A 115343-nucleotide genomic window follows, 5' to 3' on the forward strand; every position below is an offset into this window, starting at 1 on the left:
TTTATAGGTAACAAACCATTATTTTGCTCTTTATATGTATGAACTGCCTTTTGAACAGCTTGTAACTGATCTTCATAGGGGACAGCATTTTGTTTCATATTTTCTCTTGGATACATACACCCTGCTAAAATGCTTGTACAACAAAATATTAAAATAATATAGACTTTTTTCAACGACAATCCCCCTTTATCATCTTGCTAGTGTATACCTCGTTACCGCTATGAAAGCAATTAGACCACTATGTTTAGTGGAATTTTATAATTTTTTAGCTGTCACGATTCATCGCAAAATAAAAAAACACCTTTCCTTTATTGCTCCACTGGTCCACTAAACACAACGAGGAAAATAACAATCCCAGATACGATCACAAGTGTATACGCAACAGCCGCTGTAATCCCTTTCAAAAATTTATTCTTCATCCTATGTCTACTTATCAAAATAAAGATTACCGCCATGAACATAAATCCCATTGCCCCTAAAGAAAACCACATTTTTATAAGCCCCTCCGACATATGCACACCCCTTTATTCTCACTCTGTTTTTATACTATTTTAACAAATTAAAAAATTTAAACAAATACAATTCATGATTTTATTATGAATTCTTTTCTCACCCAAACTTTTACTACAAATATTTTTCAAATCCATTAACCCCTGATGCCATCAAATGTAAAAACAAAAATAAAACCGAAGCGAATGCTTCGGTTGACCAAATATGCCCAAAAACAGCTCTATTTCCATTTTTTCATAGCTATCATATGCAATCTATAAACGCTGTGTTTCTCATACTTTATTTTTTAAACATTTTCCCCAACGAGCTAAAGTCTGTCGGCATATTATTATTAATAATTGCTTTTACAATTTGATCTTCTTGCTCTTTTGGCACCTCTCGCCCTGCCATTATAGCAACTTGATGAATCAATTGACGGAGCACTTTCTCATCACGTAAATTCGCATGTTGTACAGATGATGCTAATTTAAAAATATCATCTTTATTCACTTTCGCTTCTTTCTCAATATTATTGAAAATGTTCTGATCCATTTCCTTCACCCTCTCTTCAAGTTACTTTTTATCGTATGCAAAAAGAAATAAAATGGTGAAAAGACCCAGAAAAACAAAAAAGCCATATAAGTGCGAAAGGCACCTATATAGCTTTTATTTACAATAAATCAGGGATAGCCTCAACTTCATGCTTTCGAACACGTCCCATCAATGAACCTACTGCATCCTTTACATTATTTCCATTGAACAGCACATCGTATAAGACTGATGTAATTGGCATTTCAACTTCCATTTTCTCTGCCAATTCATAAGCTGCCTTCGTTGTTCTTACGCCTTCAACGACCATTCCCATACTGTCTAGTACTTCTTCTAAAGAATGTCCTTTTCCAAGCATATTTCCAGCACGCCAATTTCGACTATGAACGCTTGTACAAGTTACAATCAAGTCACCCATTCCTGTTAAACCAGCAAATGTTAGTGGATTCCCGCCCATCTTTCTTCCTAAACGAGCAATTTCTGTTAAACCACGCGTCATTAGTGCTGCCTTCGCGTTATCTCCTAATCCAAGTCCATCTGTGATTCCAGCGGCTAATGCAATAATATTTTTTAATGCCCCACCAAGCTCTACCCCAATGATATCTGGATTCGTATATACTCGGAAATAACTGTTCATGAACAAATCTTGCACTTCTTCAGCTGCTTCCATACGTTTAGCAGCGGCAGTAACAGTTGTAGCTTGACGAAGCCCTACCTCTTCCGCATGGCTTGGTCCTGATAGGACAACAACATCTCGAATAAGATGCGCTGGAATTTCTTCTTCAATCACTTCCGAAATACGTTTTGAAGTTCCTGGTTCAATTCCTTTACTCGCATGAATCCAAGTCATTGGTCCTGAAACAATTTCTTTCATATTTTGCAATACTTCCCGGTACGCTTTCGTCGGTACAACTAAAAGTACTGTATCTACATCTACTAATGCTTCTTCTAAAGAAGAGTAGGCTACGATTGTGCTTGGCAATGTAATCCCTGGAAGGTACCGACTGTTCTCATGTTTCATATTCATTTCATCCATGAGCTCAGAACGATTTCCCCAAATACGTACATCATGACCATTGTCAGCTAATACCATCGCCAACGCTGTTCCCCAGCTACCTGCTCCTACTACTGTGATTTTTTTCATAAAATCACATCCTCTCCATTAGTCTCTTGCTCTAGAAATAATTCGAATTGGCGTTCCTACGAAGCCAAACGACTCACGCAAACGATTCTTTAAGAAGCGTTCATATGAAAAGTGCATTAATTCTGGATCATTTACAAATATAACAAATGTCGGTGGTTTCACCGCGACTTGCGTTGCGTAGAAGATTTTCAAACGTTGTCCATTATGTGTTGGTGTTGGATTCATCGCAACAGCATCCATAATTACGTCATTTAATACATTCGTTTGTATGCGAATGCTATGGCTTTCATTCACTTCATTAATAACCGGTAATAATGTCTGTGTACGTTTTTTCGTTTTCGCAGATAAGAATACAATCGGTGCATAATCTAAAAATTGGAAGTGCGCACGAATATTTTCTTCAAATGCCTTCATTGTCTTTTCATCTTTTTTTACTGCATCCCACTTATTCACAACGATAATAACAGCTCGTCCTGAGTCATGTGCATAGCCAGCGATTTTTTTATCTTGCTCAATAATTCCTTCTTCACCATCTAAAACAACTAAGACAACGTCAGAGCGTTCAATCGCTCTTAGCGCACGAAGTACACTATACTTTTCGGTACTCTCGTATACTTTCCCTTTTTTACGCATCCCAGCTGTATCAATAATAACGTAATCTTGGCCATCTTTCATGTATGGTGTATCGACGGCATCACGTGTCGTTCCTGCTACATTACTTACGATTACACGTTCTTGACCAAGCAAAGCATTTACAAGTGATGATTTACCTACGTTCGGACGTCCAATTAATGAAAAGCGGATCGTTTCGTCATCGTATGCCTCTTCTTCAACCTTTGGAAAATGCTGCGCAGCTTCATCTAATAAATCCCCTAATCCCAAGCCATGTGTACCTGAGATTGGAAATGGCTCACCAAATCCTAATGCATAGAAGTCATAAATTTCATTACGCATCTCTGGATTATCTACTTTATTCACTGCAAGTACAACCGGTTTTTTAGAACGGTATAAAATTTTTGCAACTTCTTCGTCTGCTGCAGTTACACCGTCACGGCCGTTTGTCATAAAAATGATAACATCCGCTTCATCAATCGCCACTTCTGCTTGTTGACGAATTTGTGTCAAAAACGGCTCGTCTCCAATATCAATTCCACCTGTATCAATAATGTTAAATTCATGATTTAACCATTCTCCTGCACTATAAATGCGATCTCGCGTTACACCTGGGATATCTTCTACAATGGAAACTCTCTCTCCAACAATTCTATTGAAAATAGTAGATTTCCCTACGTTCGGGCGGCCTACTATTGCCACTACTGGTTTCGGCATATACTTTCATCCTTTCAATTTGCTTCTGTTTATTATGTAAAAAACCCTTCTTTGTGCAAGAAGGGATTTGCATTCCAGAATATTTCTTATCATATCAAAACATCTCATATTATATCACACGTTACTAATGTTTCACAATAATATATACATTCTCTTGCAAACGATGGGCAATGCCATCTAAAATTGCTTCTAAATTATTTGCGACAAACTCCATCTCTTCTTTTGACTCACAAACAAATAGCGGTGCCCCACCAGCAAACTTTTCTGGCATGGTTGTAATAACAGCAAGAATATAACTCTCTAATATCATCTTGTATCGCCCCTTCCTTTCGGAGCTTCTGATGACATGTGAACCGCACTTTCTAATGTTGGTACATTCCCTATTACAGCAATTGCTTTTTTTACATCTCGATCTTGCGGAAGTACAAATACACCTACTCTTCCATCCTCTAAATCACGCTTAGCTAGTGGCGCTAACGCGGGTGTTCCAGAATCTCTAAATATCCCTAATGCGACTGAAACATCATGTAAAATCGCTTGTCGTTGCCCAAGGTTGGCAATCGTTACCATTGCATCTATAGACTTAGGCTTTAAAATAAAGCCCATTCCATACTTCATAATTTCTTCTTGCCGTGCTGGCAATCCAATATTCATAATATAAATGTTATCAATGTAGAGTCCAGCCCCTTCAAAGTGAAGAGGACTATACTCAATATCTACAAGATCACTCAACCTTTTACCAGACATCAATATTTTGGCAATAAAGAGCCCTACTATACCAGCAACTACGCCAGCAATCCATGAATGAAAGCCTATATATGTAAATGTTGTCGCAAATGATGTTAACATCGCTAAATAGTTGCGACTTTCAAACACTATGGCTATTCCCTCAATATATGTGTTTCCGCGCGGTACAAGTTCATACCCATCTAATTGTTGCAATGTATTCCTTTCCATATTTCGCACATCACGAAATTGAGTTGCTGCTAATGTCAAGAAAGTAATTGCTGAAAAATCTTTCTTCAAAATAGATGGAATTGCAATCGCCCCTAAAGCTGCTGCGATTAATCCCATAGCAATATGAATAATTTTCCCATGTAAACGTGTAGGATATTGTCTTGTATCTGTACGCAGCATAAAAATTCTTGTTACTGTTCCTGCAATCACGCCACACAAAATGGCTGGTGTATATTCAGTCATGTATTACCCTTGCCTTTCTTTTACATGTTTTTTCCTAAGCTGTCCTGTATAAGCTGATACTTTTGCGATCCAAATCAAAATTGCAACAATCAGCGTAGAAACAGCAACGATATCAAAAAATGCCAAACTACCAAATTCATACGGAAAATGTAGCTTACGGAAAATAAACGTTACTAATATTTCCCCTTGTAACGCTCCCGCATATAAAGAGCATAGACGCAACAAACGGTCCTCGTGTAACAATATTGATGCATATACAAGAGCGCCACTTAACATAAAGGTTCGATTCATAACAATCCAGATTGGATCATACACTTCTAATAAACGAAAACTTGTATATAACATAGCGATGATAAGCGCTGAAAGTAAGACGTATAATTTTTTCCAAATAGAATATAGCGTAATCCCTAAAAAAGAAATGATGCCAAGTAAAAGAGCATTTACTGATATCGTGAAAGAAGCAATAGATACTGTTATTTGCGAGCAAATAATAAATATTAATATAACGGCACTTACCTTCCAACGAACAGATTCTTTTTTCATAAAAAATGTTGCAACAATCCAGCCCACCCATGCTAAAAAATAAAAATAATTTCCCTCCATATTTTTCCCTCCTATCATTTCCATTATGGGAACTTTTTATAAAAACTAATCCTTTTCTTCTTTCTGTATAGTTTTTCTTATAACAGCAACACTTTGTAATAAGGAGGTGTATACAAAAATGGGAAAAGATCGTCAAGAAAAGAAACTAAAACAATCGCGCCGCGTTGAATCTGATCGTAATCAATCACTGCAATACCCTGGTGCAACGGGGCTTGATACACCAGAGCAAGCAAGAAAACAAAATCAACATTAAAAAAGAACTGAAAAAGCAGCTCATATCAGCTGTTTTTTCAGTTCTTCTCCTGCGTTATTAATCCAATCTCTAACGCTTTGTTAACTGCTTCTACACGATTAGAAACTTGAAGTTTAGCATATATATTAATAATATGCGTTTTAACTGTTGAAATTGAAATACAGAGTTTTTCACCAATCTCTTTATTCGTTGCTCCAGTAGCTAGGACAATTAGCACCTCTAATTCTCGCTGACTTAACATTGGGTCTATTTCTTCTTTTTGCTTTTCTCCTAATAATTGAAATAAAAAATCTTGTTCTGCCTTATTTAAATCTTGTAACCTTTCTTTTTTCAAGCATACGAATAATGGTTTCAATTGTTTCTCCATTAATTTATATGGTGACAGGATACTATTTTCATAACTATAATAGATAGCTTCTCTCAATAAATTTAGCTGTTCTCGTTTCCCTTTTTTATTTTTTTCTAATATACAGACCTTCAATAACAGTGATTCAATGAGTACAATCCGCATTTTGTTTTTTCTTGTAAATTCTGCAACCTCATCAATTACATGTAGTGACTCCTGTATATTCCCTTTCCATGATAAAATTTTTGCATATAATAGCTTATCTTCCATTCTCAAACGTTTTTTTATCTTCTTTTGATGGTACATGGAAACAAACAGATTGATTTGCTCTCTATATTCTCCCTCAAGCTCTATTGCATATTTTAATAAAGATGCTAAATGCTGTTGATATACAGGAAATGCTTGTAACTGACGAATTATCTCTACTGCACTCGGATAATTCCCTTTCAAAATTTGAAGTTCCATAACATTATATAAATATCCTTTTTCTAAAGCGGACTCTCCTTGCGAAACCTTTTCTAAAGACTGCTCCGCCAAATCTAATTGCAATCGTTTTAAATAAATACCTGTTACTCCAATATAACAGCTTTCTAACATTGTCCTCAAAATTGGATGTTTCTCAATGAACGAAAATATTTCACCATATAACTTTTCGCATTCATTTAATTCTCCTAAATCTTCTTTTATTTGACTTAATGAACTTAAAATAACAATCTTTACATATGGATTTTTAATTTTCTGTTCAAGCATTTGAGCCTTGTGGAGCATATATAGAGCTTCTTTAACTCGTTCCTGAAACCTTAGAAGAAACGATAATTCCGCATAAATAATCGCTTTCGTCACATCACTCATATTCATCTCATCCATTTCAGTGATAAACGCTACATCTACATATAAATTTTCTTCCACAATTAAGGCTTTACAAAAGTCAAATACCCTCCAATATTCTGACTCACTTTTTTGTTCATAAATGACTGTTAATATGTCTACGCAGCGTTCTAATTCCAAATTGCAGTAATAATAAAATATAAGCTGAAAAGCCAATTCCTTACGTCTCACAACAAAGGATAGTGGAATATGGTGTAGATATCCCCAGCCATTTCGATTCTGTCCATATCTTTCAATTTTATCTAAAGCCGCTTCATAATCTTTCGCTTCTAACAATACCTTTACACACTCATCAAAATCTCCTAGCTGTTCATATATATAAGCTGCGCGTAAATACAGTTCCTCCTTCTCTTCTTTTTCTAACTTCTCAAAACAATGTTGTAAAAATTGTTGAAAAATGGCGTGGTAACGGTATATTCCTCTCTCTTCATCAATCACTGTCATAAATAAATTCTTTTGAAATAATCGTTTTAATATTTCCTTTGCATTTGGTTTTCCTAAAAATTGATTACAGATTCCTTCCGTAAAATAGCTTAAAATCGAAGTTTTGATTAGAAAATCTTTTTCCTCCTCTTTTAAATCATTTAATATCTCATTTGATAAATATGTGATTACATATTTATTAAGAGCCTTTATATTTTCTATCTCATTACGCCGATCTAATTTCGCAAGCGCGAGAAGCTGAAGCCCACCAATCCACCCTTCAGCTAATCCGTTCATTTTTTGAACAAGTTCTTGTTTGATATTTAATCCCAATGTTTCTTGAATAAATTGAACCCCTTCATGAAAGGATAATTTTAAATCTTTGTCACCAATTTCCAAAATCGTTCCTGCCATCAATAATTCTCCGGTATATATATTCGGTTCATCCCTCGTTAATATAATCATTCGAATATTAGGAGAAGAATGTTTTAAAAAATATCTTATAGACTCATTTACCTCATGATCCACAATATAGTGAAAATCATCAAAAACAATTGTAATATTTTCTTCTTTACTTAGTAGATTAATAAGCTCTATGACAATATACTTCATGTCTTCCTTGTGCATAATTGTTTGAAATAAAGTAAAAATCTCCTCTTCCTCTTTCAAAAAAACGCGTAAACTCTCCAACACATAATACCAAAAAGAAAACAATGTATTATTTTCTTCATCTAATGAAATCCAAGCTACTGGTAACCCTGGATATTCTTTAAAAAACGATGCCAAGACAGTGGTTTTCCCACTGCCAGCTGCACCTTTTATTGCAATTAACTTATAATTATCTAAATCTTGTAGCTTCCGAAATATGCTCTCCCTTTTTACGTAATTCTGTCGCGGAACTGGAGGCATAAGTTTAGTCGAAAGAATTTGAAACTCTATATTCATCCTATCACCTTGTCATTCATTCTCAATTCCCAGTTTATCCTAAATTTTACCCGTTTTCACCATTTTATTATGCATCCATACACTCATTACGAAAAATAACATCATAATTATTACAACATATATAAAATGACCTATATTATCAATTATACGATGACCATTTTCAATTGATTCAATAAATAGAAGATACTGTTTTTGAGGAAGAATTTTTACAAACCAATCAATTATTGTCCCATTGTCTTTTACAGAAAAAAACAACCCCGACAAAATAGATGTAAGAACAATTATTGAAGAAGATAACATAACGACGTTATCTTCTTTCTTTATTATCGTACTCATAAATAAAGAAAAAGAAATTCCCAGTAAAACAAGAATTGCTAACATATAACTATATTCCAAATAACTAAATCCTATTTTCACATTAAAAATACTCTTTTCAATCATCGAAATGAGGAATATCGGGATATATAGCATACAGAATACGAACAAAATATGCCCCAATAGATAATTATTTATCCGTATTTTTGAAGATACAATTCGAGTCAATATTTTCTTTTCTCGATCCTCTTTATAAAAGTGCATAAACATAACACTACCTAATAAAACAAACATACAAACATACCCTAATATATTTGTACCAATTTTGCGTGTTTCTTGCGTATGAACAGATTGATCTCTCTTTTTCCCAATAGCATTTTCTATTTCTTCCTTAAAGGCTTTCCCTTTTATTGTTTTTATATCCAGCTGACCATTTTCCTTCATAGTAATGGCTGCATCGTATTTTTTCATCACAAATTCTGACATACTAGGTACTTCCTTCACCTTAGTAACCTGAAATCCTTCTGCTTGAATTTCAACGTGCTTCCCATTCGTTACATAGGCAATATTGCCTTTCATCTCAAATTTTGATGTAAAAAAAATTGCAAGAGCGATTGAAACACTCGTCAAGATAATCGTTAAAAATACATAGCCCTTTTTACTTAAAACTCGATTTAAATTATGCTTAAAAACAATCCCAATTTCATTCATACATAATCCTCCTCTTTAAAAAAGACGGAACAGAAAAACAGCCCTAAACTAGACAACACAATGAATATACTCCCTGTTACACCAAATAAACTCAAATCATGATCATACACAATTTTCATCATACATTCTACAACCCACTTCACAGGAGAAATATACGATACAACACGGATCATGTCTCCGTATCCATCAAGCGAAAAGAAAATACCGCCCAAAATTGCAAAAATATTATTTATAATTGTTAATATCGCATTTGTCACTTCTTCGCTTTTTAAAATGCAACAACATAGTATTCCTACAACAGAAGAAAACATATTAAACAATAGCGCTATTATAACTACATAAATAGCATAACGGCCTCCAAACGATACTTTTAGCCAGATATGTGTCACCAGCATTACAAATAGTAAGCAAATAGAAGTAAATGTAAATGTCGCTAATACCTTCGTTATATATACATAAGAAGTACGAATCGGACTATACATGACTCTTAAATTACTGCTCTTTAAACTTGATTCCATGAAACTATTTGACGCTGTCATAGAAACATTTAATACACTATAAATTAATATCGTAATCCCATAATAATCATAAGAGGTAATCGTTGCCTCTCCATAGATATCACTACTTAAATAACCAAGAATCACGATAAACAATAAAGGAAAAATTGTATTCGTTAATACGAGAGGGGGATTTGTTATAATGTTCATCATATCTCTTTTATAAAGGGTTAAAAATCCCATATGAACCACCTTCAATCTCTTAATTTTCTCCCCGTAAGTTGTAAAAATACAGTTTCCAAACTAGCTACTTCACTTGTCATATTTTTTATTTTTACACCCTTATTCATAAGAAGAGCTATCACCTTATCTAAATTTTCTACACCCTTTATCACAGTAATTTGCAATAACTCTCCTGTTACTTTTACATCTCTTACTCCTTCTACTATAAATAACTCTTCTCCGATTCCTTTTGTAATCCCATCACATTCAATGGAATAACATATATCATTCATAATATGTTCTTTCAATTCTTCTTTTGACCCTTCCGCAATGACTTCCCCACGATCAATCACGATAATTCTAGTTGAAATTTCCTCTACTTCCTCCATGTAATGTGTCGTATATAAAATCGTAGCTCCCTTCTCTCTTAAATGCCGGATAGATTGCAAAATATGATTGCGGGACTGCGGGTCAATCCCTACAGTTGGCTCATCCATAATAATGACTCTTGGCTTATGGGCAATTGCACACGCTATATTCAATCTCCTTTTCATGCCACCAGAAAAAGTTTTTGGTTTTTCCTTTCTCTTATCTAAAAGAGAAACAAATTGTAAAGCTTCTGTTACAGCTTCTTGTAGTTCATTTCCCTTTAAGCCATAAAGAGAAGCAAAAAATGCAACATTCTTTTCAGCTGATACCTCTTCATATATAGCTAAATCTTGCGGAACAATCCCTAAAGAACTTTTTATATATCGTTCATTTCCTTTATAATTCTTCCCATCAAATAAAATCTCTCCCTTATCTTGTTTCAATATTGTTGATAATAAGTGAATAAGCGTACTTTTCCCGGCCCCATTCGGCCCAAGAAAGCATAAAATTTCACCTTCCCATACAGAAAACGAAATATTAGATAGCGCTGCAAAATCCCCATAGCGCTTCGTTACTTTATCCACTTCAATAATTTTGTTCATACCATCTTCTCCTTTCCTCTTCATTGTACGAAACAGATACATAAAAAAAATCAACCGAACGGTTGATTCTTTCGGTTGATTTTTTATTCTTATCTTATTTTGATTTATGAATAACCTACAAAAAACTTAAAAAGCATTACCTCTTACTATAGTGTGTAGTATCAATCCCACGTTGCGATAACCAATGATACGTATCGCCTTTCACAATGAGTGGCACTTTCTGAAGTTCAGATATTGTGCTAGCTCCAAGAGCCGTCATAATAAACTGTAAATCCATATGTAAAAGTTCTATTTCATCCATTAATTTCTGGGTACCTTCATTCATCAATATACGTAAAAAACATCCGGCAAAAGCAGTTGCCTGTGCCCCTAGCGCAATTGCTTTTGCTACATCAAGCGCAGTTTGTATACCGCCAGATGCAATGAGAGAGAGGTTATTATTTGTAGAGGATGCTTCTATTATTGAGGGAGCCGTCTGAATACCCCAATCATTAAAATAAGAAAGCATTCGCTTCCTTCTTTCATTTTCCACAGCAGCAAAATTTGTCCCTCCCTGACCACCAATATCTACAGCTGTCACGCCTACATCGGCTAACTGCCGCACTGTTTCTTTGCTCATTCCAAAACCTACTTCTTTCACTATAACAGGTACTGTAGAACTGAGAACAATTTTTTCAATCCGTTCTAATACTCCTGTAAAATCTCGGTCACCTTCTGGCATCGTTAATTCTTGAATAACATTCAAATGGATTTGCAAAGCATTGGCTTCAATCATGTCAACCGCACGATTTGCTTGTTCAACTGTCGCTTCACTACCTAAGTTTGCAAAAACAAGTCCGTTTGGATTTACTTTTCTAACAATTCGATAAGAGGATGCTTCTCTTTCATCTTTTAACGCTGCCATTTGAGAACCGACAGCCATCGCAAGGTTATGATGTTTCGCTACATATGCTAACTGTTCATTAATATGTAATGTTTGATCTCCACCACCGCCAGTCATCGCATTGATAAAAATCGGCGAACTTAGTGAAAGTTCGCCGATTTTTGTTTCACATGTAATACTTTCATAACTTGAATTTGGCAAGCTTTGATGGACAAATTCAATATCATGAAATCCATGTGCACGAGACTGCCCGGTGGAAAGAGCGTATTCAATATGTTCTAATTTACGTTTTGCCCTTACCACTTGTACCCCTCTTTATTTCTTTAATTTTTTCAATTGTTCACCGATAATATCACTAAATTGGAAAGTTGCAGACTCAGAAGCTGGCTCATATTGGCTATAATCTTCTGTTACATTATTTTCTTCAAGAGCTTCTTTTATGCTTAAAGAAATACGTTTTTCTGCTGCATGTACTTCAAGTACTTTCACTTTCACTTCTTGTCCCATTTCTAATACTTCATTTGGATTTTTCACGTGACGATTTGCGATTTGTGACACATGCACAAGTCCTTCTACACCTGGTAAAATTTCAACGAAAGCACCGAACGTAACAATACGTCTTACTGTTCCCTCTCGAATATCTCCCACTTTTATTTCATCAGCAACATTTTCCCAAGGCCCTGGCTGAGCTGCTTTAATTGATAAAGAAATGCGATGTGTATCTGCATCAACGGATAATACTTTTACTTTTACCTTTTGTCCTTGTTCTAATAAGTCAGAAGGCTGTTCAACACGATCATGGGAAATTTGTGAAATATGAACTAAACCATCTACACCGCCAACGTTAACAAAAGCACCAAAGTCCGTTAATCTTTGCACGGTTCCTTCCACAATATCTCCTTCTTTTAAAGAAGAGATAGCCTCTTTTTTCTTAGAATCTAATTCCTGTTCTACTACCGCTTTATGTGAAAGAATAACACGGTTCTTTTCGCGATCTAGTTCAACAATCTTCACCGCTAATGTTTTTCCTTTGTATTCAGTAAAATCTTCTACATAATGTACTTCTACAAGTGAAGCTGGAATAAATCCGCGGACACCAAGATCCACAACTAAACCACCATTCACGATATCTTTTACAGTAACATCAAATACATCACCAGAATTGAATTTCTCTTGTAATTCTGTCCACGCTTTCTCTGCATCAACAGCTCGCTTAGATAAAACAAGATCATCATCTTCTAATTTAATAACTTTCAACTCAAGAGTTTGGTCTAATTCTACAACATCGCTCGCTTTTTCAATATGAACGTTAGCTAATTCACTAATAGGAATAACGCCATCTGTTTTGTATCCAACATTTACAAGAACTTGTTTTTCTTCAACCTTTGTTACAGAACCCGTAACAACGTCACCCACTTGTAATGCTTTTGAATCCATCACTTCTTCATTCATTTTCTCTACCATTGAAATACCTCCCTACAGAATTGACAAAGCCTTTTTTATGTATATACGAAATGAAAACAAATGCTTTCATTTGCATGTTATAAGAAATGTTCCACACATACCCAATTCCAATACACTTTATAGGAAAATACATAAAACCTATATAATTAGTATACAGCAAATTTGCCTTGAATAAAGTATGTTTTGAAATATAATAGCGAATATATTCTGACAGTTCTATCCCTCTTTAACTAACTTCTTACAAATTGGCTTATTTGTCAAGGAAAGCGTCTTATGATTCACTACTATCTTGATATTTTTAGAAGAAATAAACAAAAAAATAAAGAAAGAGGAATATTCCCCTTTCTTTATTTCACAAACGCTTCAGAAACAATGTTCATAATTTTTTGGACAACCTCTTCAATTGATAAGGAGGTTGTATCTAATTCTAATGCATCATCTGCTTTTTTAAGTGGAGAAACTTCGCGCTCTGAATCCAATTTATCACGCTGGGCAATTTCTTTTTTTAATTGCTCTAAACTGGAGGCGAACCCCTTCTTCATATTTTCTAGATGTCTTCTTCCCGCTCTTTCTTCAACAGAAGCAAGCATAAAAATCTTCACTTCAGCATTAGGTAATACATGTGTACCAATATCACGACCGTCCATTACGACGCCACCCTTTGCAGCTAATCCTTGTTGACGGCGTACCATTTCTTCACGAACAAGACGATGCTTTGCAACAATAGATACACGATTTGTTACGTCTGGTGTACGAATCACTTCAGATACATCTTGTCCATTTAAAAAGACAAGTTGTGTATTTTCTCCTTGTTGAAATTCGATATGTACATTTTTTAAAACATCCATTAATTTTTCTTCATTTTCAATATCCACATTTTGTTCAAGCGCAGCGTATGTAAGAGTACGATACATTGCACCTGTATCAATATAGACATATGAAAGTTCTTTTGCAACAACCTTCGCAACCGTACTTTTCCCAGCAGCCGCTGGACCATCTATCGCAATTGAAATTCGTTTATCCATTGTAACACCTCATTTTTTCACTTATAAAACAAAATGAAAAGCAGGTATATCCCCCTGCTTCTCCCCGTTTGTTTCACGCCATTAAATCCTCAATTATTGTAGCATAATCCTTCCTAGAAGAAAATGAAAACTACTTATTCACCTGTAAAATATCCGTTGTATCTTTCGTCATAACCCCTTCGTAATAAACAATTTTTGACAAATACTTAATCGAAGATTCCTGCATGAAGAGCAATTGGACAACGCAAAGGCAAATAAACTGAATCACTAATATACGAATTAAAACTCTCTCCATCTTTTTCAAAAAAGACGCCCCTTTTCATTCTCATCTTCTTATAGTAACTACCCATAAAAAAAATGTAAGATCTAACTTTATTGTCATTTTCCATGCAAACTTTTATACATTTTCATTGTCCAATTTGCTAAAAGCATGGTATGTTCTAAATGTATTTTTCAACTGAAAGGGGTACAAACATTGAAAAAAATCCTAGTTTTACACACAGGTGGAACAATTGCAATGGAGGAAGATAAAGAAACTGGGGTTGTACAACCAGGAAAACAAAATCCTCTTTTAAAATTTATTCCTAATTTAGAAGATGATATTGATTTAATTGTTGAGGATGTCTTTCATCTTCCATCTCCTCATATGACTCCGAGTGAGATGTTACAATTACAAGTCATCATTGATGAAAGAGTGAAACATGAAGGCATTCATGGTGTAGTCATTACACATGGTACGGATACATTAGAAGAAACGGCCTATTTTCTTGATTTAACAGTGCAAGCGAATATTCCAATCGTTGTAACAGGTGCAATGCGTTCTAGCAACGAATTAGGTGCTGATGGTCTATATAACTTTTTATCTGCTGTAAAAGTTGCAAGCAGTAATGAAGCGGCTGGAAAAGGTGTTCTAGTCGTATTAAACGATGAAATCCACTGCGCTACAAATGTAACCAAAACACATACAAGTAATGTCGCGACATTCCAAAGTCCTCAGTACGGACCAATCGGTATGGTAACAAAACGCGGCGTAGTCTTCCATCACGCTTTAGTTCATCACGAAACATATGCAATCCGACAAATTTCCAAAAACGTTGTTGTATTAAAAGCATACGCTGGTATGGACGATACATTGTTAGCTGCAATTGAAAGCTTGCCAGTGGACGGAATCGTAATTGAAGCCCTTGGACAAGGTAACTTACCTCCAAGAACGCTTCCGAGCTTACAACGATTAATAAATAAAGGCATTCCAATTATTCTCGTTTCCCGCTGCTTTAACGGAATTGTCCAAGATGTATATTCCTACGAGGGCGGAGGAAAACAATTAAAAGATATGGGCGTCGTTTTCACATACGGATTAAATGCACAAAAAGCTCGTATTAAATTACTAGTCGCTCTAGAAAATGCTCATTCTCAAGAAAAATTCCAAAAAATGTTTATGCACAATTAAGAAATAAGCTGTCGAAATTCGACAGCTTATTCTTGTTCCCTTGATACAATTGTTTGTGTAATTGCTTCACCATGAAATCGTCCATTCTCAATGAATATTTCATTTGCATTATTTCCAGCGGCAATAACACCAGCAATAAAGATGTTCTTAACATTCGTTTCCATCGTTTCTTCTACATAAAGAGGACGTCCTGTTTCTTCGTCAATCTTCACGCCCATTTTCGTTAAGAAACTATGATCCGGATGATATCCTGTCATTGCAAACACAAAATCATTTTGAATTGTAAATGATTTCCCATCAACCGTATACGTAAGTGCGTGCTCCGTAAATTCTTTTACATGAGCGTGAAAATGCATTTGAATTGTACCATTACGTACTAGCGCCTCAAATTCAGGTAAAATCCACGGTTTAATGCTCGGTGAGTATTCTCCTCCACGGTACAACACTGTTACACGTGCTCCAGCTTTTACAAGTTCTAATGCAGCGTCCACACTAGAATTTTTTCCACCTATTACAGCTACATCTCGGTCAAAGTAAGGATGTGCCTCTTTAAAATAATGAGACACCTTCTCTAAATCCTCCCCTGGAATATTCATATAATTTGGATTATCATAATATCCCGTTGCCACTACAATATATTTCGCTACATATGTTTCTTTATTTCCATCACGTTTTACAGTATTTACCCTAAAACAATCCTCATCTTTTTGAACTTGTTCTACACGTTCAAATGCATGTACACGCACACCTTTACGCTTCACCACTTCACGATAATACGCAAGCGCTTGATTACGGACTGGCTTACGATTTTCTGTAATAAAAGCAACATCGCCAATCTCTAATTTTTCACTAGAGGAAAAAAATGTTTGATGAGTTGGATAATGATAAATCGCGTTTACAATATTCCCTTTTTCAATTACTAGCGGATTGATTCCTGCTTTTTGCAAAGAAATTGCTGCCGCTAATCCGCATGGGCCTCCCCCGATTATAATAGCTGTTTCTTTTTGCATACTCGGTTCACTCCTAGTCTTCTGCCTCAAACTCTATTTATTATAAAACAAGAAAAAACCTACTTTCAGCAGTAGGCACCTATCCTTATTGTATTCATTTTTCATATATTTGTCATCTAAACGAGACGTACATTCGATAGACATCTGCTAAAAATTGCCTAAATTTAATTCCCTGCTTGCTCAATACATTTTCAGGGTCAATTTTCCGAACAGGATCCAGCTTTTTGTGTGACACAATATCTGTTTTAGGATTCAAACCAAAATTTTGACATAAATAAGCATGGTACCATGTAAACCGTGTATACGCATCCCAAAAATTAACATCTCCACCGTAGCAAAGTTCAACACCAATAGCTGCTCGGTTTGCATCGTAACCATATAAAGCGTTATCTGTCGTTACATTATACCTTACATGGTAGGCTACTTCATTTATTGGAATAATTTCTAATATTGTTTTATCATCTACAAATGTATGCGCTGAAGCTTTTGGCTGTATTTCATCAAAATAATCCCGATTTCCTATCGCATTGCTACCAGGATTCCCTGTGTCATGACTGACAATAAATCTTACCTTTGAAAGGGCGATTCCTGGTCGTGAGTTTCCGTGTCTGATATAATTGCGTTCTATAGGGAACATAGCCATCGCAATCAACTCCGCTCTAGAAAATTACCTATCTTCCTTATATATGTATTCAGCCTCTATGTCCATATGGCACATTTCTTACGCGAAGAGAAAATCGAAAATACTAGAAGTAAACACCATAAACAACAGAATACCTACAGCCATCCCATAAAAACCGTAAAACCAAACACGATCTTCTTTCGTATCCAAACCAAAAAATTGATTTACTGATTGTAATAATGATGCACGCTTACTATGTTTATTTCGTAAAACTTCCACTCGTTTCATAACATCCGTTGGCATCATAAATCTTTGGTCCGCTGTCATTTTCATCATAAATCTCCCCTTATTTCGTTTCCGTTTTATTTGTCTAAAGAGATTATAGCACGGATGTTCGCATAGAACAAGTGTTCTTTTTGTTTTTCTATCCTTACATATTTGTTACTTCTATTTCTATTATGTGCTTCAACAAAAAACGTGGTTTCCTCGGAAGGAAACCACGTTCTCTCTAATCTTTTTACTCTATTTTATACCCAACCTCTGAAGCGACTAGCTTCTGCCATTTTACGTACACCAATCATATAAGCTGCTAAACGCATATTCACTTTACGAACTTGTGATGTTTCATAAATAGAATCAAATGATTTTACCATTACTTTTTCTAAACGTTGTTCTACCTCTTCTTCTGTCCAGTAATATCCTTGGTTATTTTGTACCCACTCGAAGTAAGATACTGTAACACCACCAGCACTTGCTAATACATCTGGAACAAGTAGAATACCACGATCTGTTAAAATTTTTGTTGCTTCTAATGTAGTTGGACCGTTTGCTGCTTCTACTACGATTTTCGCTTTAATATTTGCAGCATTGTCTTCTGTGATTTGATTCTCAATTGCAGCTGGTACTAAAATATCACAATCAAGTTCTAACAATTCTTTGTTTGAAATTGTATTGTTGAATAATTTTGTTACTGTACCAAAGCTATCGCGACGATCAAGTAAGTAGTCAATATCCAATCCATTTGGATCATGTAGTGCACCATAAGCATCTGAAATCGCAATTACTTTTGCACCAGCATCATGCATAAATTTAGCTAAGAAGCTACCAGCATTACCAAATCCTTGGACAACAACACGTGCACCTTTAATATCAATACCGCGTTTTTTCGCAGCTTCGCGAATACAAATTGTTACACCTTTTGCAGTCGCTGTTTCACGTCCATGGGATCCACCTAATACAAGTGGTTTACCTGTAATAAATCCTGGTGAATTGAACTCATCGATACGGCTATATTCATCCATCATCCATGCCATAATTTGTGAGTTTGTAAATACGTCTGGAGCAGGAATATCTTTTGTTGGACCAACAATTTGGCTAATTGCTCGTACATATCCACGGCTTAATCTTTCTAATTCACGGAAAGACATTTCACGTGGATCACAAATGATTCCACCTTTACCTCCACCGTACGGTAAATCAACAATACCACATTTTAAACTCATCCAAATAGAAAGTGCTTTCACTTCATTTTCTGTTACGTTTGGATGGAAGCGAATTCCACCTTTCGTTGGACCAACAGCATCATTGTGCTGTGCACGATATCCTGTAAATATTTTAACAGTCCCGTCATCCATACGAACTGGAATTTTCACTGTCATCATACGAATTGGTTCTTTAAGTAATTCATATACTTCGTTTGGATAACCCAATTTTTCTAATGCTTCATTGATAACAATTTGTGTTGAATTCAACAATTCAAAGTGTTGCTCCCTTTGTTGTGTTTGTGTTTGAGTTCCCTTTTCGGCTACCATAGTAAGTAAACCCCCTGTAATTTCACTTGTTTAGTAAACCTTCATTGCCTAGTATACACCGTTAAATTTGGAATGCAATAGAAAACGCTAACAAATGTATACAAACTTTTTTATTTTGCAAGCGTTTTCACTGTTATTATAGTCTTTTTATTACTTTTAGAAAAGTAAAATACTTAAATATTTAAATGTTTTTTAGTTTCCTCTTTATTTTTTTAAATAAAATGTAATATTAAAAACCTCAAGCTATTTTGTATTAGCTGAGGTTTTGTTTTAAAATAAAATAATGATGTATTTGCTGAATCGCTTGAGAATCCATTAACTCTTTTCCATACTCCATAATACGATAAATCGTCACCGTGGAAGGATTGCCATATTCTGCTAAAATAGCAATAAAATCAGCTTTTAAGAGCTGTGTTTCTTCCTCCATCCAAAGATAAAAACGCCCATCCCATGTGTAGAGCTTTCCGCCAGTTACACCAAGGTTATATAAACGATTCGACAAATTAATTACATCTTCCAATGTAGCAAATTCATATAATATATGTTCACTCTCATCTAGAGTTACTTGCATTTCAATAAACTCATCACGAAACTCATCTTCTGTATCCGCCTCGTGATTTTCTTTTGTTACAATGACAACCATTCCTTGTGCCTGTAAAGAAAATACTTCAACTGCAATTGGGCCATCCGCTTCAAATCCAAGTTCTTTATTCGCTTCTTGCATCATATCACGGAATAACTGCTGTACTTTTGGAGCATTCTTCCATAAATCTTCTTTCGTCAATCCTCGCTCAGATAAATCATCAAACGTTAAGAAAATTTTTATTTTATTATAATTTAAACGTTCCAGCCTCATCTTATAACCCCCCTACGTAACCATTGAATATAATTTTTATTATATGAAATAGAAAATAGATGGTTCTTTTCGAACAACTATTCCGACATTTTTAACCATTCATCCCATTCTTCTTTCGTATTACCCATGAGCACATTCTGAAGTTCAGACCGGTCTCCCTCTGAAACAAATTGACTTGCGAACCCTAAAAGACCAACACGAAGCCCTTGGTGCTTACTTTGCAACTTACGAATCCACCTCATTGTACTTTTCAGATTTCGCTCTTGTAAACAAGATATAACTACATATTTAGGTGTCAATTGTGCGATCGTTACATCAATTTCCTCTTCACTTAAGCCTGTCCCAAGATACATAGCTTGATAACCTTTTAGGCGTAAATATGTCGTTAAAACAAAGAGGTGCAATGTACTAGCTTCACCTAGTCCACATAGAGCTAACACTGTTGGCAATGAGGAATGAGTATGTGTATTATGATAAATCATTCCCATGCGTGAGCATAAGAACGAGTCTATATATCGCACTTGTACCATTGTAATCTCATTATTTCTCCTCAAAATCTCTAACTGATTCATAATTTGAAGAAATATATGTGTGATTACTTTTTCTGTTGAATAAATACTAAAAGCCTCGTTTAATAACGCATAGGCTTGCGCTTCATCAAATTTTAACAAAGAGTGCAGGATATCGTCTACTAAAAGGACTTCTTTATTATATGCTGTTTCTATTACATTGTGATTTCGCAACCGATTCCCCTCTAATATTTGCACTGCTTGACCTATCGTAATTCCTTCATTCACTTTGTCCATTAACCATTTTAAGACTCGAATATGCTCTTCTGTATATAAACGGTGTCCCGCATCATTTCGTCTTGGAGCAATAATATGATATCGTCTCTCCCATGCTCGAAGTGTACTAGGCTGAATTCCAAGCATATTTGAAACTGCTTTTATATTATATTCCCCTTTTAAAGTTGGCATCATTTCCCCACCTTTAAATTAAAAATCTTTTATTCCTTCCCCTGCAAAGTAATTAAGTGCGTTTGAGCAGGCGCTCGAAAACGCAGTGGTATAAATGTCGTGCCATATCCATTACTCACAAATAAAACCATATTCGAATGCTTATATACGCCACCCTTTAAATACCGTTTAAAAGGAAAGAACCGAATTTGTCCTCCATGTGTATGACCGCTTAATACGAGTGAGATTTGTTCCTGTCCAGACATTTTATTTACAATTTCCGGATTGTGACTAATCAAAATCCGAAATCCTTGTTCTTGACAATCCGCCAACGCCAGATCTAAACGATCTCGCCCTAATCCAACATCATCCACCCCAAGTAAACATATCTTCTCTCCATATTCTGATTCAAATAATACTCTTGTATTATCTAAAACTTTCACACCATGTTCTAGTAATAATGCATCTAATTCGTGATATTCAATTTCGTAATCATTATTTCCCCACACAAAATAAACGGGGCCCAATTCATTCAAAATTTGAATATTATTAGCAATTTGTGATAATGGTACACCTTTTTCAGCTAAGTCACCACCAATAATAACAAGATCAGCTTTCCCTTTTACCCTTTCAATTAGTGAACGGGAAACAATTCTCTTATGAATATCGGAAATAAAAAAGATCCTGACCCTTTGAAAACCCGTTGGAAAATTTACAAATGACAAAGTATGTTCCAATAATGTATCACGCATTGCTTCTCTATACATTATAAAAAGACAAATAAAGACGATACATATGAACGTACTCCCTAACCCAATCCATAGCATATATTCTTCTCAACTTCTCTCCTAATAAAATATAGTCCTGGCAAATCATACCTGTCAAAAAACATGTGATACAGACAGACTATCTCATTTTGCGTTATACTAATCATCTTACTCCTTTTATTCCGTCTTCTCTTTAATAGGGATTTTTAATTCCTGTCCTTCTTCTAACTGATCGTCTTGTAAATTGTTATATTTTTTAATAATCATAGCCCCATCTTCACCTGGAAAATATTGATTCCCAATACTTTCCAATGTCTCGCCTTCTTTGACAATGTGAGTTTCAGTTTTCTCTGGTTTCTCTGGTTTCTCTGGTTTCTCTGGTTTCTTCTGTTCCCCCGATTTATTTGAGTCAAAAAAGATGACTTCAAATGCACTCTTTCCAGATTCACTGCTTCCTTTTGAACTTTGCACTTCAATATATTTATCCGTATACCATAGAATACAAATTGGTAACAAAATAAATAGAAAGGTTAAAACTCGAACAAAAAAATGATTAATCTTAAATTTACTTTTCTTCTCTTTATTTCTATGAACCTCGCTACGCGGCGGTAAACCTTCTTCTACTTGTTCTTCTTCCAACTCTTCTTCAAAATCAGGAATTTGTTTTCTCATGCTGTTCACCACCACCTTCCATTTATTTCCTTAATTGAAGTCCCATTATAAAATCAACAAGAAAATGTGCAAAGATTGTTATAAACAAATTTCCTGTCCATTGAAACACATATCCAAATACAAAACTTATCATACAAACAAAGCAAAACAAAAAGGGTTTCATTATATATCGGATATGTAAAATAGCAAAGATAAGACTCGCAATTACAAGTCCAAAATATGTTTGTAATACCCCGCGAAATAAAAATTCTTCAGCGAAACCAATAACAAAGGTAACGACCAGTAATTGCACGACTGACATTCCTCGAAACATTCGGTCGTTAATACCTCCATCATCAAACCATGATTCCGGTAACACTTTCATTGCGATATAATCTAATAACACAACACCACAAGCTATCCCACTGCCTATTACAAGAATAGAGATTGGCTCCCACTTCCACAGACTATAAAATTCATTCTGATTTGGAAATAATATATAGGCTAGTAAACAGCCAATACTTATAATTATTAATTGTGTTATATAGAGATTAAGCCGTATCTCTTTCGGACTCATGTCTTCAACGCTACGCCTTTGAATGCTCATCATTCCTCCGTTCTCCCATACCAAAGAGCAATTGTAACTCTGTTTCCCAATTATAGTCGAAAACCGATTGTCTTGCTCGTCTTTTTTTATACGCTTCTTTTGTAATGCCGCAGTAATCACAACAGTTTTTCAGCTCGCCTTCCTTTCTATAGCCAAATTGATGTAATAACTGTTCTCGCTTACAACCTTGACACTGCAGCCACGATTTCATATTTTCTAATTGCCTGTATTTATTGTGAAGACGTCTATCCGCTTCTAATATTAATTTTTGTATACTTTCATTTGACAAGCACTCTAGCATGAAATTTCTCTGTTGTATGATTTTCATCTTTTCTAAATGATAACGTACGAAACGCCAGTGTTGCTCATTAAATCTTGCTGCATTATAACAAATTTCTTCTACATCTTCTATTGGTAATACTTTCGTTTGAAACATTCTTTCTTGTAATAGAGAAAATAAAAATTGAATTTGTTGTTTATTTGGCAATTCATCTTCAATAATAGAGATTGGCAAATCATGATCCAGTGGACTACATAGTAAAATGGCAATACTTGCTTCTCCATCTCTCCCTGCCCTACCGATTTCTTGTAAATAGGAGGCTATATTGGTGGGATAATGAAAATGGATAATATACCTCGTATTTGGCTTATTTACCCCCATTCCAAAAGCACTTGTACATATAACAAGTTGCAACTGATCATTCATAAATTGTTGCTGGATTAACATTCGCTCTTCATGCTCCATTCCACCATGATAAAAAGCGACATCTGTTATACCTTTACTCCGTAGATATTCTGTTAAACGCTCCGTCCAAGCTCTACTAGAGCAATAAATAATTCCTGGCCCTTGTAAGTACGTAACGTGTGAGAGAAGCATTTCTTTTTTTTCTTCTATTGTTTGTACAAATTGTACTTCCATTGCAATATTTGGACGATCAATTGAATATACATGTTCAGCTGCATTGGTAAGCTTTAAACTCTCTACAATATCTTTCAATACTTCCTTTGTTGCTGTTGCTGTTAGTGCCAATACAGGTGGATGACCAATACTTACAATAACTTGATCTAACTTTTTATAGTCCGTCCGAAAATCATATCCCCATTGTGAAATACAATGTGCTTCATCTACAACAAACAAGGAAATATGAATCTTTTTTAATTCCTTTACTAACAATTCAGATTGCAACATTTCAGGTGAAACAAAGACAAATTTATACGATGCTAAATTTTTAATCGCTTTCCTTTTCTCACTTATTGTCCGAAAACTATTAAACGCAATTACACGATTTTTCGCGACATATTTAAGCTGTGTAACCTGATCTTCCATTAAAGATAATAAAGGGGATACAACCAGCACTGTCCCCTCTTGCATGAGACCTGGAAGTTGATAACACATAGATTTCCCTCTCCCAGTCGGAAGCATTGCTACAACATCTTTCCCCTGTAGCAAATCTGTAATAACACCTTTCTGTCCTTGACGAAATTCAGTATATCCAAACCACTTATTCAAATGCTCTTCAAGTCTCATTTGTACCCTCCATCTGCGCTAACACAAGACGGACCTCAAAATAAGAAATTTCTTCTCCTACCGCTTGCTTTAACACACGTAACTTGCGTGTTTGTAATGTTTCAATAACTTTTTTCACTTGCTCTATCTTATTCTTTTCTACAAACATCTCAATAGAAAAATCTCGTTCTCTTAACGCTATTTCAACAAAATGATCTTCTATCGTTGCGGGCTTTAAATTTCTAATTGTTGCAATTTCTTCTAAAGAACGGCCTTGTTTCCAAAGTTGATACGTCTTCCTCGTTGACAAACTGAATAAATCTGCTCTTTCATTCGGATAGGAAATAATTTTTGTCAATAAAGGAAACTCTTTTTCCTTTTTACGAACGGCTTGAATAAAGAAATGAATCGTGCCCCAAAATAATAGATGTACGCGGAACACATCTTGTTTTGTAATTGCTGCAAGTTGTTGCAATGTATATCCAATTCGTTCATACCCAGTTAAGCGATAGGTCAGGACTGTTGCTTCTACTGGATCAACATCTTTTAATAGTCGATGCATTTCTTCCCACAGTCCTGTTGCAAGTTCACTCCTTACGTATGGTAACCCAATGAGAAATTCCTTAACCCACATCGTTACTTCTGTATCTTGTTGAATCGGAATGAACCTTGTATTTTGCTGTTGTAAGTTCGACACTGTTTGAATGATTAATGAGAGCCTCTTCCAAAAAGCTTCACCAAGAGCACCATAATGTAAACCGTGTAAATGCTGTGGAAAGGGCAATGCTTTTTCCCAATCATTTAATTGCTTCTCTCCAGCACTTGTTAATACATATGTATTTTCATGCACGATTTTAATCCATTCTGCATTTAAAATACACGCAATTTCCTGATTATAATCGTACCTTGTTAATGCTTTATATATTCCAAAAAGAAAAGAAATCTGAAACATATTCCCATCTTGTAATGTTTGTGAAGAACGTTTCCCTTTCAATAGATAGTAAATGGAAGAAACGGTTCTTTCACCATTCAATTGTTTTAAACAATATAACAAAGTATATTGTAACTGCATTACCGCTTCCGCCTTTCAATAAGATTTGTCCCATTCCTTAACTGCAAACACCGAATTGTTGACAGCTAACCATTACTTAAGATGCTTCACTGATAAAAGCTCCTCTTTCTATTTACTATTGTATCAAACTGCTTGGCATTTAGGCATTTCGAAAATCTTGTGAAATAAATTAAAAATAAGTTGACACTCTAATTGATAAGGATTATCATTATAATTTTATGTTGAAAAGTTTAAAAAACCGTTTTACAATAAGGTTATCATTTGTATAGCGAATATTTTCACATACATATTATCAGGAGGGAAAAAAGATGGCAAAATATACAATCGTTGATAAAGATACTTGTATCGCATGCGGAGCTTGCGGAGCTGCTGCACCAGACATTTATGACTATGATGATGAAGGTATTGCATTTGTAACATTAGATGATAACCAAGGTATCGTTGAAATTCCAGACGTATTAATTGATGACATGATGGATGCATTTGAAGGTTGTCCAACTGACTCAATTAAAGTTGCTGACGAAGCATTTGACGGTGACGCTTTAAAATTCGAATAGTCTTTTTATTAACTTCAAAAAATCCCCCTCACCTTTATGAGGGGGATTTTTTGTTATTTATCTAGCTTACCATTTAAAAAGCCATCAGCAGTATCTTTACCTCTGATGGCCAAAATTTCTATGCGTTTTTCATTTTTGCAAATACCCATACTTTTAAGCGTGAAAACAGTGCTACAAATACAACCGTTACAACAATTCCTTTAATTAGATTAAATGGCAATATCGCTGTTACAATTGTTTGTCGCATAGCACCGCTAGACATAGCTGGTGAATTTAAAAACCAAGTGTAAGCCGGTAAAATGATGAAATAATTTAACACACTCATAATTACCGCCGTAATAACCGTCCCTAGCATTAAACCTGTTGTTAAACCTTTGACTGTGCGATACTTCTGAAATAGGAAAACTGCTGGACCAATAAATAGACACCCTGCAATAAAATTTGCTATTTCTCCGACAGGAACTCCCGTTAAGCTACCTTGAATCCCATAGTGAAGAATATTTTTTATCGCTTCTACAACCACCCCTGCAACCGGGCTAAAAATAACCCCTGCGATTAAAGCTGGTACATCACTAAAGTCAATTTTTAAAAACGGTGGAAGTCCTGGAAACGGAAATTCCAACATCATTAGTAAATACGCAATACTACTTAGCATCGCTACACTCACCATTTGTACTACACTGTTTTTTTGTTTCATCCTTCTCTCTCCTTTTCCATCGATCATCTCATGGAAAGTGGAAAGGTTCTGCTATGCCTATTTTTTCATATCATGAAAAAACCCTTTGTGTTTTACACAAAGGGAGAATTTTCAGGCACATCAAATAGACGTTCAAACACTTATCTTTTTTGAACGCTTGAACCTCCATCTTCTCCCATCCAGACTATACTGTCGGCTTTGGAATCACACCAAATCCTGCCTTAACGGCTCGCGGGCTTAGAACGAAAAATAATTATTCATCACCGCCGGTCGGGATTTTCACCCTGCCCCGAAGATAGACCGATATTCTATTTTCTATCCTATTATACACCAATATAATACAGTTGTGAACAAAAAAGATTGTAACTTATTAAAAATAAGTTATTTACTTCTCTTATTCTCAACAAAAAATTCCGTCCAACTATTTTACAATACAACCCATATTTTTTATCATTCGGCTTTTTCCTACTCAATTCCCTAGTCATTCATACAGAAAAGTGATAAGATGTTGAATTGTTAAGATAAGAGCATTTTCTTAATATGGAGGAAATGTCATGAAGAAAGAGAAAAGACACTCTATTCGAGAAACGATGAAAAAAAACTTACGAAAAGAATACTTTTATTTAAAAAAAGAATTACTTTTCTACTGTCCAATTGATTTAGGCACATTTTCAAGCGAAACATACTATGCTACTTTTGATAAAGAAGGCATAAGCATTTATCAGTATGATAAGCAAACAGAAAGTAAACTGAAGCTATGTGAGCGTCACACATGGAAAAATTGGGGAAAAGTGAAGGTCGATCACTATTTAACAACTTCACAATTCGTTTTCCAAGGGAAACGCAACTGGATTCTATCTCTTTTTCATAAAGGAAAAGAAGCTCAAAAGATAATAGAGGAACACACATCTCTACAAACTGAGGTTGTTTCCCGGTCCTTTTTTAAAAAGCTTCCAGGTTTTCGTTCTAATACAACATTAAACAAATACATTGGCAGCATTTGTTATACCGCACTTATCGCATTTTTATTAAAATGGTTCCTTCCATTTCAAGTACAAGTTGCCTTGTATTCTTTTTCTATCGGTTGTATGCTCCTTGGCCTATTATGTTTCACGATCGGCTTAATCGAACCAACCATTGTATTATTTCGAACGAAAGAAAAAACGAGAGCAAAAGTCTTTTACTATTATAGCTATTTAGCTATTTCTGGATTTATATGTGTCTTTATTTTTTGGTAAAACAAGAGCTAGTTCGACTAGCTCTTGTTTTAATTAATATACAATTTTTGATTTGGATAAATTTGGTCTTCCCTCAACTCATTTTTTACTTTTATCGCATCAACTGTCGTTCCAAACTTACGTGCAATCTGAGCCAACGTATCTCCCTTTTGCACGACATATAGTGATGATGAAACTACTTGGTGTTTTTCCTCATTCAAGACAAGCAAAGGATTCATTGCATTTCTTTTCTCCATTGTCCAACGTCCATGATGGACTTCCAAGTGTAGATGCGCCCCTCGTGATTCACCTGTATTTCCTACTTCACCAATCAATTCTCCTCTTGCAATACGAGTCCCTTGCGTTACATATCTCTTATTTAGGTGAGCATAAACAGCTTCATATTCTCCATGCTTAATAAAAACAACATGTCCATAACTATTTGAAAAATAAGATTTTGTTACCACACCACCTTGAATAGCCACAACTGGCGCTCCAATTGGGGCTGCTATATCAATTCCATAGTGTTTTCCATGCCTTGTTCCAAAATAATCACTAATTCTTCCATCAACAGGCCATGTCCACTGTTTGTCCTCAGCGTAAACATGTAATTGAGATATAAATAACAATCCCAGCATCATTACGCTAACTTTTAAGGCTTTCATATACATCCTCCGTTTTCTAATAACCGTCATACTTTCTCTATTGTGGTATAATACGAAAAAAAGTATACAAAAAAAGAAAGTGGCTCATTCCACTTTCTTCTCTTCTTTATCACGAAACACGATTGCACTTCGATTATATTCAACATCTTTTATTTGTAGGCGGGCATTAATCACCCTAGCAATTGCAAATAAATAATCAGATAATCGATTCATATATCGCAAGACCATTTCATTCATCTCTTCTTGTTTCCCTAATGATACAATGTTCCGCTCAGCTCTTCTTGTTACTGTACGAGCAATATGAATCACTGCAGACGCCCCGCTCCCTCCAGGTAAAATAAAACGTTCTAACAGAGGAGCTTCCTCTATGTAATGATCAATTCGTTCTTCTAAATATATAACCATCTCTTCTGTTACTTTATAAGGTATCTTTTTCTCTACAATCGCTAAATCTCCGCCGCAATCAAACAATTCATGCTGAATATTTTCAAGTTCACTATAAATGTCTTTGAATGGCCCGTTCTGCAGCATCGTCATCGCATATCCAATATGAGAATTCACCTCATCAATCGTACCGTATGCTTCAACACGAATATGATCCTTATCAACCCGCCTTCCAATTACACTCGTTTGTCCTTTGTCTCCTGTTTTTGTATATAATTTCAACTCATTCTCACACCTCTCTTTTTCGTTTCTATCGATTCACTCATTATTACATCTAAGTCGCCTAAATTTCACTTGATTCAATCAAAAACAACTCTCCTCAGAACCGGGAGAAAAAACAAAAAGTCCTACTACTCTTTATTCAATTGAGAAACTATTATAACTCAACAAGAATAAAAAACAGTAGAACTTTTGTATCTGTTAATCATATACAACGATCTATAATTGACATGAAGGTTTAAAGCACTTGATCTGGTAAATATACAGAGAATGTCGTTCCTTCGCCAACAACACTTGATACAGAAATTTTCCCATCATGACCTTGCACAATATTTTTAGCAATTGCAAGGCCTAGACCAGTACCGCCTGTTTTCCCGCGTGTTCTTGCTTTATCAGCTTTATAGAAGCGATCAAACAGAAATGGAATATCTTCCTCAGGAATACCGGCCCCTGAATCTTGCACTTCAAATACAAGTCCATTATTTTTCGTATCAATTGCGAGCGTAACATGCCCACCTGCACTTGTATGGCGGATTGCATTATCAATTAAATTTGTCAGTACTTGTTCCATACGATCCGGGTCAAACGGATGCTGTTCGATTGGATGGCGAAAATCCACTGTCAACTGCACTTCTTTATCCTTTGCAATCCCTTGGAATTTACGACCAATTTTCTCGACAAATGGATGAATATCCACTTCTGATATATGCAATTCCACATGACCACTTTCCATGCGAGCTAAATCTAACAGTTCATTCACAAGACGTCCTAAACGAACAGACTCGTCATAAATGATTTGTACAAATTCATTTATTTCTTCTTTTGTTTGAACAATATCATCTAAAATTGCTTCACTATACCCTTGAAGCATAACCATTGGTGTTCGCAGTTCATGTGATACATTGGCAATGAAGTCTTTACGCATTTTCTCAAGACGGCGTTCTTCTGTCATATCTCGAAGAACTGCCACAGCACCACGAATTTTTGTTTGATTATAAAGAGGTGTCATAAGCACAACATAGTTACCCTTTTGAAGATTAATCTCAATAACTTGCTGTTGTTCGCTTTCTACTACAAGATGGAACAATTCAACAAGCTCAGGTGGTAAATTCCTACTTAACTCTAATTCCTTTTCCTCTTGCCAAACTTGTAAAAAATGTTCTGCTGGTGGATTAATAACAACAACTTCACACTCTTGATTTAAAGTAACAACACCGTCTGCCATACTACTTAAAATACTAGACAACTGTTCTTTTTCTTGCTGCAGTGCGTTCATGTTAAACTTCAATTGTTTTCCCATCTGATTTAACGCCGTTGCTAGCTCCCCAATCTCATCCTGCGAAACCATAGGTGCTTTCGTATCAAATTTTCCGCGGGCCACTTCAAAAGCAACCTCACGCATTTTACGAAGCGGCGCTGTAATGCGCGTCGATAAGAAGAATGCAAAGAACGTTGTTAAAATAATCGCAATTCCTGCTGATAGAAAAATAAAATCTGTTGCCTTTTCCATACCTTGTATCGGAACTTGTAACGATTCATATACAAACACTGCACTATTATTTGTTGAATGGAGTGGTTTACCAACAATCATAATATCATTTTCCGAATTTTGTTTCATTTTTCCATCAGAAAATTTTCTAATCTTATTTTTATTTTCTTTTTTATCTGTAAAAACAGCTGCTAATTCTTTATCTTTTTTTAAATCATCTATTGTAAGAGTTACCAATCCTTCTTGTTTCGGAGAAGAAGAAAATTCCTTACCATCTTTCACAATAATAATGCGTGAGAGTGGATCAGTGAACTTATATGCAATATTCTCAATTGTTTCTACATTCGCTCCCTCTTCAATAAGTTGTGTAACACTTGTTGCCACTTTCGTGAGCCTTGCTTCACTCATATCTACATAGTACGTTCTAAAAAACTGGGAAAGTAAAATAGCAACAAAGCCAAGAACAAATGAAACAAGAAGTAATATGGTCATCCATAACTTCCCTACTACACTTCTCCAAAGCATCAGTCGTTCACAACCTCAAACTTGTAACCTACCCCCCATACAGTAACAATCATCTTCGCTGCATTAGGCGATTTTTTACTTAATTTTTCACGTAAACGCTTTACATGTGTATCTACTGTACGCAAATCTCCAAAGAACTCATATTGCCATACTTCTTTTAATAATTGCTCACGATCAAATACTTTATCTGGAGCCTTCGCTAAAAAGAGTAGCAATTCATATTCTTTCGGTGTTAGGTTCACTTCATTTCCATCCGCTGTAACACGATGCGCATCGTTATCAATTGTTAAATGCGGGAATACAGTTACATCTTTTGTTGTTGTATCTTGTGTAAAGAATGTTGTTGGTACAGAGCGACGTAATACCGCTTTCACACGAAGAACGACTTCACGCGGGCTAAACGGCTTCACAATGTAGTCATCCGAACCAACTTCAAATCCTTGTACTCTGTTTACTTCTTCACCTTTTGCTGTCAGCATGATAATTGGTGTTGCTTTTTTTTCACGAATTCCCTTACAAACTTCAATCCCGTCTTTTCCAGGCATCATGATATCTAATAAAATTAAATCATAGTCATTTTGCAACGCCTTTTCTAAAGCCATGTCACCATTGTCAGCTTCATCAATGGTGTATTGCTCTCTTTCTAAATACATTTTTAATAAGCGACGAATACGATCCTCATCATCTACGATTAAAATTCTTGGTTCATTCTCCATTGCTACCCGCTGCGTATCAAATTACCACAACGGTTCACACCTACCTTTCTACAATATAATACTGTATTTATCCTTATTTCATAATAGACCGTTCCAAAGTGATAGACCCTTCACCTTAGATATTATGCTTCACAAGAATAATAAAGTCTGTTCATTTTTTTTCCAAAACTATGTATTTTTTTTGAACAGGTCATTTAGGCCTCGACATCATTTTACAAAATCAGCATATACTTTGCCATGTTTTTCTCAAAAAAGAAGAAAAGTTAACAAAAATAAAATAGGAAAGTGACATTCACTTCCCTATTTAAAGGCACTCTCTCCTACCTAACTCCTTTTCTTTTACCGAGCTTTGAAGCGTGATAACCATCTTACGCATATGAATGTAAACCGGCAATAACTAAATTTATCGCAATAAAGTTAAACATAATTATCGCAAACCCAATTACTGCAAGCCATGCAGACTTTTCTCCATGCCACCCTTTAGATAAACGTAAATGTAAAAATGCCGCATAAAAGAGCCATGTAATAAGTGCCCAAACTTCTTTTGGATCCCAACCCCAAAATCGTGTCCATGCAATTTGCGCCCAAATCATCGCAAAGATTAATGCACCTAACGTAAAGATGGGGAATCCTATCGCAATCGAACGGTAGCCAATTTCATCAAGCAAATCACTGCTAACGTTTTTGACTATTGGTTGAAGGGCCGCTGATACTCTTTTTCGTAAAATTAACCTTAATACAATATAAAGCCCCGTTCCAATAAGCAGTGACCAAATCACTGTGTTTAATTTCTTTGCATTTATTATAGCAGGCATTTCTGCAATAGGTTCAAACTTACCAGTTGTCATTAACTTCCCTTCATGAGGTCCAACTAGCGCAGGGAGGTTATATTTCATCTCGACTTTTTGTTCATTTTTATCCACCCATTGAAATTTCGCTTCATATTTCGTTGCCGAATAAACTGTTGTTACCGCTATAAATCCGATAGCACAAACGAGTGTAAACACGACTGTCTCTAGCCAAAATGTCCGTTTCGTCCTTTTTGACTGATCTACATTTTTAAGCAAGTACATGACACCTGTAATAAAACTAATTGCTAAAATAGCTTGTCCAGCTGCTGCCGTTGTTACATGAATTTGTAGCCAATTACTTTTCAACGATGGAATAAGCGGTGAAATTTCTCTTGGGAACATACTTGCATATGCAATTAATAAAAGAGCTACTGGTAAAGCAAATAATCCCACTATGCTTACACGATACATAAAGTACATAACAATAAAAGCACCAACAAGCATCATGCCAAAGAATGTACCAAACTCAAAGAAATTACTTACTGGTGCATGCCCTGAAGCAATCCACCTTGTTACAAAGTATACAGTTTGAGCGGCAAATCCTAAAATTGTTATGGTTATACCTATACTCGCCCACTTCCGACCCTTTTCTTTAATTGCTCCCCCGAAGAACAGTGTTGCAATTAAATATAAAATGAAAGCGGCAAACAGGAAATTACTGCTTATCTGCACCATATATTCTCCCCACCTTAGCTAATTTTTTTATCATTTACTTTATCGTACGGTTGTGGAATTGATGTTCCTTCTAATACTCTTTCAACATCTTTTCTTAAACCAAACCAGTTTTTATTTGTATGGCCAGCAATCCACCATTCATCTTTAACCTTTTGTATCCAAATACGGCGATGATTCCAATACATCCCTTGAATTACGCCAACCATGAAGATCAATCCTCCGATTCCAAGAATCCATAGCGTCAGATCTTTTCGTACAATGAGCGCCGTTGCATTTTGCATTTCTACTCCTGCAAATGCCATTTTATATTTATTGTTCCCTTCCGGTTCTATATTTTGTCGAATACCAACAAAACTCACTTCTCCTTCCGGTGTTGCGGGTGTAAACATTTTAAAAACAAAGGCTGGATTATTCGGAAGTTTTGTCTTTGTATTTGGCTTACCACTTTCATCAAAATAAAAATCTGGAAAATAGCTTAATAGTGTAAGAGAATATCCGTCTCCTAAATCATATGTTTCCTTTGGATTTGTTAAATCCACCTTAATTGGTCCCCATTTTTGACTACTTTCTTTATTCTGTAAATAAAAGGACATACTCCGAAATTCACTCTCTTTAAACGAATATTGATATAAAGCAAAATCATCAAACTTGAGTGGTTCATTTACACGAATCTTAGCCTCTTTTACCTTCTCTAGTTTCGGTTTTTGCCCTGCTATATTTTCTCCTACCGCTTTATACAAAACGGCATTCGTTTGATAGTTTTTCGCAATCATTTTATCGCCTATACGATTAATGGCAGTATCAAATACTTTGTCTTCTTTATTTTCTTTATCATAAACTTCTTTTATGAATTTCTCATTTTTTAAATAATATTCCCCGTTCGTTCCTGGAATTTCCTTTGTTTCACCATCTCGTAGCCAAAGTGATTCGTCCACATACATACTTGGAAGAAAACGCATCATTGCTCCGAATAGAAAAATAATAAGACCAATATGGTTTACATATGGCCCCCAACGAGAGAAGCGGCCTTTTTCCGCTAAAATATTTTCACCTTCGACCCTTACATTATAATTTCTCTTCTTTAAATTAGCTTGAATTCGCTCTAGTTCTCCCTCTTTCGGAGAACCTGTTCCATACAATCGTTGTCTCTTTAAAAAACTCGGGTGTCTTTTCACTCCCTGTTTCTTTAAAGCCTTATAAAGCGGAATTACTCGGTCCAAACTGCATATCACAAGTGAAATACCGATCGACGCAATCAAAATCATATACCACCATGAACTATACAAGTTATTAAAACCTAATTGATAATATAGTTGCCCCAAAAAGCCATATTCCTTTTCATAATACTCACCTGGGGTAACACCTGGAGGTATGTACATTTCTTGCGGAAAAATTGTGCCCACCGCCGATGCCACCAAAGTAATGACAATGAGCCATACACCTACTTTGACAGAAGAGAAAAAACTCCAAATTTTATCGACTATCGTTTTTGTATGAGTGAGAGAACGCCGTGCGCTTCCCTCATAGCGCATATCCAATAATTGTGCATCTTCATTGTTTTCAAACGGTTTTCCACAAGCTTCGCAAAAAATTGTGCCTATTGGATTTACATGGCCACATTCACACTTTATCTGTTCCAACATTCTCACCGCCTCTTTTTTCTATTTATTATTGTATCTCCTCAACCTAAGTTAACGCAATACTCAGAATTTTTAAACAGAAGTGCTATGACAACGCAAAGCACCTTCTTCTATCTAAGTATTTTCCTTCATTATGTAAATGCTTTCTTTATTATGGAGTAATTTTCTTTAAGTACTCTTCCATTTGTTCTTTCGTTTGTGTACCAGTAATCATTTCAATTACCTTGCCTTCTTTATCAATCAAAAACGTTGTTGGTAGTGGTCCAACACCATATGTACTTATTATTTCTGAACCTTTATCAATCGCAACTGGAAATTTTAATCCATATTGATTCACAAAATTTTTCACCGCAATATTCGTTTCATCTGCATCTAATGCAATGATTTCAACGCCTTTATCTTTATATTTCGGATATAACTCATTCATATACGGCATCTCTTGTTCACACGGCTTGCACCATGTTCCCCAAAAATTTAAAAATACTCCTTTTCCTTTCAAATCTTTGAGCTCAATTTTTTTTCCTTCTAAATCTGTAACAACAAAGTTAGGTGCTGTTTTCCCAATTTGCACCTTTTCTTTATCAGCAAAAAATCCTTGATACAGTGTAAATCCTACGGCGACACTTAAAGTAAGCAAGATGAGAACGCGAAATAATAAACGATTCTTCTTCATATTTCCTCTCCTCTCTTTGATGAATATTTATAAACATTTTTGCTGCAATCACTGTTTTATCTGTCGCTGTATAACCGCTTACAAAAGCGTTTTATTTACCTTTCACCAGCGGAACATCCCACTGGTGAAAGGTTCATTTTATCCCGCATAAAAGCCCCATTGGTGAAGAATAACCATTCATAGGCATAAAAGCACGGATAACAGTTTCACTTGACCGCTTATCTCGGTTTTGTAGAGGCAAGTGCACGCAATTGCTTCACTTCATGAGGTGACAACTCTCTCGCATCACCAGGACGTAAGCTACCCGCTTCTAAGAAGGCATAACGTTCACGTTTTAACTTCATTACTTTACAGCCAAGTGCTTCAAACATACGACGAACTTGACGATTGCGTCCTTCATGAATTGTTAATTGTACAATTGCCATCTCTTTACGTTTATCCCAAGAAAGAATTTTCACATGTGCTGGTGCTGTTTTTCCATCTTCTAATACAACACCCTTTTCCAGCATGCGAATCTTCTCACCTGTTAATGGCCCTTTTACTTTCGCAACATATGTTTTCTCAACCTTATACTTCGGATGCATCAATATGTTTGCAAAGTCACCATCGTTTGTCATAAGTAATACACCAGACGTATCATAGTCTAGCCGCCCAATTGGGAATAGACGCTGCTGGATATCAGGGAAAAAGTCTGTAACAACCTTTCTTCCTTTATCATCTGATACACTTGAAATTACGCCTGTTGGTTTATATAGTAAGAAATAAACAGGTTCTTCTTTTTCAAGAGGGATATTATTTACTTCTACTTTATCTTGAGGAGTTACTTTCGTTCCTAACTCAGTCACTATTTGACCGTTAACTTTCACTTTCCCTTGCTGAATTAGTTCCTCAGCCTTCCTTCTTGATGCAATACCTGCTTGTGCAATCACTTTTTGTAGTCGTTCCATTTCCTTTTTTCACCTCAAATTTATCTTACCTTCATTAGAAAGACTTGGCAACCGCCTAAGGTATGCGACGATTTTCCTCGTCCATCATAAACAACATAGCTATAGTTACAAACTTATAAAGGACAAACACTACTTTATCCTTTATTATTGTGTACCTTCCTGCCTGCTGTTCACAACAAAAGTTCATCATTTTGTCAAAAATACTCCATAAAAAAACCACTATTAAGTTACACCTTAATAGTGGTCGTATACGTATTATAAGCGAATTTACACAAAAAATGAATAGGTTTAATGAAACAATAACGAAACAAACACGATAGAACAAATGATACCGATTAGATCAGCAAACAATCCAACCTTTAATGCATCACCCATTTTACGAATTCCAACAGCTCCAAAATACACTGTTAAAATATAAAATGTTGTATCTGTACTCCCTTGCATCGTAGACGCTAACCTTCCAATAAATGAATCTGGTCCATATGTAGCAATTAGATCTGTTGTAATACTTAAACCAGCTGATCCTGAAATTGGACGTATAAGTGCGAGCGGGACAATTTCTGCCGGTACATGGATCATATCTAACATCGGTTTCATTACCGATATCATCGCATCTAGCGCTCCAGATGCTCTAAAAATAGAAATGGATACAAGCATCCCTACCATGAATGGTAAAATAGAGACGGCGATTTGAATCCCTTCTTTTCCACCTTCTACAAATGATTCATATGTCGGAACTTTTTTTATCGTTCCGTACAATAATATAAATCCAATGACACATGGAATTACCCATAATGAAATCGTATTAATAATACTCACTTTTTCCGCCCCTTTCTACTCCTTCTTCGGTAAAAATAGCGGTCAATCCAAATCGCTCCGATCATCGATAGTACTTGTGCAATAAACGTAACGCCAACAATCTCAGTAGGATTCGCTGATTCATATGTCATCCGAATTGAAATTACAGTGGTCGGAATCAATGTAATTGCAGAAGTATTTAAAGCTAAAAATGTCACCATAGAACGGCTTGCAGAATCCTTTCCTCCGTTTAACTCTTTAAGCTGCTCCATAGCCTTAATCCCCAGTGGTGTCGCCGCATTTCCTAGTCCAAAAAAATTTGCCATCATATTAGATAAAATAAATCCCATTGAAGGATGATCCTTTGGTATCTCTGGAAATAATCTCTTTACCACCGGCATGAAAAATGAGACTAATTTCTTTAATAAACCTGCCTCCTCGGCAATCTTCATTAAACCTAGCCAAAAAACTAAAACACTAACAAGCCCAATACAAATTGTTACTGCATCTTTTGATCCTTCAAAAACCGCTTTGTTTACTTCTTCCATCGTTCCGTTCATCATCGCATATACAATCCCAACAATCGCCATCGCCACCCATACAAGGTTAACCATCTGTTCCAACACCTAACATATAAGAAAAAATTTCTCTCACATTATTCCAATAAGGTCCGGTTGTAGCAATCAATTTTCGCTTACTATAAAATAAATTACGTTCTCCTACTTTTTCGTTACCGACATAAACTACTGTTTTCCCTACTTTTTCCCCATCTATCAAATTTACGCTTTTATCAAGTTCCACTTTTAACAAAACTTGTTTTCTCTCGTCTCTTGTTAACGGTACAAAGAAATCATTTTTTGTATAAACATGATTTGCATATTTCTTTTCTTTTAGTTCAGAGAGTGCCCCTTGTCCTAAAACCTTCGTCAGCTTGTATTGTTTAAATCCCTGATCAAATAAATACATATGGTCGTCCCAATCATTAGACGCATTGAGCGTCACCACAATTAAATCTAGTCCATCTTTCGAAGCTGTTGTAACAAGTGTTCGCCCTGCTTTTTTTGTAAACCCTGTCTTTCCGCCTGTTGCAAATTCATAATAAGATGTCACAAGTTTATGTTTATTTTTCCATGGATAGTCCCATGATTTCGATTGGTATGTTTTTGTCCCAAAAATTTTTCGAAACGTTTCATTTCCCATTGCATACCTCGTTAAAAGTGCCATATCATATGCGGACGAATAATGCGTGCCATCACCATCTAAACCATGGGGATTTGAAAAGTGTGTATCTCTCATGCCAATTGCTTTCGCTTTTTCATTCATTAAATACACAAATCCCTCTATACTTCCTCCAACATTTTCAGCAATTGCTTGCGCCGCATCATTACCAGAACGAAGCATCAAACCATAAACTAAATCCTCTAGCTTTACTTTTTGTCCAGGTTTTAAATAAATAGCTGATCCTTCTACACGAACTGCCTCATTACTAATGGAAACTGTTTCTTTCATTTTGCCAGATTCAGCAGCTAGTAAAGCGGTCATAATTTTCGTAATACTAGCGATTTTTTGTGATTCATGTTCTAGTTTTCCATATAAAACACGTCCAGATTGTTCTTCCATTAATATGGCATTATGGGCGCTCACATCATTCATTTGTGCATATGTAGGAATCGGTATAACACCTGCACACATTATAAGAAGTGCAATCACAATCCAAGTTCGTCTCATATTTCCCCCACGTCCTTTTGGCACTTTTTGTACAAGTGTATGCCTGGCCCCTTAAAATATGAATGAAATATTCTTTTCTATCTCAGCAAAAAAGACGCACAAATATGCGTCTAATACGGGGTCCACTCAACTTGTTTCGCACTCTCAAATCGCTTTTCCACATCCGGCCAATTCACAACATTCCACCAATTTTTAATGTATTCATCTTTTCTATTTTGATACTGTAAGTAATAAGCATGTTCCCATACATCAAGTACAAGTAATGGTATCGTATCCCACTGTGTAAATAGCTGATGCAGTGTACTTTGTAGAATTTCTAATCTTCCTGAACGAGGAACCCATACAAGAATTGCCCAGCCAGATCCCTCTACTTTCGATGCGGCCTCTGTAAGATGCTTTTGAAAACGTAAAAAGCTCCCAAAATCTTTCTCAATTTCTTGCGATAATGTCCCCCTTGGACTCCCGCCCCCATCTTTTTTCATGTTATTCCAAAATATCGTGTGCAAATAATGTCCTGAGCCATGAAATGCAGCTTCTCTTTCCCAATGCTTAATTAAATCAAACTGATTTGTTTTTCTTGCTTCTTCCATCATTTTCTCAGCTTTATTCAAACCTTCTACATAGCTACGATGATGTTTATCATGATGTAACATCATAATGTCTCGAGAGATGTAAGGTTCCAGCGCATTATATGGATAAGGTAACGGAGGAAGCGTGTGTCCCCCAATTGGAACGGACCTTTCTGTATATGATCTTTCATACAACTCATATTGTTCATCTTCTTGCATAAAAACTTCTTGCAAATGATGCTGGATATGTTCTACATCATCACTTATTTCATACATAAATGCAGCATCTGTCTCATATTCATTTTCTTTCATACGTTCTAGTAGCATTTGAATCTTATAAGCAAGCATATGGACATCATACACTTCCATTGCACGGCTATCTAATACATGAAGAACACTTTCACACCAACTTTCTACTTCATGAAAGTAATCTGTAAATACACCTTGTTGACTCATGTCACACCTCCTCGATACTACCCACTTTAACTATATTCAAATTAGGAACCTTATATACCGCGCAGAAAAGTAAAAGAAGCTGAGTTTCCCCAGCTTCTTTACGTTATTTCACACCTTTTTGGTATATCTCAAAATCATGTATAACCTTCAGCTTCACATTAATATTTGTGCAGCATCTTTGTTTGATAATCTGTTTCATAATATTCCAATTCCTCACGCATCGTCTGAAATTTACCTTCCAATTCCTTCATTATTTTTTCCATGGAGTAAGGCGGTGTCTGTTGAAAAACAATGGAGTTTTTTCCCGTATATGCAGAACGGCTATTTTCATACCACTGATCACTTTTTGGCGAGAAAAATTCAGCAATCACTTGATGATAAATTTTATATAATGTTTTCTCGGCGGCCGTCTTTCGAAATGGTTGACTATTTAGTAAAACTAGACATGCATCCAGCCCTTCTTCACAGAATACAAGAAGCCTCCTTATTGATGCCAACAATTCCTCATAATAATGTTTATCACCTGCTGGTGTCTCTTCCAGTAACGAAGGTAGTGAATGGTAATTCACATAATTCGTTATCAAAGTAATCACTTCTTCTAAAAATACTGAAATCTGTTCTGTTTGATTTTCAACCATCGAATTAGACATATCCTTTTCTCCCCTTTGCTATTTTACACTATTTCTACTTGTTTATTTTTATGTAGTTCAGTCAGTATCTCTTGTACTTTCATCACTGTTTTATCATTAAAATATTGCTGAAAATCCTCTACCATATTCATGTACACACGCTTCTGTCCGACAAGTTCCTTATTTTTGACCAAACAAGTAAGAGCAACAATATCACGTAAATATATGTCTTGTTCTTCTATTTTAAAAACTGGATTTCCTTCAAAAGGAGTAATTTCCTCTAAAATTTCTTCAAAATAACGGACGTATAATACAGAAAGATTTTTCTTTTGATCATTCACTATATATGTAACTTCAGATCTATTAAAAAAATCTTCAGATGTATTAGGTTGTGCTTTTTCTAACTCATATCCCGCATAACCTATTATAATCATCCACTTTCCCTCTCTTCCTTCTTTTGCTTTATTCTAACTCATTTTCTGAATAAATAAAATATTTTCCGATGTCTCCCTTAGTAAAGATCATACAAAATCCCATTTTTATATAAAAAATAGCTTTCATATACTTTAATTTACCTTTTTATTTTCCTTGAAGTTTGTCATAATAATATTATTGTCTCAGTTTTTTTACACAAGGAGAGTTGTAGTTATGTCGTTTTCATGGAAACGTTTCTTACAAATAGGGAAAATTATTTTCCCATTTGTTGTATTAACCATTGTATTCTTTCAAGCTCGAAAAGAACTATCAGGTATTTCATTTCGTGAAGCGATTGAAACAATTAAAAACATTCCAACTGGAGGAGTTTTTTTAGCGATTACACTTGGTGCATTTGCTGTATCAACAATGTTCTTTTATGACTTTGTCATGCTTCGTTATTTAAAAGCAGATATACCCGTGCAAAAAATCTTCCGTGTTTCATGGACCGCCAACACATTAAATGGATTTCTTGGTTTTGGTGGCCTTGTTGGAGCAGGTATACGAACAATGTTATATCGGCCCTATGTAAAAGAGAGTGGCAAGCTTATTAAAAGCATTGCTTGGATGACAACTGCTTTTATTAATGGATTAGCTATCCTCTCATTCCTCGGCCTTATCGGAATATTAGATACACGTTTTATTCTGCATGAAAAACCTTGGTTATGGCCTGTACTCATCTTTTTTGCTCTTTTTGTACCGATATATATTGGATTTTCCAAAATTAAAAGTCGAAAACAGCAACCCGCCGAAGGACAAGAAGAGGAGACAAATCCAACCATTCTATATTCAGTTGTTTCTTTAGTGGAATGGCTCTCTGCCGGTATCGTCATGTATGTTATTTTAATATTATTTGGAATTGACATCGATTTCCAGAAGTTTTTAGGGGTTTATGTCATTGCAGCATTAGCAGGAGTTGTTAGTCTTGTACCAGGTGGTCTCGGTTCATTTGACCTTGTCTTTTTAACCGGTTTGGGACAATATGGTATTGATACAGGCGTATTATTACCCGCAATGTTATTATACCGCCTCGTGTACTATATTTTACCATTTTGCCTTGGTTTAATTTTTGCTGCTTTTGAAATGACAGGAGCTGCTCTTAAAAAGATTGAGGATAAGCCATTTATTGCACCTGCCTTAGAAACAACAGGTGTCATTTGGACTTTGCAACGTGATTTCTTAGGAAAATTAGGCTCATGGGCATCCGCTGCTCTAACCGTCTTTGCTGGCTTAATGGTTATCTTATCAACCATTTTACCAACAAGTATAAACCGTGCTCACGCATTACATATTTTAGCTCCAAAACATCTGATTCAAATTTCTTTTAGTTTGTCGTTAACATTTGGTATCCTTCTCCTTATTCTATCAAGAGGCATCTACTACGGAACGAAACGTTCCTACTATATGACGATTGTTTCTTTAATTGGAGCTGCCATTTTTAACACACTAAAAGGGATTGACATTGAAGAGACTTTTATATTACTCATTGTACTCGCTGTACTATATATGCTTCGTAAAAGATTTGTACGTGAGAAAATGGAAGTTTCACTTTCTGATGTAGTAAAAGCAATAATATTTTCACTACTAATATTATACTTATACAAAAACTTAGGTATTTTATTCGCTGGAGCAAAAGAAGCTTTCAAACCAGATTTTGTTGTCCGCAACATTACACAAGTAAAGCGAAGTGCACTTTCAGCTGCTTTCTTTGTTCCAACCTTTTTACTCATCGGTTCTCTTATTGCGAATCGCTACCGTAGTGTATTTCCTGGGCAACCAGCAAACGATAAACGTTTGCAAAACTTCTTAGATGAGCATGGAGGAAATGTACTAAGTCACTTAGGATTTTTAGGAGATAAACAATTCTTCTTTAGTAGTGATGGAAAAGCACTTCTTTTATTTTCAACAACTGGAAAACGACTTGTTGTACTTGGTGATCCAATTGGAGATCCTTCTGCTTTCCGTACCGTACTACAAGAATTTTTAGCTGCAGCAGATCGATTTGGGTATATTTGCGTCTTCTATCAAATTGAAAGTAAATGGATGAGCTTATATCATGATTTTGGCTATAACTTCTTTAAACTCGGTGAAGAAGCTGTTGTTGATTTAAATACGTTTACGATATCCGGGAAAAAACGCGCTGGATTACGAGCTACTTTTAATCGTTTTGAACGTGAAGGCTATACATTTGCTATTCATCAGCCACCATTTTCAGACGAGTTATACGAAGAGCTAAAAAAAGTATCAGATGCTTGGCTTGATGGAAAAAAAGAAAAGGGCTTTTCTCTTGGATACTTTGATCGTAAATATATAAGCCGTGCTCCTATCGCTACTTTATCTGATGCTGAAGGTAAAATCATTGCATTTACAACGTTTATGCCAGTTTATCAAAATGGTATCCTTTCTGTTGATTTAATGCGATACTATCCTGATGCGCCTGGTGGAATTATGGATGCAATCTTTATTCATTTATTCCAATGGGCAAAAGAAAACGATTATCATTCCTTTAATATCGGTATGGCCCCGCTCTCTAATGTTGGCTTATCAACACAATCGTTTTGGTCTGAACGAGTTGCTGCAGCGATTTTCAACAATGTCCGTTATACGTATAGTTTCAGTGGATTACGACATTTTAAAGAAAAATATAAACCTGCATGGAGCGGAAAATATTTAGCCTTTCGGAAAAATCATTCTTTACCGATTACAATGCTTGCCGTAACGAAATTAATAGGAAAACGAAAAAACAGCTAGAATTCTAGCTGTTTTTTCGTTTCTGAACTTGTATGACAAACTCTTTTTCGTACTTTTTACCATTTAAATAAAAGGTACCCCATATTTTATACATTCCTTCTTCCGGAAATGTAATACGATATTGTAATTGTTCGTCTTCATTGGTAGGAATTGCATATAAAAAATGCTCTCTCTTTTCATCAACAATATAAAGAGCCGCATGTTCTCCTGTATCAGAATTAAATTTCAATCTTTCTCCTTTCCTCATCTGAAATTGGAATGTTAATGTAGCAGCTTCATTTGGATGCAGGGCCCCAAATAAAAGAGACATTTGATAGTCACCAATTTTTTTTGTAAGTACAGTGTCTGCAACTAGACTTTTTTGTTTTTTCTTGTCTTCTTCCCCAAAATCTTTCTTAGAAAATGATTGCTCTGTCTTCTCACGATCTTCATATAAGAAAATGGTATAAGCGGTATCTTTCGATATACCCGGAGACAATTTATATGAGCCATTACCAGTAAATGTGGGTTTTATTTGCTCCATTCCTTTCAACTGTTCGTCTACAATAATCGCTCGAATCTGATCATTCACTCCACGAACCTCATTGTTATTTTTATTGAATAATTGAAAGCTAATGTCTGCTTTTTCATTTCCTTTTCTATTTTTTATATCCCATTTTACCTCTCGAATATCCCCTGTTGTTTCTGTCGTTCCTTTATACTTTTGCATGTAGAATCCACCAGCTACAATAAATAATAAAGCAATTAGCCCAATGACAAGATTTTTCAAACAATCACCTGCCATACTTTTTATAAATTATGACACAATTATTATACCTATCTCTGCAAACAGAATATTGTTATACATCCATTCTATTTTTTCGTATAAATATCCTCTATAAAATAAAGGAAAACGTTCACCATAAATAGTGAATTAAATAACAAACTATTGAAAACAGTATACTCTGTATATACTACAAACAGGAAAAAGATTTTAACTAACTTTAGGTAAGAAATCTTCTTCCTCACTTTGCGCGAAAATGATGAAGTGTTCTTTGACAAGTAATTATATAAAGTTGAGTAGATAAATAAAATGCGAAAACTAAGCAACCCCTTCCGCTCGTAAAATAATCAAGGTATCGAAAGAATCTCATCCCTCTAAGTAGTTCACTTGGTAGGATTCCTAGTGTATAATGCAAATGATGTTGATTTATATCTATACATAACAAGGAGGTTTTTTTATGAGCATTCATATTGAAGCAAAACAAGGCGAAATTGCTGAATCTATTTTATTACCTGGCGATCCATTACGTGCAAAGTATATTGCGGAAACATTTTTAGAGGATGTAACTTGCTATAACAACGTGCGTGGCATGTTAGGTTTCACTGGAACTTATAAAGGAAAGCGTGTCTCCGTTCAAGGTACAGGCATGGGTGTTCCTTCTATTTCTATTTATGTTAACGAATTAATCCAAAGCTATGGAGTGAAAAACTTAATTCGCGTAGGTACATGTGGCGCAATTCAAAAAGATGTAAAAGTACGCGATGTTATTATCGCAATGACAGCTTGTACAGATTCTAATGTGAATCGTTTAATATTCCCAGGGTTTGATTTTGCACCAGCTGCAAACTTCGATCTTCTAAAGAAAGCATATGATGCTGGAACAGAAAAAGGATTACACGTTCGCGTTGGTAATGTCTTAACAGCAGATGTGTTCTATCGCGAGAGTATGGACATGGTTAAAAAGTTAGGTGAGTACGGTGTATTAGCAGTAGAAATGGAAACAACTGCCCTTTATACATTAGCAGCAAAATACGGCGTAAACGCATTATCTGTATTAACTGTAAGTGACCATATCTTCACTGGAGAAGAAACAACATCTGAAGAGCGTCAAACTACATTTAACGAAATGATTGAAATCGCTTTAGATGCTGCAATTCAACAGTAATATGCAAAAGAACTTGTCATACGTCTGGCGGGTTCTTTTTGTCATATATAAAATGAAAATACAATTCAACTTCATTAACAATTTATATGACTTTTTACAAAAAACTACTCCAGAACGGGACAGATTTTCAATTCCTATTTTCTTTTGACGTTTGTTATAATAAAGAAAATATTTATACAAGTACTCTTTTATGAGGTGAAAAAGTGAAAAAAAGAAGTATCGTCTTTAAACTATTTTTATTAACAGCAGCACTATTTACTATTACTTTTCTCCTTTTTTTCATTGGACAATCGCTATATTTAGAAAAATTTTATATCGATAAAAAAGTAAAAACCGTCCAAACTGCTTTTGAAAAGTTTTTATCAAATTATAAAAAAAGTGATGGTTCGTTTGAAGAAACAAGAAAATTGAAACAAGAGTTTCACGAAAAAACCAATGCTGACATCGTTTTTTTAGACCGTAACGGAATTATAAAAGATGAAAATAATTATTATATTGAAATTGTTGATACTACATCTAATAAAACATTTTCGATTCCACTTAACAATATTTTAACGATAGATGAATACAATAAATTCATGAACTTACAGCTAAAAAATAATGTTCTTATTCAAGTAACAGGAATTTTAAAAGACAATATAATTATCCCTGCTCGAATTGGAACCTCCTATAATTCATGGCAAAATGATAATCTTATATCTGACTTTAAACTATTTAATATTGATTTACCAAAATCTCAGAACAACAAGTATTCCAAAACTCCAACACTTCACTTTGATACATTTGAAGGGGTTATTTCTAAAATACACCTTCCTTCCAAAAATGAGATTCGCCTTGCAAATAATTTAGAGATATTACAAGCTGCTCAGCACTTGGGATTATCTATCGTGCTTGGTCAAACGGATCCAAACAAATTAACTACTTATACAATAGGTGGCGAGGATGAAGTTAAAAGTCAAATTTTTGTACAACCTATTATTGAAAACAAAGAAATTAAAGAATTTGCTTTTGCAATGACTTCCTTACAGCCTGTCGATGAAGCAATGCTCGTTTTAAAAGATTATTACGTCTATGCATTAATCATCGTATTTTTTGTTATCATTTTGCTATCCTTTTATTATTCAAAAATCATTGTTAAGCCGCTTATAAAAATGAATCGTGTTACAAAAAAAATGGCTAATTTTGATTTTAGTGAAAAATTACCTGTTTCAGCAGATGATGAAATCGGTGGTTTATCTAATAGTATTAATACACTATCTGTAAACTTAAAAGACCGAATTGACCGATTAAATGTCGCAAATGCGAAATTACAACAAGATATCGAACGAGAACGCCAATTAGAAAGAACTCGAAAAGAATTTATTTCTGGTGTATCTCATGAACTAAAAACACCGCTAAGCGTTATTAGAAGTTTTGCAGAAGGCATTAAAGATGGTGTCAGCAAAGATACCACATACTATACGGACGTTATTCTAGAAGAGACAGAAAATATGAATCGACTCATCGTTGAAATGCTGGAACTAGCAAAACTAGAATCTGGCACGTATAAATTAGAAATGACCGCCTTTTCCATTGGTGAACTTGTTCAACAAGTATATACAAAGCTATTATTTAGTGTGGAGGAAAAACACTTACAAGTAGAGATTGATGCAAATCCTTCTATATATGTCGAAGCAAATCGAAATCGTATTGAACAAGTTGTTGTGAATTTACTCAGCAATGCCATCCGCTATACACCTGATGGTAAAGAAATCAGTATTCGCGTTATAGAGAAAGAAGATAAAGTAAAAGTAGAAATTGAAAACACTGGTAATCCAATTCCAGATGAAAGCTTACAAAAAATATGGGATCGCTTCTATCGTTTAGACGCCTCACGAAGCCGCCATACTGGAGGAACTGGACTTGGTCTATCTATTGTAAAAAACATTTTAGAACTTCACCGTGCCGGCTACGGTGTGTATAACACCGATGATAGTGTTGTGTTTTATTTCGATTTACAAAAAGTAAAAGAAGTCAAATAATTTGTCTCAATTTCACTAGGAGTTCACATGGAATTCACACTCTCCCTTTATAGTAGTAACCAAGTTAATCCTTTCCTTTACACATATAAAAGAGGAGAGTGCGTGAAATGAAACAAGCAGGACAACCTATTCAAAACGAAAAACAATTAGAAAAAATCAAAAATATACTTTTACAATCTTCGAAACGTGATGGCTTATTATTCGTATTAGCTGTAAATTCGGGCCTAAAAGTAAGTGAAATCTTACAATTAAAAGTCGGTGATGTGATTGATGAAAACGAAAATGTTCGCCATTCCATTTTATTTTACAATGAAAAAGTAAAGAAACATAAATGGTTTGCTGTAAACGAAGACTTACAGCACGCAATCGAAGATTACATGAAAGAACGTAAAACATGGAAAAGAAATGAACCATTGTTAAAGTCTCAAAAAGGAACAAAATCCATTACAAGACAGCACGCATGGTACATTTTAAACAAAGCTGCAAAAGAAGTTGGTTTAGAAGGGATTAGCTCACATACACTTCGAAAAACTTGGGGATATTGTGCATACAAATCTGGTGTTGATATTGCATTTTTACAACACTTCTTTGATCACAGTACTCCATCCAAAACTTTAAAGTATATCGGTATTGCATAAAAGAATACACATAGTTCTTATACATAAAAAAGGGTACCAACTTTATGACTGGTAGCCTTTTTTATGTTTTATATTCTCTTTTCTTGTTTCTCCTATATTGTAGTGGTACTCTAATAACAAGGGGGAGAAATTATGAGCACATTAACAATTGAATTACCAAAAGAAATAGCAGAAAAACTCGGTTTATTAAAACAAGCTTATCAAAAGAAAACAGGTGCTACAATCTCAGAAAGCACACTCGTTCAATCACTTATCTCCAAGGAGTTTATTCAAGAAATAACTCCTTTTGATTTACAACAGTATGTCACTGAAAAAGAACAGCGTTAATCGCTGTTCTTTCTTTATTCCTCCTCTTTTTTCTACACTTGAATCTTAACCAGTCTACTTCTGCCTAAACCAGAATACTACTGAATCTTTTCCAAAATACATGAGATTTTTTATTTTATTTCTGAAAAACTATTGACAATGATAATGATAACCATTATCATTTATTACGAAGCCAACAATTGATGAATCAAACAAACGCTCAGTAACACATTGTTACCCCTCTTTTTCATATAGAAAACACTGTACATTCCCCCTGTTTGTACAGTGTTTTTCTTTTTGTCCCGCTATTCGTGAACAGTAAAAACTTCTCTTCCAACTTTAGCAAGAGCAAAAAAGTTAAGTGTGGAATTCACTTTATACTTATTCAAATAAATTAAGCTGTTCCGGCTTTGGTTCTCCATATGTAATATTCATCATTTCCATGAGTTGTTTTGCATTATCCGCAGCATCTCCGCCTGAATTATTGTTAAATAATACGTATATGTTCTTTGTCTTCTTCTGTAATCTCGCTAATCGTTCTACCCATTCTTCTAACTCTTTTTTATTGTAGCGATATAAGCAGCGCACTGCCCGCCAATTTTCTCCTTTATCGAGCCATCCATGAACATTACGACCATGAAAACGAATCAGTGCCATTTCAGAATGAGTTGCTTCTAATACAAGTGGAACAGAACCAATTCCAGCTTGCGGCTCATCACAAATCGTGTGAATCCACTTTTCCTGTTCTAAAAATTGCAATGTCTTATCATACATATTGGAATGAAACCATGTTTGATTTCGGAACTCTATGGCACAAGGTAACCCTTCCATTTTTTCTTTTGTATAACGAAGTAAATCTACATTTTTCTTCTGACAATCAAACCAAGGTGGGTACTGAAATAATATCATCTTTAATTTACTTGTTTCTTGAAGCGGGAGAATCGATTGTTTAAATACCTCAAACATCTCATCAATTGTTGAAAATGGGATTTCGCCCTGCATATGTCCTGTCATTCCTTGGTATGCTTTAACAACAAAGGAAAAATCTTTTGGTGTTTCTCCGGCCCACTTTGTATAATTTCGAGCTGGCTGCATTGCATAAAATGAACTATCAACTTCAACAATGGGAAAATACTCACTATATATTCGCAATTTATTTCTATTTTCATAGGAATCTGTATATAAAGAATCATGATCTCCCCATCCTGTTAATCCAATGGAAATCAATCTCATTCCTCCTTTCTCCTATTCACATTCATCTTATCGCATTCCATGCTTTATTTCAGAATCTCTTTATAAAAATATGATATACTAGGTGGAAAAATTTTAAAATTGAGGAGTTATTTATTTATGCTTCAAGAGGATACTATTTTATCTCATGAAAATCAAATAAAAGAATTAGAAAATAAGGTTCGTTTTTATGAACAATTAGTGAGTCAATTACCACATCATTTTACATATGAAAATCCCCAATCTCTTTTCGAATCTTTCTTTAAAAGTACTTCATTTTGATTATTCAATATCTCTACTCCTACTGTCAGAGCATGCTTAAACAATACAACCGATTCTCCTTCTTTACGTTTCTTTACCTCAAATTTACCCTAGCTTAACGCTCATTTTGTATGATAAATAATGAAGACACTGATAGGAAAGAGGGATGAAAATGAAAGTTTTATCGTCAATACGCTTTTGGATCACCCTTATATTCTGTATCGTTTTATGTTCAGGACTCTTTTTGACTTTAGAATACACCTCAACATCACAAGCAGCAGAAAACCGCAAGATAGCTTCATACGAGCTATTATATGCAAAACAAAATACAGTACCTCTTTCGTCTTCCACACATAAAGAAAAAAGAGTCATGAAAGGAATGATTATTACAGAAGCTTCCGCTTATCATGATCTAATTCAAATTGCAAAAGAGATTCAAGAGCAATATAACGATCAAGAAATTGATGAGGTTACATTATCCATTCACAATAAAAATACTGGAGAATATGAAGAAGATCTACCTTATGAACCAGTTAGCAAAGGAACCATTTCTATTACTTATAGCTCACCAGTTCATGCTAATACAAGTGTTCTTCTCAATAAATAATCATTCATCCTCTACGGGATTTTTTCACTTCATGTAAAAAAGAGGCGAATATAATCATTCGCCTCTTTTTCTTCTTAAAAGAATGGAATCCACTCTTTCACTTTATCCAGCCATTCTTTTTGTTGGTCTTTTCTTTGTTTTTCTTCTTCTTTTCGTCTTTTTTCTTCTTCAATCGTCTTTAACTGTTTTGTATACTCTGTTTCTGATATTAACGATAACTGAAATGCTTTTTGAGCAGGATTTTCATCAGCCTTTTTCATGATATCTCGGAACATCGTCGTCGTAATTTGGCTACCACCTGGTACATAATGTTCGCTATCTGTCTTATCGTATCCTACCCAGATTGCACCAACTAAATCTGGAGTATAACCAACAAACCAAGAATCTTTCGCTCCACTACTTGGACCACCTACAATTTGAGTTGTTCCTGTTTTACCAGCTGTATCAATATTTTTAAGCTTTGCTTTTTCACCCGTCCCCTTTTCAACAACACCTTTTAGTAAGTACGTCATTTTTTGGGCGGTTTTCTCACTCGTTACACGAGTTTCTTTTTTATACCATTTTCCAACCGTTTCCCCTTCGGCATTTTGGATTTCCCTAATTGCATGTCCTTCAACTTGTACACCATCATTAGCAAGAGTTGCATAAGCCTGAGCCATTACAAACGGAGAAGTTCCAGTATGCATTCCGCCTAAAGCAATAGGGTAAGTACGGTCTTCCTCTTCTAATGGAATACCAAAACGCTCTAACGACTTCAAACCTTTTTCTAATCCGATTTGTTCTAATAACCAAACCGCTGATACATTGTAAGACTTTGCGACCGCTTCATACATTGTAACATCGCCATGAAAAGTATGATCACTGTTTTGGGGCGTATAATCTTTTATAGTAAGCGGTTCATCTTTTAACACATCATACACTTCATACCCTTGCTCTAAAGCTGGCACATATACCGCAAAAGGCTTCAAAGTTGATCCTGGTTGCCTTTTTAATTGCGTTGCATGATTAAATTGTAAAAATTGATATGATCCCCTACCACCAACTAATGCTGGAACACCACCAGTTTTTGGATCCATAAGCACAATCCCCGTTTGCATCATTTGATCTGAACTGCTTCCTTTAAAGTAATTATCATTGTTGACAACATCCTCTACCGCCTGTTGCTTTTTCGGATCAAGCTCAGTATAAATACGATAGCCGCCAGCTAAAATTTCATTTTGCGTTAATTCATATTTCTCCATCGCTTCTCTTACAATATAATCTACATATTGCGAGTATTTTCCTTTGTACTTATCATCAACACCTCGGCGTAAAACAAGACCCGTTTCTTTCTCCTTGTTATACTGCTCTTCTGTAATATATCCTTGCTCTTTCATTAATGCTAAAACAACGTTACGTCTTTCAATTGATTTATTAAAATTTTTATACGGCGAATAGGTCGATGGCGCCTTAATTAATCCTGCTATTGTTGCAGCTTCTGCTATTGTTAAATCCTTTACCTCTTTATCGAAGTATGATTTAGCAGCTTTTTTTATACCCCAAGCACCTTCACCAAAGTAAATTTGATTCATATACATTTCAATAATTTCATCTTTTGTATACGTACGCTCTATTTTTTTTGTTAAAAAGTACTCTTTAACTTTCCGTGAAAATGTGCGTTCTTGTGTTAAAAATACATTTTTTGCAAGTTGTTGCGTAATTGTACTACCACCAGCAACTACTTCCCCCGCAGTAAGGTTTTTTAATACCGCACTCATAACTCCACTATAAGAAATACCATGATGTCTAAAAAAATTCTTATCTTCCACCGCTACAATTGCTTGAACCATAATATCAGGAATATCTTTTCTTTTAATTCCTTCTGTTTTTGAAGATGATAGCTTCGCTGCCACTTCTTTATTTACATCATAAATAAGTGTCGGTTGCGGAACAGCCTGTTTTAATGCCGATATGTCTTGAATGGATATCATTATATTTACAACAACAAATAGAGTAATAAATAAACCGCCAAAAATAAATAATATATTGCGCAGTTTCTTCCTCTTGTTGAACCACTCAAGCATGTTCTTTAAATGAGTGTTGTTCAATTTCATTGATCCACTTCCTTCATTTGTTTACACTCTTATTAGAAAAAGGAAGAAACTCCCTCCTTTTAAATTCATTATAATATCGTAATACCTCCTTAGGTGTAAAGTATTTCTTTTACATTCATACTTTTTACAAGAAAAGGGCATTCTACAAGTAAGATATTCATTATTGATTATTAATATTATTAATACATCAATGTGCGTTATGTTAAGTTTTTGTAAACTTTTCGATAAAATGTTTTAAAAAACGACAGTTTTTTGTTAGAATTGACTAGCCAATGTATTTTACATATATTACTTTTTGGTGGGGGTAACAATAATGGTCTTTAAATCGAAAAAAGATAAATTTTCTGAAATGTTAATGAATGTTTCTGAAAATTTAAAAGAAGGCGCGCAGTTCTTTGTGGAGTATAAGATTAAGAGTGCTAGTGATCTTAAGGAATTTTCTATGCGCATGAAAGAATATGAGTCAAAAGGTGACTCATATATTCACGAAATCATCATGGAGTTAAACAAAGCATTTATCACTCCTATTGAACGTGAAGACATCCTGCAACTTGCAATGAGCATGGATGATGTATTAGACGGATTAGACCACAGTGCTGGCTTATTCGAAATGTATTCTATCACTGAAGCAGATGAATACATGATTAAATTTGTTGAAGCAATTAATCAATGTGCGATTGAGATTGCCGCTTCTGTAGAATTAATGTCTAATAAGAAATTGCTTGATATTCGCACAAACGCAATTAAGATCAAAGATTACGAATCGCAATGTGATGATATTCGTCGTCATGCAATTAAGCATTTGTTCTCTCGCGAGAAAGATCCAATTAAAATCATTCAGTACAAAGAGATTTACGAAGAATTAGAAGAAGTAGCTGATAGCTGCCAAAGCGTAGCAAACGTGTTAGAAACAATTATTATGAAGAACGCATAAGGAGTTTGATCATGGATACAGTCTTGATTTTAACTGTTTTAATAGTCATTTGTGCTTTAGCTTTCGACTTTATTAACGGATTCCATGATACAGCGAACGCCATTGCGACAGCTGTTTCTACAAAAGCTTTGAAGCCGCGACAAGCCATTATTATGGCTGCTATTATGAACTTTTTAGGTGCAATGACATTTACAGGTGTAGCAAAAACAATTACAAAAGATATCGTTGACCCGTTTGCTTTAGAACACGGTTCATATGTTATTTTAGCTGCTCTGCTTGCTGCAATTGCTTGGAACTTAATCACTTGGTACTATGGAATCCCAAGTAGTTCTTCGCATGCAATTATTGGTGCAATCGCAGGTGCTGCAATTGCTGCTGCTGGTGTAAGTGCTATTAACTTCAAAGGATTTATTAAAATTATTGAAGCTTTAATTATTTCACCGATCATCGCATTTGTTATTGGTTTTATTGTGTATAGTATTTTTAAAGTTGTCTTTAAAAACTTTAACTTAACGAAAACCAATAAAAACTTCCGTCTATTCCAAATCGGAACGGCGGCATTACAAGCTTACACACATGGTACAAATGATGCTCAAAAAGCAATGGGTATTATTACTATGGCATTAATGACAACTGGTCTCCATAATTCTAGTGATATCCCGATATGGGTTCAATTCTCATGTGCAGTTGCAATGGGTCTTGGTACTTCTGTTGGTGGATGGAAAATTATCAAAACTGTCGGTGGACAAATTATGAAAATTCGTCCTGTAAACGGAGTAGCTGCTGATTTATCGTCATCTCTTGTAATTTTCGGAGCAACATTTATTCATTTACCAGTTAGTACAACGCACGTTATCTCTTCTTCTATTTTAGGAGTAGGTTCTTCTCATCGTGTAAAAGGTGTAAAATGGGGAACGGCACAACGTATGTTAATTACATGGGTTATTACGCTTCCGATTTCCGCTTCATTAGCTGCTTTATTTTATTACCTATTACATTTCATGTTCTAATCAAAAGTCGTTTTCCTTATTTTTCTAGGAAGGCGACTTTTTTGTGAACAAACCTATTTCTTAAGAAAAATGTGTATAATGAGTGTTGAATGAGTTATACAGAGGAGTTGTCAATTTTGGAATACATCATGTTACTTTTCATTGGTTTACTGGCAGGAACAATCGGGAGCCTAGTTGGGCTTGGTGGGGGAATTATTATTGTCCCTTTACTAATTGGACTGCATAGTCTATCACCACAGCTCGCAGTTGGAACTTCAATTGTGACGGTCGTTTTCACCGGTTTATCTTCTACTCTTACTTATATGAAGCATAAGCGAGTAGATTATAAAAGTGGACTTATTTTATTTATTGGTAGTGGTCCTGGTGGCATTATTGGATCGTGGGCAAACAGATTTTTAAATCAGGATACTTTCTCTTTATACTTTGGAATCTTCCTTATTTTCATATCGGTCCTTCTCATGTTACGCGATAAATTGAAACCTCTTTCCCTATCAAATGCAACTGTTATTAAGCGCTCTTTTACAGATGCTGAGGGCAATACTGTTCATTATCAATTTCCACCGTTTCTTTCTATCATTATCGCATTTGCAGTCGGTTTCATATCTGGATTATTTGGAATTGGCGGAGGTGCACTGCTTGTTCCAGCAATGATGCTTCTCTTTGCTTTCCCGGCACAAATCGCTGTCGCGACTTCAATGTTTATTGTCTTTTTATCTGCGATTGTAAATTCTTTAACCCACATCTCTTTCGGAAATGTTAGCTGGATTTACGCAGTAATTCTTATTCCTGGCGCTTGGGTTGGAGGAAAAATCGGGGCTTATATTAATACGAAATTAAGCGGTAATGCTATAATTAATTTATTACGTATTACATTGATTATTCTTGGTACTAAATTAATTATTACTTCATTTCTATAACGTGTTCTTTTTAGAATACGTTTTTTTATTATACGCAAGAATATAAAAATGACCCTAACAAGACACATAATACTACGCACACACACAACAACATCAAATTTGAAATATGTAATTTGTTCAAGTTGACCACTCCTATACTTGTGACTGTTATCCTTATGATAGCGAAAAAACAGGTACCTTGCCGTTACAATGTGCTAACAATGCAAAATCAATTATTACAAATTTCAGCTGTTTGTTGCATACAGTTGTATAATCTATCGATTCAATAAAAAAAGATGTCATATTGACATCTTTTTAGTGAAGGAGTGACCACCCCATAAAATCTTCATGTACTTGACGTGCTCGTTTATCATTTCGGTCATACAGTTCAGCATAACTATCTGTCTCTTCATCGTAAGCCATTGTATAAATAATTTGGCCATCTATTTCCACTGATAGAACGACTCCACCTTTCATCTCCTCCACATGTATGGTGGCATTAGCTGGAATTTTCATATCAGTCATCTTCGCATCTAACAATATACTAAACCCCCTACAGCGTATTCATTGCTAGTACTATTACACACTAAATAGTATACTACTGTAATAGCATACATTTCGTCAATAAAATTGCTGTTTTGTAAGCTTATCTTCTTTTATATTTATATTTTTAATACAGAAACACTATAAATCGGTTAAAATGAACCAGTAGGAATGCTTAAATGAGGTGCTAACATTGATTTTACATAAAGGAGACATATTATTTCGTCAAGGTGAAGAAGGGCCCTTATACTTTATTAAAAGTGGTCTATTGAAAGTTGTTCGATTACAAGAAGATGGAACACCATTTTTATTTAACATCATTGTTCCTGGTGAAACAATTCCTCACCATTCTTTAATTTCACCGAAGGAGTATCATGGTACAACAATTGCTTTAATGAAAACAGAAGTCGAGCCTATTATAAGTAATACATGGTATGAAAAACTACAGGAGAATCCAGAATCATATGCTGATATCGCCATGCAACTACAAACGAAATTACGAATGATGCAAGAGCGAATTGATCAATTAACAACAGTTTCTCCAAAAGAACGACTCCATCGTTTACAAGAATGGTTTGCCTTATATTTAGGAGAAATTTCTATCTATGAAATATTAACACAAACCGAAATTGGTCAACTCATAGGAGTACGACGCGAAACAGTAAATCGCTTATTACGAGAGCAAGCAAAAAACGAGGTGCAATAACACCTCGTTTTTTCTTTATAACCCCATTCTTATATAGCAAGGTGGTAGTTGCTATTGCAAGCTTGCTGCTGGTCCAAAAAATTCATAATGAATACGCTCAGATGGAACGCCCCACTCTAGTAATGCCGCATGAATATGTTTCATAAATGGTACTGGACCACAGAAATAAAATTCAGCTTCATTTGTCGGAACGATAGATTGTAACCAAGCTAAATCAACAAATCCTTCCTTATCAAAGTTTTTCACCTGTAAATCTTGTTCTGTTGGTGAAGAGTAGCAAGTATATACTTTTACTTGTTCGTGTGTTTCAGCAACTTTTTGCACATGATCTTTCATTGCATGTACACGGCTGTTTAATGCTGCATGAATAAAGTATATATCACGATTCAACTCTTGTTCAGTTAAAGTATTAAACATACTCATCATCGGCGTAATACCAACACCACCACTTATTAATACAACCGGTAAGTTTGAATCCATATTTAATACAAAATCTCCCGCTGGTGCACTTATTGGTAAAATATCACCTTCTTGCACATGGTCGTGTAAATAATGAGATACCTTTCCATCTGGAGTATCTGCAACCGTTTCACGTTTTACACTAATACGGTAGTAGTCTTTTCCAGAAGCATCTGATAGACTATACTGACGATTATGTGTATATGTTTCGCCTTTTATATTGATTTGAACCGTTACATACTGACCAGGTAAGAATGTTGAAAGCTCTCCACCATCTTCCGGTTTTAAATAAAACGATGTAATTACGTCGCTTTCTTTTTCTTTTTTCACAACGACAAAATTACGGAAATCTCTCCAGCCGCCTTCTTTTTTCGCTGCCTCTTCATACATTCCTGCTTCAACACTAATAAATGCATCAGCAATAACACCATAAGCTTCTCCCCAAGCATTTAATACTTCCTCTGGCGCCCCTGCAACTTCTTTAATTGCTTGTAATAAGCATGTACCTACAATTGGATAATGTTCTGCTTTAACGCCTAAACTTCTATGTTTATGAGCAATTTGTTTTACAACAGGAATGATGACTTCTAAATTATCAATATATGTCGCTGCTGCATACACAGCGTTCGCTAATGCTTGTTGTTGTCTACCTTTTTTCTGGTTTGTATGATTAAAAATATTCAATAACTCAGGATGCTCTGAGAATAAAATTTGATAAAATCGTGTTGTAATCTCAACACCTTTTTCTTGTAATAATGGTACTGTTGATTTTACAATTTCAATTGTTTTTGCACTTAACATGGTATCCCACTCCTTTATTTTCTTAACTATTGTTAGTGTAAACAAAATATACAATGAACGTTGTGATTTTAATCACTATAAACACGGTGTTTTTGTGAAAAATATATGAACGATTCAAATTACTCTCACATTACTGCTATTAAATCACCCTGTCCATACTTTACCTATCGTTCCCACAAAAAAATAAGCTAACCAAAACAGGCTAGCTTATGACTGCGATTGTAGGACTTGTTCAATGACCTGTACATCTTTTCCGTCTCCAAACTCTGTGTATCCCCATATATTTGTTTCACCTGTATATTTATTTACAAAAATGTCTAAATCGTGATAAACACGGTGAGCATAAACTACATATTCAATTTTCCTAGTTTCTATGCCCTTTTTCATTATTTCATAACTTCGTCTTACATCTCTCTTCATCTTCTCATTTTTTATTTCTTTATATATATCTTTTAAAGACGGTTCTTGTTCTTGAAACCACTGCACAAGGTGATTCCAATCCCCTTCCGTATACTTCTCAGCTTTACCATAATTTAAGAAATTGTTATAATTTTCATGTGTCGTGCGGATGAATTGTAATACATTTTTCTTTTCTTCCACACGCTCCACGTTTGGTATTGCAGATATGCCAGCAGGTTTATTTGCATAGTATAACAATACTTTCAGACATCCATAGCTCGCAATTCCCATCACAATTATAGTTCCAAGTATGGCAAATATTTTCTTCATATACCAAACTCCTTTTCCACTATGAACATTACATTTATTTTCACAAATCGTTATATTTGTAACATTCTCTTGTAAAAACGGAATTCCTGTATAAATACTTCTCATCATTTCGACACTGTTTTTCTACACATTTCGCTGTGGCAAGTATTCCTGTAAAATGAAATGCCCTTCGTAAGCAGCATAACCTAATATTGCAAGTAATCCCATATAACAAACAAACACTATCCACCTTGCTTTAGCATCTACTTTATAATAATCTTCTTGTTGTTTCTTTTCTTTTTTCCATTCATTCATTTTTCTTTCTGATACTTCTAATGTTTCTTTTATCCGAAGTAAATGTTCTTCTTTTTCATCTTCATACGGTACATAATCAAACTGCTCAAATTTGGGTAATAAGTACTCCAATACTTCAATCCTTTGACGCTCTCCTGTTTCTAACCGATTCTCTTTTTCTTTTTGCTTTAATAGATTCATTTCATGATGGATCATATAGATTGTTCGATGTACGGCTTCTGTTTCTTGAAATTCCTCTTGAAATTTGGCAAGATATGTTTTCAGCACATCTACTTTATAGCCCAGTTCTTCTATCGGTTTATTTCGCTTCATTATTCTATACAATTCCATACAACCTATTATAAAAATAAAACCACCCATAATGCTTTTGAAGAAAATAGAATAACCCAGTAATACAACCAGACCTACGATCCAAATTTTTGTACTTACAACGGAAATAATTCGTCCTCCATCTAACGGAGAAACCGGAATCAAGTTAAAAAAGTTCAACATACTTCCAAGTAAAATAACAAGGGCCCAAAATGGTTCATTTGTTATCATATAGAGCGGAATAGCTGGTAAAAATGATAATAATCCAAAAAGAGGCCCCATGTATGCAAGATATGCTTCATCCTTTGCATTTTTCGGCAACTCTTTCATTCCAATAAGAGCACCCATAAATGGAATAAAAATTGCTGGAGATGTCGGTATACCTTTTCTTCTTGCTGCCCACAAATGTCCCATTTCATGAACAAAAAGCAGATAAATCAGTGCTACACCAAATTTCCAACCATATATAGTTGCATATGCCCCAAGTGAAAGTAACATACTAAACACCGTTGAAAATTTTGCAAATTTTAAAATTGCGAATACCCATTTCAGCTTAGAAAGCAGAAATATTCCTACTGCGGCTAAAATTCCCCATAATCCTTTTGTATTATTCTTTTTCATATTCCTCTCCTTTGCTCTCTCTTTTTTTCCATTATGCCATATTTTTTTATTTTATTGGAAATCATGTTTATAACATCCAAATTTAGACGAAAATAACATTGAAAGGAGGTCGCACAAAATGACATTACAATCTTTCATAATAGGTACTCTTTCCTTTTTAGCTTCCACACTTATTTTTTATACAGTTAGTTATGTACTACTATTAGATTGGTTACCGAATCACCTATTAATTTCCTTGATTGTTCTTTCTGCTCTTATGATTTCTTATCTTATTACACGAAAATCAATTAATGAGCCTTCTACAAAAACAAAATAATAGAGTGGGCCTTCGGGCTCACTCTATTATCATTTCCTAGGAAAAATTGTATCTATCTTTGTAAATTCATTTTTTCACCATAATCTTTTACAATTTGAATAATATTTTGAAATGTACCGACTTTTGCTTTATTATGATTTAATACTTGTAAATCATAATGATCATAATAAGTTTCTAATGCTTTTAGCTGAGAAGTTGATGCACTCTCTATAGGTACAGTAAGGTGTACTTCATACTTTTTATATCCTTCTCTAACTTTTTCTCCTGCAATAGGCCCACTCATTTTTTTTTCGACTATCTGTTGTACTTTTTCCGGAAAGATCAATTGAAAATAATACTCTCCTTCTGTTTCTAACGTTTTATATAAAGAATCCGAGATGGTATAAAATACAGTGTAGTTAATTTTTTTCTCATCCGTTTTAATATGGAAAGCAGTAATTTGCATGTCCTTTTTTGTCACTTCTGTTAAAACGTTCCCTTTTGTATCATCATTTTTCTGCTTTTCACCAATTGAAAGTATTGATAAAAGCTTTTCTGTATCAGGTTTTGTAAGCATATACGTCCCTTTTTGATTTTGCAGCCAACCCTCGCGTGATTCTCCTCTAAGCCACGCACGATACGTTTCCTTCTTTCCCTTCTTCTCAACCTGTATTTCATACTCTGGTTCCCCAAAACTTCCTGTTATCTCTTGTTTCTCAGCTTTATTCATAATATCCACTACAATCTTTGCTTCTTCCTGTTTTAAAACCTTTTCTATCTTCCCTTTTTGTATAACCGTTACTTGTAAGGTTCCCTCCATACGACTCACCGTCTCTTCTACTTGTTTCTTCTCCTTTTTTTGTTCCATTTGACCACATGATGCTAATAATAAGACAAATAAAAATAGTAAATATTTCTTAATCAACCCTATTTCCCCCTATTTAGCATAAGAAATGCTTATTATTCTTAACAATAAAACAAAAACGTTATGTACGATGGAATAAGATATACTATATATGAAGGGAGGCTTTCACATGTCCATTAATTTTCACGATCCTAATAATAAGTATACCTATGCCACACGCAACGCAGACGTTTCTTGGGGTGAAATGATCCAAAGCATTATAGATGTAAAAAATAAAAAAATAATCGATATTGGCTGCGGTGGCGGCATTTATACGAAAGAGCTTTCATTTATGGGGGCTAAAAAAGTTGTTGGTTTCGATTTTTCAAAAGAAATGTTACAAGCCGCAGAAGAAAATTGTGCTGCATTCTCAAACATCTCATTTGTTCATGGCGATGCACATCATCTCCCATTTGTTAACGAAACATTTGATATTGTAATTTCCCGTGCTGTTATTCATCATTTACAAGACATTCCTAAATTTTTACTAGAAGCTTCTCGTATCTTAAAAAAAGATGGAATGTTGATTCTGCAAGATCGAACAATTGAAGATTGTACAATTCCCGGAAGCCCAGAACACATTCGTGGGTATTTTTTCTCTATTTATCCGAAACTCATTCAAACAGAGGCAAAACGAAGACCAAAGGCTGCCTTTGTACAGCAATTATTAACAAAAAGCGGTCTACACCCTCTACCGTTTCAAACGATATGGGAAATTCGAAAGATTCACGATTCGATTGAAACATTACTACAAGATTTGTCGCCACGAATAGGTCGATCTATTTTATACGAACTAACAGACAGCGAACTTTCTCAGCTTCTACACCATATTCACACTGAACTGAACAACATTGCTCCAATTGTCGAACGTGACCGCTGGACGATTTGGAGCGCTACAAAAGCGTAAGGAAGCCTCACATCATTTTGTGAGGCTTCCTCCTTTCATAATCTAATTTTGCAACACTCTTGATAGCCTCCACTTCTGGCCTGTGCACTTCCACACTTCGGACATACTAAATATCTAGATTGATTTGTCAACAAACTACCTTTTTGAAAGAGTAACACTTCTGCTTGTTTAAACGAACGTGAATAATATAACCATATAAAACCACAAATGGCGATAATCCCTAATAATACTCCCATCGCAAGCATTTCAGTCACCTCTTTTTGGTTTGTTTTTTCCAACAAGTGGATTGTTGTATTATTCTCTATAAATTTTTAAAATTCCTGCTTTCCTTTTTAATTGTCATATTTCTCAAAAAATTTAACAATCCCCCATACAGTTTTACATACTTTTTACAAAAATCGATTCCTCTCCCTCATACAATAAAGTGAAAGCTTTTGCATATTATATTCACTCAATTTCACACATATAAGTCGCTGCTACACAGAATAAAGTATGACCTGCACTCTCTTTCTCCCTTTGCTTTCACCCTTGCATGTGACAGGAAAAGGACCTGGCCGCTTCTATGCATGGCCAAATGCTCCCGTCCCCCTAAAAAGATAGGGGTCTTTATGTCGGTTTTTCAACTTGTATTTATATAGATACATCTCTTTAAAATTTTATTCAAAAAATCTATTGACTTTACTAAAAAAACATGTGAAAATACTGTCAGAATACTTAAATAAAATTCATTGACGAGAACGAGTACGTTATAGGGCTGTTCCCCAGAGAGTTGGCATTTTGCTGAAAGCCAATGTTCAGTACGTAACCGAAAATCATCTCCGAGAAGTAGAACCGAAGAATGTAGTAAGTTCTTACCGGCTGTCCCCCGTTACAAGGAACACGTATCATGTTGTACGTTGCAAAGCCGTATACATATAGATATATTTCTACATGTATAAATTAGGGTGGTATCGCGGGTAAATATAACTCGTCCCTTTATTAAGGGACGAGTTTTTTGTATTCTTACGGATGAATTTTTATAACAGGAGGAACAACAATGAACACCGTATCAAAAAAACATGTATTTTTCACGGGTCTTATGCTATTTTCTTTATTTTTTGGGGCAGGTAATTTAATTTTCCCTCCAATGCTTGGTCAAAATGCTGGTGAACACTTTTGGCCAGCTATGATTGGATTTTTATTAACAGGAGTTGGTTTACCATTATTAACTGTTATTGCAATCTCTCTTTCGGGAAATGGAATGCAGCAACTTGCAAGTCATGTCCACCCAATATTCGGAATTTTCTTTACGATTGTTGTCTATATTGCGATTGGTCCATCTATGGGAATTCCACGTGTTGCTAACGTCGCTTATGAAATGGGCGTTAGCTCCTTTTTACCAGAAGCAGTTCGTACTAGCGAGTTAACATTATTTGTTTATACCATTATTTTCTTTGCCATTGTATATTGTCTCAGCTTAAATCCTTCTAAACTAGTAGACCGGATCGGGAATGTATTAACACCTATTTTATTACTTTCTATTTTCGTATTGTTTGTAAAAAGTGTTTTTACACCACTTGGACAATCAGGTCCAGCAATGCAAGAGTATCAAACTTCTCCAATTTTCAAAGGATTTATGGAAGGTTATTTAACGATGGATACGATCTCAGCACTTGCATTTGGAATTATTGTCGTGAATGCAATCCGTTCTAAAGGTGTAGAAAATCGTAAATCAATTGCTATCGCAACGGCAAAAGCAGGACTTGTTGCAGCTACTGGGCTTGTACTTGTATACGGGGCACTTGGTTGGCTCGGTGCAACTAGCGTTTCTCTTGGATATGCAAAAAATGGTGGACAATTACTGACGGTTATTGTTCAACAATTATTTGGTCCTTACGGTCTTGCTTTATTAGCAGTTATCGTTACATTGGCTTGTTTAACAACATGCGTTGGACTTGTATCGGCATGTAGCCAATATTTCTCAACATTATTTACAAAATTTTCATACAAAAGTCTAGCAGGTATCATTTGCGCATTAGGACTTCTAGTAGCAAATCTAGGTTTAACAAAAATCATTGCGATCTCTGTTCCAGTATTACTTGTTGTATATCCAATCGCTATCGTACTCGTACTATTATCACTACTTCATAAATACTTCGGTGGTTACCGCTCTGTTTATGTCGGTGCTTTAATCGGCGCTGCAATTGTGAGTGTATTCGATGGATTCAAACAAGGAAATATAACAGTCACATTCCTTACTTCTTACTTTGAATTGATCCCTTTATATACTGAAGGAATTGGCTGGCTCTTACCAGCACTAACAGGAGCAATAATCGGTCTTATAATCGCCAAGTTAAAGGGGACAAAACCAGTACCACTAATGGAAAACTCCTCTGAACTTAAAGCATCTTAATCAAAAACTCCCATTAAGGGAGTTTTTGATATTTGATAGGAATCATGATTAAAACTACTTACTCTATATGCTTTCGTATCATACTCAAGATTCATATCAACCGTTTCTACTTTTACCACACCATAACAATCTTTTTGTTTTACTAGAAATAGATAAATCCATTTTAATTTTTCGACATCTAAATCTCTGCTATGCGGAATAAAAAGTAACCTACACTCATTTGCTCTTTCTGTTTTTACTTCGCATGTGGCAGAAAAAGGCCCTGATGACCGCTTCTATGCATGGCCAGATGATCTCTCCCACCTAAAAAGATGGGGGTTTATGCCGGTTTTTTAATTGATATATAGATAATATTCTTCTGTAGCTTCAATTATCGCAATACAATCTGTCTCAATATCATATTGCGTATGAAGTGCCTGTAATGCATTCACGTAATTCCCTAACTTTTCGTTCTTGCTCATTTCAAATATTGTTTGAACTAACATACACACACTCCCCCTTTGTATGTATTATTTTCGCTTAAATGATAGCGCTTTCAATAAATCACATCAATAAAGAAAACTTCCACCACTCCAATAGCTCCTATATGTGTATAGTGGAAGTTCCAACTTATTTTGTTAATTGATGTCTAAACGCATAAATAACCGCCTGTGTACGATCACTTACATTTAATTTATTTAAAATATTACTCACATGCGTCTTTACTGTTTTGAGTGCAATAAATAGCTCATCTGCAATTTCTTGATTACTCTTACCCTCTGCAATTAATAATAAGATTTCAAACTCTCTTTCTGTTAAATCTTCATGCAAAGGTTGTTCTTTTTTTTGACGCATTCGGGACATCATCTTCCCAGTAACTTTTGGTTCTAACACTGTTTCTCCATCATAAGTCGCTCGTACTGCATCTGCAATATCACTTGCTCTTGACGTTTTTAGCAAATAACTTGTCGCCCCTGCCTCAATAACAGGATATAACTTTTCATCATCTAGAAAGCTTGTTACGACTACAATTTTAGCCTCAGGCCATTCTTGAATAATCGCACGCGTTGCCTCAACGCCATCCATTTCATCCATAACAAGATCCATTAAAATAATATCCGGTCTTAATTCTAGCGCTAATTCTGAACCTTTTCTTCCATTTTCAGCTTCCCCAACTACTTCGATATCTGGTTGAGTCGATAAATATGCGGATACACCCATTCGAACCATTTCATGATCATCAACAAGCAATACTTTAATCATGCTGCTCCCCCTCTCTCTCTATCATAATTGGTACTTTTACTTCAATTTGTGTACCTTTATTCGGAAAACTAAGCACTTTTAATGTTCCACCAATTTCATGGACACGCTCTTGAATAGACCTTAAGCCATATGATCCAGCCTTATTAACACCTACTTCAAACCCAACACCATCATCAATTATTTTTAAAATAGCATATTGATCGATTTGACGAAGACGTACTTCTGTTTTCTTTGCTTTCGCATGTCGTAACGTGTTAGACAACGCTTCTTGTACAATACGGAACAAATGATCTTCCACACCCTTTTTTAATTGGATGGGCTCAATCAACCATTCAATTTTCATATGTTGTTTTCTAGAAAGTTCTGTTAACAGCTCTTCTATACCTTCTGTTAATTTTTTCCCTTCTAATTGTACAGGACGTAAATGAAGAAGCAATGCTCTCATTTCCGATTGCGCATTTACCACCATATTTTCAACAAGTTGCAATTGCTTTCTTGTTGTTTCTGGAATTTGAGTTACCTGTTCATTAATTGCTGACATCATCATAGACATTGCAAACAGCTGCTGACTCACTGAATCATGCAGTTCTCTTGCTAATCGATGCCTTTCTTGAGAAATAGCTTCCTGTCTCATCTCTTCATTCCAATGAGCTCGTTCATTCGTTACCTTTTGAAATAAACCGGCCTGTTCCTCTAATCTTCGGGCCAGCGCAATAACTTTTCGCTCTACTTCATGGAATTCATCTTCCGCAGTAAACGAAACGTCCTTTGGAAAATTCCCACGTTCTACTTCAAACAAAAAAGTATTTAAGCCTTGAATGCGCTGCTGCATATAGTAACCAATGGCATATCCTACAATTCCTCCAATAAGAAGACTTGTACTCATGATTAACAAGCCAATTGGAACAGAAGCAATGGATTCTTTCCATAACAAATCATATACATCTTGTTTACTTTTCCATACATATACAACCGTACAAATAAGTGCAATACTTACAGAAGATAACATAGAATAACGAATGTACATCCATGAAATATTTCTTTGCTTTTTCATTATACTTTCCTCACTTCCGTATCGCCTACGACAAGCGAAGAAATAATTTTAATACGCCGAGGAGCTTCTCTATACTGTTCTGTTTTAAATGTAACATTTCGATTAAATCCTGTTTCTTCATGTCCTGGCAGCAGTACTCTACCAACAATAACAGAGTGATTTAAAGATAATTCAATATCGTACGGAACATACAACCGAATATTTCCAATAACACCACGAATAACAATGACTGTTTCTCCTTCGGGAATCATTGCTGTCGTCAAATCAATTTCAATGTCACAAACCCCATACTGAACATTAATATCCTCTAACTCATAAATATGATCCATCATTCGTACGTTACCTACCATCATATTTTTCAGGTATGGTTCTGTGCGATAAATTTGTTTATCTTCATCTATATATCCTTTTTCCTTAATTTCCACTTGGATAACTTTTTGCTTCTGCTGTCCTTGAATAAGTTGATAACCGATAAAAGCTAAGCAAGCAAATACAACGAGCACAAAAGCCGCTGATGAAAATAGGAAGAATAAAAAAATGAGACCTCCGATAAATAAAAACACGTTCCCTCTCACATAACGATTCTTTTTTCGATAATGCCTTCCGAACACAATCATAATAACTGCAAAAATAAGGCCCCCAGGTTCAAAACGCCCCAAAATCATGTCAAGAAAAAGACCGAATCCAAATATGATGAGGAGCATCCCCACGAATTGTGTTTTTGAAAATTGTTGCTTCATTTCAGCTCCCCCCTTCTTGTTACATATAAATAGAAGAAAAAGGCATTGCTTTCCAACCCCTTTTCTTCTATCACTATATCATAAGCTCATTTTATAATATACTACAATTATTTTATTACTTCTTTGTTTAAAGATACTTCATTTTTTTCTTTCATTTCACGCTCAAGCTTTGCAATTTTCATATCAAATGTATCACGTTCATGATCTTCATTCACGCGAAGCTCTAAATCACGAATATGATCTTCAATTTCTTCAAATCGTAAGAATGGATTATTCTCATCCATTTTATGAAGAGCCGTATTCATACGACGATTTGCATGTGCCATATTTTCGCGTGCCATTAATTCCATGCGTTTTGCATTCATTTCTTTTAGCTTGTTTTTCATTTCAGAAAGACGACGTTCTAACTCATCAATTTGTTCCACTACACCTGCATACATTTCTTCTAAGCGAGCTACTTGCCCTTCATAGTATGCTACTTCTTCTAATGCACGTTCATGCAACTGCATTTCCCCTGCTTCTTTTGCAATTATTGCCTGCTTAGATCTCTTATTTATGAAATAACGAGCCTGCTCAAGTTCACGAGCAAAGTTAGCTTTTAATGTTTTATGTCGCTGAATTAGCTTTTCAATTTTTGTTACTTCACGCTCGCTATCACGTAAATATTGGTTTAACATAGCGATTGGATTTTTTCTTTCTTTCTCATCTAAAACATTATGAAAATCTGCTAAAATTGCATCGCGTACACGTCCAAATAAAGATTGTTTCATTATAATCTTCCTCTCTTCTACTTTATGATTTAATTTGTTTTATATTAGTTTTTCATTAACTTGTTCCACTCATCTTCAAAGTTGCTATATGGTTTAGAACCTTCTGAAGCAGAATTTACTACTACATCTTTTTCTTTTTTCCATTCACGGTATCCGTAGTATAGAACTACCAGTGCTGCGATACCGATTAATGCTGGGGAATTAGAAAGGGCGATTGACAAGCCGATTAAACCGACAATACCCCAAGCTAACTTTCCAAAAAATGATTGTGCTCGCACAAATGATTTATAGCTCCAGTACACAATCCCTGCTCCAATTGCGAATCCTACAATACCAGCAAGACTACCAAGAGCAATTAAGGCCAAAATACCAGCCGCGATAAACGCTAGAAATTGTTTCATCTTGTGCTTGCCTCCCTTCGATTTGATACTCTTATCTTAACTATTTTTTCTTTTTTCCATAACGAGCTTAAGAACCGTTTTCATCTCAGACTTAAGACCGAGTATCATTCAGCCCTTTGCAAATTCCGTATACATGCGTAACGACACTATATGGAAACAAAGACTTTTCTACCACTTCGAATGATTATGTTTGGTTTAAAATTCAATAAAATTGAAAAAGACAATAAATCATCTATATGTGCGAGTCTTCATTAAATTACAACTCTAAAAATTTTTTAGAAAATTATGTTAAAATAAACGAAAGGCTATATGTAGCTCTAAAGTTTAATCAAAATAAAATAGAAAAGGATTGATTATGTGAAAGTCTCTAGAAATCCAAAAGAAATTCACTCACCAGTAGCCCCTTATGTACACCAAATTGAAGTGACTGGACCTAATAGATGGTTAACATTATCTGGACAATTAGGTATGAAAGTTGACGGAACTGTACCTGAAGATCCATTAGAACAAATGAAGTTAGCACTAGACAATATCTTAAAAAATCTTGAATCTGCTAACATGGGTGTTCAAGATTTAACAAAGCTAGTATTTTATTTAGTAGAAGAAATTGACTCTGATCAAAGAAAAAAAGCAATCAGTGACTTTCTTGATGGTCACCTTCCTTGTACGACAATGATTTATGTAGTCGCATTAGCTGCACCTGTCTTCAAAGTTGAGATTGATGCTTGGGCATGTAAAGAAACGAAATAATCCAAATTTTTAAAACAACAAATAATAAAAGCTATGTATCTTCCAGTGTAAATTCTCCTTAATTCATTTTGACTAAATAGCAAATTAAGGAGATAGTTCAATTAAACCAACATTGCATAGTCCGATTTTATTTCAAATCTACTCTATATCCAAATAAAGGGAGACATATATCATGAATTTACATATTACAAAAGAAATGAATACTACCGATAAAAACTATATAAACAATGCACTTTACGAATATAATTTAAAACATTTCCCACCAGATTTAAGAGGAAGATACTCAGAAATTCATTTATTTCTTAAAGATGAAAATGACAAAGTTCACGGAGGACTATTAGGTGAGGTTTGCTGGAATTGGTTAGAGATTCATACTCTTATGATTGATGAAGACATCCGTAAATTAGGATACGGATCTCAATTATTGTTAGAAGTAGAAAAAATCGCTTTAGAGAAAAATTGTGACTTCATAAAAGTAGATACTTTAAGTTTTCAGGCATTAGATTTTTATAAAAAACACGGTTATCAGGAGTTTGGTGTCCTTGATAATGTAGGAAGAGATTATAAACATTACTATTTAAAGAAAGATTTATAAGTAACAAAAAAACGCCCAGTATTTATTGTCTGAGCGTTTTTTATTCTACACTATTTACATGAAAGCTATGCTGTTTTATGATATTGCTTTTTTTCCGCTACTTTTGAAAATCGAGGAAAACCAATTAGAATAGAAACTATACCACATACCCCAACTAAAATTGGATAAAATGCGTATGGTAACAATTCAATTGGAGATACTGCAGCAAATCCTGCTGCCGTCAACATTTGTGCTCCATATGGAATTAATCCTTGTACACAACATGAGAAAAGATCCAATACACTTGCTGATTTTCGTGGATCAATTTCGTATTGATCTGCAATATTTTTCGCAAGTGGTCCAGTGAAAATAATAGAGATTGTATTATTTGCTGTGCACATATTCGTCATACTAACTAAGCCAGCAATCCCAAACTCTGCACCCTTTTTCGAGCGAATATTACATGTTAATATATTCATCAAATATTGAATACCACCATTATATTGAATGATTTCAACCATTCCGCCAATTAAAATTGCTAATAGTACTAACTCCATCATGCCACCGATTCCCGTTGTTACACTTTTAAAGAAACTTGCCAATGTATAGCTTCCATCTATCAAACCGATCATTCCTGATAAAACCGTTCCACCTGTTAATACAACAAGAACATTACACCCAAGTAACGCTGTAATAAGCACACCTGCATATGGCAAGATTTTCACCCAATCAAACGTATGAGCTTTCATTTCCGTATGGTTTCCTAATGTAAGGAAAACTAATAATATAATCGTAATAACTGCAGCTGGTAACACAATTAAAAAGTTTGTTTTAAATTTATCTTTCATTTCAGTTCCTTGTGAACGAACCGCTGCAATTGTCGTATCAGAAATAAATGATAGATTGTCACCAAACATCGCACCGCCAACAACTGTTCCCATTGTTAATGCAATAGAAATATCGGTTTGCTGACTAATCCCTACTGCAATTGGTGCTAACGCGGCAATCGTTCCCATCGAAGTTCCCATTGCTAATGAAATAAAGGCCCCTATAACAAAAATTCCTGCAACGATAAACCCTTGCGGCAAAATAGACAGCGCTAAATTTACTGTAGAGTCAACTCCACCCATTCCTTTTGCTGTTTCAGAAAATGCACCTGCAAGTACAAAAATTAACACCATAATCATAATATCCGGATTACCAGCGCCCTTGGCAAACCGTTCAACTTTTGCTGTAAAGCTTTCTTTACGATTCATTGCCAAAGCAACCCCTACAGCAATTAAAATCGCTACGAGTATCGGTAATTTATAGAAATCACCTGTAATAATTCCAGAACCAATAAATAGTGCCAAAAATATTCCAAGCGGCAATAAAGCTAAACCATTTCCTCTCGTTTCTTTCAAAGTATCATCTCTCCCTAGTTTTAAACCTTTTCTAATCAATAACAAAAGACCTCTTCCGAAAAGAAGAGGTCTTATACATCTATAAGAAACACTCTTCTCATCTTTCAAGCACATGCTTGCTGGATTTGGCACAGCACTCATCTTGAGTCCGCTGCCGAGGCATCGTAGGGCCAGTCCCTCCGCCTCTCTTTATAAGAAGGTTTCATATTTTATTTTTGATAATCATTTCTTCCCTAACTTTACTCGCTTACAAATCAAAAGTCAATTATTATTTGCATAAAAATAATTGGTATTTTTTGATATTTACAAAAACACGAATACATGAGCATCTTGAAAAGAAAATGGTCACTTTAATTTTCGAATTTCTTTTTCTAGAATTGTAATCCAAGGAAAATTTTCTTTTTCAATTACTTCGAGAAGCCATTTTACCGTATCCCACGCTACGTTATATTCTTCTTTAGAAATATCTCCATCTATATAGGCCTCTTCTAATTCATCTTCGTCCAGCAAATATACATCACCATTAGGTAATAACACTACGTCCAAATATAAATCATCGAAATATGGCATACCTCTCTCATCTATTTCAAACTCTTTTGCTACATCAATATAATATTGTACTAATTTCTGTTCTTCATTTAGCATAGCTGTAATTGCAAAATTTTTACCGTTTATGAAGTACTGCACCCATGTGTATCCATCATTGACAATGCAAAGTTTTTGATTATTATATTGCTTGTAACTAGGCTCTTTCACTTTTTTCATATGCAGTATCCCTAACATGCCTTGCTCTATTGTCTTCACTTCATATCTTTTCTCTATTAACCGTTTCCATGAAGAACCGTCTCCGTATTTCCGTTTCATTATTCTCTCCTCTTTTCTATGCAAAAAAGCCCTCACATTTTATGCGAGGGCTTTTACAATAATTATTACGCTACTTGCTTTTCTGAAATCTCTTTTAAATAGGCTTGTCCTTTTTCTTCATCATATTGACCTTCCCACTTAGACATAACAACAGCTGCTAAAGAGTTACCTACTACGTTAACTGCTGTACGTGCCATATCTAAAATACGGTCAATACCTGCGATAAATGCCAAACCTTCTGCTGGAATGCCTACCGTACCAAGTGTTGCTAATAATACAACGAATGATACACCAGGTACACCTGCAATCCCTTTAGATGTAACCATTAATACAAGCATTAATGTAATTTGCTCTGTGATTGATAAATGAATACCATACATTTGTGCTAAGAAAATTGCCGCAATTGCTTGATATAATGTAGAGCCATCTAAGTTAAATGAGTAACCAGTCGGAATAACGAAAGATGAAATCGCTTTCGGACAACCGAACTTCTCCATCTTCTCCATGATTTTTGGTAAAACCGTCTCCGAACTTGCTGTAGAGTAAGCTAAAATAAGCTCCTCTTTTAAAATCTTAAAGAACTGGAATATGTTAATTCCAAATAATTTCGCCGTAAGCCCTAATACAACTACAACGAAGAATATCATAGATCCATAAACGACAATAACTAATTTTCCTAATGGAATTAATGACGAAAGACCAAATTTAGAAACTGTTACACCAATTAATGCAAATACTCCAAACGGTGCGAATTTCATTACTTGGTTTGTCACGTAAAACATTGCATCTGCTACACCTTGGAAAAATTGAAGAACGGGTCTTCCTCTTTCCCCAATTGCTGCAATCCCTAAACCAAATAATACAGAGAAGAAAATAATGGCAAGCATATCACCATCAGCTAACGACTTCATAATATTTGTCGGAACAATATTTACAAATGTATCCGCAAACGAATGGCTCTGTACTTGCTCTGTTGTAGATGTATATTTTGAAATATCCGTCTTTGTTAACTGATCCATATTCACGCCTTTTCCTGGTTGGAAAATATTCGCCACCAGTAGGCCAAGAACAATTGCAATTGTTGTAATGATTTCAAAATAAAGAATTGTCTTTCCGCCTAATCGCCCTAGCTTCTTCACATCACCAACACCAGCAACCCCAACAACAATGCTCGCTACGACAATCGGCACAACAATCATTTTAATTAATCGAATGAAAATATCACCAATTGGTTGTAAAAACTTTGCTACTTCTGCATTGCCATAAAAAATTGCCCCAACTGCAATACCAAGCGCAAGCCCTATTAAAATTTGCCATGCAAGTCCAATTCTTTTCATACTTGCTGTAACCCCCTTCTAAAGATGCTATAACTCTACCTTTCTCTATTTCTATAAACCAAGAAATTAAGAGTATTACATATTATTCGACAATTCACTACATTTGCCCCTGTTAAAAATGATAAAGCAAAAAATGAAATCTGACAACAAAATAAGTTTGCGTGAATATAAATAATTTTCTTGACAAAAAACGACCTGATGTAAGAAAACCTAACATGAGAACGATTCCCTACAAGGTATATCAACATTTCTTCTAATTATTTTCACAACAGAACATACCAATATAGGCAAAAAATTCCCTTAATTCCGACAAAAATCAGCAATTTTATAAATTTTTCTTTACATTATGATTACAATAATAGACAGCATTCTTCTTATTATGATATATACAATCATAGGGAAAGGAGCTAGACACCAATGAATAAGAAATTTGCAGCTTTTAGCGTTTTAGCAGCAGGAACTCTTTTTGTTTCTCCGTTGCTTTCACCAGTACACGCAGAAACAAGTCAAGATAAATTATCTACAATACAATCAGAATTAGAAGGAAAACAACAAGAATTACATAATAAATCGGCAGAAAAAGAACAGATGGAGAAAGAAATACAAGAGTTACAGAAGAAAATCGATGAATTAACAACTTCCATTAATAAAAATGAAGCTGATTTAAACGATACAAAAAAAGAAATTAGCAAAACACAGCAAATCATTACTGAGAAAAAGAAACACATTGAACAATTACAAAAGAATATTGACACACGTCAAGAAGTTATTAAAAAACGATTACAATCTATGCAAGAAAAACCGCGAACAAATATCATAACTGAAGTATTAACGAATTCAAACAACCTCGTAGACCTTGTTGATAATATGTATTCCGTTAGTTTGATTTTAAATAACGATACAGACATCGTAAAAAAACAGACACAAGATCAAGAAACTGTAAAATCTGAGAAAGAAGCTGTTGAAAAAAAAGAACAACAATTGAAAGAATCTGAGCACAAGCTAGAACAAAAACAACAAGAATTACAAGCAAATCAGCAGCAGCAACAAGCTCTCATTAACGATTTACACGTTAAAGTATCAAAAGTAGATTCAGAGATTGAAGGCTTAGAAGAATCAAAAAGCATTTTAGAGAACCAGCGACAAGCAGTTCAAAAAGCAATTGAAGAAGAAAAACGTGTGGAGGAAGCACGTAAAGCAGAAGAAGCCAAAAAGCAAGCTACTGCTTCCGCTAAAGAAAGCGGACAAGCCGCTCCAACACCACAAGATACAAATAAAAGCGGATTCATTAAACCAGCTGCTGGCTCAAAAACTTCTGGATTTGGTGCTCGCTCTATAGATAATCATAAAGGCATTGATATTGCCGCTTCTGGAACAGTTCCGATTATAGCTGCTGCCGATGGTGTTGTCATTCGATCTGAATTATCCTCTAGTTACGGAAATGTTGTATACTTATCACATCGTATAAATGGTAAAACTTACACAACTGTATACGCTCATATGAGCAGCCGCTCTGTATCTAATGGACAAACTGTGAAACAAGGTCAACAATTAGGATTCATGGGGAATACAGGTCAATCTTACGGACAGCATTTACATTTCGAACTTCATATTGGAGAATGGAATGTAGGTAAAACAAACGCAGTAGATCCTTCTCCTTATATCGGATTATAAAATAAAAAGGCGGGGGTTTATCCCCTGCCTTTTTACTTTGTGAAAATCTTAAATATACCAATTGCATTTAAAAATACAACCACAACTGTTATTGGAATAATATAACGCAGTAAGAAGAACCAAACGTTAAATAATGTTTTCCCTTTTGTTTCTGTAACTTCTAATTCTTTCATTAATAAATCCTTACTCATTTTATTCGGTACGAACAATGAAATTGCTAGTACTCCTAACGGAAGCAAGACATTACTTACCACAAAATCCACTAAATCAAAACATGTTTTTCCAAATATCTTTACATCACTCATAATTCCAAATGACAATGCCGCTGGAATTCCAAATGCAAAAATGAGTAATCCAATGATCAATGATGCAGAAGGACGTTTTTTCGCATTATCCTTCGCTACGGAAGCAACAACAATTTCGAGCATTGAAATGGCAGAAGTTAATGTTGCAAAGAAGAATAAAATCAAAAACATAATAAAGAAAAATTGTCCAAATGGTATTTTAGCAAATACAGCCGGAAGGATGATGAATAATAAACCTGGCCCTTCTGTCGGCTTAACCCCTAACGCAAAGATTGCTGGAAATATCGCAAGCCCCGCAAGGATTGTAATAAATACCGTTAAACTCACAATCGATGTCGCTGATTTTGCTAAATGCTCTTCCTTCTTTAAATATGAACTATATGTTACCATTACCGAAGCCCCTACTGTTAATGAAAAGAAGGATTGTCCCATCGCGTACAAAACAGTATCTGCTGTTAACTTTGAAAAATCTGGTTTTAAGAAGAACTCAACACCAGCCCATGCACCATCAAGTGTAAGAGCACGAATAATAATGGCAATAAATAAAATAAATAATAGCGGCATCATATACTTACTTGCCTTTTCTATCCCTTTCTCTACACCTTTACTTACAACAAAAATTGTGCAAAGCATAAAAATCAACTGAGCTCCAACTGCACTAGCTGGATTGGAAATTGTTTGTTCAAACAATTTTCCATATTCCACTGACCCACTCCAAAAGTGACCTGTCACACTATAATATAAATATAATAAAATCCAGCCACCTACTACACTATAAAAAGATAATACGCTAAAACAAGTGACAACTCCCATGCGACCAATCCATGGATATAGTTTACTATTCGGCACGAGTACTTTGTATGCAGTAACCGCTTCTTTTTGTGTACTACGCCCAATAACAAATTCAGCCAAAAGAAGGGGCATACCAATAAATATAGTTAATAATAAAAAGACTAGAAAAAATGCTCCCCCTCCGCCATTACCTGCAACATACGGAAACTTCCATATCGCCCCGAGTCCTACTGCGGCCCCGGCTGCCGCGAGTACAAAACCAATTTTCGACGTCCATTGCTGTGTTTCTTTCATAAATAATTTCTCCTTTTTGAATATTTGCACTTTTCTTAATTATACACTTTCACTTCATACTCGCACACCTCCTTTAGAAAATAAAAAAGTCCTCTACATGCTACGCTGCATGTAGAGGACGATATATGTAATAGAATACCGTGGTACCACCTCAATTGGATCAAAAACCCCACTTGTTCAGGTACAGGAAAACTCCGATACCCTATCCTTTTAACGGCAGAACCCGGGTTGCCTACTAAAATGTTCAGCATACCTCTCGCAAGCCCATTCTGTATATTTTATCGTACCGGGCTCACACCTTATCCCAGCTCTCTGAACGCATCAAATATACGTACTCTTCTTGCTCATCGATTTCATATATTGAAGTTACTTGTGATTATAGAATATATTACTATACTTGTAAAGGAGAATTTATTTTACATTTTCATACTTATGAAATCTATATATACATCAATTAAAAAACCGACATAAACTCACTCTTTTTAGATGGAAAAGAGCATCTGACCATGCATAGAAGCGGTTAGGGTCTTTTTCTGCCACATGCGAAGTAAAAACAGAAAGAGCAAACGAGTGTAAGTTACGTTTTATTCTGCATAGCAGGGAATTTAGATGCCGAAAAATTAAAATGGATTTATATATCCCACATGCACCTTTCTATCTAGCTCTTTTAAAAATGGATGCCATTTTGCTGGACTTAGCACCTTGCTACTATAAGCAGGTTGCTAATCTTCGTAGGGCCAATTCCCTCTGCTTCTCTTGATAAGATTTGTATTTTATCACAATTCTGATTTTCTCATCCCTAGTTTTCCAATATATATTTTAAAAGGAGTTGCTCCATTCGAACAACTCCTTTTATCATTTAAACAAGCTCTTTAATACGTATGCGATCGTTTCCAATTATATTTTCATATGTTTCACGTTCCACAACAATTTGTGATGTTCCACCTTTTGCAAATACTACAGCTGGTCTGCGAATACGATTATAATTATTCGCCATAGAATACCCATATGCTCCAGTACAAGAGATTGCCAGTAAATCAGAGGATACAACTTGCGGAAGATTTATGTCCCAAATAAGCATATCTCCGCTCTCACAACATTTTCCTGCAATCGAAACAACTTCTTCATTTTCTTCATTTCCCCGATTTGCTAGCATCGCCTCATAACGCGCTCCATATAATGCCGGTCTTAAATTATCTGTCATTCCACCATCAACTGAAACATATTTACGAATACCTGGGATATTTTTTACCGCTCCTACTGTATAAAGCGTTGTTCCTGCATCGCCAACAATACTTCGCCCAGGCTCAACCCATATTTCAGGAAGTGGATACTCACATGTTGTAAATTGTTCCCTCACCGCATTCGTTACCGCAAGCACATACGCTTCAAGTGTAAGGGGTGTATCAGATTCCGTATAGCGAATTCCAAACCCTCCGCCAACATTTAACACTGTTACTATATACCCTGTTTGTTCTCTTATTTCTTCTAAAAAGTTACGTAACACTTCAATTGCTCGAACGAACCCTGCTGTCTCGAAAATTTGTGAGCCAATGTGCGAGTGAATACCTAACACGTTATAATTTGACTTCTCTAATGCCATTTGAATCGCCTGTATCGCCTGACCAGTAGAAACCCCAAAACCAAATTTCGAATCATCTTGCCCTGTTGTTATATATTCATGTGTATGCGCCTCTACCCCAGGTGTCACACGAATTAATATGCTGACAATTTTTCCATACTGCACTGCTAAATCGTGCAATACTTCTAGCTCAAAGAAATTATCCACTACAAAACAACCAATGCCTGCTTGCAGGGCCATTATCATCTCTTCTTCCGTTTTATTATTTCCGTGAAAATGAATACGAGATGCTGGAAAACCCGCTTGCAAAGCTGTATATAGCTCTCCTCCAGAAACAACATCTAAAGACATATTTTCTTCACGAGCTACTCGGCACATCTCCATGCACAAGAACGCCTTACTTGCATATGCTACTTGGTAAGAGAATCCACTTTCCTGGAACGCACGATGGAATGCGCGACATTTTTCCCGAATAGTAACCTCATCGTACACATAAAGTGGTGTTCCATATGCTTTTGCTAATTGCGTTGTATCGCACCCTCCAATTTCTAAGTGTCCTTGCTCATTGATCCGACTTGTGCCGTGTAAATACATTTCAATTCCTCCCTTATTTCCTCTAAAACTCATAACCCCAATCTTCTATTCATTGCAGCACGCTTTTAGATAAACAAAAAACGCGCGGAACAATGTTCACACGCGTTTCTTATTAGGAATAATGTATATTGAAAAAATAAACTAGTTGTTATCTTCTCAAATAAGAAACCGCATCAACATCTCCAAATAGCTCTCCATAAAAATAAATCTTATGACAGTACTACATTTATTCAATGCAGTCCCAATATATGAATAATGTGGTCATTCTTATATTTCGGCAATAGTCCCTTTCAATCTATGATCACAGATTCCACTAAATCTCCCATAGCTTACTCTTTCCTATTGCGGCCTCTACCTTTGAGAGTAGATGAGGTAAATCTATTCAATTTTCAAACATCTTATATTGCTATTAACAATACCAAAGGAATAAATTATTTGTCAAACAATTTTTTATATTGGTTTTTTGCAATTTAGCTTTGTATCATTTGGTAAACGCTTTATAGTCACCTTCGTCACAGTCCATTCTCCCTCTTCATTATTAAACGTAATACTTATTTTTTCAAATGGCGGAAGCACTTTCCCTCCTATCCCTGATTCATACTTCGTCACTTCAATTACTGCTTGAAATAAATATGTACCACTATAAATTTTTTTTATGCTAACTATTTTTGGACAATCATATGGCTTTAGTTTTCCATAATGTTTTTCAATCGCTGCATTTATTTGTGGAAATAATACAGAATAGAGAGCATCCTCCATTAACGGTAAATCGTATTGTGCCGTAATCACCACTGGAGAAGAAAACATTATAAGACCACTACATAGTACGAAACACAGTAACTTTTTCATCATGACCTCCGTATCCTTATGCGATGTTTTTCCCACTATTGGCGGACAGCAACACTTCACTTCAAAATTTAACGAAGGCAAAGAAGTTATATAAATTCATTTTAATTTTTCGACATCTAAATCCCTGCTATGCAGAATAAAAAGCAACCTACACTCGTTTACTCTTTCTGTTTTTACTTCGCATGTATAGAAAAAGGACCTGACCGTTTCTATGCATGAATAGATGCTCCCTCCCACCTAAAAAAGGGGTTTTATGTCGGTTTTTTAATTGATGTATATATAGATAAAAAATAAACTGCCCGCAAAAGCTCGACTAGTGAAGACTAATAATGAGTGGATGATGCCCCCCGCTCATTCAAGTTTCACTTTATTGTCTCCTACTTCTCTTTTTCTACTCGATTATTACAAAAAGCGTCCACAATTCTGTTTTGTTCTCGTATAATGGTACACATAGTATAATAATCACATACGGCTGTTCGTATATATAAAGTGAAACCTCTATTCATAAAAATGCAATCACTAGAACTGTCATAATAGTAGGAAAGGAGTATATTATGCTACAACATTTATTTCCAAAATTACGATTTGCACTTGTTGCAGTCGTTTTATTATGGATCAAAACATATATTGTATACAAGCTAGCTTTCGATATTAAAATTGATAACTTTTCCGAAGAAATTATGTTGCTATTTAATCCGCTAGCTTCCTTGCTTTTATTTTTTGGTCTAGCATTGTTAGCATCAAAATATCGAAATCGAATTATTATTGGAATCAGCTTTATACTGTCATTTATTTTATTTGGGAACGCAATGTTTTACGGGTTTTATAATGACTTTGTCACATTTCCTGTTTTATTCCAAACAAATAACATGGCTGATTTAGGAACAAGTATTAAAGAACTATTTACGTATAAAACATTGCTTCTATTTGCAGACGCCATTATCTTAATATTCATTTCACGTAAGTTTCCAAACTTTTGTGATACAACACCATTATCTAAATCTGAAAAAAGAAGCTTTTTTAGTGGTGTCACCGCTCTATTAGCACTACAAATTATTATTTCTGTTGTTTATAAACCGCAGCTGTTTTCACGTTCTTTTGATCGTCAAACTGTAGTGAAAAATCTCGGTTTATACACGTATCATCTATTTGATATCGCACTTCAGTCTAAATCTTCTACAGAGCGTGTATTCGCAAGTGGAGATGAGTTTTCGGAAATTAAAAACTACGTGAATTCAAAAGATAAACAAGTTGACAAAAACTTATTTGGAGCTGCAAAAGGAAAAAATGTAATTTTAATTTCAATGGAATCCACACAAAGTTTTGTCATTAACAAAACAATAAATGGAAAAGAAATCACTCCATTTTTAAACCAATTTATAAAAGATAGTTACTACTTTGATAACTTTTATCATCAAACTGGACAAGGTAAAACATCTGATGCTGAATTTATTGTTGAAAATTCACTCTATCCATTAGATCGTGGTTCTGTGTTCTTTACTCATGCAAAGAATGAGTACACTGCAACACCTGAGCAATTAAAAAAATATGGATATTATTCTGCTGTCTTCCATTCAAATGATAAGAAATTTTGGAATCGCGATGTAATGTATCCAGCACTTGGATATGATCGTTACTTTAATTTAAACGATTATGTAGGTACTGAACAAATGTCTGTTGGTTGGGGATTAAAAGACAAAGAATTCTTTGAACAATCTATTTCAAAATTAAAATCTTTACCACAACCGTTTTATACAAAATTCATTACATTAACAAATCATTTCCCATTTCTTCTAAACCCAGAGGACCGAGATATTGACGAGTTTAATTCTGAAAGCGGCGTTTTAAATCGCTATTTCCCGACAGTCCGCTACACAGATGAAGCTCTTAAATTGTTTATTAATCGATTAAAAGAAGAAGGGTTATACGATAATTCAGTTATCGTCATTTATGGAGATCATTACGGAATTTCTGAAAATCATAATGCAGCTATGGCTCAATTCCTTGGGAAAGAATCTATTACACCGTTTGATTCTATGCAACTGCAACGCGTCCCTCTTATTATTCATGTGCCTGGTCAAGAAGAGAAAGTCATTTCTAAAGTATCTGGACAAATTGATCTTAAACCGACATTGCTTCATTTACTTGGTATTAAAACGAATCAATCAATCGAGTTTGGGACTGACTTATTTATAAAAGAAAAAGATCCACTTATCGTTATGCGTGACGGTAGCTTCGTAACAAATGAGTATATTTATACAAAAAATATGTGTTACCAAAAAAGTACAGGTGAACCGATTGATTCCGCGATATGTCAGCCATATATTGAAAAAGCAAAGACCGAATTGAACTACTCCGATAAGCTTATCTATGGAGATTTATTACGATTCGATCCTAACAATCAATACAAAACCGGAACAATGATGACCAAATTTGAATAATATAAGGAGCAACTTCACATGATAACAACTTGGAGTTGCTCCTTTTTTATTATTTTATCCAGTGATTTCATCCTCAATGGTGCCTTCCATGAAATCTTTCATAAATTGGGAACTTTTTTCGTACGAGAAAGAAATTTATGGTATGATAAAATAAGTAAACTTTCATAAACTAATTAAGAATTTATTACAGAAAGCAAGGGATCAGAATTTGTATAGGGCAGCAATTCCAAACTTATTTACGCTCGGAAATTTATATAGCGGATTTTTGTCAATCGGCTATGCATCTTTAGGATATTATAAATCAGCTGCTATTTTAGTACTAATCGGGATGATGTTAGATAGTCTTGATGGTCGAGTTGCTCGTTTACTACGTGTTGATTCCCAAATGGGGAAAGAGCTTGATTCACTAGCAGATGTTGTAACATTTGGAGCTGCACCGGCTGTTTTAATGTACTACACATCTTTTTCAAATTATGGGATTATCGGACTATACATAGCAGGACTATTCCCTCTTTTTGGGGCATATCGCTTAGCACGATTTAATGTTACACCTTCGTCTACTTCTATGAAGTATTTCACTGGTGTCCCTATTACTGCAGCGGGAGGACTTGTTGCTTTCTTAACATTGTTCTCACATACCATCCCAAAAATTGTTCTCATTACAGTATTTGTAACGTTTGCATTTTTAATGGTAAGTCGCATTCGCATTCCAAGTTTAAAAGATGTGCCAATTCCACGATATAGTATCATTATTACATTATTTTTAATTGGCATTATTTATACAATGTATAAAACAAGTTTTGGTAACATGTCTGTATTTCTATTCATTGCCATTCCTCTTTATATTTTGTATATGCTCTCTCAATTTCTTAGACAAAGACCGGCTCATAAAAACCGAGCAAATAAAGAAAAATAAGAAGAAGCCTTCCAAGCAGGGAAGGCTTCTTCTTATTTTGTTACCAATACTTTTGGATTTACAGGTGTTAACGGTTCTTCTCCTTCTAGTGCCGCTAAAATGTTTCGCACTGCCATTTCAGCCATCGCATCACGTGTTTCAAACGTCGCATTACCAACATGAGGAGTAAGAACAACGTTTTTCAATCCTTTTAATTGCTCTGTAATTTTCGGCTCAAATTCAAATACATCGAGGGCTGCACCTTCAATTTCATTGGTTTCTAACGCATGAGCAAGCGCTAACTCATTCATAATTGGACCGCGTGCTGCATTTACGATATAAGCTGTTTTCTTCATCATTTTAAATTGTTCTTCATCAATCATATGATGTAAACTTGGGCTATATGCACAGTTAATTGTAATAAAGTCCGCTGTTTGCAATAGTTCTTCTAACGTTACGTACGTTACTCCTAACTCCTGCTCTGCTTCTCGTTTGCGATTTGGCCCTGTATAAATAATATTCATACCAAATGCCTTTGCACGTTTTGTAACTGCTTTTCCAATTTCTCCAAGGCCAATTACTCCGATTGTTTTCCCATATACTTCTCGTCCAAGGAAAAATAACGGTGCCCACCCATTAAATCCGGTCGTCCGACATACAATATCCCCTTCTGGAATTCTTCTTGCCGCTGCTAAAAGAAGAGCAAATGTTAATTCTGCTGTTGCTTCTGTGGACACTTTTGGTGTATTTGTAACAGCAATTCCCTTCTCTGTTGCATATGTGTAATCAATGTTATCGTAGCCTGCACCATAGTTAGCAACGATTTTTAAATCTGGTGCTGCATCAATGACCTCTTTTGTTACCTTAGTAGAAAGTAAACTTAGCAGTGCATCTTTTCCCTTTACACGTTCTATCAATTCTTCTACACAAATTAATTCTTCTTTGTCATACATTTCTACATCATGATTTTGTAATAATCGTAATCCGATTTCTGGAATTTTTCCTGCTACTAATATTTTCGCCACTATAAGCACCTCTTCTATTTAAAAATGAGAATTCCCTTATATTTTATTGTAAAAAATCTATATCAAAAAAGCCAAGTAATTTGATTAGAGTTTTGAAAATCGACACTTCTTCCCATAAATAAAGAGGAGATAAATCTCTCTCCTCTTTATTTATGGCGCTTCATTCGATTGTTTCTCAAGTTTTGCATCAATTGTACCTTCTACTACTGTATCACTTATTTGCTCTTGTACAATAGAGTCGACTTCCTCGTTCATTTGGGAAGCATAACTTTGAGTTGTCACTTTCGCTTTCTGCTTATTTTGTTGTTTTTCCATTTAAAACCCTCCTTTATCATTCTTTCTTATTCTGAGCAAAAAGAAAGGTTTTCATCACAAAATCATCTTTTACTTTGAAATAGTTACCGATTCCTCTTCAAGCACCTGCATTTGTCTTACACGTTTCGTAAATGTAGCAACATGAGAAATACCATGATTACGTAATACTTTCACATTTTCCGCAATATATCTTCCTAAGTCATTTGGATAGTGAGCATCTGACGAGAGAGTAATCGGCACTTGATGCTGCGCTAGAACTTGTAAATAAAGAGGACTTGGACACATCTCACGCACAGGGTAACGATAATATAATCCTGCATTCACTTCCGTAGCTGTATCTGTTTCAAGTAACGCTCTTGCAATTTTTTTATAATATGGAAGCTGCTCATTTTCATCTAATCGATAATTAAATACTTTTATATTATCGAGATGTGCTACAATATCAAACAAGCTAGAACGAACAGCTTTTTCGACGGTTGCAAAAAATGTATCATACAATGTATGCAGGCTGTGATTCTCAAAATATTCTTTCGTATCTGGATTATCAAATCCCCAGCCATCTATAAAGTGAACAGATCCAATGACATAATCCCAATCCCCTAATGCTAATAATTCTTCTAATTCTCGTTCCCCACCAATAAAGTAATCTGCTTCGATTCCGAGCCGCAGCGCTACACCACGCTTTTTCCAACGCGCCTTCGCTTCTTGAATTACCTTTGTAAATTCATAAATCGATGCGACTCGCACTTGATCTAACCATTCTTTTTGCAAACGACCTAGCTTTGACTCACTAATGTCTACGTATTTTTCGTAATACTTCTTTGCTTCATAGAAGCGATAGAGATGATCAACAATCCCCACTTCTTTTATTCCTTTTCGCAATGCTTCTTCTAAATATAAATCAAGCCATTCCACTGTAAACGGCCCTTCCTGCACTCGCTTTTGCAAACGCTCTTGTGTTTTCATAAGCCATTTAATCGAATGTTTTTCTTCTTTAAGCGGTTGATAATATTCTAACGCTTCATTTATTCTCCCTAGCCAACCTATTGAATATGGACCTTCTTCCAAATGAAGGTGATAATCCACTTTCATCATCTCTCCCCCTTATAATGTATCAATTTCCTTACGCTCTCCTGTTCTCGATAGCTTACCTTCTCTTTCTTTCACTTCTTTTAACACATCTTCTAACGAAATATTTTTTGCGGCTAGTAAAACAAAGCAGTGATAGAAGACATCGACCATTTCTTTTACAAGTTCTTCTTTATTATCATTTTTTGCAGCGATTACAACCTCTGTACATTCCTCTCCTATTTTCTTCAAAATTTTATCCTCGCCTTTTGTAAATAAATAATTTGTATATGATTCAGGCACTGGACTTACTTTCCGCTCACCGATTGTTTCAAACAAAGATTTTAATACATCTTCCATCATCTAATCCCCCTATATAATTTTGTGATGAAAACACGTTTTCTCACCTGTATGACACGCTGGTCCTATTTGCTTTACAACAATTACAATTGCATCTTGATCACAATCTAAATAAAGAGATTGAACGTATTGAACATGACCAGATGTTTCCCCTTTATTCCATAACGATTGCCTTGAGCGGGAATAAAACCATGTCTTTTTTGTTTCTAACGTCTTTTCATATGCTTCCTCATCCATATAAGCTAACATTAAAATTACTTTAGTATCTTCTTCTACCACAACAGCTGGTAACAATCCTTTGGAAAAATCAGGTCTCATAATCTCACCTCAATGTTTGCCTTTCGTAATTGTTGCTTCACTTCCTGTACAGTAGATTCACCGTAATGAAAAATTGATGCTGCCAAGGCCGCATTTGCAGATGTTTTTTGAAACACTTCTACAATATGCTCAGCATTTCCACATCCTCCCGAAGCAATGATTGGTACAGAGACATTTTGGGAAATCACTTCTGTCAAACGAAGATCATAACCATCCTTCGTTCCATCTGCATCCATGCTTGTCAGCAAAATTTCACCTGCGCCTAACTGAACAACTCGCCTTGCCCACTCTATCACATCGATTCCTGTATCAACCCTACCTCCATTTACATATACATTCCACTTGTTTTCTTTCACTCTCCTTGCATCAATTGCTACCACAATACATTGTGAGCCAAAATGTTCAGCACCTTCCCCGATTAACCTTGGATTTCGCACCGCAGCTGAGTTAAGCGAAACTTTATCGGCACCTGCTCTTAACAATTTATACATATCTTGAACAGTCGAAATACCGCCCCCAACTGTAAGCGGAATAAATACTTTTGATGCCGTCTCCTCTACAACGTTCACAATCGTTTTTCTGCCTTCATGCGTCGCTGTAATATCTAAAAAAACAATTTCATCTGCCCCCGCTTGATTATACAAAGCAGCTATTTCAACAGGATCCCCGACATCTTGTAACCCCACAAAATTCACACCTTTTACAACCCGGCCAGCCTTTACATCTAAACAAGGAATAATTCGCTTTGCTAACATAACTTTGTTACCTGCAACGCTTCTTCTAAATCAATTGCTTTTTCATACAGCGCCTTCCCAATGATTACACCGTATACATTCATATCATTCAGCTTTTTCACATCTTGCAGTGAAGACACCCCGCCTGAAGCAACAATACGAAGTGACACTGCTTCTTGTAGTAACTGTAATTGTTCAAAATTCGGTCCTAGAAGTGTCCCATCTTTCGAAATATCTGTAAAGATAATCGTTTGTACACCTACACTCTCCATTTGTTTCGCAAGTTCAATGTAAGAAATTTCAGACACATCAAGCCAGCCTCTCGTTGCAACATAGCCATTTTTTGCATCAATACCAACAATAATATTCTCTCTATATAAATGAACTGCTTCTTCTAAAAATGAACGGTCATACAAAGCAGCTGTTCCTAAAATAACTTTTTCTACTCCTACTGACAACAACATTTCAACTGCCGAAAGAGATCGTACTCCCCCTCCAACTTGCACTGGAATACGAACGGTCTTACATATATCTGCAATGACAGACAAGTTTACCGACTGCCCAGCGATCGCCCCATCTAAATCGACAATGTGTAACATTCTTGCTCCTAGTTTTTCAAATCGTGCTGCCTGGTCAACTGGATTTTCATTCATCACTGTTTCTTTGTTAAACTCTCCTTGATAAAGCCGAACACATCGCCCTTCTTTTAAATCGATTGCTGGGAAGATTTCCATAACTCTACCACTCCTTTAAAATTTCTTAGCATCTGTATTCCAATTTCACCACTTTTTTCAGGATGAAACTGCGCTCCGAATATATTCCCTTTTGCAACAAACCCTGGAATTTCAATTCCATATTTACTACTCCCGCAGACAAGATCTCTTGGACAATCTGCATAATAAGAGTGAACATAATATACAAATGAATTGTCTGCCACTTCATTCCACAACGGGATTTCCCGTTTTTTCTTTAATTGATTCCAGCCCATATGCGGTATTTTATAAGGAACTTTTAATTTTCGGATACTACCTGGCAACAAACCAAGTCCTATCGAATTCCTGATTTCCTCGCTTTCCTCAAATAAAAGCTGCATTCCTAAACATATACCAAGCAACGGCTTTCCTGATTTCCCAAACTCTTGCAGTACGAAAACGAGATTTTTTTCCTCTAAAGCTTCCATCGCTTTTGGGAAAGCGCCTACTCCTGGTAAAATCACACCGTCACTTTCCAATATTTTCTTTTCATTATCCGTCACAGTATATTCTGCTCCGATACATGTTAATGCTTGTTCCACGCTGCGAATATTCCCCATCCCATAATCTATAATTGCAATCAATTACAACATTCCTTTCGTGGAATTTACCCCAACAATGTTTTCATTTTTATCTACAGCTTCTCGAAGCGCACGTCCAAACGCTTTAAACAACGCTTCAATTTTGTGATGTGTATTACTACCATATAAGATACGTGCATGCAAGGTAATATTTGCAGCATGAGCAACCGCCCTAAAAAACTCTTCTGTTAACTCCGTATCAAAATCTCCTAATTTCGGATTTGTCAGCTCACCTTGAAATACAAGATAAGACCTCCCGCTTATATCAATTGCCACAAAGCCTAATGACTCATCCATTGGTACATATGCTGCACCATAGCGGTTAATCCCCTCTTTATTTTGTAATGCTTCTTTCAAGCAATTTCCAAGTACAATTCCAACATCTTCAACAGTATGATGAGCATCAACAAATACATCTCCCTCAGCTACAATTTGCAATCCAAATCGACCATGTCTTGCAAACAAAGTTAGCATATGATCAAAAAATCCGACGCCCGTTTGAATAGAGACATTTGCACTTTCGTCTAGTTGTAAACTCAGTTTAATTTTTGTTTCTGTCGTTCCCCGCTCTTGACTTGCCTGACGCATTATTTTTCCTCCTCAAATCGAATTTGAATGGCTCTAGCATGCGCATGTAATCCTTCTTTATCTGCAAGATTTATAATATGATGCTGTACACTTTTTAAAGCTTCTTTCGTATAGGAGACAAAACTTGATTTTTTCACAAAATCATCCACTGATAACGGTGAAAAGAAACGTGCTGTTCCACTCGTCGGCAATACATGATTCGGCCCTGCAAAATAATCTCCAAGTGGTTCTGGTGCATATGGACCAATGAAGATAGAACCTGCATGCTGCACATACGCTAAGGCATTTATCGGATCATTTATATGTAATTCTAAATGCTCCGGTGCTATTTCATTCGATAATTGAAATGCATCTTCTAACGAAGGTACAACAAAGATTGCTCCATTTCGTTTAATGGATTCACGAGCAATTTCGCTCCTTGGCAATGTAGCAAGCTGTACTTCTATTTCTCTTTCTATTTCTTTTGCCAGCGCTGCATTTGTTGTAATACAAATCGCAGTTGCTCTTATATCATGTTCCGCTTGTGATAATAAATCAGCTGCAATAAATGATGCATTCCCTGTTTCATCTGCAATTACCACAATTTCTGATGGACCAGCAATCATGTCAATATTCACTACCCCGTATACTTCTCGCTTTGCAAGAGCAACATATACATTTCCCGGCCCAACAATTTTATCCACTTTAGGAATCGATTCTGTTCCATATGCTAAAGCTGCAATTGCTTGTGCGCCACCTACTGTATAAATTTCATCGACACCAGCAAGTTGTGCAGCTACTAAAATATGAGGATCTATCCCGCTCCTTCCTGGTGGTGTTACCATTACCACTTTCTGAACACCCGCAATTTTAGCTGGCAATACATTCATGAGTACCGATGAGGGATATGATGCTGTTCCTCCTGGTACATATACACCAACTGTTTCTAGCGGCCGAATGAGCTGCCCGCGAATAATTCCTTCTTTTTCACAATCAAAAATAGACTGCCTTGTTTGTTTTTCATGGTATGATATGATATTTTTTTTTGCTTCTTGTAACGCCTCTAGAAATACAACCGATACATCTTTACTTGCATTTTCTATTTCTTCGTTTGTCACACGAAACTCTTCTATCTCAATACCATCGAATGATTTTGTATAAGAAAATAGTGCTTCATCTCTTCTTTCTCTCACTTTTTGAACAATTTCTCTTACACGTAATTGAACAGTTTCTTCTATTATATTAGCGTGCTCTCTTAGCAACTTGATTCTAGATAATGCTTCTGTAAAATCTTCATACATAATCTCCATTATGCTCCTCCTTTATTTTCCTTCAGCAATGATACACTCCATTCTATTTATAATACTGAATATTTCGTCTTTTTTAGTTTTTAAAGCAGCTTTATTTACAATCATTCGAGCGGATATCGAGCACATTTCTTCAAATACAATTAAGCCATTTTCTTGCAATGTTTTTCCAGTTTCCACAATATCAACTATTGCATCTGCTAGCCCAAGGAGCGGGGCAATTTCTACAGAACCTTCTATTTTTATAATTTCTACATCTTCACCCCTATCACGAAAATACTTAGAAGTAATATGCGGATACTTTGTAGCAATTCTCTTTTTCCGATAACCTTCCCGATTATATGTCGGAATTGATGCAATACAAAACTTACAACATCCTACCCTCAAATCTACCATTTCATATATATCTTTCTCATATTCCATTAAAATATCTTTTCCAACAACACCTATATCTGCAACACCGTGTTCTACGTAAGTTGCAACATCAACCGCTTTAACTAGAATAAATGAAATATTGGTATTCGCACTTTGGAACACAAGTTTTCTTCCTTTATCCATAATTTCCGAACAATCAATCCCAATTTTCTCGAAAAGCGGAATGACATGCTTCTCCAATCGTCCCTTTGTTAACGCAATTTGAATGTTACGCATGAAGTTTCCCCTTCTTTCTGCATCATCCATTTTTCTTTCCAAACATATTCCACTAATGATTCTCCTGCCACTTCAATCACGGTTGTAATTCCATTCTTTCTTGCAAATTGAAAGGTGTCTTGCAAACTATCAAATAAAGATAATTCCACTTTCCACCCGTCTTTTTGAAGTAAATTACATAGTCTTTCCGCTTCTGCTAATCGTTCCAATGTATAATGGATCATCACGTCTAAATGCTTTCGCTTGAATGATTCTTGTTGTTCTTGCAGTGCCCTAACAATTTGATTTACTTGTATAGCTAATCCAACAGCTGGCCTAGACTCGCCAAAATTCCCAATTAATTCATCATATCTTCCCCCACTAACAATTTCTTCTCCAACCTCATATATATACCCCTTAAAAATAACCCCTGTATAATAATGCAAATGTTGAATCATCCCTAAATCAATTGATATATATGATCCATAGCCTAACTTCTCGATCGTTTGATAGATTTCTTTTACCCGTGCAATTGCTTGCCTCATTTCATCATTAGAAGCAAGTTTTTCTGCCTCCTCAATTACCTCCAGCTTTCCAAATAATCTTGGTAACTTCTCAAGTAACCGTACTGTTTCGTCACTTCGATCTAAATTTTTATCTTGTAAAAAACTTGATAACGCTGCATAGTTTTTACTTTCGATATACGTGCGTAATAACATTTCTTCTTCTTCCTTAAGCGAAAGTTTTTTGACAATGCACTTATATAACTGAACTTGACCTACTTCAATTGTAAAAGAATGTACACCTCCCCCTTGAAGTGCTTGAATCACACTTACAACACATTCTATTTCAGCCCGTATATTATCAATTCCAATAATTTCAATCCCCGTTTGAATGATCTCATTATATTTTCCAGAAAGTGATTCATTTGCTCGAAACACATTCCCGCTATATGTTACTTTCACAGGAGAATCTCCACCATGCATTCCAATTACCCTCGCTAAAGGAATCGTCATATCCGGACGCAAAACGATAATACGTCCTTGCTGATCAAAAAATTTATACATTTTCTCCTCATCTATCGGACGGTTTTGAAACGAAAACACATCATAAAATTCAATCGTAGGTGTTCTAATCTCCTCATATCCTCTTTCTAAAAAAGTACGTCTTAACCTTTGTTCAGCTTCTTCAATCAATGTACATTCTTCAAATACATAATCCCTTGTTCCATTTGGATTTGCTCGTTTCCATTTCGTCATACAACTCCACACTCCCTTTCCTTTCTAATGTATGCCCACCATAGCAATCAGGAACAACATAAAAAGAGCCTTGTAGAAAAAATACCTACAAGGCTCTTTCATAGAGTGTAGGTACAACGGGAATAACCCCTGTACCTACACGTTGTTCACGCTAGGTTCAAGGGTTTTATGTATGATGATGTAGTTGTGTAAGCATATTCATAGATTGTACTGTAATCATTATCCTTACTCCCTTTCTCCTCTTGTTTTCACATAGTATATAACAATAAATTCAGAAAGTAAATACAATTCTAACTTTATATTCATTTTTTTAATTATAGCTCACTAAAAAATATAGTGAGCTATTTTTTGTTCGTATTCTTGAATTTGTTGTTCATATTGCATCGTAATTCCAATCTCATCTAAACCTTTTAATAATTTTTCTTTCCACATATTCTCAATTGTAAAATAAAAACGATTCTCTGGTGTTGTAATGATCTCGTTCTCGAGATCAACTTCTATTACAGTTCTCGGATCAATGGATGCAAGCTCTTCACGCATTTCTTTTTCCATAACAATTGGAAGCATACCATTCTTCATACAATTCATATAAAAAATATCCGCAAACCCTCCTGCAATAATGACCCGAAAACCATAATCAGCAAGTGCCCATGGCGCATGTTCTCTTGAAGAGCCACAACCAAAATTATCCCCCGTAACCAGTATGCTAGCTCCTTTTCGCTCTGGTGCATTTAGTGGAAAATCGAGATTTTCTTGACGCTCATTGTTATAGCGCCATTCATCAAATAAAAACTGTCCAAATCCTGTTCTTTCTATCCTCTTTAAATATTGCTTTGGAATGATTTGATCTGTGTCAATATTATCATTCATTAATACAGCAACAGTACCTTTATGAATACGAAATGGCTCCATCATAACTCTCCTTTCTTACATCAACGAAATGACCATATAATGCAGCTGCAGCTGCCATCGCTGGACTTACCAGATGTGTTCTGGCCCCTTTTCCTTGTCTTCCTTCAAAGTTACGATTAGAAGTGGATGCACAATGTTCTCCTTCAGGCACTTGATCTGGATTCATTCCAAGACACATAGAACATCCAGGTTCTCTCCATTCAAATCCAGCTTCTTCAAATATACGATGCAGACCTTTTTTCATCGCTGCTTCCCTCACTTGCCTTGACCCTGGTACAACAAGCGCTCGCACCCCTTCTTTTACTTTTTTTCCTTTTACAACAGCTGCGGCAATTTCTAAGTCTGATAAACGAGAATTGGTACAAGAACCAATAAAAACGTGCCTAATTGGAATTTCAAATGCACTTTGTCTTGGTTTAAGTCCCATATATGCAAACGCTCTTTCATCATTTTTATCATTTTGTTCTGGTAACTGTTCATCAATACGAATCCCCATACTCGGATTCGTTCCCCACGTTACATAAGGTGCTAGTTTTGTAACATCTATCGAAAAACACATATCATAAATTGCATCTGAATCTGTATAAAGTTCACTCCACTTTGCTACTGCAAGTTCAAACTCTTTCGGCGCATGCACGCGTCCTTTTACATAAGCAAATGTTTTTTTATCCGGTGCAATAATCCCTGCCTTTGCTCCACCTTCAATTGCCATATTACAAAGTGTCATCCGTTCTTCCATTTCCATATCTGCAATTGCTTCTCCGTAAAACTCCATGACATATCCGGTTCCAACCGCTACCCCATATGTAGCAAGAAGGTGCAAAATAATGTCTTTTGCATATACTCCTTTTGGCAATTTCCCTTTTAATTCAATTCCCATTGCTTTTGGTTTTCGTTGCCACAATGTTTGAGAAGCTAGTACATGTTCCACCTCACTTGTACCTATTCCAAACGCTAACGCTCCAAACGCTCCGTGAGTTGCCGTATGACTATCACCACATACAATTGTCTTTCCTGGCTGCGTCAGTCCGAGCTCTGGACCAATAACGTGAACAATACCTTGCGCTTCATCACCAATATCCGCTAATGGAACATTGAATTGTTTACAATTATTACGAAGTGTATCTAATTGTTGCTTCGCAATGCGATCTGTAATATTCCAAACATCCTTTGTTGGAATATTATGATCCATTGTTGCAAATGTTAAATCCGCCCTTCTAACAGTTCGATTGGCAAGCCGTAATCCTTCAAAGGCTTGCGGTGATGTTACTTCATGTACGAGATGGAGATCAATATATAATAAATCTAATCCATTTTCATTTGTCGCAACAACGTGTCTTTCCCACAACTTATCTAGTAATCTTTTCCCCATTATCTCCCTCTCCCAACTAGCGCTTGTTCTTCCATTTCTTGAAGTACAGCCTTTGTAAACGAAGTTGTTGTTTCATTTCCACCTATATCAGCTGTATATTTCCCTGATTGAAGAACTGCAGTAATCGCAGCTTCAATCGCCTCTCCTTCTCTTGTTAATTCAAATGACTGTCCAAGCATCATCGCGACCGAACGCATCATTGCGATTGGATTTACTTTATTTTTCCCTGCAATATCTGGTGCTGATCCGTGAATTGGTTCATACAATGACGGACCATTCTCCGCATGACTTGCCGATGGAAGCATTCCTAATGATCCTGCTAATACAGAAGCTTCATCACTCAAAATATCACCAAATAAATTTTCGGTTACAATGACATCAAACCGGCCTGGATTACGAATCAACTCCATCGCCGCTGCATCTACTAAAACATGCTCGAGCTCCACCTCTGAATAACGAATGGCTACTTCTTCTGTAACAGATCTCCATAGTTTACTTGACTCTAAAACATTTGCTTTATCAATCGAAGTGACTTTTTTACGCCGTTTACTTGCAAGTTGAAAAGCATAAGAAACAATACGTTCAATTTCATGACGATGATAAGTTAGTGTATCTGTTGCTGCTTCTTCTGATCTTTCTTTTGGGAAAGAAAAATAAATCCCACCTGTTAGTTCACGAACGACAACAAAATCAACTTCATCTGCCGCCTTTAATGGAGATAAGTGAGAAGTTGCCGCATCTACAGCAACAGGACGAACATTTGCAAATACCCCAAGTCCTTTTCGAAGAGCAAGTAATCCTTTTTCTGGTCGTTCTTTCGCTTCATCCCACCTAGGTCCACCAACTGAGCCGAGTAACACTGCATCACTCGCTAAACATGCTGCAAGTGTTCTCGGTGGTAACGGTTGCCCAAACGAATCAATGGCCGCCCCGCCAAACTGTTCATCTTGTAAATAAAAGCGATGGCCATATAACCTTTCGATCATGTGTAATACTTCTTTAGCGCTCTCCATAATTTCCGGTCCAACACCGTCACCTGCTAAACAAACGATACGTTTTTCCATGTTATAAACACCCCTTTTATTTATTTGAATTTTCAGAATATAAATTTGATAAGTAAGGGAATCCCTCCCTCCCTCACTTATCAAATCGTTACTTTACAAGCGTTAACAATCCCTTTAATTTTCCAGCAGCATGTACATAAGCTCTAGCTGATGCTTCTAATACATCTTGCGCAACACCAAATCCCGAAACTTGATGAGATCCTTCTTTTAGTTCCACATGAACATGAGCAAGTGCATCTTGACCTTGCGTAATAGATTGGATGCGATAATCAGCTAACTCACACTCAATTCCTATGATTCTTTGAATTGCATTATAAATTGCTTCAATACTACCTGCACCAGTTGCTGCATCCTCATACACGTTATCTTTCTCATCTTTTAGTACAACTGTTGCACATTGTGTACTGTTTGATACAAAATGTACCTGCAATTGTTTAATCGTATACTGCTGTGTTGAGAATGCCGCTTCTCCAAGCATAAGTGCACGTAAATCTTCTTCTGTAATCTCTTTTTTACGATCTGCCAGCCTTTTAAATGCCCTAAATGCTATATCCCGCTCTTCTTCAGTAAATTCATAACCTAGTTCTTTCATTTTTTCAGTAAATGCATGACGACCAGAATGTTTTCCAAGAACAAATAGATTTTGTGATTCTCCGATAAGTTCTGGTTCAATGATTTCATATGTTGTTACTTCTTTTAAAACACCATCTTGATGAATTCCCGATTCATGAGCAAATGCATTCGCTCCAACAATCGCTTTATTTTTCGGTACGACCATTCCAGTTAAACGACTAACTAATGTACTTGTTGCTTTAATCTCTTTCAATGTCATAGAAGACTGCGCTTCGTAATAATCTCTTCGAATATGCAAAGCTACTGCTACTTCTTCTAGAGCAGCATTCCCTGCACGCTCTCCAATCCCATTAATCGTCCCCTCTACTTGCAGTGCTCCGCCTTCAATAGCGGCTAATGAATTCGCCACTGCCATGCCAAGATCGTCGTGACAATGACAAGAGAAAATTGCTTTTTCATAGGAAGGAACAGACTCTTGCAAATATTTAAAAAGAGAATAATATTCTTCTGGATTTGTATAACCCACTGTATCAGGAATATTAATGACATCTGCTCCTGCACGAATAGCAACTTCTACAGCTTCAGCTAAAAAAGGCTTTACTGTTCTCGTTGCATCTTCTGCAGAAAACTGCACTGTAGGAAACAACGATTTCCCTAACATAACAGAATGACGAATATTATCTAATACATCTTCTTTTGACATACAAAGCTTATATTTCATATGAATATCACTCGTTGCCAAGAAGACATGTAGACGTGGGGACACCGCACCTTTTACCGCTTCATATGCCTTACGAATATCACTTTCTTTTGCCCTGGCTAGACTCATAATAGAAGCATTTTGAATGGTTTCAGCGATGCGTTTTACAGAGCGAAAATCTCCTTCAGAAGCTGCTGCAAACCCCGCTTCCATTACATTTATTCCTAGTTTTTCTAACTGCCTAGCAATCTGTAACTTTTCTTGTTCATTTAAATTGACTCCGGGTGATTGTTCGCCGTCACGAAGCGTCGTATCCATGAACAAAATCTGCTTCATATTACTTAACCCCCGTTTTTACTTTCGGTTGTACAAACGGCATCATCTCGCGTAATTTACGTCCAACAACTTCAATTTGGTGTTCATTTTCCTGTGCATTTGTCGCATGGAAATGTGGTCTTCCTGCTTTATGCTCCGCAATCCATCCTCTTGCAAATGTACCATCTTGGATTTCCTTTAATACTTCCGCCATTGCTTTCTTCGTATGCTCTGTTACAACACGCGGTCCGGATACAAAATCTCCCCACTGCGCTGTATCAGAAACGGAATATCTCATATTTTCAAGTCCGCCTTCATACATAAGATCAACAATAAGCTTTAGTTCATGTAAACATTCAAAATAGGCAAGTTCCGGCTGATAGCCAGCATCGACTAATGTTTCAAATCCTGCTTTTACAAGTGCCGTAACTCCTCCGCAAAGAACAGCTTGCTCCCCAAATAAATCCGTTTCCGTTTCTTCTTTAAACGTTGTTTCTAAAACTCCAGCCCTCGTTGCTCCAATCCCATCTGCATAAGATAGCGCTTTTTCAGTTGCCGTTCCAGTTGCGTCTTGATATACAGCAAATAACGCTGGAACTGCTCCGCCTTCGACAAAAGTACGACGTACTAAATGCCCTGGTCCTTTCGGCGCTACTAGAAACACATCTACATCTTCAGGTGGTGTAATTTGATTAAAATGAACATTAAATCCATGTGCAAACACCAGTGAATTTCCAGCTTGTAAATTCGGTTCAATTTCTGCTTCATATACTTCCGGTTGTAGTTCATCAGGTAGAAGAATCATGACTACATCAGCAAACTTTGTCGCCTCTGCCACTGAATATACGGAAAAACCATCTTCTTTCGCTTTTTCCCATGACTTTCCTCTCCTTAGTCCAACTACCACATCAAAACCGTTATCACGTAAGTTTTGTGCATGAGCATGCCCCTGTGATCCATATCCAACAATTGCTACTTTCTTTCCCTTTAATACATTTACCGCCACATCTTTTTCATAATAAACTTTTGCCATTTTCTTTTCCCCCTATATTTAAATGATTAATGAATTAACATAATTTGTTTGTCTTGTTTTTTCATACTACGCGTAAAAGCAGTAACACCTGTTCTTGCAATTTCTTTTAAACCATATGGTCGCAGTAGTTCAATTAAAGCCTCTACTTTTTCTTGCGTACCTGTTACTTGCACAACTATGGAATCCTTACCAACATCTATTACAGTGGCTCGGAATGGTTCGATTAAACTGTATAATTCCGCCCTTGATACACTTGATGTTGCTACTTTAATAAGAGCGAGTTCTCTTGCGATCATAGCTTCTTCTGTAATATCAGACACTTTGAGTACATCAATTTGTTTATGAAGCTGTTTAATTAGCTGTTCAACTTGCTGTTCATTCTCAACATGTACGACAAATGTCATCCTTGAAATATCAGATGATTCTGTATGGCCAACTGAGATACTTTCAATATTAAAATGTCTTCGCGTCATGACGCCTGTAATTCGGTTCAATACGCCACTCTGGTTTCGAACGGTTGCTGTAACAATCCTTTTCATCTCTTTTCCACCCCCTCCATTTGGTGAACCCCTTTTCCAGGAGCAACCATCGGCATAACTTTTTCAGACTGAAGTACCCGGCAATCAATTACTACAGGTTCTTGCAATTCAATTGCTGCTTGTAACTCCTTCTTTGCAAGTAACGGATCTTCAATTCTTACCCCTTTTATGCCATATGCATGAGCAAGCGCTACGAAGTCTGGCTGACAAGAAAGTAATGAGTGAGAATATCTTTGATTATAAAACTCATCTTGCCACTGTCTTACCATTCCTAAAGCTTCATTATTTAAAATCAAAACTTTAACTGGTAAAGAGTGTTCCTTCAATACACTCAGTTCTTGTAATGTCATTTGAAAACCAGCATCCCCAACAATTGTTACTACCAATTCTTCTGGCTTAGCAATTTGCGCACCGATTGCTGCTGGAAACCCAAATCCCATCGTACCAAGTCCTCCTGATGTCACCCACTTATCTGGAGATTTCAGCGGATAGTATTGCGCAGCCCACATTTGATGCTGACCAACATCAGTTGTAATAATTGCTTTTCCTTTTGTAATTTCATATAACATATCAATTGCTGCTTGCGGTTTAATTTTTTCTGAATCTTGTTTATAAAAAAACGGATATTGTTCTTTTCTACTTTTTAAAAGTGAAAGCCATTCTTGATGATTTTCTTTTCTCTCTTTAGAATCTAACAACGCTTCTAGTGCCTGCTTTGCACTCGCTACAATTGGAATTGTTGTCGGAACATTTTTCCCAATTTCTGCTGGATCAATATCAATATGTGCAACAACAGCCTCTTTCGCAAAATATGCTAAATTCCCTGTAAGGCGGTCATCAAATCTTGCACCAATATTGATAAGTAAATCACACTCATATAAAGCCATGTTTGCTGTATATGAACCATGCATTCCTCCCATTCCTAGAAACAATTCATCATCTGGTGGAAACCCTCCTAATCCAAGGAGTGTATGAACAACCGGTATACTGTGCATTCGCGCAAAATCAGTTAATTCTTGTGTAGCTTTCGCATGTAATACACCAGCGCCAGCTAAAATGAGCGGTTTGTTTGCATTTGCAATTGCTTGTAATAATTTGCTAACTTGTAATGGATTCGGTTCATAATTTGGCTGATACCCCGGTAAATCCATTTGCGGGTTGCTACATCGCTCTCCTTGTTCTACTACCATATTTTTTGGAAGATCAATAACGACTGGGCCCGGCCGCCCTGTTTTTGCAATATGAAATGCTTCTTTAATAATCCGTGGTAAATCAGATGCCCGTCGCACCTGATAATTATGTTTTGTCACCGGCATAGTAAGCCCCATAATATCCGCTTCTTGAAAAGCATCACTTCCGATTAAAGTCGTAGCGACTTGCCCTGTGAAAACAACAAGCGGTAATGAATCGATCATCGCATCCGCAAGACCAGTGATAACATTTGTCGCACCTGGACCACTTGTTGCAATGACAACACCCGGTTTCCCTGTAATTCGTGCATATCCTTCAGCTGCGTGAATTGCACCTTGTTCGTGCCTTGTTAAAATATGTGGAATCTCACAATCATAAATTGCATCATAAAGCGGCAGAACTGCACCACCTGGATAACCAAAAATAACTTCAACCTCTTCCCTTCCTAGCGCTTCTAACAACAGCTGTGCACCAGTTGCCATTTTCTCCTCCGTTTTTAAAGACATTTCTCTTACGGACCTCCTTTAAAATTGTTTTTACAATAAAAAAATCCTACGTCCACACTCCAGCTATGTGCTGAAGGGACGAAAGATTTCGTGGTACCACCCTTCTTCGCAAGAATATATCTTGCCTCAATGACTCAGGGATGAGTCTAGCTAATAACGGAGCTACCGTCTAAGCTTAGACAAACGCTTCAGCTTAGCACTCAAGGGCGATGTTCGTCGACGTGAACCATCGGTTTCCAGCAACCACCGACTCTCTGTGAGGCTTCACAATCAACTACTCCTCCCTATCAACGCTTTATCATTTCATAGCAACGAACGATTCTTTATGGTTCGTTATACTTTTATTATCCAACTTTATTTTCTTCATAAATTTTCTCGCCATCTTCTACAACTAACTTACGAAACTCTTCCAATAAGCGATTTGTATGCAGGCCCGTTTTTCCTGAACCAATTGTTCTTCCATCAACTGTTGTTACTGCAATTACTTCAGCCGCAGTTCCTGTTAAAAACACCTCATCAGCTACATATACATCGTGTCTTGTAAATAATTCTTCTCTTACGTCATACCCAAGTTTTTCGCCAATTTCTAAAATAGCATTTCTTGTAATACCTTCTAATGCCCCAGCAGAGCTTGGGGGTGTTATTAATTTATTTCCTTTTACAATAAACACATTATCGCCAGACCCTTCAGCTACATAGCCTTGTTCATTTAACATAAGCGCTTCTTGTACACCTGCAAGTTTCGCTTCAATTCGAACTAAAATATTATTTAAATAATTTAAGGACTTCACTTGCGGAGTTAATACATCTGGTCGATTGCGACGTGTCGCAACTGTTACAACCGGGATTCCTTTTTCATAATATTCCGCCGGAAATAGAGATAACTGTTCCGCGATTACAACTACATTCGGTTTCGAACAAGAGTCAGGGTCCAACCCAAGGTTTCCTACACCTCTTGATACGACTAAACGGATATATCCGTTAGATAGCTTATTTTGACGAATGGTTTCAACAACAATACTAGTTACTTCTTCTAACGTATATGGAATTTCTAACATAATGGATTTTGCTGATTCATATAAACGGACAAGATGTTCTTTGAGACGGAAAACATTTCCACTATAAACACGAATTCCTTCAAACACCCCATCTCCATATAAGTAACCATGATCATATACCGAAACTTTAGCTTCATCTTTTGGCACAAATTCTCCATTTACGAAAATCCATTGCTCGTTCACTTAAAAGCGCCTCCTATGTTCTATGAATTTTTTATTGTTTCCTAGTTTACTCTCCTTTTCAAATAAATCAAGGTAATTTTTAGAAAATTTATAATTTTTAATCATACGTACATCTTTCATTGTATTGATTTATCAACATTGTTAACGTTTACAAAATGTCAAAAAATTTTTTTCGTCATTTTTCGTTCTAAAAAATATTTGTTTAAAAGAAGGAATTCTGTCAAATAATGCGAATCTATTGTATTCAATAAACGAGCGTCCCATTTCATATATTCGGGAATATACAACGACTTTTGATGAAAAGGGGGGAAAATAAGTAAAACAATATTGTCTAAAAATAACAATCATATTTTTTACGTAGTTGTCATAATCCTATTTTTAAAAAACAATTTGTCAAATGAGGGAGGAAAATAATATGGCGTGTGTACAAATTAAAGGAACGAGACAAGAAGTAGTGGAGATGCTGCAACTATTTGACTTAATGGATACAAAGGGATTCTGTAAATTCAATAATTATGTAGAGGTAGAACCCAATGAAAAACAGCATAATAACTTTATCGCCTCAATTGATGTTCAATCCAGTGATTACTCTACTCAAGATCAATTGAATGATCAATTTGTAAGTCAAATGCTCACTGGTGTGTATAACGACTAATACAACAGCAATCCTGCCTTGAATTTGTATCTTCCTATCATCTTTTTCTCAAATATATAAATATCTGCTAAAAATTTGAGCATATTACTAGAGATGGTAGGAGGTGAAATTTATGGCGAAAATTGGTGTGGAAGATTCTTTAACAGATGTTCAACAAGCTTTAGAGCAAAAAGGACATGAAGTAATTACACTACGCTCCGAAAATGACGCACAAGGATGCGACTGTTGCGTCGTAACCGGGCAGGATTCTAATGTAATGGGAATCAGCAATGTATCTACAAAAGGTTCTGTGATTAAGGCGAGTGGCTTAACAACAGATGAAATTTGTCAAAAAGTTGAAAGCAGACTGTAAAAAATAACGGGTCTATTATGTGTGCCTTATCTAAAAAGAGAAGCCTCCTTATGAAAAGGAGACTTCTCTTTTTTTATATTAACTTAACGGGAAAGTAACATATACTGGATGAAAGCCCTACCTCTCTCTCATCAATACGGTTCCTCTGACCGCTCCTTGATACACTAGTATGTGTATAAGCTTATAAATACAATTTTTAGGGTCTGTTCACAAAAGTTGTTGATAAAATTACCCGATCTTCCGCAAACTTTTCATGTCGTATTTATAAGTAATATCCAATATATACTAGCTGCAACCGAGACACGAAATTAAATTTTAACATGTAATAACAAATACGTCAATATGTATTTTAACAAAATAAAAACAGACATTATGATCTGTCTGTTTTTAAAATGGCGCTTTTTCTTTTACTACATAAACAACAAATCCGCTTACTAAAATGCATAAGCCGACCGCAAAATTCTTAATGTTAATCATAACTTCCTCTCCCTTATTTTATAAATCATATATATTTACATTTCAATTATATTTATCGTTCCTAAGCACACTTTTTCTAATATATCATAATTCCTAAAAAATGCAAGTTGGTTCTTTAATAGCCATTCACAAACTTACCGACAGTATTTGGTACCATATTCAAAGCTTTTTCAATCAAATGTGTACCACTATGTAAATGCAGCACTTGTACACCACCAGATCCCACTACTAAAAAAGCTACTGGGTTGATTGAAACTCCCGCACCACTTCCGCCTCCAAACGGATGCTCTTGTTTCACTTCTTTTTGCTGGCCTTGTCCTGTATGGTTTTTTCCGTTAGACATTTCTCCTATAAAATCACTTCCCCCTGCGCCAAAACCAAAAGCTACTTTTGAAACAGTTAAAACAACATTTCCATCCGCTGTCGAAACCGGACTTCCAACAATTGTGTTTACATCTACCATTTCTTTTAAATTTGTCATTGCCGTTTTCATTAAATTTTCAATTGGATGTTCCATCATTTCAACCACCCTTTCCTTATCATTCTTTTTTATACTTTCCAAAATAGAGGAACTCATACCAAGTTTTACAATCCAAGAAGAAATACTTTTATCCCCCACCTTCTCCTCTTAGGCATTAAAAAGAATTTCCCTTCATTCTTCTTTTGCAAACAGTTTCTCTATAGACTCTTTACTTCAGCTCACTTTTTTATGGATATTACTACCTATGAATGGCGGAATAAAAAAGAAAAAGATATACATACTACTTAGTGAACCTTGTTATGAAAGGAGCTATTACCTTGACTGATAAATTTGATGACAACCATAAAGTCGAAGGCGATTATAAAGAAGAGTACGCAGCAGAAGTTGCACCTCAGCGAGTCAACTATGATGATAAGGACGATGTGAAATCAAAAACAGCAGGATCCACAGCAGGATTTATTGCTCTTGCACTTGCTATATTATCACTCTTTACATTTCCGACACTCTTCGGCATTGTTTCTGTTTTACTCGGTATTTATGCTTATAATCGTGGCGCTACTGTAACTGGCAGCATCGCTGCTATTGTAGGCGGCATTGCTGCAGTTGTTGCTATTATATTCCGCGCTGCAATCATCGGTTTATTTTTCTCGCTTTTTTAAAGAAAAAAGGTATCTCGCTTTTTGCGAGATACCTTATCCTGTGAAAACATCTTCTGATGGATATCGAATTTTTTGTTTTGCTGGTCGCGCTAAAGAAAACACCAATGTTAACGGGCCGATTAGTCCACAAAACATAACAAACATAATAATACATTTTCCAATTGCTGATAACTTAGCCGTAATTCCCATCGTCAATCCAACCGTACCGAATGCTGAAATTGTTTCAAATAATAGCTGAATAAAACTAAAGTTTTCTGTAAGCATTAATAAAAATACTGCTGTAAAAATAAGAATTTGACTAGCTACCACAATCGCTAATGCTCTTGTTACCGTTGACATTTTGATTGTACGATGAAATAAAACAAAGTCTTCCTTTTTTCTAAAAAAGGAAAGAACCGATGTAATTAAAATAACAAATGTGGTTAACTTAATTCCCCCACCTGTCGAAACACTTCCTGCACCGATAAACATTAAAATCATCGTAAACAATATGGTTGGCTCTCCCATTCCTCCATAATCAATTGTATTAAATCCTGCTGTACGCGGTGTAATTCCTTGAAAAAACGAAGCCCATAACTTGTCACCTAAAGACAATGGTCCTAATGTTTTTACATTATTATACTCCAATACAAAAATCACAATCATTGCAATAACATTAAGTGTGATTGTTCCAAGAATCATAATTTTTGAATGAAGGGATAGTTTCTTAAAACTACGGCTATACCATATATCAATTAACACCGTAAAACCTAAACCACCTATAGCAATTAAAGAACAAATCCCAATATTAATAATAGGATCTCCTACATATCTTGTTAAATTATCTGGCCATAGTGCAAATCCTGCATTATTATAAGAGGCAATAACATGAAAAATACTATAATATAAACCTTTACCAAAACCAAATTCCGGGATAAATCGAATGGATAAAAAAACGATTCCTACTAATTCAATACAAATAGAAAAAATAAAAACTCGTTTCACTAATTTTACAAGACCACCAATATTCGTTTGGTTAAATGCTTCTCCAATTAGCAATCGATGACGCAAACCAATTTTTTTTCCTAGTACCCATACAATTAAAATTGCAATTGTCATTAATCCAAGACCACCTGTTTGAATTAAAAACAGAATAACAATTTGACCAAACATTGTAAAAGTGCTTGAAGTATCTACAACACCTAAACCAGTCACTGTCGCTGCTGATGTTGCCGTAAAAAAGGCATCTACCCAACTAATCGATTCTTTTGTTGCGAACGGTAGTTTTAATAACACTCCTCCGACAACAATTAAACAAAAAAAGCCCATTGCTAAAATTTGCGGTGGACTTAATCGTATAAAACGATTGTAAAATCCTTGTTTTTTTGTTTCTTGCATATCACTAACTCCCTTAATAAAGTGCTTCTATCCCTCATTATGTAAGATAAAATCTAGTAAAACAAATAAATCTTTATAATCTCATAATATAGTCGAGCATAATCCTTTTTTTTATAGATTTCAACTTTTATTTTCACGAGCAGTAAAACGAGTATCTCTTCACTTCCCATGTCATTTTACAGATTCTCCAATACAGGAAAGCCCATGCATATTCTCATCATAACTGTTATTCTATTCTCTATCTACCATTCTCCTAAAATTTAACATCTTTTTTAAAATCCCCTTTCCTTTCACTTCAAGTTCACATTGAAGTCACATCTATCTTTTATATTATATCTATCGAAGCTGTTCCTCCCTAATAATGAGACATTCCCCAGTGTCTTGAACAGCTTTCCATCCCTAATTAAAATTGATATAAATTGTCCCCTTCCCTGACCATCTTGTGCTGACAAGATGGTCTATTTCTTATTTTAAAATATAATTTAGCAAGATTATCTCCCAACTCATTTCTTTGCTTTCACCGAAATTGGAGACGGGACCCGCATACATATAATGCTAATAAAAAAGGAGTGAATATATTCACTCCTTTTTTGATTTACTTCCCTTTTTCGAACGATATTCTTTTCCTTTATTATCATTACCAGCTTCAAATTCTGAACTAAATTCCTGTTGGAATTGTCCTGATTTCGGTGAACCTTGATTTCCACTTCCTTGACTACCATTACGATTTGTCATTTTTCTCTCTCCTTTCATCGATCATTATTGATAGTATGTCTTTCTGGCTTTAATCATACACATCACATTTTTAAGATGAAGTGACACTTTACTGAATTGAGCTTTTATAGACAGTTTCTCTTCCACCTAACTTTTTTCACTGCATTGTGAAGTAAAGAGATTTCTATCTGCGAATAGCGAGATACAAAAATCCTTCCCAATTTCGGGAAGGATTTTTGTATCTGTAATTTATTTCATCATTTCTGTTCATAAGATTCTAAGAGGAACAAATAGAATCTACAGGAAATACTTATCTGTAACATCACAGCAAATAATGGTAATTCTCTTTCAGTATCTTCTTTTTTATATAAGCTTCTTCGAAATAGATATCATTACGTGCATATCTTCTTCAGATAGAGCCGAAAATCTTTCTTGTAAATACTGCTTTTTCGCAGTTTCCATTTTTGTAACTAACTCTTTTCCTTGCTCCGTAATTTCTAAATATACAACACGTCGATCGGATGTAGAGCGTGTACGTGTCACAAATCCTTTATTAATTAACTTTTCCGTAACAGCTGTAATATGGCTATTAGATACATGTAATTCATTAGCTACGCGTGAAACCATCTCTTTATTATTACGATTTAATATTCGAAGTACAAGAAACTCATTCCATGGTATATAACCGCCAAAGATTTTTCCAATATCATTACGCAATGAGCGAAACATAGCAAAGACGTTTGTAGACAGGTCCTCCATTAATTGTTCACGATTATGAGACACCATTTACATCTCCTTTTATTTCATTTACTTAAATAAAAACTTTATTAATTATTTTACCTTATATCTTACTTTTTGTCACCTTATTTTTCCATACACTCTAAGTTCTATGAACTCACTTTTCACATACTGCTTATCCCTTTTTTCTTTTAGATAGATTATATCCAGTCATAACAAAAAGAAAGAGTAAGATTACAAGCTTTTCTCGACGAAAATTGATACAATGAAAGCAAACTATTAATAAAGAGGTGTTACATATGACATTAAAACAATGGGCTGATAAAGGCATATCCTTTGATACATACGTAAATGAAATGAAAGTGAATCAATATGAACTATTACACATTTATAATAATTTTTTAATTCCAAACGAGTTACTTCCCGTTTTGGAAGAGCGTCAGAATGATGAATGGCGTGTTATTGTATTATCAGCTGATTGGTGCGGTGATGCCCTCCTATGTGTACCCGTAATGAAACGAATTTGTGAAGTTGCTAATATTGATATGCGATTACTGATCCGGGATGAAAATCTAGAATTAATGGATCAATACTTAACGAACGGAACAGCACGTGCCATTCCAATCTTTATTTTTATTGATAGAGAAGGAAACGAGCAAACAGTTTGGGGACCACGCGCTCCAAAAGTACAGGAGTTAGTAACTTCTATGCGGGCTACATTACCAGAAAAAGAGGACCCACTATTTGAAGAAAAGCAAAAAGAAATGTACGCTAATTTCCGTGCAACATTAGCTGAGGACACGTCCCTTTGGGAACATGTGATGGAAAATATGATTGAAAAAATAGTAAAATAAAAAAACTGCCAAATGGCAGTTTTTTTATTACATAAGGAAGAAGTAAAACACCGCTGCTAAAATAAAACGATAGTATGCAAATGGTGTTAACTTTACACGAGCCAATAATTTTAAGAATGAAACAATCGCAAGCATCGCTACAACAAATGCTGTCACAAATCCAGTTACAAATAAAGGTAAATCCGCCACACTTAGTAAATTCCAGCTTTTAATTAAATCTAAACCTGATGCAGCAACCATCATCGGTACTGCTAAAATAAATGTATATTCAGCTGCTGCTGTATGAGATACACGAGCTAATAATCCACCGCTTATTGTAGATCCAGAACGTGAAAATCCTGGCCACAATGCTAAACATTGGAACATTCCAATTGTGAATGCTTGTTTATACGTGATTTCATCTAATGTTTTTGCTGTACTTGGTCTTGAGAACTTCTCAGCAACAATCATTAAAATCCCACCAGCAACTAAACTAATAACAACTGGTCCTGGTCCAAATAAAATTTCTTTAATTTTACTATGAAATAAAACACCTAGTAATCCTGCTGGAATCATACCAATAATGATATGTAATAAATTTAATGATGGCCCTTGCGTTACTTTTCCAATTCCAACTAATGACCACAAACGTTTCCAAAATACAACGACAACCGCTAAAATTGATCCTAATTGGATGACAACCTCGAATACTTTCGCTCTATCATCCTCAAATCCAATTAAATGCCCTGTTAGAATCATATGTCCTGTTGATGATACCGGTAAAAACTCCGTTAATCCTTCAACAGCACCCATGATTAATCCAATTAACCAATCAGCCACTGATCGTGCCTCCTTAATACCTTATATGTACTTTTTTCATACCTTATCATAATACCTTATCCCTTTTCAAAGTGCATCTTTTTTTTCATCTATTTCATGTACACATACGCATATTTCTTTTCTATTCATTGATGAAATTGTATGATAGTAGAAGTTTGTTCTTACACGGAAAGGAGCTTTTATGAAAGAAACCAACTCGCTCTCACAAAAAATGAAACAATTTACATTACTATTCTTTCCAATTTTTGTAACACAGCTGTCTTTATTTGCAATGAGCTTTTTTGATACTACAATGTCAGGACATGCAAGTGCTACTGATTTAGCGGGGGTTGCAATTGGAACTAGCATATGGATCCCCATTAGTACTGGACTAACAGGAATTTTAATGGCTACTACTCCCATTATCGCTCATCTTGTTGGGTCAAAACAAAAAGAAGCCGTTCCTCATGTTGTAATACAAGCGGTATATTTAGCGATTAGTGTTAGTTTCCTTGTTATTCTCATCGGCTACTTTGCCGTTTCACCAATTTTAAAGGGCATGCATTTAGAAGAATCAGTAGAGCGCATTGCCGCTCAATTTTTAAGCATTATTGCAATTGGTATTATCCCTTTATTTGTCTATACTGTGTTACGTGGATTTATTGACGCTCTAGGAAAGACGCGGACAACGATGATTATTACTTTACTCTCCTTACCAATTAATGTGATTTTGAATTATGTATTTATTTTTGGTCATTTTGGTTTTCCACAACTAGGAGGCGTGGGTGCCGCAATTGCTTCCACAGCAACGTATTGGTGCATTTTAATCATTACTATTATTATTATCTGTACGAAAGAGCCGTTTGCATCTTTTGGTATCTTCAAGCAGTTATATCGCATTTCCATTTCACGCTGGAAAGAACTTTTAAAACTTGGTGTTCCTATTGGATTTGCTATCTTTTTTGAAACGAGCATTTTCGCTGCTGTTACACTTATGATGAGTAATTTTAGTACAACAACAATTGCAGCACATCAAGTTGCCATGAACTTTGCATCACTCTTATATATGACTCCATTAAGCTTAGCAATGACTCTGACAATCGCAGTTGGATTTGAAGTTGGTGCAAATCGATACGAAAATGCAAAACAATATGGATTTATTGGTATCGGTCTAGCCCTTACTTTTGCTCTATTCTATTCAATCCTACTCTATTTCTTTGGCGATCAGATTGCATCTATTTATACAACAGATGCTGCGGTTCATGATTTAGCCAAAGAGTTTCTCATATTTGCTATTTTGTTTCAAATTTCCGATGCAATTGCTACACCAGTTCAAGGAGCACTCCGTGGTTATAAAGATGTAAATGTCGCTTTAATCATAACACTTATTGCCTATTGGGTGATTGGTTTGCCACTTGGTTACATATTAGCAACTTATACTTCTTGGGCTGCAAAAGGGTATTGGATTGGCCTTATTTTAGGCCTCGCATTTGGCGCTAGCTTTTTGCTGATCCGTCTCTTTCAAGTACAACGTAAATATGCATTGCAAAAGAGCCGCTAATTGTAGCGGCCTTTTTCATATATGTATAGTTCCTCTCCAGAACGTGTAACATAATGAAAAAGAAAGGTGAAAACCTATGGATGAAAAGAAAAAACAGCAATCCTTCGATGAAGAATTTGCTCCTGAAATCTCACCTGGATATCGGCAAGATATTCATCAACCACCTCGATATAAAAACACTTCCTTTTTAGTTGGAATTGGTATTTTCGGAGCAATATTACTTGTACTCATCATTTTCGTCTATTTTTAATGAAAGGAGTGTTATATATGACAAAGCAATCTTCAACCTTTTCGAAAAGACCTGTAAAAACGCAAAAGGGCTATGCTGGTGATTCTGTAAACACGCTTAAACAAATCGAACAAGGGAATTTAGAAATTGCAAAAAAAGAAATTGGGCAACAAAACGAAAACCTTTAAATGTCCCCGCCTTCTGGGGACATTTCCATTCTACACGTTGTCGCTGCTCTGCAATCTTAAACGTATTATTTTCTTTTACAATCCTCATTTCTCTTACCATCTTCAATACCCAAAACATAAGCCGAAATACAAAATAAGAAAATTCTGATATCATAAAGTTAAACAAACTATTTTATCAAGGAGAGAAATGAGGAAATCAGATGCAACAATACAGGCAATATGTACAACAAGCAATGCCAAATACCACTATACGCTCTTATAAGCAAAATGATAATGGCTGGGATAATATAGCCGTGATTGTAAATAATGAATGGCTCTTTCGTTTTCCACGTAAATCCCAGTATGCAAGGAGAATCCCGCGGGAAAAAAAGGTATGCGAAATACTTTCTCATTCTTTACAAGGAATAGAAGTTCCAAAGTACCATGTTTTATATAAAAATGAATCGGATTCCATTCCATTTGGTAGCTATTATGCACTCATTCATGGGAAACCATTGACAGCCCAAACACTCGCGGGATTAACTGTAAAAGAACGAGAAATCATTGCTACACAGCTTGCTACCTTTCTCTCTTCTTTACATACCATCCCAATAGAACGTGCTGTAGAGTGGGGATTTCAAGTAGAGAAACCTCTCACATACTGGCGACAAATTCAAGCGAAATTACGTGATTACCTTTCTCATACATTTACATCAATAGAAAGAAAATCCTTTGATTGTTTATTTGAGAACTTTTTTGAATATATGCATGAACCTAATTTACAAAACACAATCATTCATGCTGATTTTACACATCATCATATTTTATTCAATGGGAAAAACAAAAAAATTTCAGGAATTATTGATTTTGGTGATGCTCAAATTGGAGATCCTGCCTTTGATTTTGCTGGTTTATATCACGATTTTGGTAACGAATTTACCGGAGCTATTTATAAACAATATTGCGCTCTTACCCCTCATCATGATTCATCATTCACTCAGCGTATCACTTCTTTTTATCAGTACAGCCCTTTATTTCATAACCTTATTTACAGCTTTGAAACAAATAATAAACTAGAAATAAACAAGAATTTGGAAAGCGTGCAAACAATATTAAAGGGATTGAATTGAATTCTTTCCCTATATTCTTTTTCCTCATAATAAATCATTCATACCGGTTACAACATCTTCATCTCCCACTCACCATTAAGAAAGATATTTTACAAATTCAGCTCCAAATTGAAGACATTTTTCTACATCTTCATCCTCTGGCGTTAATTCTACTTTTAGCCCTTCTAGTACAACCTCTGCACCACGCTCTTGTAACTTTTCGATTAAAATATCAACAGCTGCGCCGTATTTTGGATAAGCAGAATCACAGGAGCCAAACACTGCCGCTTTTTTACCTGCTAAATGAGTCTCTTCCATTTCATCATAAAAATCTAAGAAATCATCTGGAAGCTCACCATCTCCCCAAGTATAAGCTCCTAAAATAATACCGTCATATTCCTCTAATATAGAAGCTTCTGGTGCAGTCATAATATCAATTACTTCAATCTCATTTCCTGTCTCACGAATTGCTCCAGCAATATGATCAGCCATTTCTTCTGTATTTCCACTCATACTTGCAAAAATCATTACAAACTTACTCAATTGAATCTCTCCTTTGATTATGTATTACTTTTTCTGTTTTATTTATTTTCTTCTCGTCTACATATTCAGCAAGAATTACATTTCGTTGCCATTCTATATGTTTATCTTTATTTTTAAATTCTCTTTGTCCAAGGCGAAATGCTTTCCTCATCCATTAATTCAATTGATAATAATTATCAACCGCAACTATACAATTAGATTAATTGAAAATGATTATCAAAGTCAATAAATTTTTTGAAGAAAATAATGAAAAGATACAAGCTTGTCCGTTAACGATTCATATACTATAAATGAGCATAGTTCTTTCTCAGCCCTCTCTAGCGGAAAGAAATAGAAGCAACTGCGTTGTCGCAGTTGCCTTTTTTTATATACTGAAGAAAACTTTCAATCTTCCTCTTAGCAGCCAAGATTTTATGAACCGTTTGCCCTCACTTAATCTCTTTGTTCACATTGATTTTTTTAAGTTTCTAACAATTTCATTGTCACCTGTAAAAATAACTCTGCTCCATAAACTAACGCCGATTCATCTATATCAAATTTCGGATGATGATGCGGATAGCAGGTCTCCATTTTTTCATTCCCAGTTCCTAATTTAAAGAAGCAGCCTGGAGCTTTTCTCAAGTATGCAGAGAAATCTTCCCCTCCCATAGAAGGAGCGAGCTGTACAATTTTTTCTTTTCCCAAAAGCTCTATTGCACTTTCCTCGACTGCTCTTGTAATAAATGCATCATTAATGACAGGATCATATCCATAGCGATATGTATATTCATATGTTGCACCATGTGCTTCTGTAATCCCTTTAACAATTTGTTCAATCTTTTCTTCCGCTTCTTTTCTTAGTTTTTGATCAAAGGAACGAACTGTTCCCATTAAAGAAGCTGTATTAGGAATAATATTATCCGCTGTCCCCCCGTGGAATTGTGTAACTGAGACAACCCTTTGCATAAAGGCACCTGTATTTCTTGATACAATATGTTGTAAGTTGGTAACAATTTGTGCGCCAATTGCTATTGGATCAATTGTTTCTTCTGGCCTAGCAGCATGCCCTCCTCTTCCTTTGACTTCAATTGTAAATACATCAGGTGCTGCCATCATAGGTCCGTATACAATCCCAATCTTGCCACTCTCTAACCCAGACATAACATGTAAGCCGATAATGTAATCTACGCCGTCCATTACACCAGCTCGCACCATTTCCTGACCGCCGCCAGGATAGACTTCTTCTGCATGTTGAAAGAAAAGACGAATTTCTCCTTCCCACTCCTCATTCATTTTCGCTATTGCTTCCGCTGTTCCTAATAAAATAGCGGTATGTGCATCATGCCCACATGCATGCATCACACCTGGAGTAGCTGATGTATAAAGTTTTAACGTCTCTTCCTGAATCGGAAGAGCATCCATGTCCGCGCGAATCGCGACTATTTTCCCTGTTTTCTTCCCTTTTTTCTTTGCCATCACACTATACTTCGTTGGTCTTGTTACCTCAAAAGTGGAAAATGAGCACAATGTGTCATATATAAATTGTGAAGTTTGTTCTTCATGGAATGATAATTCAGGGGATTTATGGAAATGCCGTCGCCACTCTATAATCTTTTCCTCTGACACAAGCTTCCTCCATTTCTTTTTCGCATGTTCCATTCTTAACAATCTCCTTTTTCGTATTTATATTCTTACTTCAGCTTCACAAAATGATTGTCCTTATCATCCTTTTATCTTTTGACATGACAAATCAATAACAATTTCATGCTGAATGTAATATAATTACTAAGTTAGGGATTTTCTTTTTTAGTATTTAGTGCTACTATCAAAAAAGAGCCTTTTTGTCTTAATTTTACCTAAAATGTGGAATTTTGTTTTTTTCACAATAATGTAGGACATGATACCTACATATAGTTATTATTTCATAAGAGAGGAAAAGACATGGAAAGATTAAAAGAGATATGGTCTCGACCACTCATACAATGGTTTGCAAAAACTTTTTATTACCTTGCAATTTTGTTTGCATTACTTTGGTTGTATGGATTCCATGATACAAACACAAGTACATTTATTTACAATGAATTTTAGGGTGGGAACGTTATGAAGTTATTAGAACAAATCGAAAAGTGGGCGGCTGAAACGCCTGATCAAACCGCTTTCGTTTGGCGAGATGCGAAAATTACGTACAGACAATTAAAAGAAGACTCTGATGCATTAGCTCATTGGATTTCTTCTGAGTATGCAGATGATCGCTCACCAATTATGGTTTATGGCCATATGCATCCAGAGATGATCATTAGCTTTTTAGGGTGTGTCAAAGCTGGACATGCTTACATTCCAGTAGATTTATCTATTCCAGCTGATCGTGTACTACGTATTGCTGAAAGTTCCGGTGCGAAACTACTTTTATCACCAACAGAAGTGAAAGTAGCTGATTTACCTGTTCGCATCGTATCTGAAAACAACTTACAAGATATTCTCTTGACTCATAAAGGGAAAACTCCAAACCCTGAGCATGCAGTAAAAGATGATGAGAACTTCTACATTATTTACACAT

The 115343-nt window shown here is 35.5% G+C and carries 122 protein-coding genes, 3 pseudogenes, 4 riboswitches and 3 other annotated features (2 of these 132 running past the window's edge); of the genes and pseudogenes, 33 read left to right on the top strand and 92 right to left on the bottom strand.

All coding sequences use genetic code 11. The features are described 5' to 3' along the window. From ACIQ7L_RS03710 to ACIQ7L_RS03745, 8 genes and pseudogenes are all read right to left on the bottom strand, one after another. Positions 1-173, bottom strand: partial view of a hypothetical protein gene (locus ACIQ7L_RS03710; protein WP_400566726.1) — the 5' end (the start) only. The gene continues 538 nt to the left of window position 1, outside the view; the window shows 173 of its 711 coding nt (coding positions 1-173); its start codon is at positions 171-173; its stop codon lies off the left edge, out of view. 135 nt (positions 174-308) lie between these two features. Further along, positions 309-512, bottom strand: a complete 204-nt coding sequence (locus tag ACIQ7L_RS03715) for a DUF2768 domain-containing protein (protein ID WP_400566729.1) — start codon at positions 510-512, stop codon at positions 309-311. A gap of 277 nt (positions 513-789) precedes the next feature. Next, positions 790-1041: a stage VI sporulation protein F gene (locus ACIQ7L_RS03720; protein ID WP_400566731.1), complete on the bottom strand. Its 252-nt coding sequence runs from the start codon at positions 1039-1041 to the stop codon at positions 790-792. Between the two features lie 118 nt (positions 1042-1159). Beyond that, a complete protein-coding gene (locus ACIQ7L_RS03725; protein ID WP_097897243.1) occupies positions 1160-2182 on the bottom strand; it encodes an NAD(P)H-dependent glycerol-3-phosphate dehydrogenase in 1023 nt (340 codons plus the stop codon). Positions 2183-2200: 18 nt separating this feature from the next. Beyond that, positions 2201-3511, bottom strand: a complete 1311-nt coding sequence (gene der / locus ACIQ7L_RS03730; RefSeq protein ID WP_400566734.1) for a ribosome biogenesis GTPase Der — start codon at positions 3509-3511, stop codon at positions 2201-2203. A 124-nt stretch (positions 3512-3635) separates the two neighbouring features. Next, positions 3636-3821, bottom strand: a complete 186-nt coding sequence (locus ACIQ7L_RS03735; RefSeq protein WP_097897245.1) for a capping complex subunit for YIEGIA — start codon at positions 3819-3821, stop codon at positions 3636-3638. Next, positions 3818-4711: a YIEGIA family protein gene (locus tag ACIQ7L_RS03740; protein WP_400566737.1), complete on the bottom strand. Its 894-nt coding sequence runs from the start codon at positions 4709-4711 to the stop codon at positions 3818-3820. Before ACIQ7L_RS03740 ends, ACIQ7L_RS03735 begins: the two co-directional genes overlap by 4 nt. After that, a pseudogene (locus ACIQ7L_RS03745) lies at positions 4704-5314 on the bottom strand (YphA family membrane protein). Before ACIQ7L_RS03745 ends, ACIQ7L_RS03740 begins: the two are co-directional and overlap by 8 nt. Positions 5315-5432: 118 nt before the next feature. Here ACIQ7L_RS03745 and ACIQ7L_RS03750 point away from each other — a divergent pair. Then, positions 5433-5567 (top strand): YpzI family protein, encoded by a 135-nt coding sequence (locus ACIQ7L_RS03750; protein WP_174099616.1) that lies wholly within the window; start codon positions 5433-5435, stop codon positions 5565-5567. A 37-nt stretch (positions 5568-5604) separates the two neighbouring features. On the opposite strand, the gene ACIQ7L_RS03755 is transcribed toward ACIQ7L_RS03750, so the two are convergent. The 8 genes from ACIQ7L_RS03755 to ACIQ7L_RS03790 form a co-directional block, all read right to left on the bottom strand. Beyond that, positions 5605-8169 carry a winged helix-turn-helix domain-containing protein gene (locus ACIQ7L_RS03755; protein WP_400566739.1) on the bottom strand — a complete coding sequence of 855 codons (2565 nt, stop codon included), beginning with the start codon at positions 8167-8169 and terminating at the stop codon, positions 5605-5607. A 39-nt stretch (positions 8170-8208) separates the two neighbouring features. Continuing rightward, on the bottom strand, positions 8209-9195 hold the full coding sequence (locus tag ACIQ7L_RS03760; RefSeq protein ID WP_400566742.1) for an ABC transporter permease: 987 nt from the start codon (positions 9193-9195) through the stop codon (positions 8209-8211). Next, the gene (locus ACIQ7L_RS03765) at positions 9192-9935 is read right to left on the bottom strand and encodes an ABC transporter permease (RefSeq protein ID WP_400566744.1); all 744 of its coding nucleotides are present in this window, start codon (positions 9933-9935) and stop codon (positions 9192-9194) included. Before ACIQ7L_RS03765 ends, ACIQ7L_RS03760 begins: the two co-directional genes overlap by 4 nt. Before the next feature lie 11 nt (positions 9936-9946). After that, entirely contained in the window at positions 9947-10885 is a 939-nt protein-coding gene (locus ACIQ7L_RS03770; protein WP_400566746.1) for an ABC transporter ATP-binding protein, read from the bottom strand. Between the two features lie 136 nt (positions 10886-11021). Next, positions 11022-12071 (bottom strand): type 2 isopentenyl-diphosphate Delta-isomerase, encoded by a 1050-nt coding sequence (gene fni / locus ACIQ7L_RS03775; protein WP_400566748.1) that lies wholly within the window; start codon positions 12069-12071, stop codon positions 11022-11024. A gap of 12 nt (positions 12072-12083) precedes the next feature. Continuing rightward, entirely contained in the window at positions 12084-13232 is a 1149-nt protein-coding gene (gene rpsA, locus ACIQ7L_RS03780) for a 30S ribosomal protein S1 (protein WP_400566750.1), read from the bottom strand. 347 nt (positions 13233-13579) lie between these two features. Then, positions 13580-14257, bottom strand: coding sequence for a (d)CMP kinase (cmk, locus tag ACIQ7L_RS03785; protein ID WP_400566752.1), 678 nt, complete (start codon positions 14255-14257; stop codon positions 13580-13582). A 130-nt stretch (positions 14258-14387) separates the two neighbouring features. Then, on the bottom strand, positions 14388-14561 hold the full coding sequence (locus ACIQ7L_RS03790; RefSeq protein WP_400566754.1) for a YpfB family protein: 174 nt from the start codon (positions 14559-14561) through the stop codon (positions 14388-14390). A 171-nt stretch (positions 14562-14732) separates the two neighbouring features. Between ACIQ7L_RS03790 and ACIQ7L_RS03795 the strand changes: the two genes are divergently transcribed. After that, positions 14733-15707, top strand: a complete 975-nt coding sequence (locus ACIQ7L_RS03795; protein ID WP_400566756.1) for an asparaginase — start codon at positions 14733-14735, stop codon at positions 15705-15707. A gap of 26 nt (positions 15708-15733) precedes the next feature. Here ACIQ7L_RS03795 and ACIQ7L_RS03800 read toward each other — a convergent pair whose 3' ends face one another. From ACIQ7L_RS03800 to ACIQ7L_RS03850, 11 genes are all read right to left on the bottom strand, one after another. Continuing rightward, complete coding sequence (locus ACIQ7L_RS03800; protein ID WP_400566759.1) at positions 15734-16717, bottom strand: YpdA family putative bacillithiol disulfide reductase; 984 nt, start codon at positions 16715-16717, stop codon at positions 15734-15736. A gap of 112 nt (positions 16718-16829) precedes the next feature. After that, entirely contained in the window at positions 16830-17360 is a 531-nt protein-coding gene (locus ACIQ7L_RS03805; protein ID WP_335359557.1) for a peptidoglycan recognition protein family protein, read from the bottom strand. A 78-nt stretch (positions 17361-17438) separates the two neighbouring features. Beyond that, a complete protein-coding gene (locus ACIQ7L_RS03810; protein WP_097897259.1) occupies positions 17439-17675 on the bottom strand; it encodes a DUF3961 domain-containing protein in 237 nt (78 codons plus the stop codon). A gap of 191 nt (positions 17676-17866) precedes the next feature. Next, the gene (gudB, locus tag ACIQ7L_RS03815) at positions 17867-19150 is read right to left on the bottom strand and encodes an NAD-specific glutamate dehydrogenase (RefSeq protein ID WP_335359558.1); all 1284 of its coding nucleotides are present in this window, start codon (positions 19148-19150) and stop codon (positions 17867-17869) included. A 253-nt stretch (positions 19151-19403) separates the two neighbouring features. After that, complete coding sequence (locus tag ACIQ7L_RS03820; RefSeq protein ID WP_097897261.1) at positions 19404-20006, bottom strand: genetic competence negative regulator; 603 nt, start codon at positions 20004-20006, stop codon at positions 19404-19406. 77 nt (positions 20007-20083) lie between these two features. Next, positions 20084-20983, bottom strand: a complete 900-nt coding sequence (locus tag ACIQ7L_RS03825) for a MerR family transcriptional regulator (protein ID WP_400566764.1) — start codon at positions 20981-20983, stop codon at positions 20084-20086. Positions 20984-21012: 29 nt separating this feature from the next. Next, positions 21013-21789, bottom strand: a complete 777-nt coding sequence (locus ACIQ7L_RS03830) for a metallophosphoesterase (protein ID WP_400566767.1) — start codon at positions 21787-21789, stop codon at positions 21013-21015. Positions 21790-21906: 117 nt separating this feature from the next. Then, positions 21907-22401, bottom strand: a complete 495-nt coding sequence (locus tag ACIQ7L_RS03835) for a LysM peptidoglycan-binding domain-containing protein (RefSeq protein WP_400566768.1) — start codon at positions 22399-22401, stop codon at positions 21907-21909. Between the two features lie 22 nt (positions 22402-22423). Beyond that, on the bottom strand, positions 22424-22987 hold the full coding sequence (locus ACIQ7L_RS03840; RefSeq protein ID WP_400567134.1) for a CPBP family intramembrane glutamic endopeptidase: 564 nt from the start codon (positions 22985-22987) through the stop codon (positions 22424-22426). Further along, positions 22968-24515 (bottom strand): RecQ family ATP-dependent DNA helicase, encoded by a 1548-nt coding sequence (locus ACIQ7L_RS03845; protein WP_400566771.1) that lies wholly within the window; start codon positions 24513-24515, stop codon positions 22968-22970. Before ACIQ7L_RS03845 ends, ACIQ7L_RS03840 begins: the two co-directional genes overlap by 20 nt. After that, the gene (locus tag ACIQ7L_RS03850; RefSeq protein WP_400566773.1) at positions 24505-25566 is read right to left on the bottom strand and encodes a YpbB family protein; all 1062 of its coding nucleotides are present in this window, start codon (positions 25564-25566) and stop codon (positions 24505-24507) included. The genes ACIQ7L_RS03845 and ACIQ7L_RS03850 overlap by 11 nt, the downstream gene beginning before the upstream one ends. 308 nt (positions 25567-25874) lie before the next feature. Between ACIQ7L_RS03850 and ACIQ7L_RS03855 the strand changes: the two genes are divergently transcribed. Further along, entirely contained in the window at positions 25875-26123 is a 249-nt protein-coding gene (locus ACIQ7L_RS03855) for a ferredoxin (protein ID WP_017152544.1), read from the top strand. Between the two features lie 118 nt (positions 26124-26241). On the opposite strand, the gene ACIQ7L_RS03860 is transcribed toward ACIQ7L_RS03855, so the two are convergent. Next, entirely contained in the window at positions 26242-26820 is a 579-nt protein-coding gene (locus tag ACIQ7L_RS03860; RefSeq protein WP_400566776.1) for an ECF transporter S component, read from the bottom strand. Positions 26821-26983: 163 nt separating this feature from the next. Continuing rightward, positions 26984-27121, bottom strand: a riboswitch (FMN riboswitch). A 253-nt stretch (positions 27122-27374) separates the two neighbouring features. Between ACIQ7L_RS03860 and ACIQ7L_RS03865 the strand changes: the two genes are divergently transcribed. Next, positions 27375-28058: a hypothetical protein gene (locus ACIQ7L_RS03865; protein WP_400566778.1), complete on the top strand. Its 684-nt coding sequence runs from the start codon at positions 27375-27377 to the stop codon at positions 28056-28058. Between the two features lie 29 nt (positions 28059-28087). On the opposite strand, the gene ACIQ7L_RS03870 is transcribed toward ACIQ7L_RS03865, so the two are convergent. From ACIQ7L_RS03870 to ACIQ7L_RS03935, 14 genes are all read right to left on the bottom strand, one after another. Continuing rightward, positions 28088-28702 (bottom strand): peptidoglycan DD-metalloendopeptidase family protein, encoded by a 615-nt coding sequence (locus ACIQ7L_RS03870; RefSeq protein WP_400566780.1) that lies wholly within the window; start codon positions 28700-28702, stop codon positions 28088-28090. Positions 28703-28786: 84 nt separating this feature from the next. Further along, positions 28787-29368, bottom strand: coding sequence for a cob(I)yrinic acid a,c-diamide adenosyltransferase (locus ACIQ7L_RS03875; protein ID WP_400566782.1), 582 nt, complete (start codon positions 29366-29368; stop codon positions 28787-28789). A 235-nt stretch (positions 29369-29603) separates the two neighbouring features. After that, positions 29604-31379, bottom strand: coding sequence for an ATP-binding protein (locus ACIQ7L_RS03880; RefSeq protein WP_400566784.1), 1776 nt, complete (start codon positions 31377-31379; stop codon positions 29604-29606). After that, positions 31379-32095: a DNA-binding response regulator ResD gene (gene resD, locus ACIQ7L_RS03885; protein ID WP_400566785.1), complete on the bottom strand. Its 717-nt coding sequence runs from the start codon at positions 32093-32095 to the stop codon at positions 31379-31381. Before resD ends, ACIQ7L_RS03880 begins: the two co-directional genes overlap by 1 nt. Positions 32096-32463: 368 nt before the next feature. Continuing rightward, a complete protein-coding gene (gene ccsB / locus ACIQ7L_RS03890) occupies positions 32464-33621 on the bottom strand; it encodes a c-type cytochrome biogenesis protein CcsB (RefSeq protein ID WP_400566787.1) in 1158 nt (385 codons plus the stop codon). A gap of 14 nt (positions 33622-33635) precedes the next feature. Beyond that, positions 33636-35264, bottom strand: a complete 1629-nt coding sequence (locus tag ACIQ7L_RS03895; RefSeq protein ID WP_400566789.1) for a cytochrome c biogenesis ResB family protein — start codon at positions 35262-35264, stop codon at positions 33636-33638. Between the two features lie 148 nt (positions 35265-35412). After that, positions 35413-35934, bottom strand: a complete 522-nt coding sequence (resA, locus tag ACIQ7L_RS03900) for a thiol-disulfide oxidoreductase ResA (protein WP_400566791.1) — start codon at positions 35932-35934, stop codon at positions 35413-35415. Positions 35935-36152: 218 nt separating this feature from the next. After that, positions 36153-36881 (bottom strand): 23S rRNA pseudouridine(2605) synthase RluB, encoded by a 729-nt coding sequence (rluB, locus tag ACIQ7L_RS03905; protein ID WP_400566793.1) that lies wholly within the window; start codon positions 36879-36881, stop codon positions 36153-36155. 288 nt (positions 36882-37169) lie between these two features. Further along, positions 37170-37700, bottom strand: a complete 531-nt coding sequence (gene spmB, locus ACIQ7L_RS03910) for a spore maturation protein SpmB (protein ID WP_400566795.1) — start codon at positions 37698-37700, stop codon at positions 37170-37172. Then, positions 37697-38293 (bottom strand): spore maturation protein SpmA, encoded by a 597-nt coding sequence (spmA, locus tag ACIQ7L_RS03915; protein ID WP_400566797.1) that lies wholly within the window; start codon positions 38291-38293, stop codon positions 37697-37699. The genes spmB and spmA overlap by 4 nt, the downstream gene beginning before the upstream one ends. Further along, a complete protein-coding gene (locus tag ACIQ7L_RS03920; RefSeq protein ID WP_400566800.1) occupies positions 38286-39407 on the bottom strand; it encodes a D-alanyl-D-alanine carboxypeptidase family protein in 1122 nt (373 codons plus the stop codon). Before ACIQ7L_RS03920 ends, spmA begins: the two co-directional genes overlap by 8 nt. Before the next feature lie 110 nt (positions 39408-39517). After that, positions 39518-40432, bottom strand: a complete 915-nt coding sequence (locus tag ACIQ7L_RS03925; RefSeq protein WP_400566802.1) for a superoxide dismutase — start codon at positions 40430-40432, stop codon at positions 39518-39520. 158 nt (positions 40433-40590) lie between these two features. Then, the gene (locus tag ACIQ7L_RS03930; RefSeq protein WP_335359572.1) at positions 40591-41082 is read right to left on the bottom strand and encodes a YpuI family protein; all 492 of its coding nucleotides are present in this window, start codon (positions 41080-41082) and stop codon (positions 40591-40593) included. Positions 41083-41105: 23 nt separating this feature from the next. Beyond that, positions 41106-41495 (bottom strand): hypothetical protein, encoded by a 390-nt coding sequence (locus ACIQ7L_RS03935; protein WP_400566805.1) that lies wholly within the window; start codon positions 41493-41495, stop codon positions 41106-41108. A gap of 214 nt (positions 41496-41709) precedes the next feature. On the opposite strand from ACIQ7L_RS03935, the gene mprF reads away from it, so the two are divergent. After that, complete coding sequence (mprF, locus tag ACIQ7L_RS03940) at positions 41710-44286, top strand: bifunctional lysylphosphatidylglycerol flippase/synthetase MprF (RefSeq protein ID WP_400566808.1); 2577 nt, start codon at positions 41710-41712, stop codon at positions 44284-44286. A 4-nt stretch (positions 44287-44290) separates the two neighbouring features. Here the strand turns inward: mprF and ACIQ7L_RS03945 are convergent, their stop codons facing one another. After that, positions 44291-45070 (bottom strand): hypothetical protein, encoded by a 780-nt coding sequence (locus tag ACIQ7L_RS03945; protein WP_400566809.1) that lies wholly within the window; start codon positions 45068-45070, stop codon positions 44291-44293. 436 nt (positions 45071-45506) lie between these two features. Between ACIQ7L_RS03945 and deoD the strand changes: the two genes are divergently transcribed. The 4 genes from deoD to ACIQ7L_RS03965 all read left to right on the top strand — a co-directional run bounded on the left by deoD (position 45507) and on the right by ACIQ7L_RS03965 (position 49200). Beyond that, positions 45507-46214, top strand: a complete 708-nt coding sequence (gene deoD, locus ACIQ7L_RS03950; RefSeq protein WP_400566811.1) for a purine-nucleoside phosphorylase — start codon at positions 45507-45509, stop codon at positions 46212-46214. Between the two features lie 203 nt (positions 46215-46417). Further along, entirely contained in the window at positions 46418-48235 is a 1818-nt protein-coding gene (locus tag ACIQ7L_RS03955) for a sensor histidine kinase (RefSeq protein ID WP_400566813.1), read from the top strand. A gap of 107 nt (positions 48236-48342) precedes the next feature. Beyond that, complete coding sequence (locus tag ACIQ7L_RS03960; RefSeq protein WP_097897286.1) at positions 48343-48873, top strand: tyrosine-type recombinase/integrase; 531 nt, start codon at positions 48343-48345, stop codon at positions 48871-48873. A 132-nt stretch (positions 48874-49005) separates the two neighbouring features. Beyond that, complete coding sequence (locus tag ACIQ7L_RS03965) at positions 49006-49200, top strand: DUF3924 family protein (protein WP_400566816.1); 195 nt, start codon at positions 49006-49008, stop codon at positions 49198-49200. 360 nt (positions 49201-49560) lie between these two features. Here ACIQ7L_RS03965 and ACIQ7L_RS03970 read toward each other — a convergent pair whose 3' ends face one another. Further along, positions 49561-50406, bottom strand: a complete 846-nt coding sequence (locus ACIQ7L_RS03970) for a DUF72 domain-containing protein (RefSeq protein WP_400567136.1) — start codon at positions 50404-50406, stop codon at positions 49561-49563. Positions 50407-50529: 123 nt separating this feature from the next. Here ACIQ7L_RS03970 and ACIQ7L_RS03975 point away from each other — a divergent pair. Together ACIQ7L_RS03975 and ACIQ7L_RS03980 are read left to right on the top strand one after the other, a co-directional pair. Further along, positions 50530-50649 (top strand): annotated as a pseudogene (locus ACIQ7L_RS03975) (PAS domain-containing sensor histidine kinase); the annotation flags it as partial. A gap of 193 nt (positions 50650-50842) precedes the next feature. After that, a complete protein-coding gene (locus ACIQ7L_RS03980; protein ID WP_400566817.1) occupies positions 50843-51277 on the top strand; it encodes a hypothetical protein in 435 nt (144 codons plus the stop codon). A 74-nt stretch (positions 51278-51351) separates the two neighbouring features. Here ACIQ7L_RS03980 and ACIQ7L_RS03985 read toward each other — a convergent pair whose 3' ends face one another. Further along, positions 51352-53370, bottom strand: coding sequence for a transglycosylase domain-containing protein (locus tag ACIQ7L_RS03985; protein ID WP_400566819.1), 2019 nt, complete (start codon positions 53368-53370; stop codon positions 51352-51354). Between the two features lie 313 nt (positions 53371-53683). On the opposite strand from ACIQ7L_RS03985, the gene ACIQ7L_RS03990 reads away from it, so the two are divergent. The 3 genes from ACIQ7L_RS03990 to ACIQ7L_RS04000 all read left to right on the top strand — a co-directional run bounded on the left by ACIQ7L_RS03990 (position 53684) and on the right by ACIQ7L_RS04000 (position 56231). Next, positions 53684-54304: a DUF47 domain-containing protein gene (locus ACIQ7L_RS03990; protein WP_400566822.1), complete on the top strand. Its 621-nt coding sequence runs from the start codon at positions 53684-53686 to the stop codon at positions 54302-54304. An 11-nt stretch (positions 54305-54315) separates the two neighbouring features. After that, positions 54316-55314: an inorganic phosphate transporter gene (locus tag ACIQ7L_RS03995; RefSeq protein ID WP_400566825.1), complete on the top strand. Its 999-nt coding sequence runs from the start codon at positions 54316-54318 to the stop codon at positions 55312-55314. A 116-nt stretch (positions 55315-55430) separates the two neighbouring features. Beyond that, positions 55431-56231, top strand: a complete 801-nt coding sequence (locus ACIQ7L_RS04000) for a sulfite exporter TauE/SafE family protein (protein WP_400566827.1) — start codon at positions 55431-55433, stop codon at positions 56229-56231. Positions 56232-56525: 294 nt separating this feature from the next. Here ACIQ7L_RS04000 and ACIQ7L_RS04005 read toward each other — a convergent pair whose 3' ends face one another. Beyond that, the gene (locus ACIQ7L_RS04005) at positions 56526-56750 is read right to left on the bottom strand and encodes a hypothetical protein (protein WP_400566829.1); all 225 of its coding nucleotides are present in this window, start codon (positions 56748-56750) and stop codon (positions 56526-56528) included. 196 nt (positions 56751-56946) lie between these two features. Between ACIQ7L_RS04005 and ACIQ7L_RS04010 the strand changes: the two genes are divergently transcribed. Continuing rightward, positions 56947-57459 carry a Crp/Fnr family transcriptional regulator gene (locus ACIQ7L_RS04010; RefSeq protein WP_400566832.1) on the top strand — a complete coding sequence of 171 codons (513 nt, stop codon included), beginning with the start codon at positions 56947-56949 and terminating at the stop codon, positions 57457-57459. A 51-nt stretch (positions 57460-57510) separates the two neighbouring features. Here the strand turns inward: ACIQ7L_RS04010 and hmpA are convergent, their stop codons facing one another. From hmpA to ACIQ7L_RS04025, 3 genes are all read right to left on the bottom strand, one after another. Continuing rightward, positions 57511-58719, bottom strand: a complete 1209-nt coding sequence (hmpA, locus tag ACIQ7L_RS04015; RefSeq protein WP_400566833.1) for an NO-inducible flavohemoprotein — start codon at positions 58717-58719, stop codon at positions 57511-57513. 207 nt (positions 58720-58926) lie between these two features. Further along, the gene (locus ACIQ7L_RS04020) at positions 58927-59448 is read right to left on the bottom strand and encodes a hypothetical protein (protein ID WP_400566835.1); all 522 of its coding nucleotides are present in this window, start codon (positions 59446-59448) and stop codon (positions 58927-58929) included. Positions 59449-59571: 123 nt separating this feature from the next. Beyond that, the gene (locus ACIQ7L_RS04025) at positions 59572-60672 is read right to left on the bottom strand and encodes a site-2 protease family protein (RefSeq protein ID WP_400566838.1); all 1101 of its coding nucleotides are present in this window, start codon (positions 60670-60672) and stop codon (positions 59572-59574) included. A 118-nt stretch (positions 60673-60790) separates the two neighbouring features. On the opposite strand from ACIQ7L_RS04025, the gene ACIQ7L_RS04030 reads away from it, so the two are divergent. After that, entirely contained in the window at positions 60791-60988 is a 198-nt protein-coding gene (locus tag ACIQ7L_RS04030) for a hypothetical protein (RefSeq protein WP_097897296.1), read from the top strand. Positions 60989-61040: 52 nt separating this feature from the next. On the opposite strand, the gene ACIQ7L_RS04035 is transcribed toward ACIQ7L_RS04030, so the two are convergent. Further along, on the bottom strand, positions 61041-61892 hold the full coding sequence (locus tag ACIQ7L_RS04035) for a YhfM domain-containing protein (protein WP_483861801.1): 852 nt from the start codon (positions 61890-61892) through the stop codon (positions 61041-61043). Between the two features lie 109 nt (positions 61893-62001). Between ACIQ7L_RS04035 and ACIQ7L_RS04040 the strand changes: the two genes are divergently transcribed. Beyond that, entirely contained in the window at positions 62002-62778 is a 777-nt protein-coding gene (locus ACIQ7L_RS04040) for a class I SAM-dependent methyltransferase (RefSeq protein ID WP_400566841.1), read from the top strand. Between the two features lie 35 nt (positions 62779-62813). On the opposite strand, the gene ACIQ7L_RS04045 is transcribed toward ACIQ7L_RS04040, so the two are convergent. Beyond that, on the bottom strand, positions 62814-63023 hold the full coding sequence (locus ACIQ7L_RS04045; RefSeq protein ID WP_400566842.1) for a hypothetical protein: 210 nt from the start codon (positions 63021-63023) through the stop codon (positions 62814-62816). Positions 63024-63497: 474 nt separating this feature from the next. After that, positions 63498-63756: a binding site (T-box leader), on the top strand. Between the two features lie 58 nt (positions 63757-63814). Between ACIQ7L_RS04045 and brnQ3 the strand changes: the two genes are divergently transcribed. Further along, positions 63815-65170: a branched-chain amino acid transport system II carrier protein BrnQ3 gene (brnQ3, locus tag ACIQ7L_RS04050; RefSeq protein ID WP_400566844.1), complete on the top strand. Its 1356-nt coding sequence runs from the start codon at positions 63815-63817 to the stop codon at positions 65168-65170. On the opposite strand, the gene ACIQ7L_RS04055 is transcribed toward brnQ3, so the two are convergent. The 7 genes and pseudogenes from ACIQ7L_RS04055 to ACIQ7L_RS04085 all read right to left on the bottom strand — a co-directional run bounded on the left by ACIQ7L_RS04055 (position 65167) and on the right by ACIQ7L_RS04085 (position 69377). Next, positions 65167-65370 carry a DUF3992 domain-containing protein gene (locus tag ACIQ7L_RS04055; RefSeq protein ID WP_400567140.1) on the bottom strand — a complete coding sequence of 68 codons (204 nt, stop codon included), beginning with the start codon at positions 65368-65370 and terminating at the stop codon, positions 65167-65169. The genes brnQ3 and ACIQ7L_RS04055 overlap by 4 nt on opposite strands. A 138-nt stretch (positions 65371-65508) precedes the next feature. After that, positions 65509-65655: pseudogene (locus ACIQ7L_RS04060) on the bottom strand (DUF3992 domain-containing protein); the annotation flags it as partial. Positions 65656-65779: 124 nt separating this feature from the next. Beyond that, positions 65780-66412, bottom strand: a complete 633-nt coding sequence (locus ACIQ7L_RS04065; RefSeq protein ID WP_097897300.1) for a response regulator — start codon at positions 66410-66412, stop codon at positions 65780-65782. Continuing rightward, positions 66405-67466: a sensor histidine kinase gene (locus tag ACIQ7L_RS04070; protein WP_400566847.1), complete on the bottom strand. Its 1062-nt coding sequence runs from the start codon at positions 67464-67466 to the stop codon at positions 66405-66407. The genes ACIQ7L_RS04065 and ACIQ7L_RS04070 overlap by 8 nt, the downstream gene beginning before the upstream one ends. Continuing rightward, the gene (gene liaF, locus ACIQ7L_RS04075; protein ID WP_400566850.1) at positions 67466-68206 is read right to left on the bottom strand and encodes a cell wall-active antibiotics response protein LiaF; all 741 of its coding nucleotides are present in this window, start codon (positions 68204-68206) and stop codon (positions 67466-67468) included. Before liaF ends, ACIQ7L_RS04070 begins: the two co-directional genes overlap by 1 nt. Positions 68207-68313: 107 nt before the next feature. Beyond that, positions 68314-68976 (bottom strand): PspA/IM30 family protein, encoded by a 663-nt coding sequence (locus ACIQ7L_RS04080; protein ID WP_400566852.1) that lies wholly within the window; start codon positions 68974-68976, stop codon positions 68314-68316. A gap of 44 nt (positions 68977-69020) precedes the next feature. Continuing rightward, on the bottom strand, positions 69021-69377 hold the full coding sequence (locus ACIQ7L_RS04085; protein ID WP_097897304.1) for a lmo0954 family membrane protein: 357 nt from the start codon (positions 69375-69377) through the stop codon (positions 69021-69023). A gap of 357 nt (positions 69378-69734) precedes the next feature. On the opposite strand from ACIQ7L_RS04085, the gene ACIQ7L_RS04090 reads away from it, so the two are divergent. Both ACIQ7L_RS04090 and ACIQ7L_RS04095 read left to right on the top strand, forming a co-directional pair. Beyond that, positions 69735-70127, top strand: a complete 393-nt coding sequence (locus ACIQ7L_RS04090) for a RidA family protein (protein WP_400566856.1) — start codon at positions 69735-69737, stop codon at positions 70125-70127. Positions 70128-70299: 172 nt separating this feature from the next. Next, the gene (locus ACIQ7L_RS04095; RefSeq protein ID WP_400566859.1) at positions 70300-70722 is read left to right on the top strand and encodes a GNAT family N-acetyltransferase; all 423 of its coding nucleotides are present in this window, start codon (positions 70300-70302) and stop codon (positions 70720-70722) included. 65 nt (positions 70723-70787) lie between these two features. On the opposite strand, the gene ACIQ7L_RS04100 is transcribed toward ACIQ7L_RS04095, so the two are convergent. The 3 genes from ACIQ7L_RS04100 to gltP all read right to left on the bottom strand — a co-directional run bounded on the left by ACIQ7L_RS04100 (position 70788) and on the right by gltP (position 74305). Further along, entirely contained in the window at positions 70788-72104 is a 1317-nt protein-coding gene (locus ACIQ7L_RS04100; RefSeq protein WP_400566861.1) for a Na+/H+ antiporter NhaC family protein, read from the bottom strand. Positions 72105-72198: 94 nt separating this feature from the next. Then, positions 72199-72302, bottom strand: a riboswitch (SAM riboswitch). 147 nt (positions 72303-72449) lie between these two features. Continuing rightward, the gene (locus tag ACIQ7L_RS04105) at positions 72450-72968 is read right to left on the bottom strand and encodes a ribonuclease FAU-1 family protein (RefSeq protein ID WP_400566863.1); all 519 of its coding nucleotides are present in this window, start codon (positions 72966-72968) and stop codon (positions 72450-72452) included. 65 nt (positions 72969-73033) lie between these two features. Further along, complete coding sequence (gene gltP, locus ACIQ7L_RS04110; RefSeq protein ID WP_097897307.1) at positions 73034-74305, bottom strand: glutamate/aspartate:proton symporter GltP; 1272 nt, start codon at positions 74303-74305, stop codon at positions 73034-73036. A 417-nt stretch (positions 74306-74722) separates the two neighbouring features. Here gltP and ACIQ7L_RS04115 point away from each other — a divergent pair, with 417 nt between their 5' ends. After that, positions 74723-75979, top strand: coding sequence for a murein hydrolase activator EnvC family protein (locus ACIQ7L_RS04115; RefSeq protein WP_400566865.1), 1257 nt, complete (start codon positions 74723-74725; stop codon positions 75977-75979). A 32-nt stretch (positions 75980-76011) separates the two neighbouring features. Here the strand turns inward: ACIQ7L_RS04115 and ACIQ7L_RS04120 are convergent, their stop codons facing one another. The 3 genes from ACIQ7L_RS04120 to ACIQ7L_RS04130 form a co-directional block, all read right to left on the bottom strand. Then, on the bottom strand, positions 76012-77370 hold the full coding sequence (locus ACIQ7L_RS04120) for a sodium-dependent transporter (RefSeq protein WP_400566868.1): 1359 nt from the start codon (positions 77368-77370) through the stop codon (positions 76012-76014). A 111-nt stretch (positions 77371-77481) separates the two neighbouring features. Continuing rightward, positions 77482-77727 (bottom strand) — a binding site (T-box leader). Positions 77728-78026: 299 nt separating this feature from the next. Beyond that, positions 78027-78136, bottom strand: a riboswitch (SAM riboswitch). A gap of 93 nt (positions 78137-78229) precedes the next feature. Then, the gene (gene lysA / locus ACIQ7L_RS04125; protein WP_400567141.1) at positions 78230-79546 is read right to left on the bottom strand and encodes a diaminopimelate decarboxylase; all 1317 of its coding nucleotides are present in this window, start codon (positions 79544-79546) and stop codon (positions 78230-78232) included. Between the two features lie 179 nt (positions 79547-79725). Beyond that, positions 79726-79908, bottom strand: a riboswitch (Lysine riboswitch). A gap of 88 nt (positions 79909-79996) precedes the next feature. Further along, positions 79997-80395, bottom strand: a complete 399-nt coding sequence (locus tag ACIQ7L_RS04130; RefSeq protein ID WP_400566871.1) for a DUF3888 domain-containing protein — start codon at positions 80393-80395, stop codon at positions 79997-79999. A gap of 554 nt (positions 80396-80949) precedes the next feature. Between ACIQ7L_RS04130 and ACIQ7L_RS04135 the strand changes: the two genes are divergently transcribed. Then, positions 80950-82836, top strand: a complete 1887-nt coding sequence (locus tag ACIQ7L_RS04135) for an LTA synthase family protein (protein WP_400566873.1) — start codon at positions 80950-80952, stop codon at positions 82834-82836. Between the two features lie 208 nt (positions 82837-83044). Next, the gene (gene pssA / locus ACIQ7L_RS04140; RefSeq protein WP_097897313.1) at positions 83045-83752 is read left to right on the top strand and encodes a CDP-diacylglycerol--serine O-phosphatidyltransferase; all 708 of its coding nucleotides are present in this window, start codon (positions 83045-83047) and stop codon (positions 83750-83752) included. 32 nt (positions 83753-83784) lie between these two features. Here pssA and ACIQ7L_RS04145 read toward each other — a convergent pair whose 3' ends face one another. The 20 genes from ACIQ7L_RS04145 to ilvE form a co-directional block, all read right to left on the bottom strand. Beyond that, on the bottom strand, positions 83785-84756 hold the full coding sequence (locus ACIQ7L_RS04145) for a 2-hydroxyacid dehydrogenase family protein (protein ID WP_400566876.1): 972 nt from the start codon (positions 84754-84756) through the stop codon (positions 83785-83787). Positions 84757-84906: 150 nt separating this feature from the next. After that, the gene (locus ACIQ7L_RS04150; protein WP_400566878.1) at positions 84907-85071 is read right to left on the bottom strand and encodes a DUF4025 domain-containing protein; all 165 of its coding nucleotides are present in this window, start codon (positions 85069-85071) and stop codon (positions 84907-84909) included. A 69-nt stretch (positions 85072-85140) separates the two neighbouring features. Continuing rightward, the gene (locus ACIQ7L_RS04155) at positions 85141-86163 is read right to left on the bottom strand and encodes a histidinol phosphate phosphatase domain-containing protein (protein ID WP_400566881.1); all 1023 of its coding nucleotides are present in this window, start codon (positions 86161-86163) and stop codon (positions 85141-85143) included. 12 nt (positions 86164-86175) lie between these two features. Continuing rightward, entirely contained in the window at positions 86176-86499 is a 324-nt protein-coding gene (gene hisE / locus ACIQ7L_RS04160; RefSeq protein WP_097897317.1) for a phosphoribosyl-ATP diphosphatase, read from the bottom strand. A 12-nt stretch (positions 86500-86511) separates the two neighbouring features. Then, on the bottom strand, positions 86512-86817 hold the full coding sequence (gene hisI, locus ACIQ7L_RS04165; RefSeq protein ID WP_097897318.1) for a phosphoribosyl-AMP cyclohydrolase: 306 nt from the start codon (positions 86815-86817) through the stop codon (positions 86512-86514). Beyond that, positions 86814-87572, bottom strand: coding sequence for an imidazole glycerol phosphate synthase subunit HisF (gene hisF, locus ACIQ7L_RS04170; protein ID WP_097897319.1), 759 nt, complete (start codon positions 87570-87572; stop codon positions 86814-86816). The genes hisI and hisF overlap by 4 nt, the downstream gene beginning before the upstream one ends. Further along, positions 87566-88285 carry a 1-(5-phosphoribosyl)-5-[(5-phosphoribosylamino)methylideneamino]imidazole-4-carboxamide isomerase gene (hisA, locus tag ACIQ7L_RS04175; protein ID WP_400566884.1) on the bottom strand — a complete coding sequence of 240 codons (720 nt, stop codon included), beginning with the start codon at positions 88283-88285 and terminating at the stop codon, positions 87566-87568. The genes hisF and hisA overlap by 7 nt, the downstream gene beginning before the upstream one ends. After that, complete coding sequence (hisH, locus tag ACIQ7L_RS04180; protein ID WP_400566885.1) at positions 88258-88887, bottom strand: imidazole glycerol phosphate synthase subunit HisH; 630 nt, start codon at positions 88885-88887, stop codon at positions 88258-88260. Before hisH ends, hisA begins: the two co-directional genes overlap by 28 nt. After that, the gene (hisB, locus tag ACIQ7L_RS04185) at positions 88888-89472 is read right to left on the bottom strand and encodes an imidazoleglycerol-phosphate dehydratase HisB (RefSeq protein ID WP_400566887.1); all 585 of its coding nucleotides are present in this window, start codon (positions 89470-89472) and stop codon (positions 88888-88890) included. Continuing rightward, a complete protein-coding gene (gene hisD, locus ACIQ7L_RS04190) occupies positions 89472-90761 on the bottom strand; it encodes a histidinol dehydrogenase (RefSeq protein ID WP_400566890.1) in 1290 nt (429 codons plus the stop codon). Before hisD ends, hisB begins: the two co-directional genes overlap by 1 nt. 12 nt (positions 90762-90773) lie before the next feature. Further along, complete coding sequence (gene hisG / locus ACIQ7L_RS04195; protein ID WP_400566893.1) at positions 90774-91409, bottom strand: ATP phosphoribosyltransferase; 636 nt, start codon at positions 91407-91409, stop codon at positions 90774-90776. Continuing rightward, positions 91385-92647: an ATP phosphoribosyltransferase regulatory subunit gene (locus ACIQ7L_RS04200; RefSeq protein ID WP_400566894.1), complete on the bottom strand. Its 1263-nt coding sequence runs from the start codon at positions 92645-92647 to the stop codon at positions 91385-91387. Before ACIQ7L_RS04200 ends, hisG begins: the two co-directional genes overlap by 25 nt. A 324-nt stretch (positions 92648-92971) precedes the next feature. After that, a complete protein-coding gene (gene leuD, locus ACIQ7L_RS04205; protein WP_400566897.1) occupies positions 92972-93559 on the bottom strand; it encodes a 3-isopropylmalate dehydratase small subunit in 588 nt (195 codons plus the stop codon). After that, positions 93537-94931 (bottom strand): 3-isopropylmalate dehydratase large subunit, encoded by a 1395-nt coding sequence (gene leuC, locus ACIQ7L_RS04210; protein ID WP_400566900.1) that lies wholly within the window; start codon positions 94929-94931, stop codon positions 93537-93539. The genes leuD and leuC overlap by 23 nt, the downstream gene beginning before the upstream one ends. Further along, positions 94931-95995, bottom strand: coding sequence for a 3-isopropylmalate dehydrogenase (gene leuB, locus ACIQ7L_RS04215; protein ID WP_400566903.1), 1065 nt, complete (start codon positions 95993-95995; stop codon positions 94931-94933). Before leuB ends, leuC begins: the two co-directional genes overlap by 1 nt. 88 nt (positions 95996-96083) lie before the next feature. Beyond that, the gene (locus tag ACIQ7L_RS04220; RefSeq protein ID WP_400566904.1) at positions 96084-97604 is read right to left on the bottom strand and encodes a 2-isopropylmalate synthase; all 1521 of its coding nucleotides are present in this window, start codon (positions 97602-97604) and stop codon (positions 96084-96086) included. 1 nt (position 97605) lies between these two features. Next, the gene (gene ilvC / locus ACIQ7L_RS04225; RefSeq protein ID WP_400566907.1) at positions 97606-98616 is read right to left on the bottom strand and encodes a ketol-acid reductoisomerase; all 1011 of its coding nucleotides are present in this window, start codon (positions 98614-98616) and stop codon (positions 97606-97608) included. A gap of 26 nt (positions 98617-98642) precedes the next feature. Next, positions 98643-99155, bottom strand: a complete 513-nt coding sequence (gene ilvN / locus ACIQ7L_RS04230) for an acetolactate synthase small subunit (protein ID WP_097897331.1) — start codon at positions 99153-99155, stop codon at positions 98643-98645. Further along, positions 99152-100852, bottom strand: coding sequence for an acetolactate synthase large subunit (gene ilvB, locus ACIQ7L_RS04235; RefSeq protein WP_400566909.1), 1701 nt, complete (start codon positions 100850-100852; stop codon positions 99152-99154). Before ilvB ends, ilvN begins: the two co-directional genes overlap by 4 nt. 71 nt (positions 100853-100923) lie before the next feature. Next, positions 100924-101152: a binding site (T-box leader), on the bottom strand. 44 nt (positions 101153-101196) lie between these two features. Beyond that, the gene (gene ilvE / locus ACIQ7L_RS04240; protein ID WP_400566911.1) at positions 101197-102093 is read right to left on the bottom strand and encodes a branched-chain-amino-acid transaminase; all 897 of its coding nucleotides are present in this window, start codon (positions 102091-102093) and stop codon (positions 101197-101199) included. Positions 102094-102508: 415 nt separating this feature from the next. On the opposite strand from ilvE, the gene ACIQ7L_RS04245 reads away from it, so the two are divergent. Continuing rightward, entirely contained in the window at positions 102509-102748 is a 240-nt protein-coding gene (locus ACIQ7L_RS04245) for a DUF3911 family protein (protein ID WP_400566913.1), read from the top strand. Positions 102749-102860: 112 nt separating this feature from the next. Next, positions 102861-103100: a YkuS family protein gene (locus ACIQ7L_RS04250; RefSeq protein WP_400566915.1), complete on the top strand. Its 240-nt coding sequence runs from the start codon at positions 102861-102863 to the stop codon at positions 103098-103100. A 387-nt stretch (positions 103101-103487) separates the two neighbouring features. On the opposite strand, the gene ACIQ7L_RS04255 is transcribed toward ACIQ7L_RS04250, so the two are convergent. Then, the gene (locus ACIQ7L_RS04255) at positions 103488-103577 is read right to left on the bottom strand and encodes a phosphoribosyl-ATP pyrophosphatase (RefSeq protein WP_400566918.1); all 90 of its coding nucleotides are present in this window, start codon (positions 103575-103577) and stop codon (positions 103488-103490) included. Positions 103578-103692: 115 nt separating this feature from the next. Next, on the bottom strand, positions 103693-104154 hold the full coding sequence (gene ytfJ, locus ACIQ7L_RS04260) for a GerW family sporulation protein (protein ID WP_400567143.1): 462 nt from the start codon (positions 104152-104154) through the stop codon (positions 103693-103695). 203 nt (positions 104155-104357) lie between these two features. On the opposite strand from ytfJ, the gene ACIQ7L_RS04265 reads away from it, so the two are divergent. Then, positions 104358-104717 (top strand): imidazole glycerol phosphate synthase, encoded by a 360-nt coding sequence (locus ACIQ7L_RS04265; protein ID WP_097897349.1) that lies wholly within the window; start codon positions 104358-104360, stop codon positions 104715-104717. Positions 104718-104750: 33 nt separating this feature from the next. On the opposite strand, the gene ACIQ7L_RS04270 is transcribed toward ACIQ7L_RS04265, so the two are convergent. The 3 genes from ACIQ7L_RS04270 to ACIQ7L_RS04280 all read right to left on the bottom strand — a co-directional run bounded on the left by ACIQ7L_RS04270 (position 104751) and on the right by ACIQ7L_RS04280 (position 107591). After that, positions 104751-106094, bottom strand: a complete 1344-nt coding sequence (locus tag ACIQ7L_RS04270) for a TrkH family potassium uptake protein (RefSeq protein ID WP_400566922.1) — start codon at positions 106092-106094, stop codon at positions 104751-104753. A 579-nt stretch (positions 106095-106673) separates the two neighbouring features. Then, positions 106674-106829: an imidazoleglycerol-phosphate dehydratase gene (locus ACIQ7L_RS04275; protein WP_097895422.1), complete on the bottom strand. Its 156-nt coding sequence runs from the start codon at positions 106827-106829 to the stop codon at positions 106674-106676. A 342-nt stretch (positions 106830-107171) separates the two neighbouring features. After that, on the bottom strand, positions 107172-107591 hold the full coding sequence (locus ACIQ7L_RS04280; RefSeq protein WP_400566925.1) for a MarR family winged helix-turn-helix transcriptional regulator: 420 nt from the start codon (positions 107589-107591) through the stop codon (positions 107172-107174). A gap of 254 nt (positions 107592-107845) precedes the next feature. On the opposite strand from ACIQ7L_RS04280, the gene ACIQ7L_RS04285 reads away from it, so the two are divergent. Continuing rightward, entirely contained in the window at positions 107846-108400 is a 555-nt protein-coding gene (locus ACIQ7L_RS04285) for a thioredoxin family protein (protein WP_400566928.1), read from the top strand. A gap of 27 nt (positions 108401-108427) precedes the next feature. On the opposite strand, the gene bacA is transcribed toward ACIQ7L_RS04285, so the two are convergent. Then, entirely contained in the window at positions 108428-109219 is a 792-nt protein-coding gene (bacA, locus tag ACIQ7L_RS04290; protein WP_400566929.1) for an undecaprenyl-diphosphate phosphatase, read from the bottom strand. A gap of 181 nt (positions 109220-109400) precedes the next feature. On the opposite strand from bacA, the gene ACIQ7L_RS04295 reads away from it, so the two are divergent. The 4 genes from ACIQ7L_RS04295 (at position 109401) to ACIQ7L_RS04310 (ending at position 112285) form a co-directional block, all read left to right on the top strand. Further along, positions 109401-110759: an MATE family efflux transporter gene (locus ACIQ7L_RS04295; protein ID WP_400566931.1), complete on the top strand. Its 1359-nt coding sequence runs from the start codon at positions 109401-109403 to the stop codon at positions 110757-110759. Between the two features lie 76 nt (positions 110760-110835). Further along, the gene (locus ACIQ7L_RS04300; protein WP_097895414.1) at positions 110836-111009 is read left to right on the top strand and encodes a 2-isopropylmalate synthase; all 174 of its coding nucleotides are present in this window, start codon (positions 110836-110838) and stop codon (positions 111007-111009) included. 17 nt (positions 111010-111026) lie between these two features. Continuing rightward, complete coding sequence (locus ACIQ7L_RS04305; RefSeq protein WP_400566933.1) at positions 111027-111176, top strand: hypothetical protein; 150 nt, start codon at positions 111027-111029, stop codon at positions 111174-111176. Positions 111177-111376: 200 nt separating this feature from the next. Next, on the top strand, positions 111377-112285 hold the full coding sequence (locus ACIQ7L_RS04310) for an aminoglycoside phosphotransferase family protein (protein WP_400566935.1): 909 nt from the start codon (positions 111377-111379) through the stop codon (positions 112283-112285). Between the two features lie 75 nt (positions 112286-112360). Here the strand turns inward: ACIQ7L_RS04310 and ACIQ7L_RS04315 are convergent, their stop codons facing one another. Together ACIQ7L_RS04315 and ACIQ7L_RS04320 are read right to left on the bottom strand one after the other, a co-directional pair. Continuing rightward, complete coding sequence (locus tag ACIQ7L_RS04315) at positions 112361-112807, bottom strand: flavodoxin (protein ID WP_400566937.1); 447 nt, start codon at positions 112805-112807, stop codon at positions 112361-112363. 459 nt (positions 112808-113266) lie between these two features. After that, positions 113267-114445, bottom strand: coding sequence for a M20 metallopeptidase family protein (locus tag ACIQ7L_RS04320; RefSeq protein ID WP_400566939.1), 1179 nt, complete (start codon positions 114443-114445; stop codon positions 113267-113269). 282 nt (positions 114446-114727) lie between these two features. On the opposite strand from ACIQ7L_RS04320, the gene ACIQ7L_RS04325 reads away from it, so the two are divergent. Both ACIQ7L_RS04325 and dltA read left to right on the top strand, forming a co-directional pair. Beyond that, entirely contained in the window at positions 114728-114874 is a 147-nt protein-coding gene (locus ACIQ7L_RS04325; protein WP_097895407.1) for a teichoic acid D-Ala incorporation-associated protein DltX, read from the top strand. Between the two features lie 12 nt (positions 114875-114886). Then, a protein-coding gene (gene dltA / locus ACIQ7L_RS04330) for a D-alanine--poly(phosphoribitol) ligase subunit DltA (RefSeq protein ID WP_400566942.1) crosses the window boundary here: on the top strand, positions 114887-115343 show its beginning. 1058 nt of this gene lie beyond the right edge of the window; only the first 457 of its 1515 coding nucleotides appear in the window; its start codon is at positions 114887-114889; its stop codon lies off the right edge, out of view.

The organism is Bacillus sp. NPDC094106, from assembly GCF_044764345.1.
GTDB lineage: Bacteria > Bacillota > Bacilli > Bacillales > Bacillaceae_G > Bacillus_A.

Bases quoted from the DNA above. Each gene is read 5' to 3' on its own strand.
- ACIQ7L_RS03930 (WP_335359572.1), bottom strand. From the start codon at position 41,082: ATGTCTAATTCGATGGTTGAAAATCAAACAGAACAGATTTCAGTATTT.
- leuD (WP_400566897.1), bottom strand. From the start codon at position 93,559: ATGGAGCCATTTCGTATTCATAAAGGTACTGTTGCTGTATTAATGAAT.
- ACIQ7L_RS03860 (WP_400566776.1), bottom strand. From the start codon at position 26,820: ATGAAACAAAAAAACAGTGTAGTACAAATGGTGAGTGTAGCGATGCTA.
- ACIQ7L_RS03760 (WP_400566742.1), bottom strand. From the start codon at position 9,195: ATGAATGAAATTGGGATTGTTTTTAAGCATAATTTAAATCGAGTTTTA.
- ACIQ7L_RS04135 (WP_400566873.1), top strand. From the start codon at position 80,950: ATGCTACAACATTTATTTCCAAAATTACGATTTGCACTTGTTGCAGTC.
- ACIQ7L_RS04065 (WP_097897300.1), bottom strand. From the start codon at position 66,412: ATGATTAAAGTATTGCTTGTTGATGATCATGAAATGGTTCGAATGGGT.
- ACIQ7L_RS03850 (WP_400566773.1), bottom strand. From the start codon at position 25,566: ATGCAGTTACAATATACTTTGTTATATTGTTTAAAACAATTGAATGGT.
- ACIQ7L_RS03835 (WP_400566768.1), bottom strand. From the start codon at position 22,401: ATGAGAAAACAAATTCCTGATTTTGAAGAAGAGTTGGAAGAAGAACAA.
- ACIQ7L_RS03750 (WP_174099616.1), top strand. From the start codon at position 5,433: ATGGGAAAAGATCGTCAAGAAAAGAAACTAAAACAATCGCGCCGCGTT.
- lysA (WP_400567141.1), bottom strand. From the start codon at position 79,546: ATGTATTTACACGGCACAAGTCGGATCAATGAGCAAGGACACTTAGAA.
- liaF (WP_400566850.1), bottom strand. From the start codon at position 68,206: ATGAAGCAACAATTTTCAAAAACACAATTCGTGGGGATGCTCCTCATC.
- ACIQ7L_RS03925 (WP_400566802.1), bottom strand. From the start codon at position 40,432: ATGAGTCAACAAGGTGTATTTACAGATTACTTTCATGAAGTAGAAAGT.
- ACIQ7L_RS04040 (WP_400566841.1), top strand. From the start codon at position 62,002: ATGTCCATTAATTTTCACGATCCTAATAATAAGTATACCTATGCCACA.
- ACIQ7L_RS03865 (WP_400566778.1), top strand. From the start codon at position 27,375: ATGAAGAAAGAGAAAAGACACTCTATTCGAGAAACGATGAAAAAAAAC.
- ACIQ7L_RS04270 (WP_400566922.1), bottom strand. From the start codon at position 106,094: ATGCAAGAAACAAAAAAACAAGGATTTTACAATCGTTTTATACGATTA.
- ACIQ7L_RS04265 (WP_097897349.1), top strand. From the start codon at position 104,358: ATGAAAGGAGCTATTACCTTGACTGATAAATTTGATGACAACCATAAA.
- ACIQ7L_RS04045 (WP_400566842.1), bottom strand. From the start codon at position 63,023: ATGCTTGCGATGGGAGTATTATTAGGGATTATCGCCATTTGTGGTTTT.
- ACIQ7L_RS03715 (WP_400566729.1), bottom strand. From the start codon at position 512: ATGTCGGAGGGGCTTATAAAAATGTGGTTTTCTTTAGGGGCAATGGGA.
- ACIQ7L_RS04255 (WP_400566918.1), bottom strand. From the start codon at position 103,577: ATGATTAACATTAAGAATTTTGCGGTCGGCTTATGCATTTTAGTAAGC.
- ACIQ7L_RS04115 (WP_400566865.1), top strand. From the start codon at position 74,723: ATGAATAAGAAATTTGCAGCTTTTAGCGTTTTAGCAGCAGGAACTCTT.
- ACIQ7L_RS03740 (WP_400566737.1), bottom strand. From the start codon at position 4,711: ATGACTGAATATACACCAGCCATTTTGTGTGGCGTGATTGCAGGAACA.
- ACIQ7L_RS03880 (WP_400566784.1), bottom strand. From the start codon at position 31,379: ATGCTTTGGAGAAGTGTAGTAGGGAAGTTATGGATGACCATATTACTT.
- ACIQ7L_RS03770 (WP_400566746.1), bottom strand. From the start codon at position 10,885: ATGAACAAAATTATTGAAGTGGATAAAGTAACGAAGCGCTATGGGGAT.
- ilvB (WP_400566909.1), bottom strand. From the start codon at position 100,852: ATGTCTTTAAAAACGGAGGAGAAAATGGCAACTGGTGCACAGCTGTTG.
- ACIQ7L_RS03870 (WP_400566780.1), bottom strand. From the start codon at position 28,702: ATGAAAGCCTTAAAAGTTAGCGTAATGATGCTGGGATTGTTATTTATA.
- ytfJ (WP_400567143.1), bottom strand. From the start codon at position 104,154: ATGAGTTCCTCTATTTTGGAAAGTATAAAAAAGAATGATAAGGAAAGG.
- ilvN (WP_097897331.1), bottom strand. From the start codon at position 99,155: ATGAAAAGGATTGTTACAGCAACCGTTCGAAACCAGAGTGGCGTATTG.
- brnQ3 (WP_400566844.1), top strand. From the start codon at position 63,815: ATGAACACCGTATCAAAAAAACATGTATTTTTCACGGGTCTTATGCTA.
- ACIQ7L_RS04030 (WP_097897296.1), top strand. From the start codon at position 60,791: ATGACATTACAATCTTTCATAATAGGTACTCTTTCCTTTTTAGCTTCC.
- ACIQ7L_RS04250 (WP_400566915.1), top strand. From the start codon at position 102,861: ATGGCGAAAATTGGTGTGGAAGATTCTTTAACAGATGTTCAACAAGCT.
- ACIQ7L_RS03845 (WP_400566771.1), bottom strand. From the start codon at position 24,515: ATGAGACTTGAAGAGCATTTGAATAAGTGGTTTGGATATACTGAATTT.
- ACIQ7L_RS03720 (WP_400566731.1), bottom strand. From the start codon at position 1,041: ATGGATCAGAACATTTTCAATAATATTGAGAAAGAAGCGAAAGTGAAT.
- ACIQ7L_RS03945 (WP_400566809.1), bottom strand. From the start codon at position 45,070: ATGGCAGGTGATTGTTTGAAAAATCTTGTCATTGGGCTAATTGCTTTA.
- ACIQ7L_RS04200 (WP_400566894.1), bottom strand. From the start codon at position 92,647: ATGACGAAATGGAAACGAGCAAATCCAAATGGAACAAGGGATTATGTA.
- ACIQ7L_RS04275 (WP_097895422.1), bottom strand. From the start codon at position 106,829: ATGACAAATCGTAATGGTAGTCAAGGAAGTGGAAATCAAGGTTCACCG.
- hisB (WP_400566887.1), bottom strand. From the start codon at position 89,472: ATGCGTCAGGCAAGTCAAGAGCGGGGAACGACAGAAACAAAAATTAAA.
- ACIQ7L_RS04095 (WP_400566859.1), top strand. From the start codon at position 70,300: ATGAATTTACATATTACAAAAGAAATGAATACTACCGATAAAAACTAT.
- ACIQ7L_RS04085 (WP_097897304.1), bottom strand. From the start codon at position 69,377: ATGAAACAATTTCTAGCGTTTATCGCGGCTGGTATTTTGGCCTTAATT.
- ACIQ7L_RS03840 (WP_400567134.1), bottom strand. From the start codon at position 22,987: ATGAGCATTCAAAGGCGTAGCGTTGAAGACATGAGTCCGAAAGAGATA.
- ACIQ7L_RS04070 (WP_400566847.1), bottom strand. From the start codon at position 67,466: ATGAAAAAGCAAAGAAATATTTCATGGATGTACATTCGTTATTCTATG.
- ACIQ7L_RS03855 (WP_017152544.1), top strand. From the start codon at position 25,875: ATGGCAAAATATACAATCGTTGATAAAGATACTTGTATCGCATGCGGA.
- ACIQ7L_RS03985 (WP_400566819.1), bottom strand. From the start codon at position 53,370: ATGAAATTGAACAACACTCATTTAAAGAACATGCTTGAGTGGTTCAAC.
- der (WP_400566734.1), bottom strand. From the start codon at position 3,511: ATGCCGAAACCAGTAGTGGCAATAGTAGGCCGCCCGAACGTAGGGAAA.
- ACIQ7L_RS04155 (WP_400566881.1), bottom strand. From the start codon at position 86,163: ATGAAAGTGGATTATCACCTTCATTTGGAAGAAGGTCCATATTCAATA.
- hisD (WP_400566890.1), bottom strand. From the start codon at position 90,761: ATGGAGATTATGTATGAAGATTTTACAGAAGCATTATCTAGAATCAAG.
- ACIQ7L_RS03920 (WP_400566800.1), bottom strand. From the start codon at position 39,407: ATGAGACGAACTTGGATTGTGATTGCACTTCTTATAATGTGTGCAGGT.
- ccsB (WP_400566787.1), bottom strand. From the start codon at position 33,621: ATGGTGCAGATAAGCAGTAATTTCCTGTTTGCCGCTTTCATTTTATAT.
- ACIQ7L_RS04120 (WP_400566868.1), bottom strand. From the start codon at position 77,370: ATGAAAGAAACACAGCAATGGACGTCGAAAATTGGTTTTGTACTCGCG.
- hisE (WP_097897317.1), bottom strand. From the start codon at position 86,499: ATGGAAGATGTATTAAAATCTTTGTTTGAAACAATCGGTGAGCGGAAA.
- hisG (WP_400566893.1), bottom strand. From the start codon at position 91,409: ATGCGTAACATTCAAATTGCGTTAACAAAGGGACGATTGGAGAAGCAT.
- ACIQ7L_RS04300 (WP_097895414.1), top strand. From the start codon at position 110,836: ATGGATGAAAAGAAAAAACAGCAATCCTTCGATGAAGAATTTGCTCCT.
- resA (WP_400566791.1), bottom strand. From the start codon at position 35,934: ATGAAGAAGAATCGTTTATTATTTCGCGTTCTCATCTTGCTTACTTTA.
- ACIQ7L_RS03965 (WP_400566816.1), top strand. From the start codon at position 49,006: ATGAGCACATTAACAATTGAATTACCAAAAGAAATAGCAGAAAAACTC.
- ACIQ7L_RS03805 (WP_335359557.1), bottom strand. From the start codon at position 17,360: ATGGCTATGTTCCCTATAGAACGCAATTATATCAGACACGGAAACTCA.
- ilvC (WP_400566907.1), bottom strand. From the start codon at position 98,616: ATGGCAAAAGTTTATTATGAAAAAGATGTGGCGGTAAATGTATTAAAG.
- ACIQ7L_RS04130 (WP_400566871.1), bottom strand. From the start codon at position 80,395: ATGAAAAAGTTACTGTGTTTCGTACTATGTAGTGGTCTTATAATGTTT.
- ACIQ7L_RS04295 (WP_400566931.1), top strand. From the start codon at position 109,401: ATGAAAGAAACCAACTCGCTCTCACAAAAAATGAAACAATTTACATTA.
- ACIQ7L_RS04325 (WP_097895407.1), top strand. From the start codon at position 114,728: ATGGAAAGATTAAAAGAGATATGGTCTCGACCACTCATACAATGGTTT.
- ACIQ7L_RS04285 (WP_400566928.1), top strand. From the start codon at position 107,846: ATGACATTAAAACAATGGGCTGATAAAGGCATATCCTTTGATACATAC.
- ACIQ7L_RS04245 (WP_400566913.1), top strand. From the start codon at position 102,509: ATGGCGTGTGTACAAATTAAAGGAACGAGACAAGAAGTAGTGGAGATG.
- ACIQ7L_RS03960 (WP_097897286.1), top strand. From the start codon at position 48,343: ATGAAACAAGCAGGACAACCTATTCAAAACGAAAAACAATTAGAAAAA.
- ACIQ7L_RS03830 (WP_400566767.1), bottom strand. From the start codon at position 21,789: ATGCTATGGATTGGGTTAGGGAGTACGTTCATATGTATCGTCTTTATT.
- ACIQ7L_RS04020 (WP_400566835.1), bottom strand. From the start codon at position 59,448: ATGAAGAAAATATTTGCCATACTTGGAACTATAATTGTGATGGGAATT.
- cmk (WP_400566752.1), bottom strand. From the start codon at position 14,257: ATGGATAAACGAATTTCAATTGCGATAGATGGTCCAGCGGCTGCTGGG.
- ACIQ7L_RS03935 (WP_400566805.1), bottom strand. From the start codon at position 41,495: ATGATTATAATAGGTTATGCGGGATATGAGTTAGAAAAAGCACAACCT.
- ACIQ7L_RS04220 (WP_400566904.1), bottom strand. From the start codon at position 97,604: ATGAAGCAGATTTTGTTCATGGATACGACGCTTCGTGACGGCGAACAA.
- ACIQ7L_RS03735 (WP_097897245.1), bottom strand. From the start codon at position 3,821: ATGATATTAGAGAGTTATATTCTTGCTGTTATTACAACCATGCCAGAA.
- ACIQ7L_RS03825 (WP_400566764.1), bottom strand. From the start codon at position 20,983: ATGCCAACTTTAAAAGGGGAATATAATATAAAAGCAGTTTCAAATATG.
- resD (WP_400566785.1), bottom strand. From the start codon at position 32,095: ATGGAGAATGAACCAAGAATTTTAATCGTAGATGATGAGGATCGTATT.
- deoD (WP_400566811.1), top strand. From the start codon at position 45,507: ATGAGCATTCATATTGAAGCAAAACAAGGCGAAATTGCTGAATCTATT.
- leuC (WP_400566900.1), bottom strand. From the start codon at position 94,931: ATGGGGAAAAGATTACTAGATAAGTTGTGGGAAAGACACGTTGTTGCG.
- ACIQ7L_RS03990 (WP_400566822.1), top strand. From the start codon at position 53,684: ATGGTCTTTAAATCGAAAAAAGATAAATTTTCTGAAATGTTAATGAAT.
- ACIQ7L_RS04105 (WP_400566863.1), bottom strand. From the start codon at position 72,968: ATGAAACGGAAATACGGAGACGGTTCTTCATGGAAACGGTTAATAGAG.
- ACIQ7L_RS03995 (WP_400566825.1), top strand. From the start codon at position 54,316: ATGGATACAGTCTTGATTTTAACTGTTTTAATAGTCATTTGTGCTTTA.
- ACIQ7L_RS04310 (WP_400566935.1), top strand. From the start codon at position 111,377: ATGCAACAATACAGGCAATATGTACAACAAGCAATGCCAAATACCACT.
- ACIQ7L_RS03765 (WP_400566744.1), bottom strand. From the start codon at position 9,935: ATGGGATTTTTAACCCTTTATAAAAGAGATATGATGAACATTATAACA.
- spmA (WP_400566797.1), bottom strand. From the start codon at position 38,293: ATGGTTAACCTTGTATGGGTGGCGATGGCGATTGTTGGGATTGTATAT.
- gudB (WP_335359558.1), bottom strand. From the start codon at position 19,150: ATGGTAGCCGAAAAGGGAACTCAAACACAAACACAACAAAGGGAGCAA.
- ACIQ7L_RS03725 (WP_097897243.1), bottom strand. From the start codon at position 2,182: ATGAAAAAAATCACAGTAGTAGGAGCAGGTAGCTGGGGAACAGCGTTG.
- rpsA (WP_400566750.1), bottom strand. From the start codon at position 13,232: ATGGTAGAGAAAATGAATGAAGAAGTGATGGATTCAAAAGCATTACAA.
- ACIQ7L_RS04080 (WP_400566852.1), bottom strand. From the start codon at position 68,976: ATGAAACAATCTTTATTTGGACGTGTACGCGATGCAATTTTAGCAGAT.
- ACIQ7L_RS04150 (WP_400566878.1), bottom strand. From the start codon at position 85,071: ATGGAAAAACAACAAAATAAGCAGAAAGCGAAAGTGACAACTCAAAGT.
- ACIQ7L_RS03755 (WP_400566739.1), bottom strand. From the start codon at position 8,169: ATGAATATAGAGTTTCAAATTCTTTCGACTAAACTTATGCCTCCAGTT.
- ACIQ7L_RS03820 (WP_097897261.1), bottom strand. From the start codon at position 20,006: ATGAGGCTGGAACGTTTAAATTATAATAAAATAAAAATTTTCTTAACG.
- hisI (WP_097897318.1), bottom strand. From the start codon at position 86,817: ATGAGACCTGATTTTTCCAAAGGATTGTTACCAGCTGTTGTGGTAGAA.
- mprF (WP_400566808.1), top strand. From the start codon at position 41,710: ATGTCGTTTTCATGGAAACGTTTCTTACAAATAGGGAAAATTATTTTC.
- hisF (WP_097897319.1), bottom strand. From the start codon at position 87,572: ATGTTAGCAAAGCGAATTATTCCTTGTTTAGATGTAAAGGCTGGCCGG.
- leuB (WP_400566903.1), bottom strand. From the start codon at position 95,995: ATGGAAAAACGTATCGTTTGTTTAGCAGGTGACGGTGTTGGACCGGAA.
- hisA (WP_400566884.1), bottom strand. From the start codon at position 88,285: ATGGAAATCTTCCCAGCAATCGATTTAAAAGAAGGGCGATGTGTTCGG.
- ACIQ7L_RS04305 (WP_400566933.1), top strand. From the start codon at position 111,027: ATGACAAAGCAATCTTCAACCTTTTCGAAAAGACCTGTAAAAACGCAA.
- ACIQ7L_RS03800 (WP_400566759.1), bottom strand. From the start codon at position 16,717: ATGCAAAAAGAAACAGCTATTATAATCGGGGGAGGCCCATGCGGATTA.
- hmpA (WP_400566833.1), bottom strand. From the start codon at position 58,719: ATGTTAAGTGCAAAAACAATTGAAATTGTAAAATCAACAGTACCATTA.
- ACIQ7L_RS03895 (WP_400566789.1), bottom strand. From the start codon at position 35,264: ATGTTGGAACAGATAAAGTGTGAATGTGGCCATGTAAATCCAATAGGC.
- gltP (WP_097897307.1), bottom strand. From the start codon at position 74,305: ATGAAAAGAATTGGACTTGCATGGCAAATTTTAATAGGGCTTGCGCTT.
- rluB (WP_400566793.1), bottom strand. From the start codon at position 36,881: ATGGAACGACTACAAAAAGTGATTGCACAAGCAGGTATTGCATCAAGA.
- ACIQ7L_RS04025 (WP_400566838.1), bottom strand. From the start codon at position 60,672: ATGAAAAAGAATAATACAAAAGGATTATGGGGAATTTTAGCCGCAGTA.
- ACIQ7L_RS04320 (WP_400566939.1), bottom strand. From the start codon at position 114,445: ATGGAACATGCGAAAAAGAAATGGAGGAAGCTTGTGTCAGAGGAAAAG.
- ACIQ7L_RS03980 (WP_400566817.1), top strand. From the start codon at position 50,843: ATGAAAGTTTTATCGTCAATACGCTTTTGGATCACCCTTATATTCTGT.
- ACIQ7L_RS03810 (WP_097897259.1), bottom strand. From the start codon at position 17,675: ATGATGAAAATGACAGCGGACCAAAGATTTATGATGCCAACGGATGTT.